Annotated in this window: 120 protein-coding genes, 1 tRNA gene, 3 pseudogenes and 1 riboswitch (2 of these 125 running past the window's edge); of the genes and pseudogenes, 84 read left to right on the top strand and 40 right to left on the bottom strand. The window is 44.9% G+C overall.

What is annotated here, in order from left to right; translation table 11 throughout:
• Positions 1 to 1,842, bottom strand: the 5' portion of a protein-coding gene (locus tag RBH91_RS06900; protein ID WP_307893923.1) for a UvrD-helicase domain-containing protein. Its footprint begins 438 nt before the window's first position; the window shows 1,842 of its 2,280 coding nt (coding positions 1-1,842); it begins with the start codon at positions 1,840 to 1,842; its stop codon lies beyond the left edge, outside the window.
• A 117-nt stretch (positions 1,843 to 1,959) separates the two neighbouring features.
• On the opposite strand from RBH91_RS06900, the gene RBH91_RS06905 reads away from it, so the two are divergent.
• Positions 1,960 to 2,217, top strand: coding sequence for a hypothetical protein (locus RBH91_RS06905; RefSeq protein WP_307893924.1), 258 nt, complete (start codon positions 1,960 to 1,962; stop codon positions 2,215 to 2,217).
• A 79-nt stretch (positions 2,218 to 2,296) separates the two neighbouring features.
• Here RBH91_RS06905 and RBH91_RS06910 read toward each other — a convergent pair whose 3' ends face one another.
• From RBH91_RS06910 to RBH91_RS06955, 10 genes are all read right to left on the bottom strand, one after another.
• Positions 2,297 to 2,884 carry an undecaprenyl phosphate transporter UptA gene (locus RBH91_RS06910; protein WP_076762644.1) on the bottom strand — a complete coding sequence of 196 codons (588 nt, stop codon included), beginning with the start codon at positions 2,882 to 2,884 and terminating at the stop codon, positions 2,297 to 2,299.
• Between the two features lie 95 nt (positions 2,885 to 2,979).
• Positions 2,980 to 3,966 carry a UDP-glucose 4-epimerase GalE gene (gene galE / locus RBH91_RS06915; RefSeq protein WP_307893925.1) on the bottom strand — a complete coding sequence of 329 codons (987 nt, stop codon included), beginning with the start codon at positions 3,964 to 3,966 and terminating at the stop codon, positions 2,980 to 2,982.
• Complete coding sequence (gene galU / locus RBH91_RS06920) at positions 3,963 to 4,859, bottom strand: UTP--glucose-1-phosphate uridylyltransferase GalU (RefSeq protein WP_307893926.1); 897 nt, start codon at positions 4,857 to 4,859, stop codon at positions 3,963 to 3,965. The genes galE and galU overlap by 4 nt, the downstream gene beginning before the upstream one ends.
• Before the next feature lie 18 nt (positions 4,860 to 4,877).
• Positions 4,878 to 5,273: a GtrA family protein gene (locus RBH91_RS06925; RefSeq protein ID WP_307894688.1), complete on the bottom strand. Its 396-nt coding sequence runs from the start codon at positions 5,271 to 5,273 to the stop codon at positions 4,878 to 4,880.
• Positions 5,274 to 5,651: 378 nt separating this feature from the next.
• Entirely contained in the window at positions 5,652 to 6,086 is a 435-nt protein-coding gene (locus tag RBH91_RS06930) for a GNAT family N-acetyltransferase (protein ID WP_307893927.1), read from the bottom strand.
• Positions 6,087 to 6,095: 9 nt separating this feature from the next.
• Entirely contained in the window at positions 6,096 to 6,605 is a 510-nt protein-coding gene (locus RBH91_RS06935; protein ID WP_307893928.1) for a YjcG family protein, read from the bottom strand.
• A 64-nt stretch (positions 6,606 to 6,669) separates the two neighbouring features.
• Entirely contained in the window at positions 6,670 to 7,392 is a 723-nt protein-coding gene (locus tag RBH91_RS06940) for an esterase family protein (RefSeq protein ID WP_307893929.1), read from the bottom strand.
• Between the two features lie 151 nt (positions 7,393 to 7,543).
• A complete protein-coding gene (locus tag RBH91_RS06945; protein ID WP_307893930.1) occupies positions 7,544 to 7,993 on the bottom strand; it encodes a helix-hairpin-helix domain-containing protein in 450 nt (149 codons plus the stop codon).
• A 14-nt stretch (positions 7,994 to 8,007) separates the two neighbouring features.
• The gene (locus tag RBH91_RS06950) at positions 8,008 to 8,496 is read right to left on the bottom strand and encodes a DinB family protein (protein ID WP_307893931.1); all 489 of its coding nucleotides are present in this window, start codon (positions 8,494 to 8,496) and stop codon (positions 8,008 to 8,010) included.
• A 78-nt stretch (positions 8,497 to 8,574) separates the two neighbouring features.
• A complete protein-coding gene (locus tag RBH91_RS06955) occupies positions 8,575 to 9,522 on the bottom strand; it encodes a helix-turn-helix transcriptional regulator (protein WP_307893932.1) in 948 nt (315 codons plus the stop codon).
• Between the two features lie 128 nt (positions 9,523 to 9,650).
• Positions 9,651 to 9,767: riboswitch (SAM riboswitch) on the top strand.
• Positions 9,768 to 9,830: 63 nt separating this feature from the next.
• On the opposite strand from RBH91_RS06955, the gene RBH91_RS06960 reads away from it, so the two are divergent.
• Positions 9,831 to 10,952 carry a methionine biosynthesis PLP-dependent protein gene (locus tag RBH91_RS06960; RefSeq protein ID WP_076762543.1) on the top strand — a complete coding sequence of 374 codons (1,122 nt, stop codon included), beginning with the start codon at positions 9,831 to 9,833 and terminating at the stop codon, positions 10,950 to 10,952.
• A complete protein-coding gene (gene metC / locus RBH91_RS06965; RefSeq protein ID WP_307893933.1) occupies positions 10,945 to 12,120 on the top strand; it encodes a cystathionine beta-lyase in 1,176 nt (391 codons plus the stop codon). Before RBH91_RS06960 ends, metC begins: the two co-directional genes overlap by 8 nt.
• Positions 12,121 to 12,174: 54 nt before the next feature.
• Here the strand turns inward: metC and RBH91_RS06970 are convergent, their stop codons facing one another.
• The 6 genes from RBH91_RS06970 to nikA form a co-directional block, all read right to left on the bottom strand.
• On the bottom strand, positions 12,175 to 13,374 hold the full coding sequence (locus tag RBH91_RS06970; RefSeq protein WP_307893934.1) for a DUF819 family protein: 1,200 nt from the start codon (positions 13,372 to 13,374) through the stop codon (positions 12,175 to 12,177).
• 342 nt (positions 13,375 to 13,716) lie between these two features.
• Complete coding sequence (gene nikE, locus RBH91_RS06975) at positions 13,717 to 14,538, bottom strand: nickel import ATP-binding protein NikE (protein WP_307893935.1); 822 nt, start codon at positions 14,536 to 14,538, stop codon at positions 13,717 to 13,719.
• A 13-nt stretch (positions 14,539 to 14,551) separates the two neighbouring features.
• Positions 14,552 to 15,379: a nickel import ATP-binding protein NikD gene (gene nikD / locus RBH91_RS06980; protein WP_307894689.1), complete on the bottom strand. Its 828-nt coding sequence runs from the start codon at positions 15,377 to 15,379 to the stop codon at positions 14,552 to 14,554.
• 15 nt (positions 15,380 to 15,394) lie between these two features.
• Complete coding sequence (gene nikC, locus RBH91_RS06985) at positions 15,395 to 16,228, bottom strand: nickel ABC transporter permease subunit NikC (protein ID WP_307893936.1); 834 nt, start codon at positions 16,226 to 16,228, stop codon at positions 15,395 to 15,397.
• A complete protein-coding gene (nikB, locus tag RBH91_RS06990) occupies positions 16,225 to 17,169 on the bottom strand; it encodes a nickel ABC transporter permease subunit NikB (RefSeq protein ID WP_307893937.1) in 945 nt (314 codons plus the stop codon). The genes nikC and nikB overlap by 4 nt, the downstream gene beginning before the upstream one ends.
• A 19-nt stretch (positions 17,170 to 17,188) precedes the next feature.
• Positions 17,189 to 18,808, bottom strand: coding sequence for a nickel ABC transporter substrate-binding protein (gene nikA / locus RBH91_RS06995; RefSeq protein WP_307893938.1), 1,620 nt, complete (start codon positions 18,806 to 18,808; stop codon positions 17,189 to 17,191).
• 341 nt (positions 18,809 to 19,149) lie between these two features.
• Here nikA and RBH91_RS07000 point away from each other — a divergent pair, with 341 nt between their 5' ends.
• Positions 19,150 to 19,362 (top strand): hypothetical protein, encoded by a 213-nt coding sequence (locus RBH91_RS07000; protein WP_307893939.1) that lies wholly within the window; start codon positions 19,150 to 19,152, stop codon positions 19,360 to 19,362.
• A 159-nt stretch (positions 19,363 to 19,521) separates the two neighbouring features.
• Here the strand turns inward: RBH91_RS07000 and RBH91_RS07005 are convergent, their stop codons facing one another.
• Positions 19,522 to 20,472: an arabinan endo-1,5-alpha-L-arabinosidase AbnA gene (locus tag RBH91_RS07005; RefSeq protein ID WP_404802482.1), complete on the bottom strand. Its 951-nt coding sequence runs from the start codon at positions 20,470 to 20,472 to the stop codon at positions 19,522 to 19,524.
• A 260-nt stretch (positions 20,473 to 20,732) separates the two neighbouring features.
• Here RBH91_RS07005 and RBH91_RS07010 point away from each other — a divergent pair, with 260 nt between their 5' ends.
• On the top strand, positions 20,733 to 21,074 hold the full coding sequence (locus RBH91_RS07010; RefSeq protein WP_307893940.1) for a hypothetical protein: 342 nt from the start codon (positions 20,733 to 20,735) through the stop codon (positions 21,072 to 21,074).
• Between the two features lie 20 nt (positions 21,075 to 21,094).
• Here RBH91_RS07010 and RBH91_RS07015 read toward each other — a convergent pair.
• The 3 genes from RBH91_RS07015 to RBH91_RS07025 form a co-directional block, all read right to left on the bottom strand.
• Positions 21,095 to 21,167, bottom strand: a tRNA-Val gene (locus tag RBH91_RS07015).
• A gap of 741 nt (positions 21,168 to 21,908) precedes the next feature.
• Complete coding sequence (locus RBH91_RS07020) at positions 21,909 to 22,034, bottom strand: PhrK family phosphatase-inhibitory pheromone (protein WP_095999807.1); 126 nt, start codon at positions 22,032 to 22,034, stop codon at positions 21,909 to 21,911.
• Positions 22,034 to 23,146 (bottom strand): Rap family tetratricopeptide repeat protein, encoded by a 1,113-nt coding sequence (locus RBH91_RS07025; RefSeq protein ID WP_307893941.1) that lies wholly within the window; start codon positions 23,144 to 23,146, stop codon positions 22,034 to 22,036. The genes RBH91_RS07020 and RBH91_RS07025 overlap by 1 nt, the downstream gene beginning before the upstream one ends.
• A 684-nt stretch (positions 23,147 to 23,830) precedes the next feature.
• Between RBH91_RS07025 and RBH91_RS07030 the strand changes: the two genes are divergently transcribed.
• The 9 genes and pseudogenes from RBH91_RS07030 (at position 23,831) to RBH91_RS07070 (ending at position 33,633) form a co-directional block, all read left to right on the top strand.
• A complete protein-coding gene (locus RBH91_RS07030; RefSeq protein WP_239693665.1) occupies positions 23,831 to 24,424 on the top strand; it encodes a hypothetical protein in 594 nt (197 codons plus the stop codon).
• A gap of 56 nt (positions 24,425 to 24,480) precedes the next feature.
• Positions 24,481 to 25,716 (top strand): MFS transporter, encoded by a 1,236-nt coding sequence (locus tag RBH91_RS07035; protein ID WP_307893942.1) that lies wholly within the window; start codon positions 24,481 to 24,483, stop codon positions 25,714 to 25,716.
• A gap of 432 nt (positions 25,717 to 26,148) precedes the next feature.
• Positions 26,149 to 26,431 (top strand): annotated as a pseudogene (locus RBH91_RS07040) (acetyltransferase); the annotation flags it as partial.
• An 8-nt stretch (positions 26,432 to 26,439) separates the two neighbouring features.
• The gene (locus tag RBH91_RS07045) at positions 26,440 to 26,604 is read left to right on the top strand and encodes a hypothetical protein (protein ID WP_307893943.1); all 165 of its coding nucleotides are present in this window, start codon (positions 26,440 to 26,442) and stop codon (positions 26,602 to 26,604) included.
• A 696-nt stretch (positions 26,605 to 27,300) separates the two neighbouring features.
• A complete protein-coding gene (locus tag RBH91_RS07050; RefSeq protein WP_307893944.1) occupies positions 27,301 to 28,344 on the top strand; it encodes a LacI family DNA-binding transcriptional regulator in 1,044 nt (347 codons plus the stop codon).
• Between the two features lie 165 nt (positions 28,345 to 28,509).
• Complete coding sequence (locus RBH91_RS07055; protein WP_307893945.1) at positions 28,510 to 29,814, top strand: ABC transporter substrate-binding protein; 1,305 nt, start codon at positions 28,510 to 28,512, stop codon at positions 29,812 to 29,814.
• Between the two features lie 157 nt (positions 29,815 to 29,971).
• Positions 29,972 to 30,805, top strand: a complete 834-nt coding sequence (locus RBH91_RS07060; protein ID WP_307894691.1) for a carbohydrate ABC transporter permease — start codon at positions 29,972 to 29,974, stop codon at positions 30,803 to 30,805.
• Positions 30,806 to 30,817: 12 nt separating this feature from the next.
• Positions 30,818 to 31,648 (top strand): carbohydrate ABC transporter permease, encoded by an 831-nt coding sequence (locus RBH91_RS07065; RefSeq protein WP_239693666.1) that lies wholly within the window; start codon positions 30,818 to 30,820, stop codon positions 31,646 to 31,648.
• A gap of 47 nt (positions 31,649 to 31,695) precedes the next feature.
• Entirely contained in the window at positions 31,696 to 33,633 is a 1,938-nt protein-coding gene (locus RBH91_RS07070) for a glycoside hydrolase family 127 protein (protein ID WP_307893946.1), read from the top strand.
• Between the two features lie 35 nt (positions 33,634 to 33,668).
• On the opposite strand, the gene cyoE is transcribed toward RBH91_RS07070, so the two are convergent.
• The 3 genes from cyoE to RBH91_RS07085 all read right to left on the bottom strand — a co-directional run bounded on the left by cyoE (position 33,669) and on the right by RBH91_RS07085 (position 36,211).
• A complete protein-coding gene (gene cyoE / locus RBH91_RS07075; RefSeq protein WP_307893947.1) occupies positions 33,669 to 34,577 on the bottom strand; it encodes a heme o synthase in 909 nt (302 codons plus the stop codon).
• A 239-nt stretch (positions 34,578 to 34,816) separates the two neighbouring features.
• Complete coding sequence (locus tag RBH91_RS07080; protein WP_307893948.1) at positions 34,817 to 35,176, bottom strand: hypothetical protein; 360 nt, start codon at positions 35,174 to 35,176, stop codon at positions 34,817 to 34,819.
• Between the two features lie 144 nt (positions 35,177 to 35,320).
• Complete coding sequence (locus RBH91_RS07085) at positions 35,321 to 36,211, bottom strand: LysR family transcriptional regulator (RefSeq protein ID WP_307893949.1); 891 nt, start codon at positions 36,209 to 36,211, stop codon at positions 35,321 to 35,323.
• A 327-nt stretch (positions 36,212 to 36,538) separates the two neighbouring features.
• On the opposite strand from RBH91_RS07085, the gene RBH91_RS07090 reads away from it, so the two are divergent.
• Together RBH91_RS07090 and cysI are read left to right on the top strand one after the other, a co-directional pair.
• Positions 36,539 to 38,365, top strand: a complete 1,827-nt coding sequence (locus tag RBH91_RS07090; protein ID WP_307893950.1) for an assimilatory sulfite reductase (NADPH) flavoprotein subunit — start codon at positions 36,539 to 36,541, stop codon at positions 38,363 to 38,365.
• A gap of 26 nt (positions 38,366 to 38,391) precedes the next feature.
• Complete coding sequence (gene cysI, locus RBH91_RS07095) at positions 38,392 to 40,110, top strand: assimilatory sulfite reductase (NADPH) hemoprotein subunit (RefSeq protein ID WP_307893951.1); 1,719 nt, start codon at positions 38,392 to 38,394, stop codon at positions 40,108 to 40,110.
• 45 nt (positions 40,111 to 40,155) lie between these two features.
• Here cysI and RBH91_RS07100 read toward each other — a convergent pair whose 3' ends face one another.
• Positions 40,156 to 41,058 (bottom strand): LysR family transcriptional regulator, encoded by a 903-nt coding sequence (locus RBH91_RS07100; protein WP_076762247.1) that lies wholly within the window; start codon positions 41,056 to 41,058, stop codon positions 40,156 to 40,158.
• A gap of 96 nt (positions 41,059 to 41,154) precedes the next feature.
• On the opposite strand from RBH91_RS07100, the gene RBH91_RS07105 reads away from it, so the two are divergent.
• Together RBH91_RS07105 and RBH91_RS07110 are read left to right on the top strand one after the other, a co-directional pair.
• Positions 41,155 to 42,027 carry a DMT family transporter gene (locus RBH91_RS07105; RefSeq protein WP_307893952.1) on the top strand — a complete coding sequence of 291 codons (873 nt, stop codon included), beginning with the start codon at positions 41,155 to 41,157 and terminating at the stop codon, positions 42,025 to 42,027.
• Positions 42,028 to 42,085: 58 nt separating this feature from the next.
• On the top strand, positions 42,086 to 42,463 hold the full coding sequence (locus RBH91_RS07110; RefSeq protein ID WP_307893953.1) for a VOC family protein: 378 nt from the start codon (positions 42,086 to 42,088) through the stop codon (positions 42,461 to 42,463).
• A gap of 45 nt (positions 42,464 to 42,508) precedes the next feature.
• Here RBH91_RS07110 and RBH91_RS07115 read toward each other — a convergent pair whose 3' ends face one another.
• The gene (locus tag RBH91_RS07115) at positions 42,509 to 43,057 is read right to left on the bottom strand and encodes a DL-endopeptidase inhibitor IseA (protein WP_307893954.1); all 549 of its coding nucleotides are present in this window, start codon (positions 43,055 to 43,057) and stop codon (positions 42,509 to 42,511) included.
• Between the two features lie 497 nt (positions 43,058 to 43,554).
• Here RBH91_RS07115 and RBH91_RS07120 point away from each other — a divergent pair, with 497 nt between their 5' ends.
• Positions 43,555 to 44,283, top strand: a complete 729-nt coding sequence (locus RBH91_RS07120) for a LysM peptidoglycan-binding and 3D domain-containing protein (RefSeq protein ID WP_148955943.1) — start codon at positions 43,555 to 43,557, stop codon at positions 44,281 to 44,283.
• Positions 44,284 to 44,443: 160 nt separating this feature from the next.
• The gene (locus tag RBH91_RS07125; RefSeq protein WP_307893955.1) at positions 44,444 to 46,765 is read left to right on the top strand and encodes a peptidase G2 autoproteolytic cleavage domain-containing protein; all 2,322 of its coding nucleotides are present in this window, start codon (positions 44,444 to 44,446) and stop codon (positions 46,763 to 46,765) included.
• A gap of 35 nt (positions 46,766 to 46,800) precedes the next feature.
• Here RBH91_RS07125 and RBH91_RS07130 read toward each other — a convergent pair whose 3' ends face one another.
• The 5 genes from RBH91_RS07130 to RBH91_RS07150 all read right to left on the bottom strand — a co-directional run bounded on the left by RBH91_RS07130 (position 46,801) and on the right by RBH91_RS07150 (position 49,770).
• Positions 46,801 to 48,225, bottom strand: a complete 1,425-nt coding sequence (locus tag RBH91_RS07130; protein WP_307893956.1) for an MDR family MFS transporter — start codon at positions 48,223 to 48,225, stop codon at positions 46,801 to 46,803.
• Between the two features lie 18 nt (positions 48,226 to 48,243).
• Positions 48,244 to 48,819, bottom strand: coding sequence for a TetR/AcrR family transcriptional regulator (locus tag RBH91_RS07135; RefSeq protein WP_307893957.1), 576 nt, complete (start codon positions 48,817 to 48,819; stop codon positions 48,244 to 48,246).
• 94 nt (positions 48,820 to 48,913) lie between these two features.
• Positions 48,914 to 49,066 (bottom strand): hypothetical protein, encoded by a 153-nt coding sequence (locus RBH91_RS07140; protein WP_307893958.1) that lies wholly within the window; start codon positions 49,064 to 49,066, stop codon positions 48,914 to 48,916.
• 29 nt (positions 49,067 to 49,095) lie between these two features.
• Positions 49,096 to 49,332: a hypothetical protein gene (locus RBH91_RS07145; protein WP_307893959.1), complete on the bottom strand. Its 237-nt coding sequence runs from the start codon at positions 49,330 to 49,332 to the stop codon at positions 49,096 to 49,098.
• Between the two features lie 27 nt (positions 49,333 to 49,359).
• Complete coding sequence (locus tag RBH91_RS07150; protein WP_076762255.1) at positions 49,360 to 49,770, bottom strand: regulatory YrvL family protein; 411 nt, start codon at positions 49,768 to 49,770, stop codon at positions 49,360 to 49,362.
• 130 nt (positions 49,771 to 49,900) lie between these two features.
• On the opposite strand from RBH91_RS07150, the gene RBH91_RS07155 reads away from it, so the two are divergent.
• Positions 49,901 to 50,530 carry a poly-gamma-glutamate hydrolase family protein gene (locus tag RBH91_RS07155; RefSeq protein ID WP_307893960.1) on the top strand — a complete coding sequence of 210 codons (630 nt, stop codon included), beginning with the start codon at positions 49,901 to 49,903 and terminating at the stop codon, positions 50,528 to 50,530.
• Between the two features lie 35 nt (positions 50,531 to 50,565).
• Here RBH91_RS07155 and RBH91_RS07160 read toward each other — a convergent pair whose 3' ends face one another.
• Positions 50,566 to 51,177: an ImmA/IrrE family metallo-endopeptidase gene (locus RBH91_RS07160; RefSeq protein ID WP_404802499.1), complete on the bottom strand. Its 612-nt coding sequence runs from the start codon at positions 51,175 to 51,177 to the stop codon at positions 50,566 to 50,568.
• A gap of 231 nt (positions 51,178 to 51,408) precedes the next feature.
• Complete coding sequence (xre, locus tag RBH91_RS07165) at positions 51,409 to 51,750, bottom strand: HTH-type transcriptional regulator Xre (RefSeq protein ID WP_076762257.1); 342 nt, start codon at positions 51,748 to 51,750, stop codon at positions 51,409 to 51,411.
• A 173-nt stretch (positions 51,751 to 51,923) separates the two neighbouring features.
• Here xre and RBH91_RS07170 point away from each other — a divergent pair, with 173 nt between their 5' ends.
• The 21 genes from RBH91_RS07170 (at position 51,924) to RBH91_RS07265 (ending at position 64,951) form a co-directional block, all read left to right on the top strand.
• Positions 51,924 to 52,145, top strand: coding sequence for a helix-turn-helix transcriptional regulator (locus RBH91_RS07170; protein WP_076762258.1), 222 nt, complete (start codon positions 51,924 to 51,926; stop codon positions 52,143 to 52,145).
• A 27-nt stretch (positions 52,146 to 52,172) separates the two neighbouring features.
• Positions 52,173 to 52,478 (top strand): hypothetical protein, encoded by a 306-nt coding sequence (locus RBH91_RS07175; protein WP_307893962.1) that lies wholly within the window; start codon positions 52,173 to 52,175, stop codon positions 52,476 to 52,478.
• Entirely contained in the window at positions 52,475 to 53,317 is an 843-nt protein-coding gene (locus RBH91_RS07180) for a winged helix-turn-helix domain-containing protein (protein WP_307893963.1), read from the top strand. The genes RBH91_RS07175 and RBH91_RS07180 overlap by 4 nt, the downstream gene beginning before the upstream one ends.
• Positions 53,217 to 54,017 carry an ATP-binding protein gene (locus RBH91_RS07185; RefSeq protein WP_307893964.1) on the top strand — a complete coding sequence of 267 codons (801 nt, stop codon included), beginning with the start codon at positions 53,217 to 53,219 and terminating at the stop codon, positions 54,015 to 54,017. The genes RBH91_RS07180 and RBH91_RS07185 overlap by 101 nt, the downstream gene beginning before the upstream one ends.
• Positions 54,014 to 54,187: a hypothetical protein gene (locus RBH91_RS07190; protein WP_307894840.1), complete on the top strand. Its 174-nt coding sequence runs from the start codon at positions 54,014 to 54,016 to the stop codon at positions 54,185 to 54,187. Before RBH91_RS07185 ends, RBH91_RS07190 begins: the two co-directional genes overlap by 4 nt.
• 99 nt (positions 54,188 to 54,286) lie before the next feature.
• Complete coding sequence (locus RBH91_RS07195) at positions 54,287 to 54,664, top strand: XkdD/Y8K6 family phage-associated protein (RefSeq protein ID WP_307893965.1); 378 nt, start codon at positions 54,287 to 54,289, stop codon at positions 54,662 to 54,664.
• The gene (locus RBH91_RS07200) at positions 54,643 to 54,849 is read left to right on the top strand and encodes an XtrA/YqaO family protein (RefSeq protein WP_076762261.1); all 207 of its coding nucleotides are present in this window, start codon (positions 54,643 to 54,645) and stop codon (positions 54,847 to 54,849) included. Before RBH91_RS07195 ends, RBH91_RS07200 begins: the two co-directional genes overlap by 22 nt.
• A gap of 122 nt (positions 54,850 to 54,971) precedes the next feature.
• On the top strand, positions 54,972 to 55,463 hold the full coding sequence (locus RBH91_RS07205) for a sigma-70 family RNA polymerase sigma factor (RefSeq protein ID WP_307893966.1): 492 nt from the start codon (positions 54,972 to 54,974) through the stop codon (positions 55,461 to 55,463).
• A gap of 205 nt (positions 55,464 to 55,668) precedes the next feature.
• Complete coding sequence (locus RBH91_RS07210) at positions 55,669 to 56,475, top strand: terminase small subunit (RefSeq protein ID WP_307893967.1); 807 nt, start codon at positions 55,669 to 55,671, stop codon at positions 56,473 to 56,475.
• On the top strand, positions 56,472 to 57,770 hold the full coding sequence (locus RBH91_RS07215; RefSeq protein ID WP_307893968.1) for a PBSX family phage terminase large subunit: 1,299 nt from the start codon (positions 56,472 to 56,474) through the stop codon (positions 57,768 to 57,770). The genes RBH91_RS07210 and RBH91_RS07215 overlap by 4 nt, the downstream gene beginning before the upstream one ends.
• A gap of 3 nt (positions 57,771 to 57,773) precedes the next feature.
• Positions 57,774 to 59,285, top strand: a complete 1,512-nt coding sequence (locus tag RBH91_RS07220; protein ID WP_307893969.1) for a phage portal protein — start codon at positions 57,774 to 57,776, stop codon at positions 59,283 to 59,285.
• A 7-nt stretch (positions 59,286 to 59,292) separates the two neighbouring features.
• The gene (locus RBH91_RS07225) at positions 59,293 to 60,132 is read left to right on the top strand and encodes an XkdF-like putative serine protease domain-containing protein (protein WP_307893970.1); all 840 of its coding nucleotides are present in this window, start codon (positions 59,293 to 59,295) and stop codon (positions 60,130 to 60,132) included.
• Between the two features lie 18 nt (positions 60,133 to 60,150).
• Positions 60,151 to 61,086, top strand: a complete 936-nt coding sequence (locus tag RBH91_RS07230; RefSeq protein WP_307893971.1) for a phage major capsid protein — start codon at positions 60,151 to 60,153, stop codon at positions 61,084 to 61,086.
• A gap of 5 nt (positions 61,087 to 61,091) precedes the next feature.
• A complete protein-coding gene (locus RBH91_RS22645; protein ID WP_404802483.1) occupies positions 61,092 to 61,286 on the top strand; it encodes a YqbF domain-containing protein in 195 nt (64 codons plus the stop codon).
• The gene (gene yqbG, locus RBH91_RS07235; protein ID WP_307894692.1) at positions 61,270 to 61,644 is read left to right on the top strand and encodes a protein YqbG; all 375 of its coding nucleotides are present in this window, start codon (positions 61,270 to 61,272) and stop codon (positions 61,642 to 61,644) included. Before RBH91_RS22645 ends, yqbG begins: the two co-directional genes overlap by 17 nt.
• Positions 61,641 to 61,997 carry a YqbH/XkdH family protein gene (locus RBH91_RS07240; RefSeq protein WP_076762270.1) on the top strand — a complete coding sequence of 119 codons (357 nt, stop codon included), beginning with the start codon at positions 61,641 to 61,643 and terminating at the stop codon, positions 61,995 to 61,997. The genes yqbG and RBH91_RS07240 overlap by 4 nt, the downstream gene beginning before the upstream one ends.
• On the top strand, positions 61,994 to 62,482 hold the full coding sequence (locus tag RBH91_RS07245; protein WP_076762271.1) for an HK97 gp10 family phage protein: 489 nt from the start codon (positions 61,994 to 61,996) through the stop codon (positions 62,480 to 62,482). Before RBH91_RS07240 ends, RBH91_RS07245 begins: the two co-directional genes overlap by 4 nt.
• A gap of 12 nt (positions 62,483 to 62,494) precedes the next feature.
• The gene (locus RBH91_RS07250; RefSeq protein ID WP_307893973.1) at positions 62,495 to 62,935 is read left to right on the top strand and encodes a phage portal protein; all 441 of its coding nucleotides are present in this window, start codon (positions 62,495 to 62,497) and stop codon (positions 62,933 to 62,935) included.
• Positions 62,936 to 63,160, top strand: coding sequence for a YqzN/YkzM domain-containing protein (locus RBH91_RS07255; protein ID WP_307893974.1), 225 nt, complete (start codon positions 62,936 to 62,938; stop codon positions 63,158 to 63,160).
• On the top strand, positions 63,160 to 64,506 hold the full coding sequence (locus tag RBH91_RS07260; protein WP_307893975.1) for a phage tail sheath family protein: 1,347 nt from the start codon (positions 63,160 to 63,162) through the stop codon (positions 64,504 to 64,506). Before RBH91_RS07255 ends, RBH91_RS07260 begins: the two co-directional genes overlap by 1 nt.
• Before the next feature lies 1 nt (position 64,507).
• On the top strand, positions 64,508 to 64,951 hold the full coding sequence (locus tag RBH91_RS07265) for a phage tail tube protein (protein WP_076762275.1): 444 nt from the start codon (positions 64,508 to 64,510) through the stop codon (positions 64,949 to 64,951).
• A gap of 181 nt (positions 64,952 to 65,132) precedes the next feature.
• Here RBH91_RS07265 and RBH91_RS22650 read toward each other — a convergent pair whose 3' ends face one another.
• Positions 65,133 to 65,216 (bottom strand): putative holin-like toxin, encoded by an 84-nt coding sequence (locus RBH91_RS22650; protein ID WP_404802500.1) that lies wholly within the window; start codon positions 65,214 to 65,216, stop codon positions 65,133 to 65,135.
• Positions 65,217 to 65,379: 163 nt separating this feature from the next.
• Here RBH91_RS22650 and RBH91_RS07270 point away from each other — a divergent pair, with 163 nt between their 5' ends.
• From RBH91_RS07270 to RBH91_RS07350, 17 genes and pseudogenes are all read left to right on the top strand, one after another.
• Positions 65,380 to 65,829: a phage tail assembly chaperone gene (locus tag RBH91_RS07270; protein ID WP_307893976.1), complete on the top strand. Its 450-nt coding sequence runs from the start codon at positions 65,380 to 65,382 to the stop codon at positions 65,827 to 65,829.
• Positions 65,830 to 65,870: 41 nt separating this feature from the next.
• Complete coding sequence (locus RBH91_RS07275) at positions 65,871 to 66,008, top strand: hypothetical protein (RefSeq protein WP_094777344.1); 138 nt, start codon at positions 65,871 to 65,873, stop codon at positions 66,006 to 66,008.
• Between the two features lie 2 nt (positions 66,009 to 66,010).
• On the top strand, positions 66,011 to 69,904 hold the full coding sequence (locus RBH91_RS07280; RefSeq protein WP_307893977.1) for a transglycosylase SLT domain-containing protein: 3,894 nt from the start codon (positions 66,011 to 66,013) through the stop codon (positions 69,902 to 69,904).
• Positions 69,897 to 70,553 carry a LysM peptidoglycan-binding domain-containing protein gene (locus tag RBH91_RS07285; RefSeq protein ID WP_307893978.1) on the top strand — a complete coding sequence of 219 codons (657 nt, stop codon included), beginning with the start codon at positions 69,897 to 69,899 and terminating at the stop codon, positions 70,551 to 70,553. The genes RBH91_RS07280 and RBH91_RS07285 overlap by 8 nt, the downstream gene beginning before the upstream one ends.
• Positions 70,554 to 70,608: 55 nt before the next feature.
• Entirely contained in the window at positions 70,609 to 71,589 is a 981-nt protein-coding gene (locus RBH91_RS07290) for an XkdQ/YqbQ family protein (RefSeq protein ID WP_307893979.1), read from the top strand.
• Positions 71,586 to 71,894: a DUF2577 domain-containing protein gene (locus RBH91_RS07295; RefSeq protein WP_076762280.1), complete on the top strand. Its 309-nt coding sequence runs from the start codon at positions 71,586 to 71,588 to the stop codon at positions 71,892 to 71,894. The genes RBH91_RS07290 and RBH91_RS07295 overlap by 4 nt, the downstream gene beginning before the upstream one ends.
• Positions 71,895 to 71,907: 13 nt before the next feature.
• Positions 71,908 to 72,333: a DUF2634 domain-containing protein gene (locus tag RBH91_RS07300; RefSeq protein WP_076762281.1), complete on the top strand. Its 426-nt coding sequence runs from the start codon at positions 71,908 to 71,910 to the stop codon at positions 72,331 to 72,333.
• Complete coding sequence (locus RBH91_RS07305; protein WP_307893980.1) at positions 72,326 to 73,369, top strand: baseplate J/gp47 family protein; 1,044 nt, start codon at positions 72,326 to 72,328, stop codon at positions 73,367 to 73,369. The genes RBH91_RS07300 and RBH91_RS07305 overlap by 8 nt, the downstream gene beginning before the upstream one ends.
• A pseudogene (locus tag RBH91_RS07310) lies at positions 73,356 to 73,829 on the top strand (putative phage tail protein); the annotation flags it as partial. The gene RBH91_RS07305 and the pseudogene RBH91_RS07310, both read left to right, overlap by 14 nt.
• Positions 73,830 to 74,290: 461 nt before the next feature.
• On the top strand, positions 74,291 to 74,677 hold the full coding sequence (locus RBH91_RS07315) for a phage tail-collar fiber domain-containing protein (protein ID WP_076762284.1): 387 nt from the start codon (positions 74,291 to 74,293) through the stop codon (positions 74,675 to 74,677).
• Between the two features lie 14 nt (positions 74,678 to 74,691).
• The gene (locus RBH91_RS07320) at positions 74,692 to 76,290 is read left to right on the top strand and encodes a terminase (protein ID WP_307893981.1); all 1,599 of its coding nucleotides are present in this window, start codon (positions 74,692 to 74,694) and stop codon (positions 76,288 to 76,290) included.
• Between the two features lie 2 nt (positions 76,291 to 76,292).
• On the top strand, positions 76,293 to 76,622 hold the full coding sequence (locus tag RBH91_RS07325) for an XkdW family protein (protein WP_307893982.1): 330 nt from the start codon (positions 76,293 to 76,295) through the stop codon (positions 76,620 to 76,622).
• Positions 76,619 to 76,807, top strand: coding sequence for an XkdX family protein (locus tag RBH91_RS07330; protein WP_307893983.1), 189 nt, complete (start codon positions 76,619 to 76,621; stop codon positions 76,805 to 76,807). The genes RBH91_RS07325 and RBH91_RS07330 overlap by 4 nt, the downstream gene beginning before the upstream one ends.
• 135 nt (positions 76,808 to 76,942) lie before the next feature.
• A complete protein-coding gene (locus tag RBH91_RS07335; RefSeq protein WP_307893984.1) occupies positions 76,943 to 77,212 on the top strand; it encodes a hemolysin XhlA family protein in 270 nt (89 codons plus the stop codon).
• Between the two features lie 14 nt (positions 77,213 to 77,226).
• The gene (locus tag RBH91_RS07340; protein ID WP_307893985.1) at positions 77,227 to 77,490 is read left to right on the top strand and encodes a phage holin; all 264 of its coding nucleotides are present in this window, start codon (positions 77,227 to 77,229) and stop codon (positions 77,488 to 77,490) included.
• Positions 77,491 to 77,536: 46 nt separating this feature from the next.
• A complete protein-coding gene (locus RBH91_RS07345) occupies positions 77,537 to 78,595 on the top strand; it encodes a peptidoglycan recognition protein family protein (RefSeq protein ID WP_307893986.1) in 1,059 nt (352 codons plus the stop codon).
• A 165-nt stretch (positions 78,596 to 78,760) separates the two neighbouring features.
• A complete protein-coding gene (locus tag RBH91_RS07350) occupies positions 78,761 to 79,348 on the top strand; it encodes a hypothetical protein (RefSeq protein WP_307893987.1) in 588 nt (195 codons plus the stop codon).
• Between the two features lie 31 nt (positions 79,349 to 79,379).
• Here the strand turns inward: RBH91_RS07350 and RBH91_RS07355 are convergent, their stop codons facing one another.
• Together RBH91_RS07355 and RBH91_RS07360 are read right to left on the bottom strand one after the other, a co-directional pair.
• Positions 79,380 to 79,610, bottom strand: a complete 231-nt coding sequence (locus tag RBH91_RS07355; protein ID WP_307893988.1) for a hypothetical protein — start codon at positions 79,608 to 79,610, stop codon at positions 79,380 to 79,382.
• 110 nt (positions 79,611 to 79,720) lie between these two features.
• A pseudogene (locus tag RBH91_RS07360) lies at positions 79,721 to 80,040 on the bottom strand (YolD-like family protein).
• Positions 80,041 to 80,484: 444 nt separating this feature from the next.
• Between RBH91_RS07360 and RBH91_RS07365 the strand changes: the two are divergent.
• Genes RBH91_RS07365 through RBH91_RS07390 form a run of 6 tightly spaced genes read left to right on the top strand, consistent with a single transcriptional unit; the run spans position 80,485 to position 86,509 of the window.
• Complete coding sequence (locus RBH91_RS07365) at positions 80,485 to 81,162, top strand: GntR family transcriptional regulator (protein WP_307893989.1); 678 nt, start codon at positions 80,485 to 80,487, stop codon at positions 81,160 to 81,162.
• Between the two features lie 24 nt (positions 81,163 to 81,186).
• Positions 81,187 to 82,203: a zinc-binding alcohol dehydrogenase family protein gene (locus RBH91_RS07370; protein ID WP_307893990.1), complete on the top strand. Its 1,017-nt coding sequence runs from the start codon at positions 81,187 to 81,189 to the stop codon at positions 82,201 to 82,203.
• Positions 82,204 to 82,224: 21 nt separating this feature from the next.
• Positions 82,225 to 83,322, top strand: a complete 1,098-nt coding sequence (uxuA, locus tag RBH91_RS07375; RefSeq protein WP_307893991.1) for a mannonate dehydratase — start codon at positions 82,225 to 82,227, stop codon at positions 83,320 to 83,322.
• Positions 83,298 to 84,146 carry an SDR family oxidoreductase gene (locus RBH91_RS07380; RefSeq protein ID WP_307893993.1) on the top strand — a complete coding sequence of 283 codons (849 nt, stop codon included), beginning with the start codon at positions 83,298 to 83,300 and terminating at the stop codon, positions 84,144 to 84,146. Before uxuA ends, RBH91_RS07380 begins: the two co-directional genes overlap by 25 nt.
• A gap of 21 nt (positions 84,147 to 84,167) precedes the next feature.
• A complete protein-coding gene (locus tag RBH91_RS07385) occupies positions 84,168 to 85,181 on the top strand; it encodes a zinc-binding alcohol dehydrogenase family protein (RefSeq protein ID WP_307893994.1) in 1,014 nt (337 codons plus the stop codon).
• 53 nt (positions 85,182 to 85,234) lie between these two features.
• Entirely contained in the window at positions 85,235 to 86,509 is a 1,275-nt protein-coding gene (locus RBH91_RS07390) for an MFS transporter (RefSeq protein WP_307893995.1), read from the top strand.
• A 560-nt stretch (positions 86,510 to 87,069) separates the two neighbouring features.
• Here RBH91_RS07390 and RBH91_RS07395 read toward each other — a convergent pair.
• The 4 genes from RBH91_RS07395 to RBH91_RS07410 form a co-directional block, all read right to left on the bottom strand.
• On the bottom strand, positions 87,070 to 87,243 hold the full coding sequence (locus RBH91_RS07395) for a type II toxin-antitoxin system SpoIISB family antitoxin (RefSeq protein ID WP_076762297.1): 174 nt from the start codon (positions 87,241 to 87,243) through the stop codon (positions 87,070 to 87,072).
• Positions 87,244 to 87,990, bottom strand: coding sequence for a type II toxin-antitoxin system SpoIISA family toxin (locus tag RBH91_RS07400; protein WP_076762298.1), 747 nt, complete (start codon positions 87,988 to 87,990; stop codon positions 87,244 to 87,246).
• 106 nt (positions 87,991 to 88,096) lie between these two features.
• Complete coding sequence (locus tag RBH91_RS07405) at positions 88,097 to 89,095, bottom strand: inorganic phosphate transporter (protein ID WP_076762299.1); 999 nt, start codon at positions 89,093 to 89,095, stop codon at positions 88,097 to 88,099.
• A 12-nt stretch (positions 89,096 to 89,107) separates the two neighbouring features.
• Positions 89,108 to 89,725, bottom strand: coding sequence for a DUF47 domain-containing protein (locus RBH91_RS07410; RefSeq protein WP_076762300.1), 618 nt, complete (start codon positions 89,723 to 89,725; stop codon positions 89,108 to 89,110).
• Positions 89,726 to 90,056: 331 nt separating this feature from the next.
• Between RBH91_RS07410 and ggt the strand changes: the two genes are divergently transcribed.
• From ggt to RBH91_RS07505, 19 genes are all read left to right on the top strand, one after another.
• Entirely contained in the window at positions 90,057 to 91,808 is a 1,752-nt protein-coding gene (ggt, locus tag RBH91_RS07415; RefSeq protein WP_307893996.1) for a gamma-glutamyltransferase, read from the top strand.
• A gap of 129 nt (positions 91,809 to 91,937) precedes the next feature.
• Positions 91,938 to 92,582 carry a YesL family protein gene (locus RBH91_RS07420; RefSeq protein ID WP_307893997.1) on the top strand — a complete coding sequence of 215 codons (645 nt, stop codon included), beginning with the start codon at positions 91,938 to 91,940 and terminating at the stop codon, positions 92,580 to 92,582.
• Positions 92,583 to 92,595: 13 nt separating this feature from the next.
• Positions 92,596 to 94,335, top strand: coding sequence for a cache domain-containing sensor histidine kinase (locus RBH91_RS07425; protein ID WP_307893998.1), 1,740 nt, complete (start codon positions 92,596 to 92,598; stop codon positions 94,333 to 94,335).
• A complete protein-coding gene (locus tag RBH91_RS07430) occupies positions 94,335 to 95,513 on the top strand; it encodes a response regulator transcription factor (protein WP_307893999.1) in 1,179 nt (392 codons plus the stop codon). The genes RBH91_RS07425 and RBH91_RS07430 overlap by 1 nt, the downstream gene beginning before the upstream one ends.
• A gap of 146 nt (positions 95,514 to 95,659) precedes the next feature.
• The gene (locus tag RBH91_RS07435; protein WP_404802484.1) at positions 95,660 to 96,961 is read left to right on the top strand and encodes an ABC transporter substrate-binding protein; all 1,302 of its coding nucleotides are present in this window, start codon (positions 95,660 to 95,662) and stop codon (positions 96,959 to 96,961) included.
• A 24-nt stretch (positions 96,962 to 96,985) separates the two neighbouring features.
• On the top strand, positions 96,986 to 97,909 hold the full coding sequence (locus RBH91_RS07440; RefSeq protein ID WP_192855958.1) for a carbohydrate ABC transporter permease: 924 nt from the start codon (positions 96,986 to 96,988) through the stop codon (positions 97,907 to 97,909).
• A 3-nt stretch (positions 97,910 to 97,912) separates the two neighbouring features.
• The gene (locus tag RBH91_RS07445) at positions 97,913 to 98,806 is read left to right on the top strand and encodes a carbohydrate ABC transporter permease (protein ID WP_307894001.1); all 894 of its coding nucleotides are present in this window, start codon (positions 97,913 to 97,915) and stop codon (positions 98,804 to 98,806) included.
• Between the two features lie 17 nt (positions 98,807 to 98,823).
• The gene (locus tag RBH91_RS07450; RefSeq protein WP_307894003.1) at positions 98,824 to 99,858 is read left to right on the top strand and encodes a glycoside hydrolase family 88/105 protein; all 1,035 of its coding nucleotides are present in this window, start codon (positions 98,824 to 98,826) and stop codon (positions 99,856 to 99,858) included.
• A 46-nt stretch (positions 99,859 to 99,904) separates the two neighbouring features.
• Positions 99,905 to 102,211, top strand: a complete 2,307-nt coding sequence (locus RBH91_RS07455) for a helix-turn-helix domain-containing protein (RefSeq protein ID WP_307894004.1) — start codon at positions 99,905 to 99,907, stop codon at positions 102,209 to 102,211.
• Positions 102,212 to 102,225: 14 nt separating this feature from the next.
• Positions 102,226 to 102,936 carry a rhamnogalacturonan acetylesterase gene (locus RBH91_RS07460; RefSeq protein ID WP_076762310.1) on the top strand — a complete coding sequence of 237 codons (711 nt, stop codon included), beginning with the start codon at positions 102,226 to 102,228 and terminating at the stop codon, positions 102,934 to 102,936.
• Complete coding sequence (locus tag RBH91_RS07465; RefSeq protein WP_307894005.1) at positions 102,929 to 103,621, top strand: DUF1961 family protein; 693 nt, start codon at positions 102,929 to 102,931, stop codon at positions 103,619 to 103,621. Before RBH91_RS07460 ends, RBH91_RS07465 begins: the two co-directional genes overlap by 8 nt.
• A gap of 20 nt (positions 103,622 to 103,641) precedes the next feature.
• Positions 103,642 to 104,253, top strand: a complete 612-nt coding sequence (locus tag RBH91_RS07470) for a YesL family protein (protein WP_307894006.1) — start codon at positions 103,642 to 103,644, stop codon at positions 104,251 to 104,253.
• Between the two features lie 191 nt (positions 104,254 to 104,444).
• Positions 104,445 to 106,340, top strand: a complete 1,896-nt coding sequence (locus tag RBH91_RS07475; protein WP_307894007.1) for a rhamnogalacturonan lyase — start codon at positions 104,445 to 104,447, stop codon at positions 106,338 to 106,340.
• Positions 106,337 to 107,968 (top strand): GDSL-type esterase/lipase family protein, encoded by a 1,632-nt coding sequence (locus tag RBH91_RS07480; protein WP_307894008.1) that lies wholly within the window; start codon positions 106,337 to 106,339, stop codon positions 107,966 to 107,968. Before RBH91_RS07475 ends, RBH91_RS07480 begins: the two co-directional genes overlap by 4 nt.
• 69 nt (positions 107,969 to 108,037) lie before the next feature.
• Positions 108,038 to 109,954: a rhamnogalacturonan lyase gene (locus RBH91_RS07485; RefSeq protein WP_449727721.1), complete on the top strand. Its 1,917-nt coding sequence runs from the start codon at positions 108,038 to 108,040 to the stop codon at positions 109,952 to 109,954.
• 115 nt (positions 109,955 to 110,069) lie between these two features.
• The gene (locus RBH91_RS07490; RefSeq protein WP_076762315.1) at positions 110,070 to 110,807 is read left to right on the top strand and encodes an MBL fold metallo-hydrolase; all 738 of its coding nucleotides are present in this window, start codon (positions 110,070 to 110,072) and stop codon (positions 110,805 to 110,807) included.
• Positions 110,808 to 111,183: 376 nt separating this feature from the next.
• Positions 111,184 to 111,828, top strand: a complete 645-nt coding sequence (locus RBH91_RS07495) for a rhamnogalacturonan acetylesterase (protein WP_076762316.1) — start codon at positions 111,184 to 111,186, stop codon at positions 111,826 to 111,828.
• Positions 111,829 to 111,830: 2 nt separating this feature from the next.
• Entirely contained in the window at positions 111,831 to 113,816 is a 1,986-nt protein-coding gene (locus RBH91_RS07500) for a beta-galactosidase (protein WP_307894009.1), read from the top strand.
• Between the two features lie 183 nt (positions 113,817 to 113,999).
• On the top strand, positions 114,000 to 115,343 hold the 5' portion of the coding sequence (locus RBH91_RS07505; protein ID WP_307894010.1) for an exo-rhamnogalacturonan lyase family protein. 1,263 nt of this gene lie beyond the right edge of the window; 1,344 of the gene's 2,607 nt are visible here — the first part of the coding sequence; its start codon is at positions 114,000 to 114,002; its stop codon lies off the right edge, out of view.

The following is a 115,343-nucleotide window of genomic DNA, read 5'->3' on the forward strand; positions in this document are numbered from 1 at the left end:
TTTCAAGTAATCGGAAAAACCCATCTTTTCCTCGGCAAACGTGATCGCTTCAACGGGTTTCATCGTCTTCAGGCCAGCGAAGAAAGGGACGATTTTTTTAATTTTTTCAAGCTGAAAGGGCTTGATATCGGTTAATTTTTCAAGCGCACCGACCATTGTGCAGTCTTCCGTAATCGAGAGCGCTTTTAGCGTATTCAAAGCCGACTGTTTTAAAAACAGAGCCGGCAATATCTGTTTGACGGCTTCCGCATCGTCTTGATTTTGGCTTAAATACAAAAAGCTCAGCATCTGCCGGACAATCCGCCTGCTGTAGAATGTTCGGACGCCCTGTTCCGCCGTGTAGGGAATGGCTGATTGGTGAAGCCGCTCAAAAATAGCGCGGCCGCTGCTGTTTGTCCGATAAAGGACGGCGAAGTCATCCGGTTTTGCGCCCATCTCAATTTTTTCCTGTATGTCAGAAACAACCATAATCGCTTCTTCTTCTTCATCATATGGATAAAATAAAAGCGGTTTTTTCAGGTCATCTTTGACAGCTTTCAACATTTTCGGCCAGCGCTTTTTATTTTTTTTCACAACCGCGTCTGCGCTTGCCACGATCGAGTGGCTTGACCGGTAATTGGTTGTGAGGTGGATCGTCTTCGCGTTTGGATAGTCTTTTTCAAAATCTAATATAAAAGACGGGCTGCTGCCTCTGAAAGCATAGATCGACTGATCATCATCTCCGACACAGGTCAGGTTGTCCTCCGGGCTGGCAAGAAGTTTGATGATCGCATTCTGAACGGGGTTGATGTCCTGAAACTCATCAATCAGAATCGCGTGAAACCGCTCCTGGTACCTTTTTAATACATCTGGCCGCTCTTGAAACAGCTCATAGCATGCAGACGCCATATCGTCAAAGTCGAATTGCCGGCGCTCTCTTTTTTGCTGTTCATAATGGCGGTACAGCCGATGAACCCGTTTCTCCCATTCATCTTCAAGCGGGATATGTTCCCCAGGCAGATAAGCGTTCTTCCAGTAGCCGATCTGCTGAATCGCCTGGTCAATCGGGAAATCCTTTTCATCAAGTCCTTCCTCGGCCAGCGCCATTTTGATGTACTGTTCTTTTTGCCACTCCCATTTCAACAAATGCTCTCCATTCCACTTAACAGGATCATGGTGGCAGAGAATTTTATAAAAAAGACTGTGAAATGTCCCTGTCACAAGGCGGCTGACGATACGCTCGGAAAGACCGTACTGCGAGGCCATCCGTTCTTTCATTTCCTTCACCGCTTTTGTCGTAAACGTCACAAGCAGAATAGCAGACGGCTGAATATCCAGCTGGGATATCATGTACGCCGCGCGTGCTGTTAATACCCGTGTTTTTCCGCTGCCCGCACCGGCCAGGACGAGAAGGGGAGCTTCAGGCGCTGAAACGGCTTCAAGCTGTTTTTCATTTAAAGGGACATTCGGAAAAATCGCTTCCGGCAGCGCTTCCGTTTCTGGAGCAAAATGGGTGTGAACGGATGCTTCCCTCGGCGCCTCCCAAAAGGCTGATGGCGCCTGCTTTTCTTCGGTTATCGCTTTTCCCTTTGGCAGGCGGAATACTCCGCTTTCCGTATAGCCCGCTTCTTTTGTTTGATCTGTTTCGTCTTTCAAGCATGCCGCTTCACATTCAGAAAAATCTCCGTTTTCTCTATGGAAAAAGTGCGGTGCTTCATGGATCGTCAATTTCAGCCTCAGCGGCGAGCCGCAAAATTTGCATGTTATGCGGTCTTTTCTTGCCTCATCAAAGAGGAATTGAAGATGTTCTCGCGAATATGTATGTATATGAATGTCTCGGTTATTCAATCGGGCGCATTTCAAAAAGAGTTCCTCCAATAATTGGTAGTCGTCTGATTATGAGACAACGTCTATCATATCAAATGAAAACCGTTTAAAACAGTAGATTTTTGGGAATGCGAGTGATGGGGAGGAGATACGATGGGATATTTGCCGCCGGTTCACAATGATCAGTATACACAATACGCCAACCGCAGCATCAGCCAGAAATCCAATTATGCATATATACAAAAAGCCTCCTATATTCCAAGCGAACGGTCATATCGCGAAGTGGAAAAAAGAGAGGAAAATCAGACTGTGATCGGCAAGAGGATTCAGGAAAAGAAGCGGAGAAAAGCGCTGAACCGCCGGATCGCAGGCAAAGGAAGCAGAGGCCGCTATGTCAATGAATCGATTTAAAGCAACCTTCGCTTAGGTGCGGGAAACGATAAATTCCAGGGCAAGCTTAAAACCCCCGGCGGGAAGACCGGGGGTTTTGTTATTTTTTGCGGAGCTTTTTAAGTCCGAAATAAATAATGACCAAGGCGGCAGCCGCAAACATAATCGGTGTTGTGTACGTTTTGGCGACATTTTCAATATGATCCCACCGGCTGCCCAGCTGTATCCCGAGGTAAATGAATAAAATCGACCATGGAATGATGGCGAGCACCGTCAGGCCGGTGAATTTCAAAAGCGGCATTTTGGCGATGCCGGCCGGAATGGAGATGGCGTGGCGGACCACCGGGATGAAGCGTGCAGAAAACACCACTCCGCCCCCGTATTTCTCAAACCATTTTTCCGCTGTTTCGATATGATGCTTTTGAATCAATAAGTATTTGCCGTATTTATATAAAAACGGCCGTCCGCCGTAGTAGCCGATCCAATAAAGAAACAATTGGGCGATCGTTCCCCCGATGACGCCGGCGATCACGGCTCCCGTTATGGCGATGGAACCGTTTGACACCATATATCCTCCGTAAGCCAATACGATTTCACTGGGGATGATTTCAATCATTAAACCGATTGCTATACCGAGATAGCCAAGGTCGGTCAGCCACATTAAAATATCATTCACTATGTTTCCCATTTTCGTTTTTTCACCCTGCCTTTTCACTTTCATCAGCCGAACGTCAGATCAGCTGCAGAAAATGCCTGCCGCTGACGACGGAAAACAAGCGAATCTCAAAACCCGTTCGGATGGGCTTTATGCCACTCCCAAGCGCTATGAATAATGGTCTGTAAATCGCTGTATTTCGGCTTCCAGCCGAGCTGCTCCTGCAATGACCGGCTGTCTGCCACAAGCACCGGCGGATCACCCGCTCTGCGCTCATCCGTTTTTTGGGCAATGCTTCGTTCCGTTATTTTTTCCGCTGTTTCAATGATTTCTTTTACGGAATGTCCGGCCCCTGTTCCTACATTATAAACATTTTGTTGGAGCCTGTCTTCAAATATCCCATTGAGAGCCGACAAATGGGCCGAGGCTAAATCCAAAACGTGAATATAGTCCCGGATGCATGTTCCGTCAGGTGTCTGATAATCATCGCCATAAATTGAGATTTTGCCCCGCAGGCCTAGAGCCGTTTGCAGGACGAGCGGAATGAGGTGGCTTTCCGGATCGTGGTCTTCGCCGATGGCCCCGTCCAAGGCGGCGCCTGCTGCATTGAAATAGCGGAGGGCGGCCCACTTGACATCATGTTTTTTGCCGACCCAATACAAATATTTTTCGATCATCAGCTTTGATTCCCCGTAGGGATTAACCGGTGCAAGCGGATCGGTTTCTTTAATCGGTTTGTTCCCGGTCATGCCGTACACGGCTGCGGTTGATGAAAACACGATGTTTTTGACGCCTTCGCTGATGATATTTTCAAAGAATGCACAAGACTTCAGCGTATTCTCCCTAAAGTATAGCTCAGGTTTTGCGATTGATTCAGATACAAGGCTTTTCGCGGCAAAATGGATGACCGCATCGACCTCATGCCGCCGGATAATGGATTTGACCAATTCGCGGTCGCTGATATCGCCTTCGTAAAAGTGAGGAGCGTGGACGGCTTCCCAGTGGCCTGTCGAAAGATTATCAAGAACGACGGCAGCTATGTTTTGTTTTTTTAATTCGAGAACGGTGTGGCTTCCGATATATCCGGCTCCGCCGGTCACCAGTACAGTTTTCATTGCAAAGCCCCTTTCTGCATTTCTCTTTTTAAGACGTTTTCCAAGTAGTCTAATAGTTTCGGCCGCATCTCGTCCCGCATCAGGCCGATCTCCGTGCTCGCTTTAAAGCAGCCTAATTTATCGCCGATATCAAAACGGCTTCCCTCCAATTGACGGGCATATATGCTCCGTACCCCGCAGATTTCCCTTAGGGCGTCAGTCAGCTGTATTTCATTTCCTGCGCCTCGTTTGGTTTGGTCGAGAATCGGAAATATCGAAGGCTCTAAAATGTAGCGGCCCATGACTGCGATATTTGAAGGCGCTTCTTTTACAGAAGGTTTTTCTACGAGATCCTGAATATCATAGACTTTATTTTTTTGCACAGACGTCTGAATGATCCCGTATTTGCTGACATCAGCCGGTTCAACAGTCTGAACGCCGATGACTTCTGTCTGGTATTGTTCATAAACATCGATTAACTGCTGCAGTGCCGGTTTTTCGGAAACCATGATGTCATCGCCGAGCAGGACGGCGAATGGTTCGTCGCCGATGAAATGACGCGCTGACAAAACGGCATGTCCGAGTCCGAGCGGCTCTTTCTGCCGGATATAATGGATGTTTGCCATATCGGCGATATCCCGTATTTCCTTTAATGTATCGTCCTTTCCTTTTTTTAAAAGGCTTTGTTCCAACTCAACCGAACGGTCAAAATGATCTTCAATCGAGCGTTTGTTTCTTCCTGTAATGATCAAAATGTCTTCTATTCCTGATTGGACGGCTTCTTCCACGATGTATTGTATAGCTGGTTTATCGACAATCGGCAGCATTTCTTTCGGCTGTGCTTTTGTTGCCGGCAAAAACCTCGTTCCCAGCCCCGCTGCCGGGATGACGGCTTTTTTTACTTTCATGATCATTCACTCCTGTTCTTTTTCTTATGAATCTGTTTCTGGATCTTGAAACACCCAGAGCCGGTTTCCGATAAAATTGATGACCATTCCTGCGGCTGTTGCTGTCATTTTGCTGAAAAAGAGTGACAGGCCCCCTTTTTGCAAAGCGTACAGAAGGAGAAAAGTGATTCCTGAAGCTGCAAGGTTGATCATAATAAATCGGAAAGCTTCTCGGCCATGGGCTTTTTCTTTGACTTGAAATGTCCATGTCCGGTTCCAGATATAGCTGTTTGCCACCCCTGCCGAATAGGAGAACACCTGTGCAAGAAGGTAGGGGACATGGAGGGCCGTCAGAAGGAAAAATACTCCGAAATCAATGAGTGTGTTTCCGACTCCGACGGTTCCGAAACGAAATAATATGACGAGTTTCTTATTGATCATAACGGCATACGATCTTTGACCTCCCATCAGAAGAAGCGCACGCCTTTTTAGCGCTTCCTTCAAGCTTAGAAACAACTTTAAGGGATAATGTTGAATAAACGATAAACAAAAGATGAACAAACTATGAAATGTTTGAGGGGGGAGGGGGAAAAAGAAAAACCGTTCCAATTAGATTTGGAACGGTCAGCGTGTCGACAAACCCTCGCATTCGTTGTCAGGCCTGCGCGTCGGTGCTCACGAATTCCAACATTCGCTCTGCTCCGATGCTCGGCCCTCCTAGACTGCAAGGGTTTTCAATCACGCTGAAGCTAAAAAGGATGACAAAATCCTAAAACTTTAAACCGTTTTAGGATTTTGTCAACCATCTAACCGTTCCAATTAGGCTTGGAACGGTTGCTTTTTGACCATTTTGACGTGAGGAATATTTGCATCTAAAAATTCTTCGGAAACGACCTTGTAGCCGTGTTTTTCATAAAAAGGCACAGCTTGTGTCTGTGCGTTCAGCATAAATTGTGCTGCACCTTGTTTTGCTGCTTCCTTTTCAAGCGCCTGAATGATCAGATTGCCTACCCCGAGTGAGCGGTGGCTTTTTAGCACACAGATCCGTTCAAGCTTGCCGAAGCCGTCGACAATGCGAAGCCGGCCAGCGCCGATCGGTTCTGTTCCGTCATAGATGACAAGGTGTGAAGAGTCCTGGTCGAAGTGATCCATTTCTTCTTTCGGTGATACGTTTTGTTCTTTGATGAATACTTCTTCTCTTACAAAATAAGCGTCTTCTAGCTGTTGTTTATTCTTCACGATGACGGCTTCCACTGGCTTTCATCACGCTCCTAAAATAAAAGTTTCATGTACTGTCCAAGAGCCGTTGTCCAATTGATAAAGCAGGTGAAAGCGGTCGATTGTTTCTTCATGTGACGCATCTTTCATTTTCAGCGGGCCAAGGACATCGGAATGCTCGTCATTGGATAGATTCTGAGCGATCGTGACATGGGGAACAAATGCGTATTCCGGCTTGCCTTCCAAAACGCCGCTGTACATTTTTTCATGAAGCACTGTCAACTCTTCAGTCGGTTCGGCTTTCATATAAATCACATTATTGACGGGTGCAAAAGAACTGAATTTTGTTATCTTCAGCGGAATCGGTTTTAGTTCTTTTGAAAGCTCTCTCAGCTGTCGAACGACTTTGCCGATTTCTTCTTCAGATGCATCAAAAGGTGTTCTTAATGTAAGATGGGGCGGGATTAAAGCGTAATTCGGGTCATAACGTTTTCGGTAGGAATTTGCAATATCCTGAAGTTTTTTTGATGGAAATAACACAATGCCGTATTTCATTTTGTTCCCTCCTCAAACAATGTATATGATTTAGTATATCAAAGATGGGCAGATATACAGAGAGCTAGAGCATTTTTTTTAAGGCTGGGGTGATTAAAGGCTGCCAATACGTCCATTTATGATCACCGTCAAATGCTTCATAGCCATAGTTTGTCTTCTTTTTTTCGAGCAGTTCTTTCAGTTTTTCATTAGGTACCGTAAAATCTAAAACCTGATCATCTGTTGTTTTGACCTCGGTTTCTTTCGTGCCGATTTGGTGGCAGATCGAAATCAGCTGCAGGGAATCAGCATGCTCCACCTTTTCAAGCACATGATTGTCGACATAAGGAGACTGCATGATGACATTACCGAACATGTTTGGATAATCAAGCGCTGTCATAAGCGAGACGGTTCCTCCGAGCGAATCTCCGATCAGCGTCCTGCCTGATCCGACTTGATATGTCGGATACTCGCGGTCGGTGAAAGGAACAAGTTCATTCGCCAAAAAGCGTTTATAAGCTTCAAATTTTGAACCTTCGGGATGGTATGTAAGTCTTCTTTCCTTGACGTTTTTGTAAGGAACGCCAATGATGATGGATCGTTCGATTTCGCCGTTTTTCAGCAGTTCCTCAAGCTGCCGGCTGATGCGGCCGAGCCGGAAGTAGTCATGTCCATCCTGGGCGATGATGACATGATATTTGTAGAGCGGGGAATAGGATGCAGGCAAATACACCAAAAGCTCCATCTCTTCGCCGAGCTCTTCTGAAAAAAGCCTTTTCTCCTGAATGACGCCTGTTTTAATAGCCAAGATGAATTCCTCCAGAAATGATGTTGTGAACGTTTCCATACATTGTAACACGAATTTCGCGAAAATTCTCTTCCGAAGGCGCAATTTTCGTTTCGGCATATCCGCGCGAAAAAGAGCTGCCGTTATGATCAGCAGCCCTGAGCTTGGTTGATTATTTTTTCTCGTACCAAGGGATTGACGGTCTGTCCGCGGGATATCCGTATTGTTGCCGATATCGTTTTCTTTCAGCAGTGAAATCCCACCAGCTTTTGCCGCTTCCGGGATGGTTGGCGTAATGGACGATGCAGCGCAGCGCATCTTCTGCACAAGGGTCTTCCCAATAGCCTTTTAGCTTTTCCAGGCGAATGATCAAATCTGCGCCTGTTTCATGCTTGATTTCTGCGAGAGAATAATAGCCTAAATCAATGACGGACTGAGCTATTTTCGGCCCGATGGAAGGGACCGTTTGAAATTGGGCGAGCGCTTTGATGTATTTTGCCCGCGCCAAAGGTGAATCGAGCGCCTGAGCGAGGCTTGACAGCTCCAGTTCTGCTGCATCTTTCATTTTTATCCGTGCGGCTCTTAGGTTTGACCGCTCTTGTTCTGTCAAAGGCAGTTTCATGTGATCACCTTCATTCAAATATACAGATCGAACATGTTGATATGATAGCCGAGCTGTTTCAAATAGTTAAACAATTGGGCCCGGTGATGGAAGATGTGGGTGAGCGTTTCCGTCAGCCAACGGCTTTGGGTCATTCCTGTTTCAAGATAAAACGGCGTTGTCTTCTTTGTCAAAAATTCTTCATCTGGCATGGATGTAAAAAAGGATTTGAATTGCTCATAGCCTTTTTCCATCGCTGCCGTCATTTCCTCCGCGGATTGCAATGCCCCATACCGTTTTTCGAGCTCGGTGATATCGCTTTGCTTTTTCTCTCGCATGATAGCCAGATCCGTTTCCGGAATGGCGATGAGATGGTAAGCCAGCTCTTTCAGGCTGCGCATGTTATCGGTGGGGCGGTAAGGCCAATCGGCTTTCTTCACCTTTTGTAAAAGAAGGCATGTCGATCGAATCCCCGTTTCCATTTCGTGCAAAAGAACATCTCGTAATGTATGAACCGCATTCATCAGCGTCACCCTTTCTATTTGAATTCATTCATATTTTATCAGTTAATCCTGACAGCTTTTGTCATGATTCAAAAAAATTCAGCTGTAGCGCTTCAAAAGCTCGGCAGCTTTTTGCTTGAGGCGCAGTTTGATTTCCCTCGGTTCTATAACAGCGGCTTCAGCGCCCAGATTCCACAAAAGATCTGCAAAATAATCGATTTCCGTTCTTGGGATTTGCGTATTGATCGAGCCGCTTCCATCTTCATGTATATCAACGATTTTAAGCAAATCAAGGTCTGACATGGCCTTGCTTGTTCCGGTCCGCGTCAGTTCGGCGTGTAGACGGACAGGGTTCTCGCACCCGCTTTCTGAAGTCTGAATCCAGCTGTGAACGGACTCATAAGGAAGATCGCGGGCTTGTTCAACATCTGTTTTTTCCGCCCTTGCAATGCGATCTGCGCGAAACAGCCGGAAATCCTGTCTTTTAAAACAGTATGCCGGACAGTACCAGAAGCCATTCCAGCTGTATAAGCCGATCGGCTGAATGGACCTTTTCGTGCCGCCCGCCGTTCCTTCATAATGGATCGTCATAACGGATTGCTCTATGGCGGCGTCCAGCAAAGCGTTTAAATGCTCAACTGCCTTTGGACGGTTCGGATTCCAGAAGACGATCCTATCTTTCATTGTGTCGATCCGTTTCTGCATGTTTGCAGGGAGGTGATGATAAAATTTTTTCAAAACCGTTCTCGTTTCGGCTTCAAAGGGGAGCGATCCAAAAAACTGCAAAGATTGATAGGCAAAAAACATGGCAGCTGCTTCAGATTCTGTGAAAAAAAGCGGCGGCAGCATCGGCTCATTCAGTAAATAATAGCCTCCATTGGCGCCTGTTTCAGAATAGACGGGGACGCCGAGAGCGCTCAGCTCATCCAGGTCGCGGAGAATGGTGCGGTACGAGACGCCGAATTCAGCGGCAAGCTCCCGGGCTGTGAATCTTCGCTTTGTATGAATGGTCATCATCAGTTCGATCAACCGCTGTGTTTTAGGCATTCGCTTCCTCCAAATGTGACGTATGATTAAATCATACCACGATAAAAGAGCCGGAAAGATGAAAAAAAGCCTCTTGAAAAATGTCCAGATTTAGTTTAAAGTAAAGAACAATCAGAAAATTAAAGAGATTCTTATCATGAGAGGTGGAGGGACTGGCCCTTTGAAACCTCAGCAACCGGTATGCACTGATTTTGTCAGTGTACCAAGGTGCTAAATCCAGCAAGCGGATGCTTGGAAGATAAGAAGAAGCGTATAATCCCCTTCTTCTTATGAAGAAGGGGTTTTTACTTTTTAAAGGATGGTGTCATATGACTGAACATGTACAAACAACACTGGCGCAAATCGGAAACCGAAGTGATGAAATAACAGGAACCGTCAATCCGCCCGTTTATTTCTCATCTGCCTACAGACATAAAGGAATCGGAGAATCAACCGGATTCGACTATATCCGTACAAAAAATCCAACAAGACAGCTTGTGGAAGATGCAATCGCGAAACTCGAAGGAGGGACGCGCGGTTTTGCGTTCAGTTCTGGTATGGCTGCCATTCAGACGATCATGGCTTTGTTTCAAAGCGGTGATGAACTGATTGTCTCCTCAGATTTATACGGAGGAACATACCGCCTTTTTGAAAACGAATGGAAAAAATACGGCCTCCGCTTTTTATATGACGATTTTTCAGATGAAGACTGTATCAAGTCGAAAATCACGGAAAACACAAAAGCGCTGTTTGTGGAAACACCGACAAATCCGTTAATGCAGGAAACCGATATTCAAAAAGTCGCAGAAATCGCCAAGGCGCACGATTTGCTTTTGATCGTCGACAATACGTTTTATACACCTGTTTTGCAAAAGCCGATTGAATGGGGCGCTGATCTCGTCATTCACAGCGCGACAAAGTATTTGGGCGGCCACAATGATCTCTTGGCAGGGCTTGTCGTCTCGAAAGGCGAAGCGCTGTCCGAAGAGATGTTTCAGCATCAAAACGCCATCGGGGCCGTCTTATCGCCGTTTGATTCCTGGCTTTTGATGAGGGGCATGAAGACGCTGGCTCTCAGAATGAAGCAGCATCAGGAAAACGCCCGCGAGCTCGCGGCCTTTTTGGAAGCGCAAGAAGAGGTTGCCGATGTTCTTTATCCAGGACAGGGCGGCATGCTGTCATTCCGTATCCAAAAGGAAGAATGGGTCAACCCGTTTTTGAAACATTTAAAAACGATCTGCTTTGCCGAAAGCCTCGGCGGGGTAGAAAGCTTTATCACCTATCCGGCGACCCAGACCCATATGGATATTCCTGAAGAAATACGCATCGCCGGCGGCGTCTGCAACAGGCTCCTGCGCTTTTCAGTCGGAATTGAGCATGTATCAGATTTGAAGGAAGACCTTCAACAGGCGCTGCAGAAAGTAAAAGAGGAGGCGGTTCCGCATGAGTAATGGAAATTGGACGTTCGAAACAAAACTCGTCCACAATCAAAATAAAACAGATGAAGCGACCGGAGCCGTCAGCGTGCCGATCCAGCATGCTTCAACCTTTCATCAAGGCTCATTTGACCAGTTTGGCGAATATGACTACAGCCGTTCCGGAACGCCGACGAGGAAGGCGCTTGAAGACACGATAGCAGAGCTTGAAGGCGGGACGCGGGGATTCGCGTTTTCATCCGGCATGGCCGCTATTTCCACCGCCTTTTTGCTTTTATCAAAAGGCGATCATGTCCTCGTCACAAAGGATGTCTACGGCGGAACGTACCGCATGATCACAGATGTGCTGAGCCGCTTCGGCATTGAACATACTTTCGTCGATATGACCGATTTAAATGAAATTGCTTTAAACATAAAAGAAAACACTAAAGTCATCTACCTTGAGACACCGTCAAATCCGACGCTCGGCATTACGGATATAAGAGGCGTCGTCAAGCTTGCCAAAGCGCACGACTGTCTGACGTTCCTTGATAACACATTCATGACCCCGGCGCTGCAGCGTCCGCTTGAGCTCGGCGTTGATGTCGTGCTTCACAGTGCGACGAAATTTTTAAGCGGCCACAGCGATGTTTTATCAGGACTTGCTGTTGTTAAAGACAAAAAGCTCGGGGAGGATCTTTATAAACTGCAAAATTCGTTTGGAGCGGTTCTTGGCGCCCAAGACTGCTGGCTTGTGTTGAGAGGATTGAAAACATTGCAGGTGCGGCTGGAAAAAGCGAGCAGAACGGCTCAGCAGCTAGCCGAATTTTTTGCGAAGCATCCCTCTGTCAAACAGGTTTATTATCCGGGGCTGTCTTCCCATCCAGGCGCTTCCGTTCATAAACATCAGTCAACTGGTGCAGGAGCGGTGCTTTCCTTTGAGCTTGAGGATGCAGAAGCTGTTAAAAAGGTTGTGGAACATGTCTCACTCCCAGTCTTTGCTGTGAGTCTTGGCGCGGTCGAATCGATTCTTTCGTATCCGGCGAAAATGTCGCACGCCGCCATGCCGAAGGAAGAGCGGGAAAAACGGGGCATTACAGACGGTCTCCTGCGGCTGAGCGTCGGTGTAGAGAATGCCGATGATTTACAGAAAGACTTTGCACAGGCCTTGCAAACCGTAGCGGGAACGCTTGCCCGTTCATAGTCGGAAAGCGTGAAAAGCCGGTGAATTCGTGAAGAATCTCCGGCTTTTTGCATCTTAGACAAATGATGAAAACCATGTTCCGAGCAAGGTTCCGACATAATTGCCGATCAGATAGCCGAACGTTCCGACCAGCATGATCGGGGCGACAAGCTCCCTCCAGCCTTTTGCAATCGCCATCGCAGCCGCAGTCGTCGGACCGCCGACTGAAGCGTTGCAGGCAAGCAAAATTTCTTCAAGCCGAAAACGAAAGATTCTCCCCGCTGCCAGCGAGACGAGCAGATTGGAGATCGCGACAATAAAAACAAATGCCAAGAGAAGCGGAGCATTTATCAGGATGATTCGCAAGTCCGCAGGAATGCCGATTACCACAAAAAATAAATAAATCATATAAGTGCCGATTTCTTGTGTTCCGCGCATCTTTTCAAAGTAACGCGGAAAGGCAAAAGTTGCGGCGAGCGTCAGCGTTGTCAGAAGCAGATACTGGTCGCCGAGAATCCCGGATAATAGCCGAACGATAAACGAGTCACTTTCAGAAGGGAACAGCCCTTGAAAAAAAGCGGCCGTTTTAACAGAAACAACGACAATCGCAAATGCCGTCCCCATATTCAAGGCAATGTCCCGAAGAGACATCTCGTTTCGCTCCCAGTAAGATTCAGCTTGATTTTTTTCGGGAGCAGCTATTTCAGATACGGAAAACCGTTTTTGAAACCATTTTAACGCAGGGATGCCCATTAAAATGAAAAAGAGCAAAGCCATCATAAAATTATCGGCAACAACTGTCGAAGATACGTACTCGCCCGGAGTTTGAAATTTTGCCGCCATTGCCGCAAAGTTCACGCCTCCCCCGATATAGGAAGCGCTGATCATCCCGCCGATTTTGTCAAGGTACGGGATTTGCTGTTTAAAAAGGAAAAATGCGATCAGGCTTCCGATCACAGTACCGACAGAGCTGATGCAAAAAACAAACAAAAGCCGTCTGCTTTCTCTAACAATTTTCCGCAAGTTGATTTGAAAAAGCAGCAAAGGAATCGCAAGCGGAACGACATATGTCCAAACCGCATCATAAACAGGTGACTCAGTCGGAAGAATCCCCGCATTCGTAAACGCCATCGCCCCGCCAAGCGCAAGCACGGCCCCAGACAACGCAGCAGCCCAGCGAAACCGCTGCTCCAAATAAATGCTCACAGCCGCCCACACCGCAATAAACCCCCAAAGCACCCATACATCATCAGGTGAAATGAATGAAGAATTCATGAAAATCTCCCCGTTTCAGTTTAGTATTTTGAATAGTGTGATAATTAAATAGTGTAATAGGGGGGTTGGGATTGAGCAATAGGGGGAGTATAAAAAACAGCAGAACAGAGGAGAAAATCTTTTATATCTAACTCTTTTGTGGTCATTTGTAAAATCAATACAAGAAAGAATTTGATCACCCCGCCCGTCTTGAAGATCACCTTGTGAATGACCCTTTTCCGCATGTTGTCATGTAAAACACAAAAAAACAACCCCTTGATTCGCAAGGGGTTGTTGGTATGATTTCGACTGGGGGGGCACCTCAAGATTCCTTCTTAAAGCAAAAAGGCACCGTCTCTCACTTCACCTCAAATGAGCTCGATCCCCATGCTTCCGGAAACGCGGGTGCTCGGGAAGTATGGAACTTCTCATTTCTTTTGCTACAGGGTGTTCTGAGGTGAAAAACTGATGTTTTGATTGGTAAAGCTCGACTAATTCTCCTTTTTCCAGTACACCCAATGTGTCGCTAATCTCATAGGCGGCTTTAATATCATGGGTTATAAAAAGATAAGATAAGCCGAAGTCTGCCTTTAATTCGTTTAATAATGTTAAGATGAGTGCTTGGTTCACCATATCTAGACTGCTGACAGCTTCGTCTAGAACAATCAGTTTTGGTTTGAGGGAGATCGCTCTTGCAATATTGATCCTTTGCAATTGACCGCCGCTAAATTGGTGCGGGTATTTTTTTAAGTCCTTTTCGCTTAGTCCAACCCTTTCCAATAATTCAACAATGGTTCTTTTTTGTTCAGCTGCTGTAAGCCTTTCGTAGTTTTCTAAAGGCTCTGCAATAATACGTTCTGCGGTCATGCGAGGGTTGACCGATGAGTATGAGTCCTGAAAGACAGCTTGAAGATTACGGCGGATTTTTTGACGAATAGGCTTATCCGCAGTATAAATATCATGCCCTTGAAACAGAATTTGTCCATTTTGCGGTCGTTCCAAACCAAGAATTACTTTTCCTAACGTACTTTTACCTGCTCCGCTTGAACCAAGCAGTCCCAAGCATGTTCCGTCTTCAATAGAGAAGGAAATATCGGAAAGTACTGTTTTAGAATGATCTTTCCAGTTGAAAAACGTTCGCGAACCGTAGCTATGAGTGACTTCCTTTACTTGTAATAAACTCATTTGTTCACCCCTCTCAAGTCAAATGGATGATCGGATCATCTGCGTGTAATAGTGAGCGGGCATTTAATAGTTTCTTCGTATAATCATGCTGCGGCTCATCAAATAGCTGAAACACATCCGCTTTTTCTACTACTCTTCCACTATGCATCACGACGACTTCATCTGCCATTTCCGAAATGACGCCGAGGTCATGAGATATTAATAAAATGGCTGAACCAAATTCAGAGCGGATTTTATCCAAGTGGCGAAGCACTTTCTTTTGATTATGAACGTCAAGTGCGGTTGTTGGTTCATCAGCAATAATAACGGCTGGGTGCAGGCAGGCTGCAATGGCAATCATCACCCGCTGAAGCATACCGCCGCTCAATTGAAAAGGATAGTATTTTAAAAGTTGTCTAGGATTCGGAAGGTTCACATGATGCATGGCCTCAATGGCAAGTTCTTTTGCTTGTTTTTTACGATAAGATGTATGTGAGCAAATGGTCTCGATAAAATGATGGCCAATTGTAAAAACGGGTGTAAAAGCATTCATCGGATTTTGCATAATAAAGGCTAGATCCTTGCCGCGAATCCTGCACATTTCTTTTTCACCTAAACCATTTAATTCGCGGCCTTGTAAAGCGATACTGCCTTTAATCGTTGTTGTTTTTTGATCAAGAAGCTGAAGAATGGACATACTCGTAACGGTTTTACCGCATCCGCTTTCCCCGACAAGGCCAAGTACGCTCGCACGCTTTAGATCGAAATTGATATCTTGAACAAGGGTCGCAGTACCGTTTTTTGTTTTTACCTGTACGTGTAAATCCCTGACTTGTAACACATTGGACTGTTCTGTTCCCAACATCCTCATTCCTTTTTAAAATCGTCGTTTGACACCGTACCGTTCTGATAAAGCTTCACCCAACAAATTGAATGTTACAATAACAAGCATAATCATTAAACCTGGATAAAGCATTAATTCTGGATTCGTCCGAATATACGATTTTCCTTCGTGAATCATCGCTCCCCATTCAGGTGTAGGGGATTGTACTCCTAATCCTAGAAACGACATGGCGGATATATCCATAATGGCCCATCCCATTTCTAATGTACCCATTACAGCAAGCGGGGGGAGTACATTAGGGACAATATGATTTTTCATAATCTTCCATTGGGAAGAACCGCTTATTTTCGCAGCTGCAATAAAGTTTTGTTCTTTTAGACTAAGCACCATTCCCCGGAACATTCTCGCGTAATAGACCCATTGCACAAGCATCAGTGCTAAGACGACTTGTGTAAGGCCAGGCCCAAATATTCCGACCAATCCAAGAATAAGAATCAGATTTGGGAAAGCCATCATTCCATCGCAAAACCGCATCAAAACATGATCAATCCAACCGCCTTTATAACCGGAAAAAATTCCAACGATTAAACCAATCACGATGGATGAAAGAAAGATAAGCATCGCAAAGCCTAACGAAATGCGTGCCCCATATAAAATGCGTGATAGGTTGCATCTTCCTAAATGATCGGTTCCGAGCGGGAAAGCCCATGAAGGCGGCTGTAGCTTATAAGCTAAATTGACAGCAATAGGGTCATTTGGTGCGATCCAGGGAGCAAATATGGCAATGATAAAAAGAATACCTAATATGATCGAACATATTGGAATCACTTTTTGACTTCTGAATATCTGACGTATACTTGTTATCATTGCTGGTATCCTTCTTTCCTAGAAATGCGCGGGTCAATATATATTTGAATCAGATCAACGATTAAATTGCTGACGATAAATAAGACAGCTGCAATTAGCACATAGCATTGAATGACAGGTATATCACGATTAAAAATCGCTTCAATAAAATAACGGCCAAACCCGGGCCAGGAAAACACGGCTTCAACGATAATCGTTCCAGTCAGCAGTTTTCCAAGATTCACCCCAAGTCCAGTAATCATCGGGGAAATGGCAATCTTTAAAACATGCTTTGCCATAATGGTTTTTTCAGCAATTCCCCTCGCCCTGGCAAATCGCACATAGGGCTCTTGCAAATGTTCAAGAACGCTGGCACGCAACAATCTTGTATAGATTGCAATTAAGGGAAGAGCCAGTGTCACGGAAGGTAAAACAAGGTGCTGCCATGTTCCAATTCCTTCAACTGGAAAAAGGTCAAGTTTAATAGAAAAGAAAAAAATCAATATATAACCTAGCCAAAAAGATGGAATCGACGCCCCTAAAAAAGAGAGAATACGGCTAAAGTGGTCGATTACGCTATTTTTCTTTACCCCAGCAAGAAAGCCTAGAGGGACACTGACGAGCAATGCTAGGATGATACTCCCTATAGCTAGCTGTATCGTAGCTGGCATTCGGTATATAACCTCATCCCAAACCGGCTTATTCGAAACATAAGATATGCCAAAATCAAGTTGGCATATCTTTATAATAGAGTTTACATATTGAATGAAGAAAGGTTGATCTAAACCGAACTCTTGTCTTTTCTGAGCCAAAATCTCATCGGTCGGCTGAATATGGGCGGCTGCTAAATAAGCCTCAGCCGGATCCACTGGTGAAAGGTGGATCATTCCAGTCGTTAGAAGTGTTGCCAAAAGAAAAACCGGGATAATCGATACGATTCTTTTCAATATATAGGTGCCCATGAAAGCCTCCCGCTACTTACTACTCGATGCTAATTCCTGTGAATGGATGTTCGTCACGATTAGCAGGGAATGTAAAATTCGTCACATCTTTTTGATAAATCGCTGTTTTCTTAATATAAGAAACAGGAATAATCGCTCCTTGGTCTTGGATTGATTTTAAAATAGAAGAGTAAAGCTTTTGACGTTGTTTCTCATCTATTGTTTGAGGGACCTTTGCGATTTGTTTAAGTAATTCTTCTTTGTTCGGGTATGCTGAAATCGCCTCATTAAATCCAAATCCTTCAGACGCAACAATGTTTAAGAAAGTATGAGGATCATAAGGAGCTCCATAGTTACTAAAGAAATTAATGTCAAATTCATTTCCTTTGAATCGTTGAATTTGCTTTGTTATTTCAACACCGACAATGTTTAATTTAATACCAATGGCTGCCCACTCGGATTGAAGGGTTTCCGCCATCGTTTTTTGAATCGATTCTGCAGAATTATACATGAGCTCGATTTCAAGTGGCTGTCCGTCTTTTTCACGAACTGTTTTCCCTTTAGGAAGCGTCCACCCAGCTTCGTCTAATAGCTTTTTCGCTTTTTCTGCATCATAATCGATTACATCAACATCAATGTCTTTTGTGTAAGGCAGATTTGTCGGTAAAATATAATCTGCTTTCTCTTCGTAGCCAGATGTATTCCCTTCAACCATTGCTTCTTTATTAAAACCGTAATGTAACGCCTGGCGTACCCGTTCATCCGAAAGCTGTTCTTTCTTCGAATTGATGACAAGTTGTCTCGTTGCGACCGGCTCGGAAATGCTAGTTTCATATTTTCCAGTTGATTCTAATTGTTTAAAAGCGTCTAAACTAATGATACCTTCTCCATAAATAATGTCTAGATCACCTTTTTCAAAAGCAAGTACCCTTGTTTCCGCATCAGGAATGATTTTTACTTTGATTTTTTCTTCTTTAGGAAGCTCACCCCAATACTTTTCATTACGCTTGAAAACAGCATATTCATCAGCTTTATACTCTTCCAACACCCATGGACCTGTACCGACCGGTTTAACGATACCTTTTGAAGTATCACCATCTTCAGGAAATCCGGCTTCACCTAAGAAACGAACCGGTCGAACTACAGCCAACTCCTGAATGGTTGGATAATATGGTTCCTTTAATGTCAATTGAAACGTATTTTCGTCGATCACATCTGTTCGGTCTATTTTCGTAATGAAACCTAACCAGCTGTGTAATTCAACATTCTTTAAAAGCGTATCAAAATTCTTTTTCACAATTTGTGCATTAAAGCTTGTTCCGTCTGAAAACTTCACACCTTTACGAAGATGAAACGTATATACTTTACCGTCCTTGGAAATGTCCCATGACTCAGCAAGATGCGGTTTTAGATCGCCCCCATCTTGATAGCTTACTAACGGTTCATACACCATTGACTGAGCAAATAATTGCGAAGGATTATAAACATGAGGATTCATTTCCCCTACATCCTGCGGCCAAGCGATCGTAAGCATATTGTCGTTTTCTCTTTTGGCCGTAGATTCTTCGCCAGCGTTTGTACAACCAATTAATACAGTTGATAATAATAAAATAAAAGCAGCTAAAAACAGTATATTTCGTCTATTTGCTCCACTAAACATTGTGCTTTCCTCCTGCTTGATGTTGATAATCATTTTCAATTGTATGCACAATGCAGGATACTGTCAATAAAGACTTGGAGGGGAGGGGTGTTCTTCTGCTTTTTTGGAAATATTCAGGTGTTGGAGCCGCAACATTTTGGACACATAAGAAGGAATGAGCAGTCCGGTTTGAATTTGCTCGCTCCGCAAGCCGTGAGATCAATCTGGATGGTGAATGGTTAATTCATAGCTGAAGACATAGCAAAATATAAAGGAGATGATCGAACTAAAATGAAATGGGGAAAAAGATCATCTAGCTAAGCAGTTTTGGAAAGGCAGCGATTATAAAGGAGAGTGATGGAATGAAGTTCCAAGATTGGTACTTAGAGATACAAGAAAATATTGATATCACAATAGACCAGCAGCAAAACAAAATCGTATTGCTGAATGATCAAGCAGATGAGATACATGCGATTATAAGTGTTTCAAATACTGGAGAATTGATGATTAGTCCTAGGTGGAATATAAATTTGGCAGTCAAAGACAAAACAATAAGGATATTCACAAACAGTTAGAAAAAAGAGGGAGATCTTTAATGTCTTCCTCTTTTTTTCATACAACGCAAACCCGGTGAAAAGCGGAGTGGTGAAATGTAATGGAGGGACAGTCCGAGACGGGATGAAGCTCTTTTTAGATGTTAAAAACCAAGCAGAAAATATCTGCCCGGTTTAGAACTAATACTTCGGCCAACCTTTGGAATCCCAGTTTAAATCATTGATCAGCAGTTTAGGCGCCCCATTGTCAAGCGCATCATAACCATGTCTGACGATGATGTTGCCGTTCACGATATCTGCGCCGCCTGGGCCCTTCCATTGGTCGTTTCCGGAGTCGAGGATTGTGCCTCCGCCTTCCGTCATTTTCTTGCCGCTTTTGTCATAGTAAGGTCCCGTAATTTTTGTTGAGCGGCCGTAAGCGATCTTGTACGTGCTGTTCACACCTTGACAGCATTTATCGAATGAAACGAATAAATAATAGTAGCCGTTTTTGTAAGTAATAGACGGTGCTTCAAGCGCTCCGCCATTGCTCGGCCTTGAAGCGATGGAATAAAGCTTCCCTGTAGGTTTCATTGTGTTTTTATCAAGCCTTGTAAGCTTGATGCCGCTCCAAAATGAGCCGAAGGAAAGCCATGGATTTCCTTCTTTATCAACGACCATATCCGGGTCAAGCGCATTATAATTGCTGGAAGTCGTCGTCCTGATGACTAGCCCGTCATCGCGCCACTTCCCGGAAGAGATTCGGTCTGTTGAAGCCAACCCGATCACCGAAGTATTCGAGCCGAACGACGATACCGCGTAATAAAGCCAGTACCGTCCATTATAATAGCTGACATCAGGCGCCCATTGATTTTTTTCATGTTTCGGTACATATTTTTCCCACCATGATAATGGAGTTGAAAAAATGCTTGGCGACGCACTCCAAGTTTTTCCGTCTGTAGATTTGATGACACGGATGCCGTTGCCAACGCCCGTTCCAAATGTATACCATGTATTTCCTTCTTTGATCATGGAAGGATCATGAATGGTATTGTCCCCTTTGGTATTCCAAAAAGCCGCTGATGTTGGTTCAGCTGCCGAAAAAATAAGCAGAAATAATAAAATAAAAGCGGATAAGATAGACTTAGACACAGTCGTTCTCCTTTCAATTTTCGCGTTTGTTATAAAAACTCGGCCCTCCTCTTTGAGTAAATAGAATTTCCTTACATTCCGCACCTTATTTTAGCAGGCGTTTATGATCCCTAAATCGGACATTGGACTTGTTTTCTAGTCCCAAAATAAAACTGACAACCAAGAAAATGGCTGTCAGAAGATTGCAATCGGTCAAAGGTAATTTTGTTGTTCAACCGTTTAATGATTATGATGGTTATTTCGACCTGTTGTTATAATCAATGATAGAAAAAATAATTTGCTCACCTTTTTTTGTTCCGACGCATCTCACGCTTACCGACATTATGAAATACTTTGAACATGAAATGAAGAGCCGTCTTAAAGGGCATCATTCTCTATTAATGACCAGAACCGGCGAAATAGCTTTTACTTACCCTATGATGAGCAAGCCTGCAAATGAATTTACCCGAAATCGCCTTACCTGTCCTATTCGGAATATTGTACGCTTTTTAAGACAAAAAGACAGCCGTCTTAAAGTCCGTCTGTCTTTGAAAAAGGAGTTTGCCAATAATTCGATTCATCCAGTTGTTGTCAAAGCTAAGCATAAAAAAACAAACCCTTGATATACAAGGGTTTGTCGGTATGATTCCGACTGGGCTCGAACCAGCGACCTCTACCCTGTCAAGGTAGCGCTCTCCCAGCTGAGCTACGGAATCATGATATGTAACACTGGGTATTTGTCTTACTGACAAGTTCTATTATATGCGGATTACATCATTTCGTCAACTGTTTTTTTGAACTCTTTTGTAGCTTTTTCTATGGAACTTGTTTAACGAGAGAATGCCGCTGTAGAGAAGAGAGAATTAGTGAAACATTTTACGATTACAGAGAAACTCAGTTAATTTCACAAGATGAGATTAAGCACTAAATCACTCATATGTAATAAAGCGGCAGAGGGGAAGTTGGGAAGGTGCAAAAAATAAGTCCTGCAGATTATTATAATAAATCAATCCTGTAGGGTATAAAATATACAAATATACATCCGGAATTTTGGTTGAATCTTTCTTTGAAAGAAGAAGTCAGGTAATAATATAAAAATAATCTGAATTGCAAAAGAAGGCTCATGAGCAATCGTAAATGATGTGAATGTATAGCCTAATATCCAAATCCAATTTTAAAGTCTCTTATAGAGTATTTAACACTATAGATGAAAAGAAACTACGTCCGGTTCTTAAAATCGGCTGCTTGATAAAGTAGGCTGCAAAATAACCAATGACTAACACCCATCCTCTTTTCTTTATTTTCAATTAATCCGTCATATGTATCTAGTCTCATGCATCAATTATCCACCTATAAAGATACTATACAAAAGATAAATAAGGAACAATATTCTGTACAAAAGCCAACAAAAACCCCCTCTCACCTGAGAGGGGCCTGTACCTTTTATGATTGCTTTTTTACGTACCAACAGGCAATTCTGCTGTCTCGTGAATATGAGACTGATTGGCCTGACTGCTGCCGGATACCGATAAGCCGCCTAGTACGAACGCCATGATTGTCATGCAAAGAACTAATTTTTTCATTAAATTCCCTCCAAACGTTTCATTTTGTTCTCAGCCTGAATCGCTTTTTTTGCAAATTCTAAGGCCTCCTGGTAATCTTCATTTTCTTCATAATGTTTGGATATAATGAGAGAAAGTTCAATTGCTCCATCCAAATCATTCCTCTCAATTAAATAATGAAGATATGATCGGCAGTTGTCAATGCTTTCCGATGTGTTTTTGGAATAAAGTTCATATACGATATTCAGCTTTGCCTCATATATTTTATTTTCTCTTCGCTTTAATTCTTTTAGGCCCTTTTGGTAATAGATATGAGCCTCGTCGTTTTTTCCGATCTTGAAAAGCTCTCTCGTTATCATATAGATCGAGTTGATCAAGTAGCCTGAAGAGCACCAGCTTTCATTTGACAAAGGCTTTTTCAGGGCATTTATACAATCATGGGGTCTGTCGGCAACAGAATAGACAATGCTTACATTATGATACAGCATCACTTCAAGAAAATGGTCGTTCAGCTCTTTTGATATGCTGATCGCGCGGTCATAATAAGCTTCCGCATCATTATAGCGCCCCATATGCATATAGTTTGTTGCCATGACAACCATTGAAATGGCCAGTTTTTTCTCATAGCCTTTATGCCCTTTATAAATGTTAATGGCTTGGTTTATGTAGTTGAGAGAAACAACGCTTTGCCGCAATGACATATATAAAGAGGCCACTTTTGAGTAAAATTCAGCTGCTTCAATTTCATCCGGTATTTTGGACAGCTTCTTCTCTGCTACTTTATATAGACTGATGGCACGCTCAAAATTTTTGTTATACGACTCATACATGGCTTCAAAAAAGTAGAAATAAAAATCGATCATATGATCAGTTTGCCTGGCGTATTCCAGGCTGTCATCGTTAAAGCGCGAACGGTACGGCAATCTTTCTCCTTTAATATCGTACAGCATCATTTTGTATCTTTCTTCAAGCAGAGAAAAATACAATAGTACATTCTGATTTTCCTCCATCCCATCAAACATTGACTTCGCTTGATGAAAGAGCTTAGTCGCCTGATCTGCCTCCTGTTTTTTGATGGCGAGATGAAGTTCATTTAATATGCCGGCAACGATTTCTGAAGCAACCTTGCTCATGAGGACTCCCCTCTTTCTTAAAAAATTCAGAATAATATTTACATCATTTTAACATAACAGAAATCAATTTGATTGAAAAAATAATCTTTGCGTCATCCCGCAAAATGGTTAATGACCATTGAAACACTGTCTGCAGCTTTTCTCTTGATCTCTAGGACACAGTTGTAAACAAATTCTCCAAGATCTCTAAAACATGACAACAAAATATATACTGATGAAAAAGAGAATCAAAATGAGAAATGGCCGCTTTTTATTTTCGATATCGAGAAGACATTTCAGAACAAAAAAATGATCAACGAGATCATTAAAATACAATCAATGCTTTTTAGAATAGTAGTCATGTGTGACTCTGTCTGATCATTGAATGGATCATATTCTTTATTCACTTCCAGTTACTACAAAATATTTGTTGGAAGTGGGTATAGAGGCTGTCATTTCAAATGTCCTTTATTCAGACGGGGAATCCAATTTGCAATGCGCTTCTTATTCAATGTATCGGCAGGTTCTAAATTGATATGAACTTAGATATCAGTTTTCTGATTATTTAATTTCATACAGTAAACATTTCGAATCCTAATTTTCACCACGTGATAATGTGATTAATGTTAATTGTTTTGAATTTTTAAAAAATAATTGAAAAAATAACCTTTTATATGTAAAATTATCTCAAGGGAGGAAAAATATATGGGTGTAGTGGCGAATTATTGTAGAAATTCTAAGGTTCCTGGATTGAAGTCAAAAGCTGAAGCTTTAGCGGTTAGAACACAGGAATCACTCGTAGAGGTCTATCTTGGGACCATCGAGTTTGATAGAGTTGGAGAATATTATTTTGCTGGAGACAAGGTGAAGGCGATTGCTGCGATTAAAGAAGGATTTAAAAAATTAAAACATGCAAGAGACCTTCTGGTCGAAGTTCAACACAGAGAACTCGAAATGCATCCTCACAACACGAAAAAATTAGAAACAAAGTATGAAGAAATGATGTATGATGAGAAAGAAATAGAAGAAGTCTTTAGAATCAGAGTCCGTGGGATTCAAAATGTAATTCAGTGCATTGATCATTTAACATATGTTAATGCGGAAGAAAAGGCCGTTGAAGCTCTGGAAAACAATGATTTTAACTCACTGTATAACTCTGTTTCTAATTCGGCAAGAGAGTTAATCATTGCTGCTCTTCAGCATAATATGACAGTAATTCAACAATCTAAATATACACATGAGACCTCTGATGTAATTAAAATGCTTTTCCCTGAAGAAGCAAAAACTATAGCCAATTAAAATTACTTAAGAGACTATCGATAGATAGTCTCTATTCTTGAAGTGGGGGAAAACATTTGAAGAATTCATGGATATTTAAAGGCGATTTTTTTAAGTTATGGTCAGGAACTTTTTTATCTTTATTAAGTTCTACACTTTTTTATTATTCTTTGATTTGGTGGTCCTTAAATGAAACAGACAGCGCTTTAAGTGGCAGCCTAATTATTGGGCTTGGCATGGGCATATCAATAGCGCTTTCCCCAATAACGGGGTGGTTAGCAGACAGGTTCCATCGGGGAAGGATAATTGCTTTCTCCGATATGATGATTTCTGTTTTGTTCTTTATAATAGGACTTTTAGCGATCTTTAATTTTACATCTGTACTTCTATTGTTTTTTGCCCGAGCATTAATTTCAATCGGTTTGGCTGCCATTCAACCAGCTTCCAGATCGCTTATCTCTGATACTGTTGAAAAAGACTTAATTGAGAAAGGTGTAGCATTTCAAGAAGTATTGAATCAAGTTACACAAGTAATAGTTCCAATTCTAACTGGTATTTTGTTCACTTTTCTTCCATTTGGTTATGTATGGTTTTTATGTGGCTGCTTAACCTTCATCTCGATCTTTTTGGAATTCTTTATTAAAGATAGGCGAGGCAGCCAAAAGGAGGTAACATTTAGCAGAAAAGAATTATTCACTGGTTTCATAAACCTTTTTAATAATAAACCTTTAAGAAATCTATTGTACGGTACAAGTATACAGCAGCTTTTATTTAGCGGTTTTCCGATTTATATAGCCATTTGGACTTCTTTATTGATTAAAGACAAAGAATGGGTTGGCGGGGTATTTCAATCAATATGGGGAATGGGAACACTTTTAGCAGCAATAACTCTGTCTTTTTTAGCAAAGCAAGAACATTTAAAAATTGTAGCCCCAGCATTAATGATAATTTTTGGTTTATTACTTGCCCCTTTAGGATGGATTAAAAATGTTTTTATTGGTTTAACTCTATTTGTAATCACAGGGGCTATAAGCGGAATCGTAAATATTTACCTTGAAGGTTTCTTACAAAGAGTTACCGAAGGAAGTGATCGAGGAAGATCTCTGGGGGCGTTTTTTGCTGTGAACAGCTCTTTAATGCCTTTAGGATATGCTTTAGCAGGAATGATATCAGAGATTATAGATGAAAATTTTCTGTTTTTGATAGTAGCTCTCCCAACCCCCTTAGTTTCATTTTTTATTTTTAGGTCTGTCCAAATTTGGGAAGGAAAAGTTAAAAAAAGCTATGGAACAGAAAAAGCCCCTCCATTATAAATACAATATAATGCTTAAGGTGGCAATCTCATACAATAGTGGTCATTAATAGAAATCTACGCAGATTTTGGGATTCAAAAAATACACTAGTTGCAAAACCTTTAATTTGAAAGTGGTTTTAATTTATTTAAATACATAAAAGTGCAGTGATGAAAATTTTTGCTCACCACTGTTTTTTTTATTATTGCAAACGGATTAGTGGGTGGAATTCGATTTTTAATTCTTCCGCATGGAGCAAAAATTGAAGCAAAAAAATAGGTAGATGATTTAAGAATATTTTTTCTTAAGTGACCTTCTATGATAACTATATGAGAGAAGAATAGTTTCAATGTTTTTTTAGTTTGATGTTTTAATATGCAGCAATTTACTTGGTACAAGTTATTAGGATAGAGTCAATAGTCTAGTACATCACACTTGCATTTCCTAAAGTAGTTTGACTGTGTGTTTCTGGATGCCTGTGAGATCAGAATAGGCGACAACTGGTTGATTGGGCCTGGCGTCCATATTTATACGGCAGTACATCCGCTGGATCCTGCTGAAAGAATAAGCGGAGTAGGTAGCCACCGGCCTGTATGGATTGGCGGAAGGGCCATTATTAATCCGGGTGTAACGAGCGGCGACAAAGCGGTGATTGCTTTCGGAGCGGTTGTGACAAAAGACGTGCTTTGTCGGCGGGAATCCTGCAAGAATCATAAAGCAGATTGATATAAAATAAGATTCGCTATGAAAAACACCGATTTGTTTTCAAAGCAATCGGGCAGCAAAAAGAGCCTTTTATATACACTTCTATTGGTTCATTGCCATGCCGGAAACCAATGGCCGTACCTTGAAGAATTAGAAGAACTGTCCGTTCGCAAAGTGATAAAAGCAGCACGAAGAAATCAATAATTGAAGCCTGATAAAAGATAATCGCCGGTATTGAACCCGATTCGCTCGATTTCACTGACAAAGGAGTGAATCGGGTTCAAGCACGTTTCAAGATCACGGCTTTCATCCGCTATTCGATCGTCTTGCGCCTGGATTCATTCCAGCGAAGAGCCAGGCCCATGAAAAAAGCGCTCACTCCTGCAATACCGCCCATAAACATTTCGTTGGAGTGAAGGTATAGAACAGCCCCATTGGCTACTCCGACGAGGAGTGCAGTTAAAAAAGAGACATTTAACTTTTTTAACATCCAAAGAAACGCAAAATATTCAATTAAAGCTAAAACCGGAATAAAAGAAAATAGGATGAAGGCGTATGGAATGGTGTCGAGCCCTTCGTGAAAAGCGCCGCGACGGTAAAGATTTAAATACAAGAGAATCAAGAAAAGGAAATGGCAAATCGCAAATCGCAAATCGCAAATCGCAAATCGCAAATCGCAAATCCAACGACAATATCTTTGAAAATTTTCATAGAAAACCTCTTCATTCATTTTTGGCCATTTTACATTGACCTTCAACGTTTATAAAGACCAAAATCGGAATGTTTACCCTCTGAAAAATAACCACTCCTTCTATTTTTTGTCGAAAAAATTTTCTGGAAATCGCGATGAACAGCGCGGTATTATGAATCTAACTTAAACGATTAAATGCGGTGATACTGATGGTAACGATGAAGGAGATAGCGGAAAAAGCAAATGTTTCAGTTGCAACCGTTTCTTACGTTTTAAATGAAAACGGCAATATCAGCGAAGAAACGAAAAAAAGAGTATGGGAAGTCGTAAAAGAATTAAATTACCGCCCTAATCATATCGCAAAAAGCTTAAAAATGCAGAAAACAAATACGGTTGGTGTCATTGTTGAAGATGTCACCGTATTCAATGCCCCAAAGATTATTGATGGAATAAACGAAAACGCGGAAAAGTTCGGCTTATCGATTATTTTAACAAATATGCGATTAGAAAAACTGGTTGGAAATCATCCGACAGATCCCGAAAAATGCAGGCCTTTAGTGAAGAAGATTATGGACGAATTGATCAGCAAACAGGTGGACGGCATCATTTATATCGGCTTGCATCCGAGAGACGTGACCGCGATTATTCCGGATGTTGACATCCCGATTGTTTTTGTTTATTGCTACACAACGACTCCTCATCAACACTCGATTATATATGATGATCAGCTGGCGGCATATGAAGCGACCAATTATTTGATTTCAAAGGGGCACGAAAGAATAGCGCTCATCAGCGGTCATATTGACTCAAAGTCAGCGCATTCAAGATATTCGGGCTACTACCAATCCATCAAGGAGCACCAGCTCGCCTTTTATCCGGGATATATCAAATCAGGAGACTGGTACTTTGATTCCGGCTATACGCTGGCGAAAGACCTGCTGCAGCATGACAATATTCCAACCGCCATACTGGCGATGAATGATCAAATGGCATTAGGGGCCATCAAAGCATGCAATGATTTAGGATTCAATGTTCCGGCTGATATTTCAATTATTGGATTTGATAACCGTGAATTCAGCGAATATTCTTCACCTAAACTGACGACGATGAGCCTGCCTTTGCAGGAAATGGGCTTTTTATCGATTCAAGCGATTCAAGATTTGATCAGCGGCTCTTCAAAAACTGGCGGCAAGCTGACTTGTGAATTGATTGAAAGAGAATCTGTCTGCACACCTAAATCGATGAAGATTTAGGCGGCAGCATATGTTGAAGTTAAACGTTTAAACCGGAATCTTTTAAATTCGATCAGCGGCTCGAATTTATTGGATAAACAGCGGGAAAGGAGGGGGAAGGGCATAATGTAAGCGTTGTCAACGGGGAGAAAAGGCAATAACCAACAAAAAAAGGAGTGTGAATTGATGAGAAAGCTTCATGTCTTAACGGCATTCTTCTTCATTGTTTCACTCATGTTAACTGCCTGCAGTCAATCGTCCCATACACCTGAAGCAGATGGCAAGGCTGTCACGCTGAAGCTGATGGGATGGGAAGCAAGCCCCTTGGAAACGGAATCTGTAAGAAAAGGTTTAAAAGCATTCATGGAGAAAAATCAGACTATCAAAGTCGAATACACACCGATTTCAAACGCCCAGTACAGTTCAAAGCTATTAACGATGCTGGCTGGGGATGCAGCCCCTGACGTCTTCTTCTTAGGTTCGGAAGATTATCGTGCATTTCAAAAGAAAAACGTGCTGTTGGATTTAACCGGCTATTTTCACAAGGAATATTCGCTGCAAGATTTTATCCCCTCATCGGCACAGATTATGGATATCGATGGAACGATTGCTGGCGTAAGCAGCTGTACAGTTTCTCCGGTTTTATTCTACAACAAGGACTTGTTTAAAAAAGCTGGCGTCCCCCTGCCGCCGAACAATCCAGATGATGCATGGACATGGGCAGAGTTTGTCGATGCAGCTCAAAAGCTTACCGTCAAAAATGGCGGTAAAACCGAGCAATACGGCGCTTTTGGATTTGAAAACAACTACATGACAATGGCGGAGTATTTCTCAAATGGGGGCAGCCCGTTTGCTGATGATTTTAAAACCGCGGCTTATCAAACTCGGGAGATTCAAGAAGTATTGCAATCCGTTCTCGACTTGCGGGAAAAGGACGGAGCCGCTCCTGAAGCAAGCGTTTTAGAGAAGATTGGGATGAGGCCGTCGCAAATGCTGCAGACAGGGAAGGTTGCGATGCTTGCAGAGGGATCTTGGGCGCTTCAAGAACTGTCGAGTATGGGATTTCCTGTCGGTGTCGCTCCGCTGCCGAAGTTTAAAGAGCCGTTCACTCACGGGCAGGCACATTTGCATGCCGCTTCAGGGAAAACAAAGCATCCCGAAGAAGCGTGGAAGCTTATCTCTTTCTTATCTTCGGAAGAATATCAGCTCGATTTAGTAAGAGAAGGATTATGGATGCCGAACAGACAGTCGCTTTATACACCGGAAGGGATGAAAAAATGGTATAACCCTGATGTACACCCGGAAGGTTTTAAGGAAATGGCGGCCTTTTTTAGAGATGCCAAACCATACCCGAATGCCATGGTTTCAAATAATAAAGTCGGTTCCATTATCACCGAAGAATTAGACCAGTTTTATTATGACGGAAAGCCAGTGGATGAGGTGACAGAAAATATCGACCGGCGCACAGCAGAAGAACTGGCAAAATCGTGAGAACGGGGGTGATAAAACGATGAGCAGACTTGAGGGAAAAGCTGGCTTTGAAAATCAGCGTGCCGCCGGCTTAAAGCACGGGCCGCCGCCGCATCTGAAGCCTCGGGAAAGCCGTTTGACAAGGCTGTTTTCCAAGGACAGTACTTGGGCGTTCATCATGCTGCTTCCAAACCTTGCCGGATTCGCTGTATTTACATGTTGGCCGGTCGTCGCTTCCTTTTTTCTCAGCTTCACAAAATGGGATCTTCTGCAGCCGATTCAATTCGTCGGACTGCAAAATTATATGGACTTGTTCAGTGATGAAACGTTCATCAAAGTGTTTTGGAATACGCTGTATTTTACGGCCGTATCAGTCCCGATCGGCATCGCATTGTCACTTTCGCTGGCGATTGCTTTAAACCAGGGATTGAGGGGGATGAAGTTTTACCGAGCCGCTTACTTTCTGCCTGTCGTTTCCTCGATGGTCGCTGTCGCAGTGATTTGGCAGTGGATCTACAATCCGGAATACGGCCTGCTGAACTTTTTATTAAGCTTGATAGGGATTTCAGGGCCAAACTGGCTGACGAGTACGACTTGGGCCATGCCGGCTGTGATTTTGACGAGCATCTGGAAAGGATTGGGCTTCAACATGCTCATCTTTCTGGCAGGACTGCAAGGTATTCCCGAACACTATTATGAAGCGGCCGAAATGGATGGAGCCAATTGGCTTCAAAAGTTTTGGCGCATTACCGTTCCGCTTCTTTCACCGACGACCTTCTTCGTCACCGTAATGGCGGTTATCAATTCATTTCAAGTATTCGATTCGGTTTACCTTATGACACAAGGCGGACCTGCCAGATCCACATCAGTCATGGTGCATTATATTTATGAAAATGCTTTCCAATTTTTCCGTATGGGCTATGCCAGCGCCATGTCTTACGTCCTGTTCTTTGTCATTGCGCTGATCACTTTGGTCCAATTTTGGCGGCAAAAAAATCATTCATTCTATTAAAAGGAGAGGTCAATGGCTATGAAAAAGCCGCATGCCCGCCGTCTCTTTGCCCATCTGCTGCTTTCCCTCGGAGCGCTGACCATGATTTTTCCGTTTATATGGATGATCAGCACTTCCTTTAAAGACGTGGGAGAAGTGTTTGTTTTCCCGCCCACACTGTTTGGCGAGAAGCTTCAATGGGAGAATTACTTGAGGATTTCCGACCGCTTTCCGTTTGGACAGTTTTTCTTCAATAGTTTAAAAGTGACGCTGATCGTTGTCGCCGCACAATTGATCACAAGCTCATTAGCCGGGTATGTGTTTGCGCGGCTGACATTTAAATATAGAGATCTGCTATTTGGGCTGTATTTAGCAACCATGATGGTGCCCGGACAAGTGACTATGATTCCCAACTTTATTTTAATGAAGTTTTATGGATTGGTAGATACACATGCGGCATTAATTTTGCCCGGGATTGTGTCCGCATTCGGCACATTCCTGCTGCGTCAATTCTTTTTGGCCATTCCAAAGGCGCTTGAAGATGCAGCAAGAATTGACGGCTGCACCCCTTTCGGCATCTATTGGCGGATCTTTCTGCCGTTGTCAAAGCCGGCGCTGGCGACATTGGGCGTATTTATTTTCATGGGGGTGTGGAATGACTTCCTCGGACCGCTGGTGTTTATCAATTCCTTGGAAAAGATGACCCTTCCTTTAGGATTGGCGGCGATGCAGGGGATGTACTCGACCGATTGGCCTGTGTTAATGGCCGGGACGGTCTTAAGCTTGCTGCCGGTGATCGTCATATTTTTGTTGGCGCAGGATTTCTTCATCCGCGGCGTCACACTGTCAGGGTTAAAAGAATAGAGGGGATCGTGTGAACATCCTTGATCGTAGAAAAGGGAGGAATCGAGATGACAATTCAGCAAAAAGGCTATCAAAAGGTAAAGATCACGGACAGGTTTTGGAGCAAGCGGTTAGAGGTGATCCATGATCACGTGATTCCCTACCAATGGGCCGCATTGAACGATCGTCTTGAGGATGCAGAACCGAGTCATGCGATTGAAAATTTCAGAATCGCGGCAGGTGAAGCAGAGGGAGAATATCACGGCATGGTGTTTCAGGACAGTGATGTCGCCAAATGGCTGGAAGCGGCCGCTTACAGCTTGGAGCATCATCCAAATCCCGAATTGGAAAAAACAGCTGATGAAGTCATTGCACTGCTGCAAAAAGCGCAAGGCGAAGATGGCTATTTAAATACGTATTATATGCTGAAAGAACCGAATCAGCGCTGGACGAACCTTCGCGACAACCATGAACTCTATTGTGCAGGCCACTTGATTGAAGCGGCAGTTGCTTATTATCAAGCAACCGGAAAAAGAGCGTTTTTAGATTTGATGTCTAAATATGCCGATTACATTGACACTGTTTTCGGTCCTGAAGAAGGGAAGCTGAAGGGCTATGATGGCCATCAGGAGATCGAGCTTGCGCTTCTTAAATTATACGATGTGACAGGAAATGATAAATATTTAAACTTGAGTCGATATTTTATCGATGAGCGCGGAAAACAGCCGCATTTTTTTGACATCGAGAAGAAGAAGAGGCAGGAATCTTCACCGTTCTTTTTTCATGATGGCTATGCCTATCATCAAGCCCATCTGCCGGTACGAGATCAAAAAGAGGCCGTCGGCCATGCCGTGCGTGCTGTGTATATGTATACAGCCATGGCTGATCTCGCAGCAAAGACAAATGATGAAACCTTAAAAAAGGCATGTGAAGCATTATGGGAAAATGTCACACAAAAACAAATGTATATAACGGGCGGAATCGGTTCCATGGCATTCGGAGAGGCGTTTTCATTTCAATATGACCTGCCAAACGATGTTTCTTACACAGAAACATGTGCATCGATCGGCTTGGTGTTCTGGGCAAAACAAATGCTGGAACTGACAGCTGATCATAAATATGCAGATGTCATGGAAAAAGCTTTATACAACGGAACGATCAGCGGGATGGATTTGGACGGGAAAAAATTCTTTTATGTCAATCCGCTGGAGGTGCAGCCTGAGGCATGTGAAAAACGGAATGACCAAAAGCATGTCAAAGCGGTGAGACAAACGTGGTTCGGCTGTGCATGCTGTCCGCCAAACCTCGCCAGACTTATTTCGTCCATCGGTCATTACATTTATTCTCAAAAAGAAAGAGAGCTGTTTGTCCACTTATATATGGGGCATGAAACAAATGTGCAGCTTGCCGGGTGCAGGGTGCATCTTGCCCAAGAGACGAACTATCCGTGGGATGGCGACGTCACAATGACGGTATCTCCTGAAAAAGCGCATGAATTCACGGTAGCTCTCCGCATTCCGGGATGGTCGAGACATGCTGTTTTAAAGGTGAATGGCGAAGTTGTTGACCATTTTCCCATTATGAAAAATGGGTATGTGTATATCACACGTACATGGGAAGATCAGGACAAAATTGAATTATCGATTCAAATGACGATCGAACAAATCAAAGCAAATCCGCTGGTCCGCCATAATGTCGGAAAGGCGGCGCTTCAGCGCGGACCGCTTGTGTATTGCTTAGAAGAAGCCGATAACGGCGGGCAATTGCAAAATATTTTATTGCCTAGGAAGGCAGAGCTGAAAGCGGAGTATGACGAGGGTTTGCTTGAGAGGGTCGTCGTTATTTCAGGAAAAGCGGAACGAATCGACGAGAAAGATTGGGGAGGAAGCCTGTATCGGATGGCTGAGATCCAAACAAGTCCTGCAGACATCAAAGCCGTTCCTTATTATGCATGGTGCAACCGTGAGCCAGGTGAAATGCGAGTATGGATCAACCAGTCGCGATAATGCGGCAAGAAAGGCTCCCGCTGCAGGGAGCATTATTATCCTTTGATGATAAACGCCATTATAAAAGTGTCTACAATCATGACGGAAAACAGCAGACAAAAATAAAGAAGTGAATACGCAAACATGCCTTTAGACCATTTGATGTCATGATCTGTTTTAAAGCCTTGGCAGCTTTTATAAATCCAGATAAAACCGAGGATTAATGCGGAAATAAAATAGAGCGGGCTCAGATGGTCAAGGCCGACATAAAAGTATAATAAAAGTGTGACAGGCACAAGGAGAATGATGTATCTGATCATGCTCAATTTCGTCAAATGATTCCCTTTAACAACCGGCAAAAGGGGCACTCCTGCGGCACGGTATTCTTCCTTGCGGGTAATACCGATCGCCCAAAAGTGCGGCGGCTGCCATAAAAACATAATGGCATATAAAACGAGAGCAGTCATATCAACATGTCCCGCAGCGGCGCAGTACCCCATGATCGGCGGCGCTGCTCCAGGAAAACTTCCGACAAAAGTGCTCCATACCGAAGACCTTTTAAACCAAACCGTATAGATCACCGCATACAAAATAAAAGCGGCAAATCCGAGAAGGGCTGTCAAAATGTTCACCGTCAATAATATCGCGAGTCCTGCGGCTCCCAACAAGGTGCCCCATGTCAAGATCGAGCGGGGGGACATTCTTCCCGCGGCAGATGCACGGCTCTTCGTGCGCTCCATTTTTGCATCTATATGCCTGTCAAAGTAATTGTTGTACACGGTCCCTGCAGCCATGACAAGCGCCGTTCCGGCCAGCGCCGAGACCATGGTAACAAAAAATGCGGCCCCTGTTAATATTCTTTCTGAACTAATATAGGCGATCCAAAACCCGCCGAATGCAGCGATCGAGTTGGATATGATAATGCCGGGTTTCACCAAATTGATATAATCTTTCATTGAAGCCATGCCGTCCTCCTGTTTTTTCAATAGATCTTATACCGTTAACATGAAAGCGTCACCAAATCTGTTCATACGAAACACTGCCTATAGGCATAAATTCGACATCAGTTGCCGTTTCCCTGCTCGATTTATGTGTGGAAGACTACATTGTCTGCCTGAGGATATATTGCGGCTGCGGTGTTTATCAAGAGGAAGCAGAAGTTTAAAATATCCGCGGAAGATATCGCCTTCCGCGGACTTCTATGCTACCGGTTAACCGTAATATTATTAATAATCATCTCGCCTAGGGTATTCCGGTAAGAAAAGATTGCCTTTCCAGGTCTGACGGCTTTTACATATACGCGGTCTGAGGTGATTCTGACCGTAATGGCGCTGCCGCTGTAAGACACGTTCGTAATGCCAACATATTGATCTTCCTGTCCCACCCTCATCGGCCTGTTGATGACGACGGCCTGCGGGGCGAAAATCCCTTGAACAGATGCTTGAACAGAATGATTTGCCGCTTTAGGAAATTCCTGGGCTTGTGCCTGCAGCGGGTTACCTGAAATTGCGAAAATGCCGGTGAATAAAAATGAAGCAACTAAACCTTTCGTTAACAACTTCATAAGATCATCCCTTTTCTGTTTGATAATTCCAGGATATGGGGTGTTGTGGCGCCAGTCAATTGATGATGTCCATCATTCACATAATGTACAAACCAAAAAAGATATTAATGTGAAGAGGCAGGAATTGTCAGTTCCGTACAATAATCATTTCGGGTTTGTTCGTTTATTCAGTGCATTGATAAATGTCTTAACATTTTTCTTATCCTGCATGATGGGAGAGTAAATATATGAAAGCGTCCTGTTAAAGGTTTGATTTTTCAGCCGGATGACTGAAAGGTTGCCGTGCTGTACATCTCTTTCGATGACGCTTTGCGACAAGAGAGAAAGCCCGATGCCTGTCATCAGCGTTTCTTTGATTCCTTGATTGCTGCTTATCGTAAGAAACGACTTTACTTTTAAACCGTTTGAACGGATCACATGGTTCAGGTATTCGCGCGTCCCTGATCCGACTTCCCTCGTCACCCATGTTTGGTTTTGGAGGTCGGCCATTTCGACTTCTTTTCTCCCGGCAAGCGGATGGTCGCTTGAAGCAGCGATGAATAATTCGTCCTGTATAAAGGGGTGAACCGAAAGCTCCTTTTCATTGGTCTGCCCCTCAATTAAGCCGATATCCACTTTGTACAGGCGGACAGACTGTACGATTTCTTCCGTATTTCCGATGACGGCCTGAAGCTCAAGCTCCGGATATTCTTTTTGCAGATCAAAAAGCAGCGCCGGCAGTATATACTCTCCGATCGTAAAACTTGCACCGATTTTCAGTTCGCCTTTGATGGAATTGTGGTGATCAAGAATGTCCTGTCTTGTTTGTTCATAAATCGTAATCATTTGTTTGGCACGGTCATATAAAATTTCACCTGTCGGGGTGATTTTTAAATATTTCGGAGAGCGCTCAAATAATTTCGTCTGGAATTCTTTTTCCAGATTTTTGATGTGCATGCTAACGCTTGGCTGTGACATCAGGAGAAGCTCTGCCGTTTTTGTAAAGTTTTTAACTTCCGCAAGAGTGACAAATGTTTTTAGCGCATCATAATACAAAACAATCCCGCCTTATTATTAAAGATCTTAATAGCAGTAATAATTAATATATATTTTACTAATGTTGAGTATTCCAGTAAACTTTAAATTAGAATCTTTTTTAGGAAATATATAGGTTTGAAGCAAGATGACGCTACATTTGGGCAAAAGGGAAGTGAGGATTGAGCGCTTTCAGTACTTCTAAAAAGTAAAAACCTCTATCAAACGCAAATATTTTGCGTGATTAAAACCGATTTGATTTATCGGAATAGTGGATATATGATAGATGTAATCCTTTTCCGTTTCAAAAAAGTCATCATTTTTTATTCCTTAGTGAGGTGGATATCGTTGCAACTTCAGGTAATGAACAGTCCTTTTAATCAGGAGCAGGCAGAGCTCCTCAACCGCCTTCTGCCAACCTTGACAGCATCACAAAAAGCCTGGCTGAGCGGTTATTTGGCGGCTTCACAGTCAACCGATGCAGCGGCGGCGCTAGAAACGCTTCCGGCTGAAGCCCCGGCCGCAAATACAGCGCAGCCTGTTTCAAAAGAAGTGACCATTCTGTACGGATCACAGACAGGCAATGCCCAGGGGATTGCGGAAAATGCGGGCAAATCTCTTGAAGGACGCGGTTTTCAAGTCACCGTCTCTTCAATGAGCGACTTTAAGCCAAATCAATTGAAAAAACTGAAAAATCTGTTGATTGTCGTTAGCACACACGGGGAAGGCGAGCCGCCTGACAACGCGCTGTCATTCCACGAATTTCTTCATGGCAGACGGGCTCCGAAGCTTGATGATCTCCGCTTTTCCGTATTGGCGCTTGGAGACAGTTCATACGAGTTTTTCTGCCAGACCGGCAAAGAATTCGATCAGCGGCTGGCCGAACTCGGAGGCACAAGGCTTTATCAGCGTGTTGATTGTGATCTTGACTATGATGAGCCGGCGGCAGAATGGCTTGAAGGCGTCTTTGGCGGCTTAAGCGAAGCCAAGGGCCAAGCTGAAAGCACAGCACCTGCTCAGACAGCGGCACCTCAAGCAGGGGAAGCGGTTTACTCTAGAAAAAATCCGTTTCGAGCCGAAGTGCTGGAAAATTTGAATTTAAACGGACGCGGATCCAATAAAGAAACACGCCATCTTGAATTATTGCTTGAAGGGTCAGGCCTCACATATGAGCCCGGCGACGCGCTCGGCATTTATCCGGAAAATGACCCGGCACTTGTCGACATGCTTTTTGAGGAACTGAAATGGGCCCCAAATGAAACCGTCACCGTTGACAAACAGGGGGAAAGCCTCCCGCTCAAAGAAGCGTTGACTTCTTACTTTGAGATTACGATATTAACGAAGAAATTTATTCAGCAGGCGGCTGAACTTTTAGAAAATGAAAAGCTGCGCGAGCTTGCCGCATCAGAACATGCAGACAAATTAAAAGCGTATATCGATGGCCGTGATCTGCTTGATTTCGTCCGCGATTTCGGACCGATCAGCACAACTCCGCAGGCATTTGTTTCGATTTTGCGGAAAATGCCGCCGCGTTTATATTCGATCGCAAGCAGCTTAACGGCGAATCCTGATGAAGTCCATCTGACGATCGGCGCGGTCCGCTACAATACGCACGGCAGAGACCGAAAAGGGGTCTGCTCGATTTTATGTGCAGAACGCCTACAGCCTGGCGATACACTGCCGGTTTTCATTCAGCCGAACAAAAACTTTAAGCTGCCTGAGCATCCGGATACGCCGATCATCATGGTTGGCCCTGGCACAGGAGTCGCACCATTCCGTTCCTTTATGCAGGAGCGCGAAGAATCCGGAGCGGCGGGAAAATCGTGGATGTTCTTCGGCGATCAGCATTTCGTCACCGATTTCTTATATCAGACAGAATGGCAAAAGTGGCTGAATGATGGAGTGCTGACGAAAATGGATGTCGCATTTTCGCGCGATACGGAAGAAAAAGTATATGTGCAGCACCGCATGCTTGAACACAGCAAAGAACTGTTTGAATGGCTTCAAGAAGGGGCGGTATTCTACATTTGCGGCGATAAGAACAACATGGCTAAAGACGTTCACAGCGCATTGCTCGACATTATCGAAAAAGAAGGCGGCGTGAGCCGCGAAGAAGCGGAAGCGTATCTCGCCGAGATGAAAAAGCAAAAACGTTATCAGCGCGATGTATACTGATTTTGATTGAAAGGGGTTTTTTCAACATGGGGAACGAAATATTAAAAGCACCGGAAGGCCCTCCAAGCGATGTAGAGCGCATTAAGGAAGAAAGCAACTATTTGCGCGGCACATTGAAGGAATCGATGCTTGAGTCAATCAGCGCCGGAATTTCCGATGATGACAACCGGCTGATGAAACACCATGGCAGCTATTTGCAGGATGACCGGGACCTCCGCAATGAACGCCAAAAACAAAAGCTTGAGCCCGCCTATCAGTTCATGCTGCGCGTCCGGATGCCGGGCGGTGTGGCGACGCCTGAGCAATGGCTTGTCATGGATGAGCTTGCCCGCGAGTACGGCAACGGGACATTGAAGCTGACGACAAGGGAAACCTTTCAAATGCACGGCATTTTAAAATGGAACATGAAAAAAACGATCCAGAAAATCCATTCGGCTCTTTTGGATACGATTGCGGCATGCGGTGACGTCAACCGTAATGTGATGTGCGCCTCAAATCCATATCAATCCGAGATCCATGCCGAGGTGTATGAATGGTCAAAAAAATTGAGTGATGATTTGCTGCCGCGTACACGTGCGTATCACGAAATTTGGCTTGATGAAGAAAAAGTCGCCGGCACACCCGAGACGGAAGAAGTCGAACCAATGTATGGACCGCTTTATCTGCCGCGGAAATTCAAAATCGGAATTGCCGTTCCTCCGTCAAATGATATTGACGTTTTTTCACAGGATCTTGGCTTTATCGCGATCGTTGAAGACGGCAAGCTCATCGGTTTTAACGTGGCCATCGGCGGCGGTATGGGCATGACCCACGGAGACAAAGCGACATATCCGCAGCTTGCCAAAGTGATCGGCTTTTGCAAGCCTGAACAAATGTATGATATCGCCGAAAAAACGATTACGATTCAGCGTGATTACGGAAACCGTTCCGTCCGCAAAAATGCCCGCTTCAAGTACACCGTTGACCGCCTCGGTTTGGAAACGGTCAAAAACGAGCTGGAAAACCGCCTCGGCTGGAGCCTTGCTGAAGCAAAGCCGTATCATTTCGATCATAACGGCGATCACTACGGCTGGGTGAAAGGCGTTAACGGAAAATGGCACTTTACTATGTTTATCGAAGGCGGCCGTGTCACCGATTATGATGACTACAAGCTGATGACCGGCTTGCGTGAAATCGCTAAAGTCCACACTGGCGATATCCGTCTGACTGCAAATCAAAACTTGATCATCGCCAATGTATCAAGTCAAAAGAAGAAAAAGATCAGTGAGCTGATCGAACAGTACGGTCTGACTGACGGCAAGCATTATACGGCTCTCCGCCGCAGCTCAATCGCGTGTGTCGCACTGCCGACGTGCGGACTGGCGATGGCTGAAGCGGAACGGTATTTGCCGACTCTGATAGACAAGATCGATGAAATCATTGAGGAAAACGGGCTGCAGAATGAAGAGATTACCATCCGCATGACAGGATGCCCAAACGGCTGCGCCCGCCATGCCCTCGGTGAAATCGGCTTTATCGGCAAAGCGCCGGGAAAATACAACATGTACCTCGGCGCCGCTTTCGACGGCAGCCGCCTAAGCAAAATGTACCGCGAAAACATCGGGGAAGAAGACATTTTAAGAGAACTTCGCACGATCCTTCCGCGCTATGCAAAAGAACGCGAGGAAGGCGAACATTTCGGCGACTTCGTCATCCGCGCCGGGATTATTAAAGAAACGACAGACGGTACGAATTTTCATAATTGATCAAACTTCATAAATGGTTCGGATATTATAAATCGCCTTAGCTTTCTAAGGCGATTTTGTTTTGTGAAAACCCCCAGCATGATATTGGCTCAAGACTTGAATGAACTCATGTGCCGCCGGTGTCACATCATCAAATGCATATGTAATGATACCGATATCGCGAGTGATTCGGGGGAAGATGTCCTTTTTGGCAAGACGATGGGATACAGATGAAAGGGTAAAGTTTGAAATAATGCCGATGCCCAGATTGTTTTTGACCATATTAATTAACGTTTCGGCATTTTGAACTGTTAAATTCTCTTTTAATTCAATATTGTATTGCTGAAATGTTTTTGACATGGCGATTTCATGCCCGCCTTTACAAAAAATAATGTCATTTTGATATTTTTTCAGTTCAACATATTTTTCTTTTTTTAATTCATCATCATATGCTTCAGGAATGACGGCTACCATATAGTCGCTGCACAATAATTGATGTTCAAACGGTTCAAAAGGAGATGCCGCGATTCCAAAGTCCACCGTTCGATTCCCTACCCATTCTTTTACTTGGGCGGACGTTCCCTCGATTAAATCGATTTGAATCAATGGATATTTAGATCTGAATAAAGCGATTGCCTGGGGCAGAATATTCGTTGATACAGCCGGAAACGAACCGATCGTCACTTTCCCGCTTAGAAGCTTGTTTTTCTGATAGGCCGCTTGAAATATTCTATTTTCGATACTTATCATTTGTCTGGCCAAGACCAAAATGTCCTTTCCCGCTTCGGTTAGCCATAATCCATTTTGTTTATGTCTCATAAATAATTGAATATTTAACGACTTTTCCAGGTTTTTAACCGCTTTGCTTACTGCAGGCTGAGATATAAACAATTCTTTGGATGCTTCAGTAAAATTCAACTTCTCTGCGACCTTTACAAATATGTGAAGGTTATTCATATTCATAACCATTAAGTTATACCTCCGATAATTAAGATGTATTTCAGTTATATATAAAGATAGCATATGATAAAAATCAGAAATAGTTAAAAGAAAGGCGGCATAAAGATGTTTAAAGTTATTTTGGGGATCATTTCAGTCACCCTTATTTGGGGTTATACATGGGTGACGATGAAAATAGCAATCCATGACATACCCCCTATTTTATTTTCAGCACTGCGCTTGTTCATCGGTGCGGCTCCTTTGTTTTTGATTCTCTTTATAAAAGGAAAAAAGCGTTCTATAGGAAAAGAGAATCTGAAAAATTATATGATCATGAGCCTATTGATGAGTCTAGGTTATATGGGAGTGTTAACATATGGCATGCAATTTGTCGATTCAGGAAAAACCTCTGTTTTGGTGTACACCATGCCGATTTTTGTTACTGTTATCAGTCATTTTAGATTAAACGAGAAAATCAATGTTTACAAAATGATAGGTTTACTATCCGGCCTTATCGGCCTTTTGTTTATTTTAGGAACAGAGATTCTTAATGTCGATAAAAACGTCATATTTGGAGAGCTGTGTGTTCTTATGGCGGCGCTTAGCTGGGGTATAGCCAATGTTTTCAGCAAACTGAAATTTAAAAACATAGATATCATTCATATGAATGCTTGGCAGCTTATCATAGGGACGATCATGTTATTGATCTTTTCTCTCATTCTGGAACCATCCCATTCGATTCAGTGGTCAAATGAAGCGGTCTTATCTCTATTATTTAATGGTTTATTCTCCACGGCCTTTACGTTTGTCATTTGGTTTTGGATACTCAATCAAATAGAAGCGTCAAAAGCATCTATGGCTTTAATGTTTGTTCCTGTCTTAGGCCTCTTATTTGGCTGGCTGCAATTGCATGAGCGGATAACATTTAACATCATGCTTGGCGCATTAATGGTCTGCATTGGTATCTTTATGAATACTTACAGATTTAAAAAGATGTAAGAAAATCATGGGGAAGTTCAAGGTTATATATGGTAATATCAGATGGGGGTGAAGAAAAATGAAAATCGAACACATCGCAATTTGGACGAAACAATTAGAGGAAATGAAAGACTTCTACACTCACTATTTTCATGGGACGGCAAGTGAAAAATATATCAATCCGAAAAAGCAATTCGAATCATATTTCATTCAGTTTCAGTCAGGGACGCGGCTGGAGCTGATGAGACGACCGGACTTGGCGCCGGGAGAAGAGCCGGCAGAGGGCTATGCCCACATGGCGTTCTCTTTAGGTTCCCGCCAGCAGGTCGATGACATGACCCGCCGTTTTGAAGAGGAAGGCTTTCAGGTTGTTGGGAAGCCGCGCGTCACAGGGGACGGGTACTATGAAAGCGTCATCCAGGATCCGGACGGAAATCTTGTCGAACTGACCGTTTAACAGCCTGCAAGAAAAAAAGCCAATGTTTTTAGACATTGGCTTTTTTTAGAATGCAGCATCAAGCTGATTAATTTTCCATTTGTTATTTTCTTTAACAAACGTGATTTTTCTTTTTGCAGTGACTGATCCGTCTAATGCAGGTACAGCAAATTCGTATGTTCTTACATTGTCCTTTTTGGAGATCAGTTTCATTTTTGCCTGTTCCCATCCTAAGAGATTATCCCCATCACCGACAGGGACGGCCATTTTGCCTTTATAGGCGATGATATTGTATTTGTCGAATCCTTTTTTAATTGCATCTGTTGTGAAAATCGGCGTCAAGTAATCCGTTAATTTTGCCTTTGTACTGAATTCACTGCACATGTACGTATATGGAATGCCGCGGTGTTCAAATGTTTTTGTCTGGCATGATGAGTTTTTAGCCTTAGGATTATGGCCGCTCATTGTATTCCAAAAATGTTCACGGGCCTGCAGTGTCATCGTCATCACCTGTTGATTCGTTAAATCCCCTGATGTTTGTTTTTTTGCAGCAATCGTCGTACCGATCGGTAAAATCAATAAAGCAGTCAACAAACAAACGATAAACTTTTTCAATGTTCTTCTCTCCTTCAATATATCTCTTATGTTACAAATGTTACAATAATTACGGTGATATTACAAGAAGTTTGCGAGAAAATTTTTCCTCCGCCTGTTTTGTTATATATGACGAAGAAAAAGCAAGCCGAGTTTTCGTTTCTTGAGAAAAATGACGGCCGTCAGCTTCTCATCAAAAATGAGAACCATCAGAAGTGTTCAAAAAGATTCAATGGATATCCTATAGATTCGTTTCCCTCTTTTTTTAATAAAAAAACATCAGTTGGAGCTGCCGGCTATCAATCAAAAGTAAACACAGTCACATGACGAAGATCAAGTCGATCACCCTATTTCTACATATTTAAAATAATGAAAACACCGAATTTTATATAAAATTAAACTTTTTCAGTAAAGAAACTGTAACGAAACTCATATCAATTTGTCATTGAGGTGACATTTTGCTGTGTTACGATTTTCCCTGTTAGTTTCAAAAGAGCTAACAAGGGAGGATTTAACTTATGAAGAAGACAATCATGTCCTTGGCTGCAGCCGCAGCTCTGTCAGCGACTGCATTCGGAGCGAATGCCTCAGCAAAAGAAATCGAAGTGGAAAAAGGGGATACGCTCTGGGGGATTTCCAAAGATCATGGGATGAACCTAAAGGACTTAAAAAAATGGAATCAGCTTTCTTCAGACCTTATTATTCCAGGTCAAAAGCTGAACATTTCTTCTCAAGAAGAAAAATCTGATGAGAAGCAGTACACCATCGAATCCGGAGACACGCTCTCAAAAATTGGCCAAACCTTTGGTGTAGCTGTCGATGATCTTAAAAAACGGAACAACATCAAATCAGATCTGATTTTTGCCGGAGAAACCATCGCAATAGACGGACAAGCTGCAGGTGTGACACCACCCGCAAAGCAAGAAGCCGTCCAAACTGAACAAACAGAAAAGCCGAAAAAAGAATTGACTGTGACGGCGACAGCATATACGGCAAATGACGGCGGCATCTCGGGCATCACGAAAACGGGAGTCGACCTTAATGCCAATCAAGATGCGAAAGTGATTGCGGTTGATCCAAGCGTCATTCCGCTCGGTTCAAAAGTATATGTAGAAGGCTATGGCGAAGCGACGGCAGAAGATACCGGAAGCGCCATTAACGGAAATAAAATAGACGTATTCATCCCAAATAAAAAAGACGCGCTGAATTGGGGCGTGAAAACCGTAAATGTGAAAGTATTAGATTAAGAGATGAGGACGCAGAAATTAGTTCTGCGTCTTCTTTTTTATATTTATTGTAAAAACGGAAACAGACTTGCTTTAGGTTGAATGTCATACGTTTGCCAACTATTGATGAAAACGCTTTTCCTTCTGAAAGGTGTTAAACAAATAAATGGAGGCGGGACAGTTGGCAAACAACACATCTTTTTTAGGACTTCACAAACCTAAAAACCTTGAAATCGACAAAGCGATTTATGAAAATTTTGAGTTGATCGATCGTAAAATCGGCTCTGCACTTGATGATGGAAGCTCAACATATGAAAGCTTAAATGAGCGGCTTAAAATCTATGAAACCAAATTTGACAGCCTGACTGAACGAAATGTAATGGATTTTGGGGCAAAAGGAGACGGAGTGACTGATGATACCCAGGCTTTTCATGACGCCATGGCAGACGGTGGCTACAAAGTAGTGGTACCGAGAGGAGTATTTCGAACCTCCGGCTTGCATGTCCCATCGGATACGATGTTGGTCGGCTCAGGGAAGAAAAAGACGATCATAAAACTGCTGGACAGCATACCGGTCGAAAATTCGGTGTTGACCAATAGTGATTGGACAAATGGCAACGAAAATATTTATGTCGGCCATTTAACGCTTGATTGGAACAAGGATACCAGACCGGCGGGATGGAAAATTCCAAAAGGTCCGACCTCAAGCTGTTTGCTTTTTGCCAACGTGCATTACTCTTTTGTAGAGCATGTTTTTGCTAAGAATGGCGGACTTCACGGCTTTGATTCAACAAGCCCGAATTACAACAGACATGGTGAGCATGATGATCCGACATATTACCAGCCGAACGGATGCAGTTTTGTGACATTTTCACATTGTGAAGCAACAGGTGCCGGAGATGATAATTTCACATGCCACTTTGGCCGGCATACAACTTTCAGTCACTGTCTTTCTTATCATCCGATGGGTTTGAATGACGGATCCTCAAATACAAACTGTTTTGAGATTGATGATGGTTCTCAAGATGTAATGATCGATCACTGCATTGCTGTCGGCGGAGTCCGCGGTTTCGAAATAAAAGCACATGAATATGCACCAGCAGCCAAACGTATTCAACTGGTTAACTGCCGCGCCTCTGAAAATGCCATCGGATATGCTATTCGGCATATCGGACATCATAAAGCAAGTGAACCTCAGTCTGTTTCGGCTCATGATGTTCAGCTTGTGAACTGTATTGCATATAATCCAAAGCCTAATGATCTTTATAAAGGGGCGGGTCCAAATGCATTGCAGATTTCAGGTTATGATGGAGTCAGTGTTGTAAACTTCCATGCTATTTGTGATGACAGCACTATTAATTATAGAGATAACCCGGTTATCAGCGTTTTTTATAAAGGTCGTTTAATCAGTTTGAAAAATATCACGATCAGAGGGTTTAAAACAGCAATAAATGACTTGTACATTGTCGGAGGGGATAATTCCGTCGGCAAAGTCATGATTGATGGCGTCACCCTGATTGATTCCGGCCAATATGGCGTAGCTTTTGGAAAGGGTATGTATGAATCGGTTGTTTCTAATGTTTGGGGCCAGCGTTCTCCTAAAAATAATGCAGGTACAATAGGGATTTATTCATCAGATCCGGATTTAAACGTTTCGAATTGCGATTTTTCCGGTTATGAGACCGATTTTAAAATTGGAGGTGTAGTGACCCCATACTTTTTATTCAAACATAAAGGCAGCGGGGTTATCGGTTCAAGAGAATCGCATGCAACAGGCAATAATAATGTTGTGGCAAGTTCAGTACGAGGAAGAGCTGAAGGGGCCGCACAATCGACAGTCCTTTCCTCGTACAATACGATAAATCCAAACTCTGATTCTGTAGCAATGGGCTGGGCTTCCGGTAATTCCCCTTCTACAGCGAACAGAAAGATTGAATTGCATGCTAGAAACGGCACAATTAAAGCATCAGGAAGCATAACAGGTTCACAAACCTTTACCGATTACGGAGAATATTTCGAAAGTATCACTGGTGAAAAGATTCCGACTGGAACGCTTGTCGCACTTGAGGGAGATAAGATCAGACCTGCTGAAAAAGGCGATCATCTGCTCGGCGTCATATCAGAAACCGCTGGCGTCATCCTTGGGGAAGCAAGCTTTCATTGGTCAGGCCGCTACGTCAAAAATGAGTTTGGCGGATATGTTTATGAATTGCAAAAAGGTTCTGATGGTGAAATTGCTATGGTTCCTAAAGAACATCCGGATTACCGTCCTGAACAAGAATATAAATCAAGAAAAGACCGTGAAGAATGGAACGTGGTCGGGCTCGTCGGACAGGTGTATGTAAAATGTGATGAAAAAGTGAAGGCTGGTGATTTTATTGAAGCTGACGGCGGTATTGCTACTAAAACTGATCAGCCGGGTCAGTGCTGGCAAGTCATGAAAATAACCTCCGAGTATGACGTTCACAGAGGTTTTGGAATTGCCCTCGTGTTTATTCGATAAAAAAACAACCTAGCTTCAAGCTAGGTTGTTAATTTTTAGCTATTCTGAATGGCTTCATTCTTTACTTTTAAAAGGAATGAAAGAATCAGCGCGACAGCCGCAAACCCGATGGCGACGAAATAAACCGTATGAACGCCCGCCGTCATTCCTTGCATTTGCAGTTCCTGTTTGTTTGTTAAAGAGGAAAGCTCAATGAAACGGTTTGAAACGGTTGTCAGGATCGTTGTATATAAAGCGGGGCCGATTGCGCCCGATACTTGGTTGACCGTATTCATAATCGCCGATCCGTGCGGATATAAAGGCTTAGGCACTTGGTTTAAGCCGAGTGTCATGATCGGAGCCATCGTCAGCCCGACGCCGAGTGTGAACCCGGCATAAAGCATCATCCCTGCTGCCATTGAGGTATCGCTTGAAATGTTCGTAAACAGCCACAGCACGGCTATCACAATGATTAAACCGGTCATCAACAGCGGTTTAAAACCTAACTTATCAAAAAGGCGCCCTGCTACAAGAGACGTCATGGCCAATACTAAACCGCCCGGAAGCATTAGAAAGCCTGTATCTAAAGGTGATAGCTGGAGCGCCATTTGAAAGTACAGCGGCAAAATCAGCATCATCGAAAATTGCAGCATCATCACGATCCACATTAAGACGACTGCTGCAGAAAACACTTTTGATCGGAAAGGCCTCATATCAAGCATCGGCTCTTTCATTTTCAGCTGGCGGCGGACAAACAACATTAATCCAATGATGCCGGCCGCCAGTCCGATCATGACTTTCGGGCTGCTCCAGCCTGCTTCTTCTCCGGCGTTGCTGAAGCCAAAAACAATTCCTCCAAATCCAATGGTAGATAATATGATGGACAAGATATCAATTTTCGGATTGGTCAGTTCGGTGACATTTTTTAATCTGAAAGTTGCATAAAAGATGATGAAGAGCGCAACTGGCAGCATCATAAAAAAGACGACGCGCCATGAATAGTGCTCGACAATAAACCCTGAAATCACCGGCCCGATCGCAGGGGCAAATAAAATGACAAGGGTCAGCATCCCTGTTATCGTTCCGCGCTTTTGAGGGGGAACCAATGTCAAAATGACATTCATCACCAAAGGCAAAATAAGGCCTGTACCGGAACCCTGGATGATCCGGCCGGCGAGAACGAGAGGGAAAACAGGGGCTGTTCCTGCCAAAAGTGTTCCTGCTGTAAATAAAGACATTGCACAAAGAAACAGCTGTCTTGTCGTAAAACGCTGCATTAAAAATGCGGTAATCGGCACAGCGATGCCAATCATGAGCATATATCCGGTCGACAGCCACTGGGCTGTATTAGCGGATATACTGAAATCGTCGATGATCTTCGGCAATGCCACATTCATGACCGTTTCATTAATCAAAGCAAGGAAATTGCCGACGATTAAGATTGCGATAATCATAATGGAGCCTTTTTTTGTGTGTTCCATTTTATTTCCCACCCTTGATTATGGTTTTAGCAAATATGGAATTTGTTCGGCAGCCGCGCTTAGCGGCCGTCCGTTTTTTTTCGTAACCGAGAGTACATATGCGCCTTCAATCATAGCCTGGATCGCGATGCTCAAACTGTCCGCTTTTTCTTTTGGAAAACCAGATTGAATCAGCTTTTCCTGATACACACGCTGCCAATCTCTATACACCTGATCACAAGTTTTTCGCAGCACTTCACTCAAAGACCATGTTTCTGCAGCGACAGATACAATCGGAATATCATCGTTTTCTTCCATCATGTATTCTTCAATCCCATCAGCCATCATCTGAATGTACGTTTGAAAGGCCTTTACAGGATCTGAATCCCGGCTGAGGGCTGAGGAGATGTATGTTTTGATCCGTTCGCCGGTTAATTTGATGGCTTCGGCAGCCAGCTCTTCTTTCCCGCTGGGAAAGTAATAATAGATAGATCCTCTTGGCGCGCCGCTTTCGTCCGTGATTTGCTTCAGCCCTGTAGCATGATAGCCTTGTTTTCGGAAGAGCCGGGAAGCTGTGTGCAGGATTTTATCGCGGCTCCTTGTTTTATCTGTCATCATATCATCCCTTTTATTTTTATACTGATCGGTCAACATAAAGTATTGTAACGAAAAAAAAGGCCCTTTTTAAAGGCCTTTTTTAGAAATAGTGTCAAAGGACTATTTTCATGATCAGGCTGCCGTCCCATTTCAGACACACCAAGGCAGACTCGGAAATCGTGCACATTCCAAAAAAAGAATGGGATCGTTCCTCCAGTTTTCTATGTTTTCGATATTCATTTATGTCTTTTTCTTGTTCAGTCATTTTGCCCATCTCCTTTTGTATTGAACTCTTTAATAAAATTCATTTGAAGATTTCAGGCAGCTGATGAACAGCGGCATTACGGCAATCACTGCCAAGATGAAAAGCAGGTTGTTTGATATCAAATGTACAAATGCAGTATTGATAATATAAAGGGCCAAAACCATTAAATAAAAAGACAGCCATATATAGCAGTATATCTTTTTATTGAATGGTTCTTTTAAGTAAATCAACAGAAATAATCCTGCCATTAAAACCAAGTAAGTCATTTCCTAACATTTCCCTCCGCTCTTGGCTTATTCTTCCGTTCTTCCCCTTTCTTTATTGTCCTCAAAAGCCAGCTGGATCACGAATAAAAACAAGCAGGCGATGATTTCGACATCCAGAGGGATGGTAATGCTGTCCATCATTTCATCTGCAAGGTGAATCGAAAGCCAAGTAAAGAAGCATTCGATTGTAAAAGTGACGGCTTTTTGTCTGATCAGCAAACTGAGAAATTTTTCGGGAATCTCAAAGGCCACACCGAGTACAAAGCTTAAGAGGATATACCAAAGCAGTGAAGCCGGTGATTCATATGTCACGCCGAAAATCGCGAAAAAGCCGGCAGCGCCGAAATAATAAGAGCCAAATAAGAGTGCGAAGACAAAGAGGATTAAAAGAAAGATTAAGGTAACTGCGATCATGTTTCCAAGTGTTTTTTTCATCATTCAGCATTCATTCCTAATCGTGCAGTATACATTTGATCATATCAAAAAAAGATCCAATTGTAATTTACAATTGTTAAGACTCCCGGTAAACTACTAAAAAAACAGGAAGTCAGGAGAGAGAAAATAAGCCATGAAGCGCGTTTTAACTGATCGATATGCAAGTTTTACAGAGCTGGTTGATCATGAAACCGAAGGAATCGATTATACGGTGTTTTCACGGGAATTAGAGAGCGGTCTCCTTGTAATGGCTCCGCATGGAGGAGGAATTGAGCCTGGCATCAGCGAAATTGTACGGGCTTTAACTGAGGATTGTTCCGTTTATCTGCTCGAGGGGCTGAAAAGCTCAGGCAATAAATGGCTTCACGTGACAAGTGCTCATTTTGATGATCCGCTTGCCATGCAAATGGCCGGGAGACATCAATACATATTGGCTTTTCACGGTTATGAGGAGCGCTCTCTTTGCCAGACGCTGATCGGCGGCACTGACCGAAAGCGCGCCCAGGTTTTTGCCGAGGCGCTTAGAAAGCAGGGTTTTTCTGCGGTGCTGCTGTCGGCCGGCGCTTGTCTTTCAGGAACGAATCCGGCAAGCATCAACAATCGGTGCAAAACGGGTTTAAGCGTACAATTTGAAATCAGCACAGCACAAAGAAAGGCGATGTTTGGCCGTTTCGGTTTAAAGGGAAGAGAAAACTCCAAAAATGAGGTGTTTTACCGTTATCTGAAAGCAGTCAGGGAAGGGGCGAAAAAAGCGTATGGATGAGCGCAGCCGGCATTTTAAGCCGGCTGTTTTTTCTGTCACTTTTTCAGCAAATATGTTGCTTGTCTTTCAGCGGCAAAAAGCTGTTGAGCGCTTTTGGCAATGGAGTAAGGGCGTCGTGACTTTCTTTTATAGCCTCTGAGTTCATCTTCATCATGGCAGTCAAAAGCCCTGTCTTCGGCTGCAATTTGGAGGCTGTCCGTCCATGCTTTATGGAACTCCATTCCGATCTGTCGCTTTTCAAACAATTCGATTCGTTTGGAGGCAAACTCGTCTGTCACATGAAAAAGATCAGCAATCATTTTTACGGCATGACAGCGCAGCTGGGGAAAATCCAATTTTAAAAGCATGAAAGTCGGTACGCAAAAATGATACATAAATTGATTGGCTTGAAATTCCTGAAGCTCCCTAAACATTTGATTCATGTTCAGTTGATTTCCCGCGTGCTTTAATACATGGCAGAGTTCGTGTGCGAAGTCTTCCCATTGCTTTTTTCTTGACAGGCTGCTGTTGAGAATGATGCTGTACATGCCGTCATGCTTGATCATCATGCTGTTCACATGTTCATAATGAATCCAAATATTTAAACTCGCCGCTATACGAGTCATATCGATTTGATGCGGCTCAGTGAAACCGAACTTTAGATACATATTTTTTACGTATTCTTCTAGGTGAGATAAATAAAATTCCAATAGAGACACCCTTTCGAACAAATGTTCCGTTTTTAGCGGAAAGAAAAGCCCGGCAAAGGGGCTACTGATATATAATATATACGATGAGCAGCACCTTTAGCAAATCTTTCCCTTTTTTACATCATCTTAATTATTAAATCGGCGCTCATCAGGGAATGTTTAATGAAAAATTCCTTTTTTATCCGTTTTTTAATCTCCGGGTTTCCGCTTCTTCTCTTTTTCTTTTAAGTATTGAATAAATTCAATCGCCTGCTGTCTGCTTTCAGGGGAGAATTCCCGCATGTCCCGATAGGCAATTTGAAGATCAGGATCATCAAGCATGTCTTGAAGAGATTTTTCCTTTTCAGCACCTGTCAGTAAATAGTCTATTGTCACTTTATAATAATCAGCCAGTTTTTTTAAGGTTTCATAGTCCGGCTCGCTTCTTCCGTTTTCATAGTGGGAATAGCGCGCTCTTGATACGCCGATCTGTTTTGCTACATCTTCCTGTGTTCGTTTTCCTCTCAGGCTTTTTAGTCTGCCTCCCAACATAGAATGACCTCTCTTCCTCATTCGGCATTATAATATCTATTATAGATACAAAATGTATCGAAATAAACAAATGATAAAAAAAGTATCAAAAAAGTGTTGATGATAAGAAATGTATCATTTATAATCATAGTCATACAGATACCAATTGTATCATAAGCGGAGGAGTGGGGCATTTGCGAAAACGTTTAATTGAAGAGCGGTCAAGGAAGGGATGGACCCAAAAGCAGGTTTCCGAACGATTGGGGATTTCTGAGGTGTATGTTCGCAAAATCGAAAAGGGAGCGCGAAATCCGGGCAGAGAAACGATGCTGAAGTTTGAAACGCTCTATTCCGTTCCAGACCGCGAGCTTTTTCCCGATCTTTTTCAGGTCATTTTTGATACAAAATGTATCTAATTAAATCCATACGAAAGAAGGCAGATCATGAACCTCGAACATCCGATCATTACACAAATCCGGGCATACGGCTATCCAAAGGAGGCAGTAGAGCGAAAAACGATGCGAAAAGCATCAGGATCACCAGGACAGGAAGGGGAACACAGCATGGAGACGGTTGATATTTCATACAGCAATGACCGGTTCGATCAATGGAGGCTTGGCAAAGCGGGCGGTTCCATCTCTTTTACAAAAGACGGATTGCCTGTATTTCGATTTGAAAACAAAGATCAATATGAACGATACGTGAAGCTGAACGCTTGCCGCAAAAAGGGAGGAGGGGGAGTTGAATGATGAACACATCCAGTCCCACCCAGTCTGAAAACAGCTATCCGTTCTCGATTTATTCAGGTTTGTTAACTTCCGGCCATTTTGAAAAAATCGGCAGTGCTCTCTGGCTGTTTTTATGGTGTATTAGCTCAACGACGAAAGAAGTAGAACGGGATGGCCTGACATGGGGGATCGTCCTCGGACATAAGCCTCTGAAAGCATCAGAACTCGCGGACGTGTTTGGCGTGAATGAAAAAACAGTCAGGAGATGGCTCTCCCAGCTTGAGCGGAATGGCTACATTGCTGTGGCGAGAGCCCCTTACGGCTTCGTTCTGTCTGTCAGACATTCGAAAAAATTCGTCAATCAATCAAAGCCCGGATATGTCCGTTCACAGGTCAAAGAACGGACAAATGCATCTGATTGTAAGGACAAACTTGTCCAGGCTAATAAAGATATTACACAGATCAAAACAAAAAATAATCAAATTGAGGCGATAGCAGAACGTTTTGCAGCACTCAGGTCTCTGCAGGAAGACAGGCTTGTCCATCCTTCGCCAAGGGACTATCAAGCCATCGCCCGGATTGTCGCCCGCGGAGTGTCACTTTCGCAAACAATCAAATGGCTTGAACAATGCTTCCTAGAGTATGAAGGCCGGCGAAGAAGCAAACAAGAAACGATCAAGGTCTTCAGCTACTGTGAAAAATACATGCTGGACCGTCTGGCAGAGCTGGAAACCAGGAAAGAGTCAAGGAGGGGAAACAATGGCCAAACGAACAATCGACGAGGTTATGAAAGAACTGAGAAACAGAAGGCGTTTATCACAGGCGGACAAAGCGGACGAATCCGCCGAAAAACGGTATGAATGTCCTAAGTGTAAAGACGAGCTCGGGTATATCGAACAGCGCGGAAATATAGAAGTATGGGTGGCATGCGCCTGCAGGGAGCGGCGCAGAGCGCAAAAGCTTTTAAAGTCGAGCGAAATCACCGAGGCATTTAAAAACTTGAGCTTTGAAAATTTTAAGACCGCTGGCAAGCATCAGTCTGTAAAAGACGCCTATGAATGCGCACTTGAATATGGACAAGTTTATCCGGACATTCAGAAATGCCGCAGAAACAGCATTGCGCTCTTAGGGCGGCCTGGGTCGGGCAAAACCCATTTGCTTACGGCGGCAGCCAATGATCTGATGAGGAGGCTATTTGTGCCGGTACTGTATTTTCCTTTTGTCGAGGGATTCAATGATTTAAAACAGGATTTTGCTTTGCTTGAGGAAAAACTGAACAGGATGAAGCAAATTGAGGTTCTATTTCTCGATGATCTGTTTAAGCCGGTTGGCGGAAAGCCGCGGGCAACGGAATGGCAGATTGAACAAACATATGCCGTCATCAATTACAGGTATTTGAATCACAAGCCGATTCTGCTTTCAAGCGAGCTGGATGTAGAAGAAATCGTCGCGATTGATGAAGCGCTCGGAACGAGGATTGTAGAAATGTGCCAGGATTTTCTCGTTATCCTGAAAGGGAACTCTTTCGACATCAATCATAGACTGGAGGGAATGCTTTGATGTGCCGTCTATGCAAAGGCCGGCAATCGGTTCAACAGGATGTCGGCTTCGGAGTTGTTTTCAGCGCCTGTCCAAACTGCCGCGGTAAAAGCGGTGATTTGACAGAGACGATCAAAGATCTTGAAGCATTGACTTTAAAAATGAAAGCAAGGGTGAAGCAGGGTGCTTAAATGTCTATACGCGCTGATTCTCATTTTACTGACAGCGGCAAAAAGAGAAGCGCAAATTAAAAAATGGCATCAAGATGACGGAAAGTGAGGAAGAAAAGAATGGAAAAAGAAGGCGGGACGTACAGCCCATTACCATGGCGCGTCGTCAGAACAAATTCGGACTTATACATTTATTCAGCATACAGCAAACTCGAGAAAAAGCGGTTCCCGTATTCAAACGGGAGGGTCATTGCAAAAGTCGCTGATTACACCGCGTTTTCACAGGAAAAAAATGCTCAGCTCATCGCAGCAGCACCGGAGCTGCTGATCGCAGCAAAACTTGCGCTCGCCTACTTGAATCGAAAGGGGCCGGATGATGCCGCTTCGGTTGAATATAAATTGAAGCATATATTAAGTAAAGTCATCGCCAAGGCGGAAGAACATGAAGCAGATACAGCCGAAAAGGGGGAACACAGATGCAACACCCGACACAAATAAAAGCCATTCACGATACAACCGTCGGAAGCCGAATCACAGAGGGAAAGGTGACGGTGATCGTACTTGACGGAATCAACGGAACGGCATGGCAGACCGAAGCCCCTGAGCATGGGAAAACCGTTGTTGAAACGAGAAAAGGAGATCTGGCAAGACTCGATTTTGAAATCGGATATAAGCTCAGCTGATCCCCCTTAAAAATCAATATGTCCAAGACGGAAAGCCTGCGGACACTGATCAGAATGCACAAATCATTGTGCAGCTGATTGGTGTCCTTTTTTGATTTCGAAAATACGGAGGTCAACAAAAAATGGAAGACTTACTTTTTGAATACAAAAGATCATTGAAAGAGACGAAAAATCTTTATCAGCCTTATCAAGATGAAAGCGGACTGACAGCGGAACAGCTGAAAGATAAAAAACTGATCAGAAGCATGATCACCGATTTGGAATATGTCATCGAATGGCTTGAGAACGGCAGAGAACCTGGAATCAGACGAGCCATTGACAGGCGGGATTCTTATAAACGGATGCTGATTAAAGACCCGCGGATTATCGATACTTTTTCAGAAGGTATTGCATTTGAACCGGCGCAGGAAGTATCGGCGTTTGATAAAGCGCGGATTGAAGCGGCCCTTTCCGTTCTTACGGCAAGGGAAAAGGAAATTTTCATTTTAAATAAGGTGGAGCAGTTTTCTTATGAGCGTATTGCCGCCATGCTGGGCATCAAAAAATCAACCGTGCAGACCAATGTCAAACGGGCGCAAATGAAAATAGCGAAGCAAATGACAACAGCCTCTTAATTGTTTGATTTAAAAAAATCAAACTTTTGTCATACGTTTGCCACCTATAAGTGAAAAGAGAAAAACATAAATATTCATCTGCTGTTTGCAGCCGTGAACAGGGAGCATATACAAGATCTAAAAAGCAGTCGTTTCGGCAGAGTTTTAGATCATACGAATGGACTATAAAATATAACAGGCTGAAAGAAAGGCGGTGAGACCTGCGATGCCAAGGCCTAGAGATCCAAAAAGAGATGAAGCATACAAGCTCTACCAAAAATATGAAGGGAATATCACAAATCGCGCCATCGCCAGTGAGCTTGGGGTTTCGAATCAAAAAATCAGCGCCTGGAAAATCCGCGACCGCTGGGAGGAAGCCGTAAACGGAAGTCAAAATGGTAAGGGAAAACCTGTCGGCCTCATTCATAATGAAGGGCTGAATGAACGACAGAGATTGTTTTGCATTTACTATGTCAAAAGCTTTAATGCCACCCAAGCCGCCGTAAAAGCGGGATATTCTCCCGCAAGCGCCCATGTGACAGGCTGCCGGCTCCTTAAAAACGATAAGGTGGCGGACGAAATCAGGCGCATCAAAAAAGATATGGTAGGTGAGATTTTCGTAGAGGCGATGGACGTCCTTCACGTCTATGTGAGAATTGCGTTTGCAGATATGACCGATTATGTGACATTCGGCAAGAAAGAAGTGCAAGCGGTCGGAAAGTCAGGACCGCTCTTTGACGAAGAAAATAAACCCATTATGAAAGAGGTCAGCTTTGTCGATGTCAAACATTCCGATTTTGTCGACGGCACAGTGATCACAGAAGCAAAGCTGGGCAAAGAAGGTATTGCGATCAAGCTGGCCGACAAGATGAAGGCGCTGGACAAGCTGTCACAATACTTTGACCTGTTCCCGGATTCATTTAAACGGAAAATCGAAAAAGAAAAGCTGAAGCTCGCCAGACAAAAAACGGAAAAAGACGCACAAGACGGTGCTGTTGAAGTGTTGATCACCCGAAAAGGTGATTCGGCTTGATCATGAAGGAGGTCAATCCCCATTTTGAAGATTTTGTATTTAATTGGGATCAAACCTTTCAATTTCTCGTCGGCGGATACGGCTCATCGAAAAGCTATCATACGGCATTAAAAATCGTCTTAAAGCTCCTTCAGGAAAAGCGGACCGCCTTAGTGGTGCGGGAAGTGTTTGAAACACACAGGGACTCAACCTTTTCATTATTTTCATCCATTATTGAGGAGCTCGGGGCTCAAAAAGCAGTCCAGGCGGTTTCCTCGCCGATGCACATCCGGTTCTCCAATGGGAGCCGGATCATTTTTAAAGGAATGGACAATCCGGCTAAATTGAAATCAGTCAATAATATTTCGCTGATTTGGATCGAGGAATGCTCAGAAGTGAAGTATGAAGGCTTCAAGGAATTGATCGGCCGGCTGAGACATCCTGATTTTAAACTCTATATGATCTTAACGACAAACCCCGTCAGTCAAGCCAATTGGACATATAGACATTTCTTTAAGGATGAGCGGAACAAACGGTTTATTTTGGATGACGAGACCCTGTATGAGAAGCGGATAATCGTCATTAAAGATACGTATTACCACCATTCTACGGCCGAAGACAATTTGTTTCTGCCGAAAAGCTACATCAAACAGCTTGAGGATATGAAAGAATACGATCCAGATCTTTACCGGATTGCCCGGAAAGGCCGTTTCGGGGTAAATGGGACAAGGGTTTTGCCGCAATTTGAAGTGATGGAGCATGATGAGGTGATGAAGCAGATTTCTTTCATTAATAATCCCTTGAAGAGAACCGGGATGGATTTCGGATTTGAAGAATCCTACAATGCCGTCATCCGATCGGTCATCGATCCCGATAAAAAAGTTCTTTATATATATTGGGAGTATTACAAGAACAAGATGACAGATGACAAGACGGCAGAAGAGCTCAAGGAACTCCGCGACACACAGGAGCTGATTAAAGCCGACCCGGCTGAACCGAAAAGCATTCATTACTTCAGACAAAACGGTTTTAACATGGCCGGCGCCCGCAAATATCAGGGGTCGCGCCTGCAATATACGAAAAAAATCAAACGGTTCAAAAAAATCTATTGTTCTGACCGCTGCATCAATACGATCTATGAATTGCAGCCGCTGACCTATGCAGCGGACAAAGACGGAAATATGAAAGAGGACCAGTTCACGATTGACCCGCATACTCTTTCTGCTTTATGGTACGCGCTTGATGACTATGAAGTCACTGATTTGAAAGCCGAACCGGAATTGAAAAAACGTCCAAACAGAAAAAGGAGGAGGTAACGCATGACCTCTCAGCAAACAGTAAGAGCAAGGGTCATGAAATCCCAGCTTCAGGGGCCTGTGACCAAGCAAATATATGAAGATCAATTTACGGAAATCTACGGTGAGGACATTATCGCGCCTCCATACAATATCAAAGAGCTCAAAATGATTGCCGAATATTCTTCCATTCTTCAGCAATGTATTGATGCATATAAAACGAATATTTCCGGCTTCGGGCTTGATATCGAATATGCATTTGATTTTAACGGAGCCGATGTGACGCCCGACAAGAAAAAAGCGGCTGAAACCGATTGGTCCAGGCTTGAAGAATTTTGCCGCCACCTTCATTTTGATGAATCAGCGGAAACGGTATTAGGCTATATGATAGAAGACCGGGAAAAGACAGGAAACGGCTTTTTGGAAGTATTGAGGAACGGCGCGGGACAGCCGGCCGGAATTGAATACCTTGATGTGAAAAATATGCGCGTCTGCGGTTTGACGGAACCGGTCGAGATCGAATTCGTCTTCATGGAAAATGGAACCGTGAAAAAAGTGAAAAGACAGAAAAAATTCCGCAAATACGTCCAGATGATTGACGGAAGGAAAGTGTACTTCAAAGAGTACGGCGATCCGCGCATCATGGATATGACCACCGGCGAGTTTGACGGACAGACTCCCCCTGAACGAAGTGCGAATGAAGCGATCCATTTTAGAATTGGCAGCGGTGTCTACGGCGTTCCCCGCTGGATCGGGAATATCGTCAATCTTTACGGAGCGAGGAAGGCGGAAGAGCTGAATTACATGTATTTCAGACAGGGGCGGCATGTGCCGGCCGTGATTACGGTAGAAAACGGCATGCTCTCAGAGACGTCGTACAGAGAGCTGCAGGAATATATGAATGATTTGGAAGGCGTTGAAAATGCCCATAAGTTTTTGCTGATCGAAGCCGAAGGAATCGCTCAGGAAAAAGATCTTCACGGCACACAAGACATTACCCCAGTCAAAGTGGAAATTAAATCGCTTGCTGAAATTTTGCAGGAAGATGCGCTGTTTCTTGAATATGACGAAAAAAGCCGCAACAAAATCCGCTCGTCCTTCAGGCTTCCTCCGCTCTATACAGGAGATGCCCATGAATACAACAGGGCGACGGCTGATACCGCCCGCAAAATAACGGAAGAACAGGTTTTTGAACCGGAGCGGAAAATCCTGATCGGCAAGCTGAATACGCTGTTTCTGCGCGACTTGAAGATTTATCATGCCCGGCTGCAGTTAAAAGGACCAGACTTTCGCGACCCGCTTGAGATCGCAAAAGTGCTTGGTCCTTTTATTCAGGCGGGAGCCGTTTCCGCGAATGATCTGCGCGATCTGGCTGGAAGGGTGCTTGGCAAAACGCTTGATGAATGGCCTGAAGAGATTTACAGCCGGCCGCCCGCCGCTCAGTCTCAGCCTCAAGATGCGGCTGAAATCGCAAGCCTTATACCGGAATTAAAGACCGTCATCGAGTCATTGAAAAACAGCCCTGAAAGGAGGTGAACACTTCGTGCCGAGAGAGCTTAAGAATGCAAAAATCAATTTTGTCAGCTATGTCGATAAAGCGGCTAACAAAAAGAAATTCTTTTTGACCAAATCAAGCGGGCCGCCGACATTTCAAAAGGAAGTCAAACTGATCACAAAAGCAGCGGATGAAAAAAAACTCGTCTACGGTGTGGTCTATGAACCGAATGTCATGGATGCCCACAGCGATTTTATGACGGCTGAGGAAATCCAAAAGGCGGCTCACGGTTTTCTGAAAGAGGCCCGCAAGATTGACAAGGACCACAATTTTCAGGGCGGCGTCGGTGAAGTTGTCGAATCATATGTCGCTCCGGCTGATTTTGAAGTAAACGGCGAAACGATTGTAAAAGGCTCTTGGGTCTTGGTCACAAAAGCCTGTGATGAAGTCTGGGAGCAGATTAAAAAAGGAGAAATAACAGGCTACAGCATGGCGGGGACCGCTGAAACGCTCCACCATCAATCAGCAGCCGACAGGGAAAATGACAGTTTTTTTCAGCTGATGAAACAATTTTTCGCACGAGACAAACAAAAAAAGGGAGAGGAAGAAAAAGAGATGAAACGAACAGAAGTCCAGGGAACCATCGAAGCCGTCTTGGCTCCGCTTCTTAAGCGTCTTGACGCTCTGGAAGAAAATACAGATGCAAACGATAAACACGATCAAACACAGCAGGACGCTCATCTTAAAGAAGTGATCCAGGAAATGCTCGAACCCCTTATTTCACGAATTGAAGCGCTCGAAAAGATGAGAGGCGCTTCAAAGCAGACCGAAGATGAAAAAGGCGGAGCTGAGGAAGTTAAAAAATCGATTTGGAGCGGATTGCTTTAATTCAAGAGGAGGAAAACAATGAGAAATCAAGATATCATTCGAAAAGCAGAAATGTCGCTTGCGACGCTTAAAAGCGGAGGATTAATGAATCCGGCGCAGGCTTCCGCATTTATTCGCATGGTGCAAAATACGCCGACGATCTTCAATGAATCCCGCGTCATCCAAATGGAAAACGATTCGCAGAAGTTTGAAAAGATCGGCTTTGGCCAGCGGATTTTAAGGGCGGCTGATGAAGGAAAAGCATTGGCTGATGATCAATTAACCGTCCCGGTGACAAGCACTGTTCAACTGAATACGAAAGAAGTCATCGCCGAAGTCAACATTACGTACGACACGCTTGAAAATAACATTGAAAAAGACGGCCTGCAAAATACGCTGATGCAGATGCTGGCAGAACGGGCCGCTGTCGATATTGAAGAGCTGATTGTCAATGGTGATGTGTCATCATCTGACTCATATCTTGCCCAGCTTGACGGCATCAGGAAGCAGTCCGTCTCCCACATTGTCGATGCCGGAGGAGAAGAAATCAGCAGACAGCTTTTTAAAAGGGGGCTTAAAGCCGTTCCGGCAAAATATATGCGCGTTCCTCAGGAATTCAGATTCTATACTTCGCTTGGACAGGAAGTGGAATGGAAGGACCATGTCGCAGACCGTCAAACAAATCTTGGGGATGCAGCCGTTCAAGGCGGATTGTCTACCGCTTTCGGAGTACCTGTTAAAGGGGTATCAAACATTCAGCCGTATACCTATGGAGAAGGAGAAACGGCAGGTGAGGCTTCAGACATCATCTTGACGCATCCGAAAAACATTATTCTCGGTTTCTCGCGGAATATCAGAATCGAAGTTGATAAAGACATCCGCGCCCGCAAATTTATCATCGTGCTGACTGTTAAGCTCGACAGCAAATTTGAAGAAGAAGATGCAGTCGCAAAAATGATTAATGTAAAAGAGTAGCAGGCATGTACAGTGCAAGATTGGTAAAAGGGAGAACCTATGATGTGAAAGGGTGCAGGTTCATATATCAAGAGGAACAGCCCATTTCCAGGGAAATATACCGGTATATAAAAGAAAACCCTTGTTTTGAAGTCAAGGAAACGCGCCGGAAAACGGCAAAAGCCCGAGGAAGGATGGATGAAGATGCTGATCACACCTGATGAAATCATTCAGTATTCCGTTTTCGAGGCTGTGAAAAACCGTCCTCCGGAATTGCTGCGCCGGGATATTCTTGAAGCCGAAGCAGACGTCCAGCAGATGACGGGTCATCGTTTCACAGATGAAAAGCATCATCCGCTTCCGGAAAAGGCAAGGCTCGCTTTGCTGCAGCTGGCACAATACTATGCCTTGAAAAACGGTGATGAGTCACTGCTGAAAGGCTACAAATCCGAAAAGCTAGGAGACTACTCCTATACGCTGTCTGACGGCGGAGGAATAGTGAAGCCGGATGTCTACAAGCTTCTTGAAGAATATATTCTCGATTACGAATCTGCCCGCTTAAAGGTGCGTGCGATATGAGCTACCGGAAGTTGTTAAGCGACCGCTGTGATATCTACCATGTAAAAGAAGAGCAGGCGCAAGAAGCGAGATACGGCGTTCCTGCCGGAGACCTTCAGCCGCTCCGCACATATGGGGAAACGCCTGATGCTGCAAATGTCCCCTGCTATTTTACAGAAAGAAGCCAGTCGATGATTCAAAAAGATCCGGAGCAGGTCATTTACCATTCCTATTTGGTGCATTTTCCGCTAAATGCAGATGTCCGTCTCCATGATCTAGTCGTGTGGAACGGTGTCAGCTATACCCTGCAAAAACCAAAAAGCATCAAAGATCATCATTGGGAAGTCTTGGCCGTAAGGGATGAAAAACTATGAAAATAAAAGGTTTGAAGCAGCTGTCCGGAGCACTTGAAAAAGCCGGACGCGGAAGCTTCCGGAAAAAAGCCGCCGAGTGGCTTGAACAGGAGGGGCTTGATTTTTTAGATCTTGTCAGGCAAGAAATCATGCAGGCGGGCTCCGTTGATACGGGACTGCTTCTGCGTTCGTTCCGGCGGGGAGCGGACAGGAATATATGGACAATGGAAAGCGGCGGCCTGTCGCTCGAAATAGGCACTGAATTGGATTATGCCTCATTTGTGAATGACGGTCATTGGATGGGAGGAAAAGAAGGAGTCAGGTGGATTCCCGGAAGGTGGCAGGGCGGACGTTTTCAATATGATCCCGGATCATCAAAGGGCATGGCATTAAAACGGCAATGGATAAAAGGAACAGGCTATTGGGAGCATGCGCTTTACATATTTGAGCGTTTATTTGAAAAACGTCTTGATGAAAGGCTGCAAACATGGCTGGATTCCTTGTAAGGAGGTGATGATTTGAACGATGAAACGGGATCTGTCATGAATTTCTTTTATCAAATCTTTCCCGCAGTATGCTATGAAAAAGAAATTCCAGATCATTTTCAAATACCGTCGCTTTATTTTCCTCCTCCTTCTGTCTTTGATGAAAATGACACAGTCTCAACCTTCAAGAAGGTCTTCAGCTTGAATGTAAAACTGTTTCATCATGACTCACAAAAAGCCCATGATCATGCGGAACGGATCGCAGACGCCGTAAGACAAGCGCGCCATGCCATTCCGCTTGTTGATCAGTCAGGCGCCGATACCGGGGAAAGCTTGAGAATCAGCAGAATCGAGACGAGGATAGGAGATGCCGGGACGGCGTCCATTATTGTTCAATGGAACAGCCGCTATTGGTATAAAAGAGAAGCTCAGCCTTCTCTTGAAACAATTGATTTTACAAACGGGGTGAAATAATTGGCAGTCGGTAAAAAGACAAAATCCGAAGCAAAAAAGGCGCCACAGGCAGAGCATGAAGCGCTTTTTTTTATTGCAGATCTGCGAGAGCACGCAAAAGAGCTTTTCGGCATTAAAGCGGAAGTTCTCGACGGTGCTCTTTTTCATGTGAAAGAACAACAAATTTCAAAAACTGAGGCAAGTCAGCTTATTCAAACATTTTTAGCCAAGGAGGTCATAAATTAATGAACGGCGGAACATTTACACCAGGTAAAGAAAAAGAGCGTGCCGGTATTTATTTTAATTTCAAAACGACAGCAGAGGAACGGGTTTCTCTCGGAAACCGCGGCACGGTAGCGCTTCCTGTCATAACCAGCTGGGGAGAACCGAAAACATTTGCAGCCATTTCAACCATCGAGGATTTAAACAAAAAAGTGGGACTGAACATTGATGATCCGTCTCTTCTATTGTTGCGCGAAGCGAAGAAAAATGCGGAGACGGTTCTATTATACCGTTTGAATACAGGTGTTACAGCCAAAGCTCAAATTGGCGAAACAATGACGGTAACAGCAAAATACGGAGGTGAAAAAGGGAACGACATCTCCATTCGCATTTCCGAGAATGTTCTCGATTCAAAAAAATATGATGTGGCAACTTTTGTCGGCACAGATGAAGCTGACCGCCAGACCGTTAAAACGGCTGAAGAGCTTATGCCAAATGCTTATGTCGAATTTCAGGGAGAAGGCCCCCTTGAACTGACAGCCGGCACAAAACTGTCCGGAGGTGAAAACGGCACGGCGAGTGTCGCCGATTACACGGCATTTTTAGATGCAGCTGAAACAGAATACTTTCAGACGATCGCTTTGCCCGTAGCCGAAAATGAACAGCTGAAAGCTACTTTTTCGGCTTTCATCAAGCGGCTTCGCGACAAACAAGGGCTGAAAATCCAAGGCGTCGTCGCCAATTATGCCGGTGATTATGAAGGCATCATTAATGTAACAGGGGGCGTTGTGCTGGAGGACGGCACAGAAATCACCCCTGAACAAGCGACGGCATGGGTCGCCGGAGCAAGCGCGGGTGCGACTTTTAATCAATCATTAACTTTTGTCGAATATGAAGGTGCTGTTGACGTCCTTAACCGTTTGGATGAAGACCAGGTGATTGACCGCTTGAAAAAAGGCGAGTTCTTATTTACGTTTGATGCCCGAGATCAAACGGTCAGCGTTGAAAAAGACATCAACTCTTTAACGAGCTTCACAACGGAAAAGAATAAAAAATTCTCCAAAAACAAAATCATCCGCGTCCTTGACGGGGTAAACAATGACCTGACCCGTGAATTGAAGGCTTTAATCAAAGCCCGAAAAGCAAGCGGCAGCGACATTCCTGCTTCTGACGACGGCTTGCAGTATGTGAAAACCTTGATTATCCAATACATGACGGCACTTCAGGAAGCAGGCGGCATTTCCGGGTTTGATTCAGAAAATGACATTGCCATTGCGCTGAACGAAGACCGCGACGGATTTTTAATCGATGCAGCAATTCAGCCGGTTGATGCGGCAGAAAAATTCTACTTTAATGTGGAGGTAAAATAATATGGCTTTAAAAGCGCAAAATACGATTTCAGGAAAAGAAGGCCGCCTGTTTCTTGATGGACAGGAGATGGCTCATATCAAAACATTTGAAGCGAATGTAGAAAAAAATAAGGCTGAAGTCAATATTATGGGACGGCGCATGACCGGCCACAAAACAACAGGTGCAAACGGTACTGGAACGGCAACATTTTATAAAGTCACCTCTCAATTTGTCACGCTGATGATGAATTATGTGAAAAAAGGCGAAGATCCGTACTTCACTCTCCAGGCCGTTCTTGAAGATCAATCATCAGGCCGCGGAACAGAGCGCGTCACCCTGTATGACGTCAACTTCGACTCCGCCAAAATCGCCGGACTTGACGTTGATTCAGAGGCGCTTGAAGAAGAAGTGCCATTCACATTTGAAGATTTTGATGTACCTGAAAAGCTGAAGGATACGTTTTAATGGCTGCGGGTTGTCAATATTCTCTATCTATGTTATAAAAAAGGTATATTCTTCGTAAAATAAAAATGGGCTTCAGGTGCTGGTAACACCTGAAGCCGTGTACAACGAAGCCCATAGCGGGCTGGCTCAGATTGTTCATAGAAATAGACCAATCCCTGGTTTGTGAGGCTCAAGGGTTGGTCTATTTCTTTTTGTCGAATGACAGCATGGCAACGATTAAGCTGGCAAATGTAAATGTCAGCATCAGCGCTTCAAATGTCGTCAAAAGGCCTCACCCCCTTTTTAAAGGAGTGAGCCAGACCGCCCCTTGAGTGAGCTAATTCAGTTGTACAAGGAATATTATACCATGCACTCTCGCTAAGCCGGGGGTGTTTTTTATTTTTGAAAAATACGAATCCGAAAAACGAATTTTGGGAGGACAAACAATTATGAGCGAAAAACAAGAACAAAAAGTATATGATCTATCCTTTTTTATGCCTGGCCAAACCGTTGAAGCCGAAGAAATCAAAGTCCCGATTTCAAAGCGCTTCGTCGATAAAAAAGGCAATGTCATTCCATTTGTGTTTAAACCGATTACAACAGAGCGCATCGATGAGCTGGAAAAAGAAAATACGACGTATAAAAACATTAAAGGCAGAGGCCGCGTCAAAGACCTCGACACCCAGCGCTTCTATGCCAGAATCGCGATCGAATCCACCATCTATCCCGATTTCCGTACAAAAGAATTAAGAGAAGCTTATAAAACAGCTGATCCTGTCGAAGTGGCCAAACGCGTCCTTTCCGTCGGCGGAGAATATGCCAACTGGCTCAACAAGGCGATTGAAATCAACGGCTTTGAAGACGACCTTGAAGATCTGGAAGAAGAAGCAAAAAACTAATCAAGGATGGGAATAAAGAAGCGGTGTATCTATATTTTGCGATGCATGAACTTCATTATTCTCCATCCCAGCTTCAGGAGCTCTATGAAGCGCCAAAGCCTTTTAAAGCTCTATTGTACGGCTTAATCAGCTATAAGCTAGACATTTTGGAAAAAGAAGCAAGGAAAGGAGGTACATAATCATGGCAAAACTGACTGCGCGGTTTGAGCTGGAAGACCGGGTGTCGAAGAAGCTGCGGAGGATTCAAAAAGGATTTAAGGACTTGGAAAAAAGACGGAAAATGCTTAGCCGCCCGCTTACAGTCAAAGTGAGGGCTGATAAGGCAGCGAAAACATTGAAAAAACTTCATGTTTCATTAAGAACAAATCTGGACTCGTGGCAGATGAAGATCTCAGCTGTTGACTTGGCAAGCCGGACCATTCAAAACATATCAGATCAGCTCAAAAAGAAACTGCCTGAAAGCTTTGAATTCTCGATAGCTGTTCATGACCAGGCGACAGCCGGGATTCATAAAATCAGAAACATGCTTTCCGCTCTGTCATCTGGTGATTACTCAATAACAGCAGCCGTCAATGACAAAGTGACCGATACCGTTCGAAAAATCGCCGGCTACATGAAAGGCACGTTGCAAAAAGGATATACAGCAACACTTTACGTAATTGATAAAGTGACAAATACTGTAAGCCGAATTTCATCATTCATCAAAAGCAATTTTGCGAGAGAATATCAGGCGACCCTTACGATTAATGACCAGACGATTAATAAGAAGATCTTAGCTCTTCAGAAAAAACTAAAAAACATTGAGGCTAAACGAACCCTTGAAATTGACACCATTGTAAAAGAGGAAAAGACGGACAACAATGAATCTTCTGAGGGTAAAGAGGAAGCAATATGGACAGGAATCCTAAATGCGGGTAAAAAAAGGTTTGTCAAATGGCTGGACAGTCTTCCAGAAAAGATCATGGATAAATCGTTTGATGCTGTCCTCGGCAATTTACTCAAGGGAGAGGAAAGTGGTGGGGGTTGTTGCTGTGAGGGAGGCGGTTCGTTGATCAATGAACCGACAACAAGCAGCGGGCCTGGAGGTGAAGGAAGCTCTTCTGGTGGAGAATCAAGAACAGGAAGAAATAGATCCGGCGGCAGGTTTATGAGAGGTCTTCGGAAAGTGGGAAAAGTAGGGGGTAAAGTCCTGCCTTATGCTGGGGCGCTTTTATCAGCTACTGAATTAATGGATATGAACAGTGAAAATGCAGGCCAAAAAATTGGTTCAGCAGGTGGAGGAATTGGCGGCGGTTTAGCAGGCGCAGCAGCGGGTGCGGCAATCGGAACGGCAATTCTTCCCGTAGGCGGAACAGCAATTGGAGGCGCTATCGGTGGCATGGTCGGAAGCATGGGAGGTTCAAGCATCGGGGAATCACTCGGAAAGATGTTTGATGACAACGGCGGTGTTGTGAAAACCTGGAATACAATAAAGGAAAAATCCGGAGAGGCCCTGGCAGCCATTCAACAAACTTGGTCAGCGGTTTCTGGCTGGTTTGCTGACAATGTATGGAACCCAGTTGCCGGAAAGGTCATGGAGGTAGCGACGGGCATCTGGAATCAGCTTGTAACAGCCTGGACGATGATTCAGGAAACGTTTATGACGGTTGCGGGCTGGTTTACGGAAAACGTCTGGAACCCGCTTTTCACAACAGTGATCGGTGTAGCGACAGGTATCTGGAACCAGCTTGTAACAGCCTGGACGATGATTCAGGAGACTTTTATGACAGTGGCTGGCTGGTTTACAGAAAATGTCTGGAATCCGATCATCACAAATGTGATAGCGGTAGCGACAGGAATCTGGAACCAGCTTGTGACAGCCTGGACGATGATTCAGGAAACCTTTATGACAGTGGCCGGCTGGTTTGCGGAAAACGTATGGAATCCGGTGGTCACAAAAGTGATTGAAGTAGCGACAGGAATCTGGAACCAGCTTGTGACAGCCTGGACGATGATCCAGGAAACCTTTATGACAGTGGCCGGCTGGTTTGCGGAAAACGTATGGAATCCGGTGGTCTCAAAAGTGATTGAAGTAGCGACAGGTATCTGGAATCGTTTTCAAACGACTTGGAACATGATCAAAGGAGTATGGGGCGCGGTATCTTCATGGTTTATGAATACGGTCTGGAACCCGATACAAAGTACGTTCTCAGGAGTAAAGGAAGCCATCGGAGATAAATTCGAAGCTGCCAAAAAAACGGTGACGGACATTTGGGAAGGTGTAGCCGGCTGGTTTGAGAAAAACATTCAAAAGCCGATTGTAAAGATTGCAAGTCTGATCAGTGATGGTTTTGAAGCAGCGTTCGGTTGGGTAGGAAAGATTTGGGGAAAGGTCGGCGGCGGTATCGATGCCGTCATCAACTTCATGACAGGGAACAACGAAGAAGCCGATAAAAACGCCACAGGCGGCTACATCACAAAACCAACCATCTCCTGGATCGGTGAAGCCGGGAACGAATTTGTCATCCCGACGGAAAACAATCGCGGAAGGGGAAAAATGCTGCTTGCCCAGGCGGCGACAAAGCTTGGCATGCACGTTGTTGACGACATGGGTGCCGCAGCGGCAGATGGCGGAACTGCTCCAACTGTTTCAAGCGTGTCTTCCTATTCAGCTTCTGTTTCGCCTGCCGTGAGCACCGTGAATATGGCGAATCAGGCAGCGTCTCTCGGCCGGGAATTTACCGACGGATTTGACACAGGCATCGGCTCAAATACTGTTTCACTTGATGAATGGAAGCAAAAAAATATTGGCAAACCGTTTAGCAGTCTTGCGGCAGAATCGTCTAATTACGGCAAACAAACAGTCGCCGGGTTTGCTTCAGGGCAAAATGCGTCTGTGACGGGTACGAACGGCTTTCTCCAGTCAAAAGTAAATGCGCCTTACCAAACAACAGTGAAAACCTCATCCTCATGGGGAGTGAATACTGTCAAAAACTTTGCTTCAGGGCAAAATACGACACCGACGGGGACGACGCAATACGTAGAAAAAAACATCAATAAACCGTTCCTGGATTCTAGACAGTCTGCTTCGGGATGGGGTTCCGGAATGATCGGGCATTTTATTTCCGGCATGAATGAGAAAAGCAGTGAAGTGTCCCAGGCTGCGAAAGACCTGGCCAAAAAAGTAGAAAAAGCGTTCCGTGAAGAACTTGATATCCATTCTCCATCCCGGGTTATGATGAGCCTCGGACGTTTTGCCTCGGTCGGTATCGTCAAAGGCTTAAGCTCTGTCGATGTCAAAAGTTTTGCTGAAAAACAAGCCGGATCACTGGCAGCCGCTTTCTCAGGCATCGGTGCAGTCGGCGGAAATGTGAAGTCCTGGATAAAGCAGGCGTTAATGGCGACAGGATCACCGCTGTCTTGGCTAGATCCGCTTTCTGTCATTGCCCAAAAAGAATCAGGGGGGAACCCGCGTGCCTACAACGGCTGGGACATCAATGCCAAGCGGGGGGACCCGAGCAGAGGTTTGATGCAGACGATCGGCCAAACGTTCAACGCATACAAAGAAAAAGGAATGAACGATATTTTCAATCCGATTCATAATGCGGTAGCTGCCATCAACTACATCAAATCGAGATACGGGTCGCCTTTCAATACTCCAGGTATCAAAAGCATGGCAAGAGGCGGGGCTTATAAAGGCTATGCCAACGGCGGCTTAATTACAAGCGAGCAAATCGCCAGGGTCGGTGAAGGCGGCAAGCGCGAGTGGATCATTCCAGAAGAGCGCGGCATTCGCGGCAAATACTTGCTGCATCGGGCTGCAGGAGCGTTGGGAATGGAAGTTCATGATCCGGCTTCCGAGCCGTCCGGCTCTATACCAAGCGGTCAAGCGGCGGCAGCCACTGCAGGTGCAACCCGCACGCAGCAAACGGCTGCAAAAGGAGCCAAAGAAGTCAATATTTATATAACAGGAGACAATCACTACCACAATGATCAGGATCATGAGACATTGATTGCCAAAATGAAGCGGGCTCTTGTCGAAGAGCTTGAGCGAGACATCCATATCGGAACGAAAGGAAGCGTAGCTTATGACTAAATCCGTGTACGAATTTTGGCTGACACAAGGCAAGGAAAAGCTGCGCCTCCCCGTTCTTCCGGAGCAGCTTGTGGTCAGCGATAATCTTGGTAACGAGTCGGTAAAAGTGGCGAAATTCGGCGAGGTCACCTTTATTAATGAACCGGGCGCCAAGACGATTTCGTTTTCGTCCCATTTTCCAAAAAAATATTCTTCACTCGCCGAATACAAAGGGTTTCCTTCGCCGGAAAACGCGATTCTTAAAATTGAAAAATGGATGAAAGCAAAAAAGCCGGTTCGATTTCTCGTGACCGGGACGAAGGTTAATTTCACATGCAGCATCGAAAGCTTTTCCCATCACGAGGGAGAAAAGGATATCGGCGACCGCGATTTTGATATCTCATTAAAAGAATATATAACAGCTTCGCCGCGAAAGATCAAACAGAAAAAGAAGACAAAAAAGAAACGGCCGTCCAAGTCTGCTCCTAAAGTATACACCGTCAAAAAAGGAGATACGCTCTGGCACATTGCAGGGCGCTTTTACGGAAACAGCCAGGAGTGGCGAAAAATTTGGAATGCCAATAAACAAGCGATGATAAAACGCAGCAAGCGCAACATTAAGCAGCCGGGACATTGGATTTTTCCGGGGCAGAAGCTGAAAATACCGTAGAATGTGGCACCGGCATGTCCGGTGCTTCTTCGTTAAATCAAAGCAGGGGATAATGATGATCGAACTATTTGTCATAAAAGAAACCGAATGGTATGAGCTTGTCGCAGAAAGCGTCTCATTGGAAGGCCAAAGATTTCAGGCTCCGCGCTCGATCGAGGCTCAGATTGTGATCAAGCAAGGGAACCATAAGTACTACACCGTACAGGAAGGCGATACCGTTCTGTTCAAATGGAAAGGAAAAGAGCTGTTTCGCGGCATCGTGTTCAGCAGGGTGCCGAAAGAATTTACACTGTCGTTTAAAGCGTATGACATGCTTCAGTACTTGGTGAAAAACCAGGATGTTTATGTCTTTTCGAACAAAACGGCCGATGAGATTGTCAAGCGGATTGCAAGCGACTTTCAGATTCCAAAAGGCGCGATCGCCAAAACGGGTCACACGATCAAATCGCTTGTGTTCAAGGACAATACGAGCCTATATGACATCATCTTAAAGGCACTAAAGGAAACACAAAAACAAACGGGGAAAAATTATCAGCTGTATTCAGAAAAAGGCAGGCTCTGTTTAAGAGCATGGCCATCCCCGGCGGAGATTTGGGTTTTGGAAACCGGCGTCAACATTACGGATTACGGCTACAGCACATCAATCGAAGAAACGGCAACCCGGGTTAAATTGAGAAAACAGAAGGATAACAAAACCTATACTGCATCTGAGAGCGACAGCTCGGGCATAAAAAAATTCGGCGTTCTTCAATATACAGAAACGGTTTCAGACGATATTAACCAGGCTCAATTGCGCGACCGGGCAAAGCGGCTGCAAGCCGAAAAGAAAGGTGTCAAAAAAGAGCTGAAAAGCATACAGGCCATCGGCATTCCTGAAATCCAAAGCGGTCTGCCGGTTTATATTTCGATTCCGGAGGCCGGTGTCAAAGAGACTTACTGGGTTGATAAAGATAAACATGACTTTATCGGAACGAAGCATATGATGACGATTGATGTTGTAGCGAAAAACACTTTACCTAAAGGAGCATCATCATGAGATTTAGCGATGCGATAAAAGAACTGGCTCTGGGAGCTGTAAATGCCGAAGCACCTGTTGATGTCATGCCTGCGGAAGTTGTTTCTGCCGCCCCGCTCAAGCTTAAACTGCGCGATCATGAAAAATTGGTGATCCCGTCCGACTTATTGGTGGTGGCCCGGCATTTAACTGAACATACAGAACTGATCCGGATTGACGGGGAAGAGAAAACGATACGCTTTTACAATCAATTACATGCAGGCGACCACGTGATGATTGCCGCTATGCCGGGCGGACAATCTTTTTTTGTGATCGACAGAATATAGGAGGTGGCTTGGTTTGGCTCTTTCACCAGAAATACCTTTCGAAGATATCGAGGATGACAGTGAAGTAATCGAAACCTCAAAAACGTACAAAATTGATTTTGAAACCGGCCGGCTTACAGGTGAAATTATTTCAGGACTTGAGGCAATTGAACAAATGGTTTACATGGCGCTGAGAACTGAGCGTTATGCCTATGCCGTCTACAGCCATAATATAGGGAATGAGCTTCAGGAAGTGCTTTCAGACAATGAGACAACAGATGCTTATAAAGAAATGGAGATTCCGAGGTTGATTGAAGAAGCTCTCATCTATGATGAGCGGATCGCTGCAGTAAGCGATTTTGAGATTGAACGTCATGGGGATGCTTTCCATGTGTCATTTACAGTGGAAACAGATGAAGGGACATTGGAAATAGAGGAGGTGATAGGGGAAGATGTTTGAAAATCAGACATTTGAAGAGATTATGGAACGGATGCTTGACCGGGTTTCAGCTGATATTGACAAGCGTGAAAACAGTGTGATCTGGAATGCCCTTGCCCCGGCGGCGGCTGAGCTGGCTGTTTCTTATATTTGGCTTGACCAAGTGCTGAATTTGGTTTACGCGGATACAGCTGAAGGAGAATATTTGGACAGAAGGGCTGTTGAAGCCGGCTTAGAGCGCTACCAGGCATCAAAAGCGATCTGGTCCGGCGAGTTTACAGAAGGTGTGTTCATTCCCGCCGGAACCCGTTTTTTTCTAGAAGACTTGTACTTTACGATGCAGGAGAACGGAAAACTGGAATGTGAAACTGCGGGGACAAGCGGGAACGCAAACCTCACAGGTCAAACTTTGCTCCCGCTCGACACCATCCCCGGACTTGAAAAAGCGGTCATGGGGAATCTCGAGATCCCAGGTCGGGATGAAGAATCGGACGAGTCTCTGTATGAAAGGTATCTGGTGCGGGTCCGCCGGGAAGCAGTCAGCGCGAATCAGCTCCATTACAAACAGTGGGCGGAAGAAGTGGAAGGTGTCGGCAAAGCAAAAATTTTTCCGCTCTGGAATGGCGAAGGAACAGTGAAAATCGTCATTACAAATGCCAAAATGGAGCCTGCATCACAAGTTTTAATCGAAAGAGTCAAGCAATATATCGACCCTGAACCTGGAAAAGGAGAAGGGATGGCGCCGATCGGCGCATATGCGACGGTTGAAAGCGCAGTATGGAAAGACATTCAAATCTCGGCGAAAATCATTCCTGCAACAGGCCGGACGATCGCTGACGCCAAACAGGAAATTGAAGAAAAGATCACTCTTTTGTTTAAAGAAATTGCCTTTAAAGAAAGCGTCATCCGGCTGTCGCAAATCAACAACATGATATATGAATCATCCTCTGTCAGCGACTATGCTGAAGTGGCCATTAACGGCGAAGCGAAAAATCTGCAGTTGACAGAGACGGAAATTCCAAAGCTGGGGCAGGTGACCATCATTGAGCAAGATTGACGAAATGACTTTCGACCTGCCTCCCTATTTAGCGAAAATCCGGGAGATCGATGAGATTTTAAATACTGAAGCCCCTGAGTTTGAAAAGCAGAATGAACAGATTTTTGACATGACAGACCAGCTCTTTGTCACAACGGCCACTTGGGGACTGGAGCGGTGGGAAACGATTTTGGATGTCAGGCGCGAAGCTTCGGATGGCGTTGATATTCGACGAGCGCGATTATTGACTAAAATGTCCAACATTCCGCCGATCACCTACCGCTCGATCGAACGCGCAGTCAATGCTTTTTTAAAACAGCCGTCCGCAGAAGTCAGACTGACCGCAGGGCGGTATCATTTTTTGCTGAATGTAAACGGAGAAGATCTGCAGTATATTCCTTCCATCATCCAGACCGTCAACCATATGAAGCCCGCCCATTTAGCTTACACGTTTCGGGGCGGGTTTCATTATAGGTTTCAGGCTCCGAAAAGCTATCAAAACAGGCTTGTATTAAGAAGCAAAAACGGTTTTTTCGGGACGATTCCGGTCTATTTAGACGGCCAGTATCCGCTTGATGATTCATTTTATTTGAACGGCTTCCGCGAGATTGACGGTTTGCCGCGCAGATTCAGGCATCAGCTGACACTGCGCCATAAAAAGCAGCAAAACATTTGGTCTGCTTCACACCTTATGATGAGGGCAAGCACAGAAAATCGAACGAGACAAAAAGCAAAATCCAGTCTTAGATCCGGCATCAGCAATCAAAACGAGAAGGTCCAGTCGCTCAACATCAGCTTCAAATGCCAGCACGATATCAAACAAACGGGTTCACTTGAAATGAAAGAAAAATGGTGGACGCTTAACGGCGCATATTTCCTTGACGGGACAAAACAGCTGGCAGCGTCAGCGCAAAAAATCGCATTATAAAAGGAGACATGAACATGGCAGAACAATTAACGGTGACAACGCTTTATGCAAGACAGCAAATGGCAAAAGCACGGGCGGAAGGAGGCACACTCACTAAAATCGTCAAAATGGCTTTCGGAAACGGAGGAACAAACGATACAGGCGAACCGATTTCATTACAGGGCACAGAGCAGGCGCTGAAAAACGAACTTCTTCAAAAAGACATCGACGGATTCGTCTTCATGGAACCGGCGAAAGTCCGCTATACATGCACATTGGAAGAAAGCGAGCTGGCCGGGGAGATCATCAACGAACTCGCCCTTGTCGATGAAAACGGAAAATTCACCGCGGTCAGGACCATGACAGACAAACATAAAGACGGCGACATCGAATTCGTCTTTGAAATCGACGACATTTATTAAGGGGGATTTAACAAGTGGACATTCAAAAACCGAGACGCTTTGAAACGACAGACCGCGCCCATGCCGATTTGTTTAATGAAGTGATTGATCAGCTGAATGAAAATGATAACCTGATTGGACAGCGTGCTGAAGAGGCTGAAAAGAATGCGAAGGATTTTACGGATCAGCATGTTAAGAATAAAAACAATCCGCATAATGTAACATCTGAACAGGTGAACATCATAAATGAACTTGCAGAAGATACTCCGCTTTCTTCCTATCCAAATGGCTATTCTATGATGGCCGGCACAGAAAAAAACGGATACCATTCCTATACAACGGTACTGACCTATAAGATTGACCAAATGCGTGGCACACAAATGATGATGGCTCAAGACAATATGAAGCCAAAAATCCGTTATTGGAACGGCGGTTCTTCCTGGACGGCGTGGGTGGAATTAGAATCAGCCGATGATGCGCAAGGCAAGGTAGATGCACATGCAAATGACAATAAACTGCACATTACTGGGGCGGAGCGCACGAAGTGGAATAATGGGCAACTATATAAATTAACCTCTGACACAGGTATACACAAACTGAACTTGTCTGATAAAGACATTCTTGAAGAATTGAAAAATGCGAGGACGGTAACATTTTATTCTAATAGCACAACAGTGAATAATCCTGCTCAACATATTTCATTAAGAGGGCTGCAAATAGGTCAAGACAATGTCAGCGAAGTGATCGCGCTGGGAAATGACGGATCTACATGGAGAACTACACAGGGGAATGGGACGTTTAAAGAGTGGACAAAACTCGAAACAGAAGCAGGGGCACAGCAAAAAGCAACCAAGGCGCTTAATGATGCAAAAAGCTATGCCGACACGAATTTCACAAATCAAAAATTAACTGTATTGACCGATTCTGATGCGATTCAAGATGCAACAGTAAGCGGGGATACCTATCCCAACGGAATAACACTTATGAACATAAATAACAATCAAACAGGGTATCCTTTAGGCTACGGTTTAATAAAAAATGAGAAATGGTCAAATTTTCGTTTTACACAGTACTTTTATGGTCTTGGCAACCAATTAAATACTAATACAGGAATTGGAACGTGGGTTCGTCATTGGTATACTAGCTCGGGGTGGACGACGTGGGAGAAAATATCCGGTTTTGCTCATGCAAATGTCAGTACTAATGGCAGACAGGCTCTGACAAAGGGGGCCATTAACAAAATTGAGTTTAATCGAATCATTAAAGACAGCCACAATCTTTTTGACACCTCTAAAAACCGTTTTACAGCTTCACATTCAGGAGTGTATCTGATAGGCACCGGAGTATATATGGATAATTCTATGAACTACTGTAATTTTGAATTAATCGTATATTTGAATGGAAGCAGGTATAAAAATATTGGGCATTATCGGATTCCAACACCGGCAAATACCGCTTCATCAGAACTGAATGTTGGGGTGTACGGAAGCTGTACAGTGCCGATGAATCCTGGAGATTATGTAGAGATTCATATGTATGTCAATTATAACGGAGATGAGCAGCGTTATATTGCCGACAGAACTGGTCAATATAACTATTTTGATATATTGGAGCTTGGAGGTATCAATTATTAAAAATGATAATATACGATGCAATCATGTACAAATATCCCAATGCAATTCCGAATCAGGATTTTGAAATTAGAGCAGAAAACGGGAATGTTTACATCAGTAAGTGGAACTTAAGTGAATCGGCTCCATCTCAGGAAGAACTTGAATTGTGGTGGGAGGAATCTCAGCAATATCCTGCATATATAGATGAGGATCCGCTGAAAACATTGGGAGAGCAGCTATCTCAAGAAAGAATCGCCCGTAAAAAAATTGAGAGAGCAAATCAAACAATGGAAAATGAGTTGGCTGCCCTTAAATTAGAACTCTTCCATTTAAAAGGAGGTCAAGAAAAATGAATTTTTGGATTTTAGCTTTGTATTATAAATGGGCAACAGTTGATGTGGTAAAAGAAGCCATTCATTTAGAGGATTGTACCTTAGACGATATAAAAGAAGGCGTCGAGAAAAAATTAATCTCAGAGGAGCAGTATCAAGAGTTGGCTGGAGAGGAATTCAAATTGGCTGTAGCACAAGGATTGTAAAAAATCGGGGCGGTTTGAAGCGACAGATGCAAAGTATGAAAACAAATGTTGATATGCATACGAGAAATGAGAATAATCCAAGATGAAATAATTCCGCGCTAAATACGCGAGATATTGAAAGGAGGGAGGATGTAGATGCCGCAAACAAATGAAATGGACGTTTTTCAAAAAGAAATAACAGAAATTAAATCAGGTCAAAAAACGCTTGAAAAGCGTGTCAGCACACTCGAAAGAACGTCAGAACGCCACGATCAGCAAATCATGTCGATCAATGACAAGCTGAATAAGATTGAAGAAAACACTACTTGGATCAAGCGCAGCATCACAGGCGCCATCATCACAGCGGTCAGCACCGGCCTCATCGGCGGAGCGATCGCTGTTTTTTATAGCCTGCTGCAGAAATAAGGGAGGAAAATCAGATGAAGAATGTGGACAAAGGCACAGTCGTACGGACGGTGCTTCTTTTTATTGCATTGGTAAACCAGACGTTGATGATGTGCGGGAAACCGGTTTTGCCGATCAGCGAAGATCAGATCAATACATTGGCGGACGCTCTGTATGTGGCCGGATCTGCGGCTTTTACGATCGTCACATCGCTTATCGCCTGGTTTAAAAACAACTATGTCACGGAGAAAGGCAAGCAACAAAAAGGCGTTTTACAGCAAAAAGGCTTAACGAAATGATGCTGCCTAAGGGTGGCTTTTTATTAAAAAGAAAGGGATGATGAGGTTGGTTAAGGTAGTAAAGAACTTTGTAAAAATCAATCAATACACCCGGCCCGGTCTTAAGTTGTCAGGCGTAAAAGGGATTGTGATGCATTGGACGGCAACACCGGGTGCACCGGCGCTGAATGAACGGAATTATTTTAACGGCACTTGTATTGCTGATAAACGATATGCGTCTGCTCATTACTTTGTGGACTGGAAAGAGGCACAGCAGATTATTCCTGAAAATGAAGTTGCATACCATGCACATGACAGAAATCGCTGCTATGTCAGCTTTCTAAAGCCGAATGCCAACACGAAGGCTATCGGCGTTGAATTGTGTGTTGAAAAAAACGGCAAGATTCACAGCGAAACCCTTCAAAATGCTGCTGAATTGGTCGCCGATTTGTGCAAGCGCTACGGGCTGTCAACTGACAAAATCGTCCGTCATTACGATGTAACAAACAAAAACTGTCCTGCACCGTGGGTGAGCGATTCAAGCCAGCTGACGGCCTTCAGGAAAAAAGTTGACAGCCTGCTTGGTAATAAAACGATCTCTAAAACAACGGCATCCACGAGCCAGCCGAGCAAATCGACCGGAACTATCCTGAAAAAAGGTTTGTCAGGCTCAAAAGTAAAGGCGCTACAAAAACGCCTGATTGCCGCAGGCTTTTCGCTGCCGAAGTACGGGGCTGACGGCTCTTACGGAAATGAAACCGTACAAGCTGTCAAATCTCTTCAAAAGAAAGCCGGAATTGCGGTTGACGGAATTTACGGACCGGCAACAGAAAAAGCATTGCAGGCTATTGAGGCGAAAAAGAAAAAATCATCTTACAAGCTGCCGTCCGACATCTATAAAGTGAAAAGTCCGATGATGAAAGGAACAGCCGTCCGGCAGATTCAGGATGCGCTGGCTGCTCTTTATTTCTACCCGAACAAAAAAGCCAAGAATCACGGGATTGATGGCTATTACGGCCCAGACACAGCGGATGCCGTAAGACGATTCCAGTTGATGCACGGGCTGTCTGCTGATGGCATTTATGGGCCGAAAACGAAAGCGAAAATAGAGTCATTATTGAAGTGAAAATAGGCTCTCGTGACAGAGAGCCTATTAAAATAAAATACTAATCTTATAGCAGATAAAAAATTAAAAGTTTATAAAATTTTAAAAAAAATGGAATTCCCTTTCTGTTGGTTTATATGTTAATATTTTACTTGTGGATATAAACTATAGGAGGTTTAATTTGGTATGAAGAGTTTGAAAGCTAGAGTGTTCATGGTACTTTCTGCACTAGCACTTCTAACCACAGTTGTATTGACTACGCCGGCTTCTACAGTACAAGCCAAAAATGTAACAGAGAGCTTGATGAGTAACCAGAAAGTTAACGATGTCGTACAAAATATTGACGAAGAAGACATGGAGAAAGCAAAAAGGTTTGTGAAAGAAGCATTGATCACAAATGATGATTTTACATATTCAGTCGACCGTCAAAAAGCAATTCAGATTGGATTTACAGTAGATCAAGTAACTAACATGGCTCTATTTTATGAAAACTTACCAACAGAACAAGTGAAATTTTTAGAGGAAGGGAAACAGGTTGCGAATAAAGGCGATAATCAAATCAAGCCTATGTTTGTACCTGCGTTACCTTGGGTTGTATATATTTCACTTCAAGAATTAATCGCACTTTTGACAGCACTTGGATTAGCAGGAGTGGCACAAGCGTTCTTAAAAGATCTTTATACACATGGGATCAAACAAGCATGCAAAAAGTTTTCCAAAAAACATAAGAAAATTAAACAGTTCTGTAAAAATAATGGATATCCAACGAAATAAAAAAAGCTCCTGGATTATTTCCAGGAGCTTTTTATATATAAATCGCACATAAACCCGCAAAAACACCTATAACAAAATAGTCGTTACTGTCCATTTTCTTACCGTTTTTAACAAAAACATTCAAAGCCCAATTCAGTTTTGTACCATCTGCCGTCTTTGTAACAAATTTTTTGCTGATATTGTAGTACATTACTTTGAAAAGGGCGAATGCAACTGAACCGAACAAATAGAACAAGATAAAGTTACCAAAAAACAAAAGCATTTGCTGGTCACTCCCAGATCTTTGAATTCTTTAACCAACACCTCAATTTTACCAAATATGTTTATATTAGAAAAGAAGACGTTTGTAGCATCTTTGATCATGGAAAGGGTTTATTTCATTTCCACGCCGACAACATCCTCAAATTTAATGAGGCTGGTGTCCCCTTTTGAATCCACGACATGAAAAACCTTGCGGATCTGGTTTATGTAATGAATTTTTCCTTCTATACAAATGATTTCTCCGGTTTCAGCCCATTTAAAAACGGCAGCGGCTTAAATACAGCGAACTGCACCAGGGAATTAAACTCCATCGCCTCACATATAACCTGTTCCATATCTTCTATTTGAGCCATGTCAAGCACCGGCCTTTTCACTCTGTTGCGGTTGCTTTCTAACTCTCGAAGCAAGCTGACATGCTCCGGCAGCATCATAGCTGTCCATTTAACTGTTCCCCGATCTTATCTTCTTATATGGAAGCGAATGTCCTATTTTCAAGCAGATGAATAAATGGGCAAATTGGGAGCGAGCGGGGAGCGGATTCACTCCCAATTAGGTATATTTAGTTCCTACAGACAGCAAAAAAGGGCAAAGAACCTTGATACGACGGGTTTTTGATTAAGTGATGGCCCATAGTGTCTCTAAGGGTCAACGGCCTTCTAAGCCGTCGGTCAGCCGTGCGGCGGATTTAAGAAGCTTTTTCCCAAATGCGGGCGCTGTCGAACGATTCCCACTTTTGAATGGGATCAACGGCCGAATGCAAAATGGACAGGAAGCTGTGAAAGGGTTCGTGTCTCTCTTTTTGTTTCAAATTTTCAAAAAACAACTACCATACTACCACTCTTGTATGGTAGTATGTCAGATAAGGGGGCCTAAACATGAATGTTAAACAATCAAACTTACGATCTGTCAGAGACCAGATTTACTATTTCCTTATGGAAGACATCATGAAGTTTCGGCTCGTTCCGGGGACGCACATATCGGAAAAGGAGATTTCAGAACGGTATGAAGTCAGCCGAACGCCGGTCAGAGAGGCTTTTTTGCAGCTTTCAAAAGAGGGGCTGCTCGAAATCTATCCGCAAAAAGGGACCCGTGTATCTTTAATCGACCTTAACTTGGTGGAGGAAGCGAGGTTTATGAGGGAAAATCTCGAAAAGGCCGTTGCCGAACTGGCATGTGAAGAATTCTCAGATGAGGCGATGTTTGAACTGGAGCGAAATTTGAAGATGCAGGAAATGTCGATTGAACAAAAAAATTACGAAAGCTTATTTGATTTGGATGAAGCATTTCACACAACGATTTTCGAGGGCTGCCGAAAATCTAATATTTGGTCGGTGATTCAGCAAATGAATGTTCCATTTCGGAGAATCCGTTTTCTAAGGCTTGCTGCCGACTTCAACTGGAATACGATTTATCAGCAGCATGCCGCCATAGCGGAAGCCATCAAGTCAAAACAGCCGACAGAAGCCCGCAGGATCGCCGAGGAGCATTTAAAACTCGTGATCGTTGATAAGGAAATGCTGATTGAGGAATTTCCCGGCTACTTTAAAAAGTAAGCGCTTTTAAAAAGGAGTGGTGATGTGAAAGCTGCGGTGATGACAAAACCTTTTTCAATCAATTTTCAAGATATCCCCTGTCCTGAGCCCGATGCTCATGAAGTCCTCGTCAGAGTAAAGGCCGCCGGCATTTGCGGGAGTGATGTCCATTTTTATGACGGTTCAAATCCTTATGGACATTATCCGCAGATCTTTGGACACGAGCTGTCAGGCATTATCGAAAAAACGGGTGCAGGGGTAAAGAAAAGATCGCTGGGAGAACGCGTCGTCATTGAACCAGCCATTTCGTGCGGGAGCTGTTATCCTTGCAGGAAAGGGAAGACGAATGCCTGTGTAAACATTGATATGATCGGATCGGTGCGGAGAGGAGGGTTCGCGGACTTTTTAGCCGTTCCGGAAACGCATGTCCATCCCATTCCCGACCATATGGACTTTGTGACAGGCGCATTATGCGAGCCATTTGCAATCGGCGCTCAAGCGATAAAGCGCGCAAGCATACAACATGGCGAAACGATTGTCATATTGGGAATGGGGCCGATCGGATTAACGATTTTGGCTCAGGTTAAAAAGCGGTTTCAAGCTGACGTTATCGCCGTTGATCCCGTACGGGAAAGGCTGGAGCTTGCGAGAATGTTCGGCGCAGATTCCGTCATCCATCCTGTTGAGGAACATGCAGAAAAAACCATTTCCAAACTGACAAACGGGGACGGTGCCGGAATTGTTTTCGAAGCGGCGGGCATCCCCGCGACGATTGAACAATCGGTCCGTATCGCAGCACCAGGGGGGCGGATTGTCATCGTAGGCTTGACAGGGGAGGATGTGACGATCCCCGGGCTTCTTTTGACAAAAAAAGATATTGAGATTCATGGAACAAAGCACAGCGTCAATCAGTTTCCCCGCGTCATTGAATTTTTAAATGAAAATCCACAGCTGGCACAATCTTTCGTCACTGAAATTATGCCGTTTATGGAAATAGAAGAGGCGCTGAAAAAAGCGAAAAACTGTCCAGAACAGGTAACTAAAATCATTTTATCCTATTAAATTGGACTGGAGGATGCCATGATGAAAATGGTTTTCAGATGGTACGGAGAAGGAAATGACACCGTCACCCTTGAGCAGATTAAGCAAATACCGGGCGTTGAAGGCATTGTTTGGGCGCTTCATCATCTTCCTGCCGGTGAAGAATGGCCGCTGGAAGATATCATGGAAGTCAAACAGGTTTGCGAGCGAAACGGGTTTCACATTGAGGTGGTTGAAAGCGTTAACATTCACGAGGATATTAAACTGGGGCTGCCGACGAGAGATCTTTATATTGAAAGATACAAACGAACGATTGAAAACTTGGGCGAAGCCGGTGTGAAAGTGATCTGCTATAATTTTATGCCGGTATTTGACTGGCTTCGCACGGATTTATATAAAGAAGCTGCAGATGGTTCGACCGCTTTGTTTTATGAGCATGCAAAAGTGCATCATATCAATCCTTTTGAGCTTGTCGATCAAATCGCCAACAACCTTGAGTTTACAATGCCCGGCTGGGAATCTGAAAGGCTGGAGCATCTGACAAGGCTTTTTGAAGCGTATCAAAACGTGACAGAAGAAGACTTGTGGAGCAATCTTCAATATTTTCTGGAGCAGATCATTCCAACCGCCGCACGCTGCGGGATCAAAATGGCGATCCATCCGGATGATCCGCCATGGCCGGTTTTCGGACTCCCGCGCATCATCACCTCTGGCGAAAACATTGGGCGCCTGCTTCGTCTCGTAGATCATCCTTCCAATGGCATCACTCTTTGCAGCGGCTCATTGGGCGCCAATCCTAAAAATGATATCACCGGCATGATCAAAGCCTATGCAGAACGGATTCCGTTCGCCCACATACGAAATGTCAAAGTCTATGAAAATCGGGATTTTATCGAAACGTCACACAGAATGGCAGATGGCTCCGTTGATATTTGCGGAATTGTCAAAGCGTATCATGAAACAGGTTTTTCAGGTTATGTACGCCCAGATCATGGGCGCCACATATGGGATGAAAAATGCAGACCGGGATACGGCCTATATGACAGGGCGCTGGGAATCATGTATTTATGGGGCATTTGGGATTCACTTGAAAGAGAAAAACGGGGGGCTTCACCATGCTTGAAATCCATGAACATTTAGCTGGAAAAACGGCGGTCATCACAGGCGGCAGCGGCGTGCTCTGCGGGGCAATGGCGAGGGAACTCGGACGTCAGGGCATGAAAGTGGCCGTCTTAAACCGGAACGTTAAAAATGGAGAACTTGTAGCTGAGGATATACGAAAGGCCGGAGGAGCGGCGATTGCAGTCGAGTGTGATGTACTGGATCAAACAAGTGTTGAACGGGCGAATGACGTGGTCACGCGTCTTCTTGGCGGCTGCGATCTTTTGATCAACGGAGCCGGCGGCAACCATCCAAATGGCACGACATCGAATGAAACCCTGCATCCTGACCACTTCGCAAATGAAAGCGAAACCACATTTTTTCATCTTAACAGCGATGATGTCGGATCTGTGCTGAATATAAATTTTCTCGGATCTTTCATACCAACCCAAATATTTACGAAACAGATGCTGAACAAAAAGGGGGCTTCAGTGATCAACATCTCTTCAATGAGCGCACAAACCCCAATGACAAAAGTGCCTGCATACAGCGCCGCGAAAGCGGGCATCGAAAATTTCACAAAATGGCTCGCCGTCTACATGGCTGAAACGGGGATCCGCGTCAATGCGATTGCACCCGGCTTTTTCTTGACGAATCAAAACCAACGGCTTCTTCTTGATCAAAACGGAGGATGGACACAAAGAGCGGAGAAAATCATCTCTCACACTCCGATGAAACGGTTTGGAAGACCGGAAGATTTATTGGGAACTCTGCTTTGGCTGGCGGATGAGAACATGTCCGGGTTTGTCACAGGCATTACTGTGCCTGTAGATGGAGGATTTATGGCATACTCAGGAGTCTGAATCATGTAAGGGGGCATACGGATGAAGCAAATTGTGTGTGAAAAGCCTTACCGATTTAAAATGACGGAAGTAGAAGCACCTGAACCGAAACGGGGAGAAGCGTTCCTTAAGGTGAAGCGCATCGGGATTTGCGGCACGGACTTTCACGCTTATTGCGGAAGACAGCCATTTTTTTCATATCCAAGGGTGCTCGGACATGAACTGGCGGGAGAGATTGTCAGTATTGATGATCCCCGCGAACTTTTGAAGACGGGCGATCCGGCTGCAGTCATTCCTTATTTGGAATGCGGAGAGTGTGCCGCCTGCCGGATCGGCCGGCCCAATTGCTGTGTGAACCTGAAAGTGCTGGGCGTTCATACAGACGGAGGCATGCAGGAGTATATCACAATCCCGGCAGACCACTTGATCAAGACAGAGGATTTGACATACAGTGAAGCGGCTGTCGTTGAGTGTTTAAGCATCGGCGCCCATGCTGTCAGCAGGGCGGATATTAAAAAAGGGGAGCCGGTGCTCGTGATTGGAGCGGGGCCCATCGGACTCAGCGTGATGAAATTCGCGAAATTGAAGGGGGCAAAGGTGATTGCAATGGATGTCCGAGAGGAGCGTCTTGCATTCAGCCGGATGTGGGCGGCTGTCGATGAAACGGTCATCGCTGGGGAAAAAGCAGCTGATGAGATCAAACAAATAACGGAAGGGGACTTTCCTGGAGCGGTTTTCGACGCGACCGGACATTCCGCTTCCATGAATCAGGCTTACCGGTATACTGCTCACGGAGGGCGGATCATATATGTCGGACTTGTTAAAGATCGCCTTACGTTACCGGACCCTGAATGCCATAAGAGAGAACTGGCTGTTCTATTCAGCCGCAATGCATTAAAAAGTGATTTTGAGACGGTCATTGAAGCCATTAAGGAAGGCGATGTCGATGCAAAACAATTGATTACCGGACATATTCCGTTCAGTGCGGTAGTTGATGGGTTTGAATCAGCGCTTGATTCAGAAGAAAAGCCGTTGAAGGTGTTAATCAGTTTGTAAGACTTCACCAAAAAAAGTAAACGCTTACAAAAATATAGAAAGAGGGGTTGCCCATGTTTTCAAACGGCCGGGGATTTGTGATCGTGATGCTCTTTTTGGCAGGGGTGATTAATTATTTGGATCGTTCAGCTCTTTCTGTTGCTGCTCCGTTCATTCAGGAAGATCTGAACATCCGGCCCGCTCAAATGGGGATGCTGTTCAGCAGCTTTTTCATCGGGTATGCGATATTTAATTTCATTGGCGGCTGGGCATCAGACAAATACGGCGCAAAAAATACGCTGTCGGCGGCAATGGTCGTCTGGTCGGTGTTCAGCGGAGCGATCGCACTTACGTACAATTTTGTTTCACTGTTTATCATCCGTGTCATCTTTGGTATGGGAGAGGGGCCTCTTTCAGCATCAACAAGCAAGGCGGTCAACAACTGGTTCCCGAAAAAAGAAAGGGCAAGGGCGCTGGGAATGACGATGTGCGGCACTCCGCTCGGCGGGGCGATTTCGGGTCCGATCGTCGGACTGATCGCCATCCATTGGGGCTGGAAGGCTTCTTTTGTTCTCATTATGCTGATCGGGCTGATTTGGGTTTGGTTTTGGATCAAGTATTCGAAAGAAAGGCCCGACGAATCCCACGGTGCCGCTCATGAGAAAGAAGAGCATTCGAAAAAAACCGCTGATATACCGCTGTCTTTTTATTTAAAACAGCCGACGGTCCTTTTTACCGCTTTCGCTTTTTTCTCATACAATTATATTCTGTTTTTTTTCTTAACGTGGTTTCCAAGCTATTTAACGACGGCCCGCGGATTGAGTATACACGATATGAGTATTGCCACGATCATTCCGTGGGTTGTTGGATTTATCGGTCTTGCACTGGGGGGATTTATTTCTGATTACATCTTCAGGATTACAGGCAAGGAGATGTTTTCAAGAAAAGCGGTCCTTGTCGTTTGTCTTTTGGCTGCGGCTGTATGTATAGGATTTGCCGGAATGGTCGCCACCGCTTTCGGAGCGGTCGCATTAGTCGCTTTATCGGTTTTCTTTTTGTATTTGACAGGCATCACCTACTGGGCGATTATTCAGGATATCGTTCACCCAGACCGGGTCGGAGGCGTCAGCGGATTCATGCATTTTCTGGCAAACACGTCAGGGATTATCGGTCCGACTGCCACGGGATTCATGGTAGAATACAGCGGCTCCTTTACAAGCGCATTTTTGCTTGCAGGAGGGCTGGCGGTGGCAGGCTCCCTTTGTGTGGCATGTTTTGTAAAACCGATTCAGTCCGATAAGCTGCCGCAATCCGTCACAGGTGATGAACAGGGCCGCTTTTTATCATGACGACACGCTGGGGGGACGGCAAGTATATCAATATAAAAACGCTTCTCATCTTGAGAAGGCTTCAGCGTGTCGACAAACCCTCGCATTTGTTGTCAGGCCTGCTGAGTCGGTCTCACGTAAGGAACGGCGGCAAATCGCTCAGGCGTCCTGCCTGAACATCGCCCTCATCACATCTAAAAGTAAGGAGTTGTGCGGACGTCCTGTGAAAGTCCGATGCTCGTCTTTTCGGGACACGCTGAAAAGGATGGCAAAAACCTAAAACTTTAAACCGTTTTAGGTTTTTGTCAACAATCTGAGCCCTTCTCATCTTGAGAAGGGTTTGCGACCGGGCCGGCAGCTCACTGCTTCTTTTTCCTCTTGTTTAACACCTTAATCATTTTCTCGCTTCTTTTTCTGAGGAGGGCCGTATAGTTCGACAGGCCGAATTTTGCGAAATCAACATATTTCACATGTTTTTTGAGCTTTTTCACAGTATCACCTTATCAGCATTGATTGGTTTATTGTATGTATCAGCTGGGAAAACGGAATAAGGACGGGAGAGTTTTTTCCCGTCCTCAAAGTCACGCTTTTTTTCTTTTATACTCGCCAATCAGCCGTTCGTTTTGTTTGAAAATCCGTTCGGTATGGGGGCTGACTTCATATTTTGCAATGCTTGTGTTAGATTGCTTTTTAAACACTTTAAATGAGAGGCGTTTCTTTGAGCTTTCTTGGTCTTGCAGAAAAGCAGGTTCCATTTAATCGTCACCTTCCTCTTCGTTTGGTAGCAGGAGATCATAGATGCTGGTTAAAGAAGTAAACAGGAGATAATCGAATTCTGTGACTAGATCGTCTGAAGTTAATTTTATGACATAGTCAAAATCATGGATCGAAAATGGGATCAGGACCATTTTTCCATTTTCTTCGTAATATACGTCTTTTCGATCCAACTTTTCCTGAACAGCGAAACGGTTTTCCATGTGTTCAAGCAAATGATCTTTGCTCTGCTTTGCATTATATTCACATAATGCAGCAGATATATTCATTTTTTCGCCAAACCGGCTGATCAGCTCTTCAATACCTTCGGCATAAGCTTCTATATTTCCATAATATATATGGATCGGCTCGTTTTTCAATAGGTATTGAAACGTTTTCAGCCTATTTTGATATGTGTGGAGAAGATCATTGTTTTCTTCGAGAAGCATCCTTGTGTCTGTTGCGAGTTCATGGCTGCCAAGTTTTTTGAAATAGGCGTTTAAGAAAATAAAGGCATCAGTCAGCGTGAAAAAAACGGCGACGATCAGATAATGAAGCGGGTCTGTGAAAATGGACTGAGGATGCTGCGTCCAATATGTGACGGCTCCGATGACATAAAGCAGGTACCACGTTTTCCGAATGGCAATCGTTTTTTCTGTCAGCTTTTTTTCAAAGCGCCAGACGGCAAAAACGTACAAAGCCAGGGTCAGAACGATGATCCAAACGAAGAATTGATAAAATAGCAGCATAACTTGCTCCCTCTTCCCGAAAATAAGTGCTGTCCTGCTTTATTTTTATGCCGGAAATGACGGAAACATGAAAACTCCCGTCCTGGAATCGAACGGGAGCTGCTGATTAAAAAAATAATTCCAATATAAAATAGGCAAATGCGCCGAGGGTTGCTGAAATGGGCAGGGTAATGACCCATGTGATGATCATTCGTTTTGCTGTACCCCAGTTCACGCCTTTCACCCTGTGGGAAGCGCCAACACCTAAAATCGATGAAGAAATAACGTGTGTCGTGCTGACTGGCAGGTGAACAACCGTTGCGCCGAAGATGATGGCAGCACCTGTCAAGTCGGCGGAAACACCGTTGACAGGACGGATTTTCATGATTTTTCCGCCGACCGTTTTAATGATCTTCCAGCCGCCGACAGATGTTCCGATCCCCATGGCCGTGGCGCATGCGAATTGCACCCAGAACGGGATGTCGGTTGTACTGTGCAAGTTACCTGCGATTAAAGCCATCGTAATGATTCCCATCGCTTTTTGGGCGTCGTTCGTCCCGTGGGTATACGACTGAATGGCTGCTGTTGCGATTTGAACCCGGCGGAAACGCTTATTCGTTTTGGCGAGATTGCTGTTTTTAAAAATGACTTTGATGATGCTGTAGATGATATAACCTAAAACAAACGCTAAAATCGGCGATAATATAAGTGCTTCGATAATTTTGATAAATCCGCTGTATTTAATCGCTCCGAAACCTTCTGATGCGATAACGGTTCCCGCGATGGCTCCGATAATCGCATGGGAGGAGCTGCTCGGAATCCCGAAATACCAGGTCAAAAGGTTCCACGTAATTCCCGCAATGAGGGCGGCTAAAATCACAACAGAACCGTTTTCTAATTTAAAAGGGTCGGCGATGTCGCTCGTAATTGTTTTCGCTACGCCAGTGAAGGTCATGGCGCCGGCGAAGTTCATGGCAGCGGCCATGATGATGGCATGCCTTGGTTTTAAAGCTTTTGTCGATACCGAGGTGGCGATCGCATTTGCTGTATCGTGGAATCCGTTGATAAAGTCAAATGCCAAAGCAAAGATGACAATCAATATGGTTAATACAAATAAAAGGTCCATTATAATCCCTCGTTACGCATTTTTCATTATGATGGTTTCTAAATTGTTGGCTACACTTTGGCAGGAGTCCGCGATTTCTTCAAGCGTTTCATAAATTTCCCGGTATTGGATCACTTTGATTGGGTCAGTTTGCGTGCCGAAAAGATTTTTCAGTGATTTGCGGTGCAGATTATCGCAATTGTGTTCGTATTCCTTAATTTTGATCGCATGCGGCTGAATTTCTGTCAGACGGTTTTCAGCTAGGAGTTCAATCGTAATCAAAATTTCTTTTGCGCATTCTCTGACATAGCCGCTGAATTTATCAATGTGCTCATCTGAAGAGGTAATCGAGAAGATTTCCATCATGGCAGAGAAATGTTCGATGCCGTCGAGAACATCGTCAAGACTGTTTGTCAGCTGAAGGATATCTTCGCGTTCGATCGGTGTGATAAAAGCTTTGTTCAGCTCCTTAATCATCGTATGTACATAAGTATCTCCTTTTGTCTCATACTCTTTTAAGGTATCTGCGAATTCCTTAAGGGTTGTTTGATTCGTCACTTTATAGTTAACAAAATACTCAGCTGTTTCATCTAAATTTTTTGCGATTTCCGTCAAGAGCACGGAAAACTTGTCTTTTTTTCTTTTTAACATTTGTAACCCTCCATTGTTTAAATGAGACAATGCACACATCAAAATATTATATAACTTTTTGTCGAAAAAAAACAGGTGCAGTCGAAAAACAATTTAATTTTCAGGTAGCTGTCACTTTTTGGTGAGGTAGTAAGCACACTGTGACAAATGTGCTGTTTTATAGAGAATAGTCGGTTTTGCTTATCTGTATTTGCGTCTAAAGAATGAGTTATCGAATTTTTTTTCTTGAAATAGGTGTTTTGATTTAAAAATACCGAAAATTGTGATTTTTCCTTATTTTCAGTTCATTTTCCTGTTATAGTAGTAATAAACTGGAAAGGAGAGTGAGCTGATGAAACGGTTAACTTCCTTGTTTTTTGTTTTTTGTTTGACGGTTGGTTGCTTTTTTAGTCCAGTGTCAAAAGCGGAAGGTGTAGAGAGCAGCGGGGAAAAAGTCGCTGTCGGAAAAGACGGGATGGTGGCAACGGCTCATCCGCTGGCATCAAAAATCGGCGCCGAGGTTTTGAGAAAGGGCGGGAATGCGATTGATGCATCAATTGCCATTCAATTTGCCCTCAATGTAACAGAGCCGATGATGTCGGGAATCGGCGGCGGCGGTTTTATGATGGTCTATGACGGCGAAACGAAGGAAACCTCGATTATCAACAGCCGGGAGCGGGCTCCTCAAGGGGCTACACCTGATATGTTTTTGGATGGGGACGGAGATGTCATTCCTTTTTCCAAAAGGTCGACACACGGTAATGCAGTAGGTGTTCCGGGTACGCTAAAGGGACTGGAAGCAGCGCATAAAAAGTGGGGAACGAAGAGAATGCAAGACTTGATCACTCCTTCCATCAAGCTTGCGGAAGATGGATTTCCGATCGATTCAGTTTTAGCGGATGCGATTGAGGATCATCAGGACAAACTGAGCAAAACGGCTGCGAAAGATATTTTTCTGCCGGACGGTGAACCTTTGAAAGAAGGGGATGAGCTCGTTCAAAAAGATTTGGCCAAAACGTTTAAATTGATTCGGAAAGAGGGTTCAAAAGCCTTTTATGATGGAGAAATCGGCAGTGCGATCGCGGACACGGTGCAGGATTTCGGCGGTTCAATGACAGCTGATGATCTGTCGCGCTATGGTGTTACAACAGACAAGCCGATCTGGGGAGAATACCACGGCTATGACATTGCAAGCATGCCTCCTCCAAGCTCAGGCGGGGTTTTCATGCTGCAAATGCTGAAGTTGATCGATGATTTTCATCTATCACAATATGATCCGAAGTCATTTGAAAAATATCATTTATTAGCGGAAACGATGCACCTGTCTTATGCGGATCGAGCGGCATATGCCGGTGATCCTGAGTTTGTCGATGTTCCGTTAAAAGGGCTGCTTGATCCGAAGTATATTGAAGAGCGGCAAAAATTAATCAGCCTTGACGAGGTCAACCGCGATGTCAAAGAGGGCGACCCGTGGAAATATGAAGAAGGGGAGCCGAACTATCAAATCGTGCCGCAGGCCGATGATAATGAAACCGGGGAAACAACCCATTTTACTGTTGCAGATCAATGGGGGAATGTAGTCTCCTATACAACGACGATTGAGCAGCTCTTCGGAACGGGGATTTTAGTTCCAGAGTACGGCTTGTTTTTAAATAATGAACTGACTGATTTTGATGCGGTCCCTGGCGGCGCCAATGAAGTGCAGCCGAATAAAAGGCCGCTGTCAAGCATGACGCCGACGATCGTCTTTAAAGATGACAAGCCTGTGCTGACTGTCGGTTCGCCGGGCGGAAAAACGATTATTGCATCCGTTTTCCAAACGATTTTGAATTACTTTGAATACGACATGAGCTTGCAGGATGCAATTGAAGAGCCGCGGATTTATACGAACAGCCTGTCTTCATACCGCTATGAATCCGGAATGCCGAAAGATGTGAGACTCAAGCTTAATGAATTCGGCCATAAATTCGGGTCGAACCCCGTTGATATCGGAAATGTGCAGAGTATTTTCATTGATCGGGAGAACAAATCCTTTATGGGTGTTGCCGATTCAAGCAGGAGCGGGACTGCGGTCGGCGTGAATATTAAACATTCGGCGAAATAACGGAGGATGGGCTTGGTCTAAAAGGTTTAGATCAAGCCCTCTTCTCTGTCCTCTTTAAAAGAGGATTTTTTTGAAAAGAGGAGAAATATATCTTTTGTAAGCGTTTACTGAATGTGGAGGGGATTTATCATGATTCACGCGTTGTCAAACGGATTTCACCGCTTTTGTGAGTGGGTGATGAGGCTTGCATACCTTAATTTGCTTTGGATCGGCTTTTCTTTGGCTGGAGCGGTCGTCTTTGGATTAGCGCCGGCGACTGCCGCCATGTTTGCCTTGACGAGACAATGGGTCATGGGCAATACAGATATCCCTGTTTTTCAGACGTTTTTTCAGACGTTTAAAAAGGAATGGGCAAAGTCAAGTGTTCTCGGTCTTATTTTATCGTCTATCGCCCTTCTTTTATATGTTGATTTTAACATTGCAGCCGTTTATTTTCACGATCAGCCCGCCGTATTCAGCATATTTATCAGTTTATTTATCATTTATGCCATTATCCTCTTATACACTTTTCCAATTGATGTCCACTTTGAGATGAAAAGAATCGAAGTTCTGAAATACAGCTTCATGATCGGCTTCTCCCGTCCGCTCATCACCTTTTTGATGATATTCAGCGCACTTGGAATGGCGCTGCTTACTTTATTTCACGTCACATTTCTTTTATTTTTCAGCGGCAGCGCATTAAGCTTGATTTTAACAAAATTGGCGTTTCGCGCTTTTCGATCAATTGACGGCCGTCATAAAGACAAACAGGCCGCCTTCACGCGTATGAAATGAAGGTGTTTTTTCAGTGAACAGATATCAGCATTTAAAAATTAAAGATCAACTGTTTATTTTGATTTCGCTCATTATGGCTGTTTCACTGATTTTGATTTTCAGCGGGGTTCAATACGCATTTCGCGTGTATGATCAGCAGATATACAGAAAATCGTCGCAAGTGCTGATGATGTCGTCAAAAAGCATTGAAGACGAACTGAAAAAAATTGAAGATGTCTCATATCAAATTACGACTGATCAAAACATTCAAGCCAACCTCTTAAAAGCTGGCCGCGATCAAAACAAATACGGCCGGTATCGGATGAAAAGAGAAATTTGGGATCAGCTTGCCGAATTCACCGGGTCGAAGCGATATATTAAATCGATTCATTTATTCGATGCTTTCGGGACGGAATATTCAGCAGGAGCAAGCTCTGCCGAGGCATTAAAAGAGCGGCGAAACATGCTGGCTGAAAAAGCGTCGCGCCAAAAAGGCGGAAACGTGTGGGTGACAATGCCGGGAGCAAACGGCGAGATTTTATCCGTCAGGGAAATCCGTTCCTATCAGAACTTAAACCTCGATCATCTTGGAATCGTTCTGATTGTGACCGATTTGCAAAGCATTGTCGCCGACCTTCCGAAGGACTTGGGGGAAGGGGCGGGGAAGATCGTAATGTCTGACGGCCGGAATGCCTTTTTTTCAGAAAGCCCTTTGAGCCGGATGGAAGAGCTCCGCTTATCATCTCCTGATCAAAACGGATACGACATTGTCGAAGAAAACGGCCAGCGCTTTTTCATCTCATATGTCAAGTCCTCGTATGAAAATTGGACGTATTGGAGTCTGATTCCTTTTGACACCATGTTTTCGAAAATATCAGCGATGAAATCCATACTCATCTCCCTTTTTATTCTCTTCTTTTTGACTGCCGTCCTCTTTGGAAGAAAAATGGCCAGGGGCATTACGAGTCCGATTGAGAAACTGGTAGCGGCCATGAAAAATGTGCAAAACGGCGATTTCAAAACAAAGTCGCTTTTTGTGGCTTCACCTGAGCATCAAGACGAGGTCAGTGTGCTGAACCGCAATTTTATCACGATGATTGAGCGAATCAATGAATTAATAGCGGAAAACTATGAGAAGCAGCTGATGCTCAAAGAAACAGAATTTAAAGCGCTCCAGGCGCAAATCAACCCCCATTTTTTATACAACACATTAGAGTCGATCAATTGGCTGGCCAAGACAAACCGGCAGCCGCAAATTTCAAAGATGACCGAATCTCTCGGATTTTTGCTGCGGAATGCCATCAATATGAAAACCGATGTCTTGACGATTGAGGAAGAAGCCGAGATCTTGCTTCATTACTTTACGATTCAGCGGTTTCGTTTTGAAGAAAGGCTTATGTTTGACGTTGAGATCGATCCTCTCGTCAAAACGTGTCCCGTACCGAAGCTGGTCCTACAGCCGCTGGCTGAAAATGCGATTTCCTATTGTCTTGAGCCGGTCATTGAACCTTGCCAAATCAAGATCAAAGCGTGCAAAGAGGGAGAATTCGTTTATTTAACGGTTGCTGACAACGGCCCGGGAATGGATGAAGGTTTTTTAGAAAAAGCGCGAAAGGGGCTCGTTCAGACAAGAGGCAGAGGCATCGGCCTGCAAAATATTGATGAGCGGATCAAGCTGATGTTTGGCCAAAGGTATGGCTTAAACATTTCAAGCGAAAAAAACAAGGGAACAACAGTGAGCATAAAAATACCATTTCAAAGCGGGGTGTTATGATGTATAAAGTGCTTTTGGCCGACGATGAGCGGATTATTCTAGAGGGCATCTCAAACATGATTGAGTGGCATGCATTCGGCGCGTCATTAGTTGGCGCAGTGCAAAACGGAACAGATGCCTATCAGCTGATATTGCGCGAGCGGCCGCATATTGTGATCAGCGACATTAAAATGCCGGGAATGGGGGGACTGGAGCTGATTGAGAAAGTGTCACGCGAATATCCGTCGACCCGGTTTATTCTGCTAACTGGTTTCGGCCAGTTTGAATACGCGAAAAAAGCGATGACATTCGGTGTCAGGCACTATTTGCTCAAACCTTGCAATGAAAGCCATATAACAGATTCGCTCAAGAGCGTGATCAGCGAGTTGAAAAAAGAAGAGTCGGCCAAACAGGTAAAAACAGATTTGGAGAGAATCAGGCCGCACCTTAAAAAACAAGTGTTAAAAGAGCTGATCACAGGCGAGAACATCGAAGCTGATGCGTGCTCGCGTTTTTTTGCGGAGCCAAAGAATATAAAGCTTATCTTGTTTTCAGTTCGAAGCGAAGTGGAGAGACGTCATGTTTCAGACTTGGAAAAGCTGGCCGATGATATCCTCAAGTGCTCTGTGATCACTTCCGTCCGGCTCAAAGATGCACTTGTATTCGCTGTTAGAGCAGAAGGGGATGATAAGAGGCTCGAGAAAAAAATCGACGGCATTATAAGGCGCTCATACGAGCAATTTCAGTTTGAACCGGCGGCCGCTTTGAGCGGAAGCGGCGAAATCGCCAAAGCGCCCGTTCTATATGAACATGTGCGAGCCAAACTGCATAAACAGACCAGTGAAGCAGAAGGGCAATCATCGGCATTAATCCGGAAAATGCTTGACCTGATTCAACAGGAAGCCGCCAACCCGAAGCTTTCACTAAAATGGGCGGCTCGAAACATGCTGTATATGAACCCGGATTATCTCGGCAAGCTGTTTAAACAGGTAACAGGTGAAAAGTTTTCAAGCTATGTGACGAAAGTCAGGATTGAAAAAGCAATGGCAAAAATGGAGCAGACAAGCGATATCACGATCGGAACATTGGCAGAGGAATTGGGATTTGGCAACAACCCGAAATACTTCAGTCTCGTCTTTAAAAAGTATACGGGCTATACACCGTCTGAGTACCGAAAAAGAGAAGAAAATCTGATCTAAAGCTGCCGGCACAGTCCGATGGCTTTTTTATATGGAAACAGAACTGACGGGATCTCTGTTTTTTTAACATTCTTCTCTGTTTTTTGAGTTTTTGGGACAGGATGGTGTCATTAAAATAAAATGTAAGCACTTACAAAAAGAGGAGGATGTTGATGAAAAGATTCGTGCTTTTCTCTTTATGCGCTTTCTTGATGCTTGGGCTTTACGGGTGCAGCTCCAACAGTGAAGAAACAGCAGGCGCAGACGGCAAAAAAACGATCACCTTGAGGGTCGCCTGGTGGGGCGGACAGCCGCGGCATGATTATACAACGAAAGTCATTGACATGTATGAAAAGGAAAATCCGCATGTCAAAATCGAAGCGGAGTTTGCAAATTGGGACGACTATTGGAAAAAGCTCGCTCCGATGTCAGCGGCCAACCAGCTGCCGGATGTCATCCAAATGGATACCGCCTATTTATCGCAATACGGGGAAAAAGGGCAGCTTGAAGATCTCTCAGCTTATGTGGAAGATGGTACGATCAACACCGATGCAGTCGATGATAAGACAATCAAGGGAGGTAACATCGGCGGCAAGCTGTATGGTTTTCCGCTCGGGGTCAATGTGCTGTCAGTCATTACAAATGATGACCTTCTAAAAGACGCCGGCGCGACGATTGATGATGAAAGCTGGACATGGAACGATTTTGAAAACCTTGCGCTCAAAGTGAGGGAAAAGACCGGCCAATACGGGTCAAACGGAATGCATCCGCCTGACGTATTTTTTCCATATTATCTCAGAACGAAAGGGGAGCGTTTATATAAAGAGGACGGAACGGGCCTCGCCTATACAGATGACAAGCTGTTTGTCGATTACTTTAAAAGGCAGGTGAAGCTTGTTGATGGGAAGGCTTCTCCGACGCCTGATGAAAGTGCGCAAATTAGAGGAATGGAAGACGATTTTATTGTAAAAGGAAGAACGGCTGCGACCTGGAATTACTCCAATCAATATTCGGCGTTTGCCCAGCTGACGGATGCGCCTCTTTCATTGCATCTGCCGCCTGAGCAGACGAAAGAAAAAGCGCTGTTTTTAAAGCCGAGCATGCTGTTTTCGATTCCAAAGAGTTCAAAACATAAAAAAGAGGCGGCTAAATTTATCGATTTCTTCATCAATAATGAAAAAGCCAATACGCTGATTAAAGGCGAACGGGGGGTTCCGGTCTCTTCCAAAGCGGCTGAAGCGGTGAAGTCAGAACTGAATGAAGAGGAAAAAAAGATTTTTGAATATGTCGAACGGGCTTCTAAACATGCAGGTGAATCAGATCCGCCCGAACCGATAGGCAGCGCTGAGATTATCAAATTGTTGAAGGATACTTCAGACCAAATTTTATTTAAAAAAATCACACCTGAACAGGGAGCCGTCAACTTCAGAAAAGAAGCGGACGCCATACTGAAACGAAATGAAAGGTAAGCCGGGCAAAGAAAGCAGCTCGGCCTGCAAGTCCAGGAGGATGTGAAAGTGAAGCGAAAATTACGAAATGACAACCTGGCGGGTTATGCGTTTATTTCTCCGTTTATTATCGGCTTTCTCTGCTTTACCGTGATTCCAATGGGGGCATCGCTGCTGCTGTCTTTTACCAATTATGATCTGTTTACAACGCCCCAGTGGATCGGCTTGGACAACTACAAAACGATGCTGACAGATGATGAGAAGTACTGGGGTTCATTGAAAGTGACGTTTTATTACGTGCTTGCCGGCGTGCCGCTCAGGCTGGCCTTCGCGCTTTTCATCGCGGTGATTTTGAACAGGGCAGAAAAAGGAGTTGGAATTTATCGGACGCTCTTTTATCTTCCGTCTATCATCGGCGGAAGTGTGGCCGTCGCGATTATGTGGCGCAATGTGTTTGGAAACGACGGTGTCATCAATGCGCTCCTGTTTTTTATCGGCATCGATCAAAAGATTCTTTGGTACCAGGACCCGACAAGTGCATTGTGGACCTTGATCCTTCTGTCGGTATGGCAATTCGGCTCTTCAATGCTGATCTTTCTGGCCGGATTGAAAAATATTCCGCCGATGTATCAGGAAGCGGCAAGCGTCGATGGCGCAAACAGGGTGCAGCGGTTTTTTATGATTACACTTCCGCTGCTTAGTCCGATGATCTTTTTTAACTTGGTGATGCAGACGATTTCCGCGTTTATGACCTTTACGCCCGCTTATATTATTTCTAAAGGAGAGGGCGGTCCGCTTGATGGGACGCTTTTGTATTCGCTTTATTTATTCCAGCGTGCCTTCAACTTTTTCCAAATGGGCTATGCCTCTGCTATGGCGTGGGTGATGCTCATTTTGATCGGCCTTGTGACATTCATTTTATTTAAAACATCATCCTTGTGGGTGCATTACGAATCAAAGGAGGAATAACAGATGGAGCCGGTAAAGGAAACTCCCGGGAGGACGGGGTCTGTACCGCTTGCCGCAAGGAGCGGAAAAAGCAAAACGGGACAGATCGTCTTCCATGCTGCAACGACTGGTCTTGCGATCATTCTTCTGTATCCCGTCATATGGCTGATGGTCAGCTCATTTAAAGAAAGCGCGAGCATTTTCACGACGTCCCATTCGTTAATTCCCGATCCTTTTGTCATATCCAATTATGCTGAAGGCTGGAAGGGAATCGCAGGACAGCCGTTTATCACATTCATCAAAAATTCGCTGATCATTGTCGGTTTTTCGACTGTCGGAGCCGTCCTGTCTTCCGCATTCATCGCTTATGGGTTCGCGCGGATTCCGTTCAAAGGAAAGGCGTTTTGGTTTGCCTGTATGATGGTGACGATGATGCTGCCTCACGAAGTGCTGATGATTCCGCAATACATCATTTTCGCCAAGCTGGATTGGCTGAATTCCTTCAAGCCGATTGTCGTTCCTCAGTTTTTTGGGCACGCGTTTTTTATTTTTTTGATGATCCAGTTTATCCGGACGATTCCGGTTGAACTCGATGAAGCGGCAAAGATTGACGGCTGCAGCCGGCTCGGCATCTTCTTCAGGGTGATCCTGCCGCTGATTGCCCCGGCGCTTGCCACATCTGCAATCTTTTCATTTTACTGGAAATGGGAAGAGCTGATCAATCCGCTCCTTTATTTGAACAAACCTGAGCTTTATCCGGTTTCTCTTGCGCTGAAGCTGTTTTTAGATACGGAAACCGCCTCAAATTGGGGCGCGATGTTTGCGATGTCTGTCATTTCGCTGCTGCCGGTGATGATCGTGTTTTTTGCCTTTCAAAAATCGATCGTTCAAGGAATCAGCATGAGCGGATTAAAATAAAAAGGGGAGAAGCGTGTATGACAAAGCTTGTTTTTGATGAAGAAAAACTAAAAGAAGTGATTGACAGAATCGTCAAACGGACCTTTGAAATGGATTTTGAATGGGATTGGCCGGGAGGTGTGGCGTTTTACGGCGTGGCAGAAGCTTATGAAGCCACGGAAAATGAAGAATACCTCCAGCTTTTGAAAAACTGGACAGATGAAAAGCTTGAAGACGGTTTGCCTAAGCTTTCGATCAACGGTGTATCCATCGGCCATACCCTTTTGTCGCTCTATCAGGCAACAGGTGATGACCGCTATCTTGATACAGCAAGTCAAATGGCAGACTATGTGCTGCATGATGCGCCGCGGTTTGCAGACGGTATCCTTCAGCACACCGTCAATTCAGAGAAGAACGTGTTTCCGGAACAGGCATGGGTCGATACGATGATGATGGCCGGCTTGTTTCTCCTCCGCATTGGGAAACTTGTTGGCAGTGAAGAATATTTTGAAGATGGACTGCGGCAGTATCACGGCCATGAGGAGTTTTTGCAGGATATGGATACCAATCTGTATTACCACGCCTGGGACAATGTGGCGAAAAACCATATGTCAGGCATATTTTGGGCGAGGGGAAATGGCTGGGCCGCTTTGACAATGGCTAAAGCGCTGCCATTGATTGATGTGACACATCCGTCTTTTATGATTATTGACGGCTCATTGAGAGATCTGCTGAGCGCGCTGGTCAGGCTCCAGCACTCTTCAGGGTTATGGCATACGATCCTGACAGATCCTGATTCATATCTAGAGGTCTCCGGTTCTGCCGGAATTGCGGCCGGCCTTTTGTCGAGAGGCTCTTTATACCACAAATCCATTCAGAAAACACTGACTGCCATCACAGATGCAGTTGTACCGGATGGCAGGGTTGAGCGCGTTTCCGCGGGAACGGCTGTCATGAGGGATGTTCAGGGCTATAAGGATGTGCCATATAAACGGATTCAAGGCTGGGGACAAGGGCTTGCGCTGACTTTTTTGGCAGATGTCGTCCGCTCTAAATCCCGCGCATTTCAATAAAAATTGAAAAAGAAACATTCTTTTCATTTGCAGTGGGGGGAGAGGAATGAAAAAGCTGCATCAAAGACATGTTTCACGGCGGAAGGGGACCTATTTTAAGAAAAGTTTTGTGTTGATATTGCTGATCGCGTGTATACCCGGTTTATTAACAGGCGCAGGCATCTATTTTTTCTCAGCCGCAAAAATTGAAAATGAGCTTCAGCATCTGCATGAAAGCCAAGTCGGACGCCAAATCAGCCAGATCGATGACAAGCTGGAAGGGCTTGAGATCATGCTCTCCCAGCTGGCATATGATACGCGGCTGATGAACGGCCTTGCTCATACAGACTTAAAGACAGACTTTCACACGACATACCGATTGTCAAAATCACTGTTTATGCTTCAGGACCAAAATCCGCTCATTCAGCGGGTTGAATTATTCATTCATGATGAACAGCCGCAGCTGCTAAATCCCGAATACAGCGGAATGACCGATAGAAATGCCCTGGAAGCGTATGATTCACTGCTTTCCGGCAAAAAAAACGTCTATTGGAAAAAATGGCGCGGCAGCTCTGGAGACATGGCTCTTATTCATAAAATCCCGGGCGGCATTTCCGAGCCGTTCGGCGCCCTGATTTTAACCGTTAATAAAAGAGAAATGAAGCATTTGCTGGAAAGCCTGTCACCTTATTCAAAAGGAACGGCTCTGCTTCTCAGCCGGGATCAGCGGGCCGTTTCTTCTGAAAAGGGAGGCGGCAGTGGCAATTTTGAAAGCGCTTTAAAAAATCGAGTCGGAAAAAAGCTGAATAAAGAAGGTTCCTTCTTCATGAAGTGGAAAGGGGAGAATTATTCGGTTTCCTATGGTCAGATGGACAGGCTCGGCCAGGAATGGACCTATGCTTCTGCTTCGCCGATGTCGTCCATTACAGCCCCGGTGCTGTTTTTATCTAAACTCGTCGCAGCAGTCAGCATGGCCGGGATCATGTTGGCTGTCATTCTCACATGGTATGCCTCACATAAAATCTACTTGCCTGTCGCAAAGCTTATCCAGCTTTGCTCAGGAGAAGAAAAGAAAACCGTCTCCGCTCTAGGACGTGATGAATTTCGTTGGCTTGAACAGCGCTGGGAAGACATGTCAAAAGAGAGCGGGAAGCTGAAAAAGCAGATGATGACCCAAATGTCCCAAGTGACAAGCGGATTTTTTCAGCGGCTCCTCCAAGGATCTTTTGCCGATGAATCAGAGCAAAACTTGAGGAACCGTCTGATGGGATGGGGCTGGGAAGCAAAAGACAAGATATTCATCATCATTGATATCCAGGTGACAGGCCTCCATGAGAGAGCCGGTTCTTTTGCCAATGAAGATGAAGGCTTGGTCAATTTCATGCTGGACAATATCACCCGTGAGCTGGCCGGCAAAACATTTAAACAGATGTATATCACCGATGTTCGCTCTTTATCGCTTGCGATATTGCTGATGAGCAGCCGGAAAACGGCATTGAAGGAAGAAATCGCACAATTTGTCCGCGAGCTGACGGAAATGATCCACACATTTTGCAGGCTTCATATCACGGCTACGCTCTCTAAACCGGTCAGTTTGGTAAAGGACATTCCTGTCATTTATGAAGAGGTGAAGGCAGGAAAGCTTTACAGGCAATTTGAAAATTCGAGCCAGCTGATCGATTTAAATCAGCGGGAAGAGAAGGCGCCATCGGAATCTTATTATCCGTTTGCCCTTGAAAAAAAGGTGATTCAAGCGATTCGTCTTGAAGAAAAAGATCAAGCCGAAAGTTTGATCAAGCTTTTTATTCAAGAGCTTACGGAAAAAGGGAAAACGGAGATTCGCATCCAGCCGGGGATGATTCAGCTGTTTGCAAGAATTCAGGAGGAGATTTTTCATTCCGGACTTCATCCGTATGAATTATTTGATCAAAAAGATCTGATGCGGGAACTGGCGGAGCTCAGAGAGCCATCGCATGCCGTCGTGTGGATGATGGAACGCGTCGTCGGCCCATATCTCAAAGAACTTGAAGGCAGAAACAACAGACGGCAAAAGCTGCTTGTCGAACAGGTGCTTGGGATGATTCATGAAAATTATATGAATGATCTTTCACTTGAAAGCTGCGCTGATGAAGCGGGAACGAATTCATATACGCTAAGCAAGGCGTTTAAGCAGGTAACTGGTATTAATTTTATCGACTATGTGACGCGCATGCGGATTGAAAAAGCAAAAGAGCTGCTCCTTGAAACGAATAAGAAAATACATGACGTTTCAGAGGAAGTCGGCTACAGACACAGCTATTTCAACCGGATTTTTAAAAAACAGGTCGGGATACCGCCGAGCCGCTACAGACAAATTCATCAGGAACCATCATGAAAAGGAGAGGAATCATGAAGAAAACGAATGAAAAACCAAAAGTAGCCGTGTATTTGGCGGGGGATTCGACCGCAGCCGACTGTCCTCCTCATGAAGCTCCGATGGCCGGCTGGGGCCAGCTGCTCCCGCTGTATTTTACAAGCGAGGCCAAAATCGTCAATCTGGCGAAAGGCGGGGCAAGCTCCAACCGCTTCATCACAGAGGGGCGTCTTGATGACATCGCCGGCCGGCTGGCGGAAGGGGATTATGTACTGATTCAATTCGGTCACAATGATCAAAAGGCGTACGGCACAGATCCGTTTACATCGTATCAGGCGCATCTTGCCCGCTATGTGAAAGCCGTTCGGGCAAAACAGGCGTTTCCGGTTTTTGTTACACCTGTCCACAGGCGTTATTTTGATGAGAATGGAAGCGTCGTCAACACGCTCGGCGACTTTCCGAAAGCGATGATTGAGCTTGCAGAAAACCTCGATGTTCCGCTCATCGATTTATGGTCAAAAACGAAGGCCCTCTATGAATCTTTCGGAATCGAAGGCTCAAAGCGGCTGTTCGTTCACTTTCTGCCGAATGAGCATCCCCATTATCCTGACGGAATCGAAGACAACACCCATTTTTCTGAAAACGGAGCCCGTCAGATTGCAAAGCTTGTCACAGAAGGCATCAGGGAGCTTTGTCTTCCTCTTTCGGCTTATCTTCAGACGGAAAGGAGAAACTGCAATGTCTAACAATAACAGGCGGGAAGGAAGCGTCATCTATCAAAATCGTTTGGCATCTGCCGAAGATCTTCGCGGCTGGGTCATGGAAGGGGAAGGCAAGATCAGTTTTCCGTTTGGCAGACTGCATCTGGAAAACAAACTTGATCCGGAAGATTATGGAGATGATGCACACTTTGTCTACTGGTGCCCGGAGACATTTCCGGATGAAATGATTGTGAAATGGGACTTCTATCCCGTGAGAGAGCCCGGATTGTGCATGATATTTTTCGCGGCTTCCGGACGGAATGGAGAAGATCTGTTTGACCGGAAGCTGGCAGAGAGAACCGGAAAGTACCCGGAATACCATTCAGGTGATATCAATGCCCTGCATCTGTCCTATTTCAGGCATAAGCATGATAATGAGAGAGCGTTCAGAACATGCAATCTCCGGAAAAGCCACGGTTTTCATCTTGTGCAGGAGGGAGCCGACCCGCTTCCGCCCGCTGCTGATGCTCTTCCGCCTTATCGGATGAGACTCGTGAAAGACGGGGCATACGTTCATTTTTCGATCAACGGGCTGTCCATTCTGGAATGGACGGATGACGGCAGCCGCTTTGGCCCGGTTTATGGCGGAGGAAAAATCGGTTTCAGACAAATGGCGCCGCTGAAAGCGGCATACGGTCATTTTGAGGTGCGCCAGCTGCTGCGCGTCTAGAGGAAGAAGGGAGGAGCATCATGCGGGAAAATGGCGTGATGGCGATGATTTACGGCGGCTGTGAAGCGGTCATGAAGATCGCCTTGCTGAACGGGCTGTGGCTTTTGTTTACGGTGGGCGGAGGCATCGTTTTCGGCTGGGCTCCGAGCACGGCCGCAATGTTCGCGATTGTCCGCAAGTGGCTGCTCGGTTATACAGATCTGCCGATTTTGACAACCTTTTATCAAACGTACAAAAAGGAGTTTATCAAAACAAACGGACTGGGCCTCATACTTGCAGCTGCCGGATATATTTTAATCGTCAACTATCAATTTTTTCATGCTCGCGCAGACTTGTTTTCGATCATGATCAGTTATGTGACATTGCTGGCCGGACTGGCATACTTGGTGATTGTCGTTTATATTTTTCCGCTTTATGTTCATTTTCAGCTGCCCTTTGTCCGCTATTTTTCCCAGGCTGTACTGATCGGTCTGCTTCGCCCTTTGACTACGGCCGGGATGGCCGCAGCGGGCGCGGTGGTCGTCTATGTTTTGTTGACTTTACCGGGACTGATTCCGTTTTATGGTGTCAGCTTATTTGCTCTTGTATTTATGTTTATCGCACATCGCTGTTTTTTGCGCTTGGAAGTGTGACCGATTTCGGGCAAAAAAGAGAAAGAAAGGCAAAAAAGTGTCAATTTCATAGTTTATGCCGTGATATCACGGTCTGTCTTTGCCATTTCATATTCATTGTCCATGCAAAAAAGTGCGATTGAATAAAAATGGAAGTCATAATAGAATCCCATTTAAGTAAGCGCTTACAAAAATCTTGAAGGGAGACGATTATGAACAAAGGCAGGAAAAGGTGGAGGAAACTGTTGGCGGCTTCATCTCTATTATTGCTCACCCTTGTTCCGGCGGTTTCGGAACAAGCGGAAGCAGGCGGAACGCAAGCGGTGCAAGCCAGACAAATGGAGTCGCTGGCACGGGGGCTTGTCGCTGTCAAAACTGGAAACGGCGTTTTTGTGAGCTGGCGGCTGCTCGGGACCGAGCCGTCTTCTGTTTCATTTAATGTGTATCGAAACGGACGGAAACTGAACAATTCCCCGATTACGTCCAGTACAAATTATCAGGATGCGGGGGGAGATACAAATGCTTCCTATTACGTACGCGCCGTATTAAACGGCAGGGAGCAGGCACCTTCTGAAACAGTCGGTGTCTGGGGGAAGAATTATAAATCGATCCCGCTGCAGAAGCCGGCCGGCGGGAAAACCCCTGATGGCGTGTCATACACTTACAGCGCCAATGATGCAAGCGTCGGTGACCTTGATGGTGACGGCGAATACGAGATGATTCTTAAATGGGATCCATCCAACTCAAAGGACAATTCGCAGGACGGTTATACAGGAGAAGTGTTTATCGACGCTTATAAGCTTGACGGCACGAGAATGTGGAGAATCGGCCTTGGCAAAAACATCCGCGCCGGCGCCCATTATACGCAGTTCCTCGTTTATGATTTCGACGGCGACGGAAAAGCGGAAATCGCGATGAAGACGGCTGACGGAACAAAAGATGGAAAAGGAAAGGTGATCGGCAGCAACAATGCCGACTATCGGAATGCCCAAGGCCGGGTTTTGTCAGGACCTGAATATTTGACGATTTTTAAAGGTGATACGGGCGGCGAGCTTGCAACGGTAGACTACGAACCTGCGCGCGGAAATGTAGCCGATTGGGGAGACAGCTACGGCAACAGGGTTGACCGTTTTCTCGCCGGTGTCGCATATCTTGACGGAGAACGGCCAAGCATTGTGATGGCGCGCGGCTATTACACGAGGACGGTGCTTGTCGCTTATAACTGGAGAGATGGAAAGCTGACAAAACGGTGGACGTTTGATTCAAACACACCTGGAAATGAGGCATATGCAGGACAGGGCAACCACAGTTTGAGTGTGGCAGATGTTGACGGCGATGGGAAAGATGAAATTTTATACGGTGCAATGGCGGTCGATCACGACGGTAAAGGGATGTATTCAACGGGATGGGGGCATGGAGATGCCATGCATGCCGGAAACCTTGATCCGTCAAGAGCGGGATTGGAAGTATTTCAAGTTCATGAAAACAGCCATTCTCCTTACGGGTTGTCATTCCGCGATGCGGCAACCGGAAAACTGATTTGGGGCGTCCACGCCGGAAAGGATGTCGGACGCGGGATGGCGGCTGACATTGATCCGCGCCATGAGGGAGCAGAAGTATGGGCAAATGGCGGTCTGTACACGGCAAAAGGCGCAAAGATCGGCAGCGCTCTGCCTTCTTCAACGAACTTTGGCATCTGGTGGGACGGAGATCTTCAGCGGGAGCTTCTTGACAGCAACAGAATTGATAAATGGGACTATCAAAATGCGAGAACGATCAATTTGCTGACAGCTGCGGGAGCTTCTTCAAACAACGGTACAAAAGCAACGCCCGCTTTGCAGGCTGACATTCTCGGCGACTGGCGCGAAGAAGTGATATGGCGCACCGCTGACAGCAGTTCATTGCGCATCTACACGACAACTGCCGTGACAAACCACCGTATTTATACGCTGATGCATGACGCTGTCTATCGTCTCGGAATAGCCTGGCAAAACGTCGGCTACAATCAGCCGCCGCACACTAGTTTCTATTTGGGAGAAGGCATGCCGGCTCAAGAGAAGCCGAATATTTATACACGTGCTGATCAAAAAGGAGAGCTGGAAAAATGAAGACACATCTTCGTTTTATCAGAATGATTTCCTTGCTCTTCCTCCTCTTGGCGGGGTTCGGAGGCCTGGCAGATCCGCAAAAAGCTGCTGCTGAAACCGGTCGGAAACTCTTCCTTTTTGACTTTGGAGCGGGCCCGGCAGAAAAAGATTATATGAAAGTGGAGGAGACATCCGCTTACAAAAAGGATAAGGGGTATGGGTTTTCCCATTTGGACGGAATCAAATGCAAACGGACAGAAAAAAAGGAAGCATTGCGCAAAGACTACTGCTTTGTAAATCAGTCTGCATTTTTAACAGATCTTGAAAATGGAACATACCAAGTTACGGTATTTGCCTCATCAGCTGAAGAAGTGGCGCTTTTTGCAGAAGGCGAAGCAGTGGGATCGATTCCGGCAGGAGCAAAGGGAAGTGAGGCGGAAAAAGCCTTCACGGTTTCAATTGAAGATGGAAGGCTTGATCTTGAGTGGCGCGGAGCATCACCAAAGGTGTATGCCGTTGAAATTTCGAAAATCCATCAATTTGATTTCGGGGATGGGCCGGCAGCACCCGGATTTACGCCGGTTTCTGCCAGAGCTGGCTATGATCCTGACATAGGCTACGGATTTGACGACGCATCCAAGGTGTCCTGTACAGACCGCGGCACGGATGATCCGCTTCGCTCAGATTTTTGCATCTCCGACGGCACCTCGTTTTCCCTCGATCTGCCGAACGGTACGTATGAAGTAAAGATCATCACCGGGGATGCGCTGCAAAAAACGAATATGGATGTACGGGCAAACGGGATGCTTCAGCTTTATTCGTTTGGAGCAGGAGCGGGCGGATACAATGAAAAAACCTTTCCGATTACGATTTCTGACGGCCACCTCTCCATTCAATGCATGACGGCAAGAACGCTGCCCCGTGTCAATGCAGTGGTCATCACGAAAACGGCTTATCATAGAACCGATGACAAAACGACGGTTTTTCTGGCTGGTGACTCCACGGTATCCGACTATGAACCCGGATATGCGCCGATGGCCGGCTGGGGGCAGTTTTTAGGCGGTTATTTTACCAATGAGATTGTCATTGACAACCAGGCGAAACGGGCAAGGAGCGCGAAAAGCTTTGTTGATGAACGATCCCTTGATACGATCTTGAATCGCATGAAACAGGGGGACTATCTGTTTATTCAGTTCGGCATAAATGATGCAGGACCGGACCCGGCCCGCCATACAGATCCTTATACGACATTTCAGGACTATTTGAGAATGTACATTGCAAGTGCCCAGGAAAAAGGAGGACATCCCGTGCTCGTCACTTCCCAAAGCAAGCGGACGTTCGATGAAAACGGCGTTTTTTACAACAGCATCGGAGAGTATCCGAATGCGATGAAGCAGATCGGCCGGGAGATGAATGTGCCTGTCATCGATCTGAACAGAAAAAGCCTCGCTTTTTACAATACGATCGGTATTGAAGCGACTAAAAAAGTGTTTATGTTTTTAGAGCCAGGTGAGAGCCCGAATTATCCGGACGGTGCGCAGGACAGAGTGCATTTTCAGGAGTACGGAGCCAATCAATTGGCAAGGCTCGTCACAGAAGAGATTTCGGATTTGAACCTTTATCCGCTTAAACGCGCGTTAAGGAAATAAGCAGACAGCCGCCGGGGGAATCATACAAATGATTCTCCCGATCAGCTAAAACCGAAAGGAGAGCTGGCGATGAAGAATGCAGAAGACAGCCTGGCTGCCGAAGGCTTTCACCAAGACAAAACAGCGGCTAAGCCGAGGCAAATGGAGTGCTTAAACCGAGGTCTTATTGCAGTGAAAACAGAAAGAGGCGTTTTCATCAGCTGGAGATTGCTGGGGACAGATCCTCATGAAACAGCCTTTAACATTTATCGCGATGGAACGCGAATCAATGCCAGCCCCATTTCATCATCAACCAATTATCTCGACGAACACGGCGATGAAAAATCCGTCTATTTCGTCAAATCGATTCTTCGTGGGAAAGAGTGCGCGAAATCAAAAGAAACGACCGTCTGGAAGAAGCCGTATATGGATGTTCCGCTCAATAAGCCGGAAGGCGGGACGGCCCCTGACGGCAAAGCTTACACATACAGCGCTAATGACGCCAGCATCGGCGATCTTGACGGTGACGGCGAATATGAAATCGTGCTCAAATGGGACCCGTCCAATTCAAAAGACAATGCCCATAACGGCTATACCGGTGAAGTGTTCATAGACGCCTATAAGCTTGACGGCACATTTTTATGGAGAATCAACCTCGGGAAAAACATCCGCGCTGGCGCCCATTATACCCAGTTTATGGTCTGTGATCTTGACGGTGACGGAAAAGCGGAAATCGCCATGAAAACGGCTGACGGGACGATGGACGGGACAGGCAGGGTAATTGGTGATCATAATGCTGATTACAGAAATGAGCAAGGGAGGATTTTATCAGGCCCTGAATACTTGTCCATTTTTGCTGGTGAAACGGGCGAGGAATTGGTGACCGTCGATTATGATCCGCCGCGCGGCAGGCTTGAAGACTGGGGAGACGGCTACGGCAACCGAATGGACCGGTTTCTTGCCGGTATTGCCTATTTGGATGGAGAAAGGCCGAGTTTGGTGATGGCACGCGGCTATTACACAAGAACAGTGCTTGCTGCTTATAACTTCCGCGGCGGCCGGCTAACCAAGCTATGGACCTTTGACAGTGAAAAGCCTGAATATGCCGCATATGCCGGACAGGGGAATCACAGCCTCAGCGTTGCCGATGTGGATGGCGATGGGAAGGATGAAATCATCTACGGTGCAATGGCCGTCGATCATGACGGAACAGGACTTTATACGACCGGGCTTGGACACGGGGATGCGATGCACCTGAGCGACCTTGACCCTGATAGGCCGGGGTTTGAAGTTTTTCAAGTTCATGAAGATCCGCGCCTTCCTTACGGCCTGTCTTTCCGCGATGCGGAAACAGGTGAGGTTCTTTGGGGCATCCCTGCCGATACTGATGTCGGACGGGGAATGGCGGCGCATATCGATCCCCGCTATCAAGGCGCACTTGTTTGGGCGATCGATCCTCCTGGAAGTGAAGGACATTCATACGGCCTATATACGTGTAAGGGAGAAAAAATCAGCGATGCGCCCCCGGTCTCAGCCAATTTTGCGATTTGGTGGGACGGGGATCTGCTCCGTGAACTGCTTGACCACGATTGGAAAGAGCCCGAAGGCGTGCCGAAAATTGATAAGTGGGACTATCACTGCGGCAGGCTGATCAATCTTCTCACAGCTGAAGGAACGCTTTCCAACAACTGGACGAAAGGGACGCCTGTTCTTCAGGCGAATATATTTGGCGATTGGCGGGAAGACGTGATGTTCAGAACGGCAGAAAGCGATGCGTTGCGAATTTATACAACAACTGAATTGACTGAACACCGTTTTTATACGTTCATGCATGATCCTGTCTATCGTTTGGCGGTCGCCTGGCAAAATGTTGCTTACAATCAGCCGCCGCACCCGGGCTTTTATTTGGGGACAGGGATGAAAAAACCGCCCCAGCCGAATATTTATACAGTTTCTGCTAATGGAAAATCCACATTTAATGATGGTGAACAAAAATATATTGACTAAAATTATGAAATGTGGTATAATAAAATATTTATTTGACAAAATATAAATCCGCTATTAATCTATTTGATTTACAGCAAAGCTGTATGCCATTTTAGCGTAAGGAGCGGATGAACCGATGAGACTATCAGATGGACTTGAGATGCTTGAATTGGGCAGCGAAGCTTTTGGCCATAAAATTGTACTGAATCCGGTGCTTGTATGGGATGAGGAAGACGCCGTTTTAATTGACACCGGCATGCCGGGACAACTTGACCAAATCCTTAAGGGGCTGAGCGGCACGGGAATCTCCTTAGGGATGCTGAAGGCGGTTGTTTTGACGCATCAAGATATTGACCACATCGGCAATCTTCCTGATCTTTTACAGGAAGCGGACGGACGGGCGAAAAGCTATGCCCATAAGCTTGAAAAGCCGTATATTGAAGGCGAGCGTCCACTGCTGAAAACAGATCCGGGGAAGATAGACGATGAGACAAAACAAGCATTGCCGAAAGATCTTCTCACTATATATGAAAATCCGCCGAAGGCAAAAATTGACCGCCTTTTGGAAGACGGAATGGAGCTGCCGTTTTGCGGCGGCATTCAGGTCATCGCTACACCTGGGCATACAGACGGTCATATCAGCCTTTATTTGAAAAAAAGCAAAACATTAATTACGGGCGATGCATTGGTTTGTTCCGAAGGCATTTTACAGCCGCCCATTCCTAAGGTGACACCCGATATGAAGCAGGCGGTCCAATCGCTTGAGAAGCTTTTGCCATTCGATATCAACAGGGTGATCTGTTATCACGGCGGAGCTGTTGAAGGAGACCCTAAAGAACGGATCAGGGAGATCATGAATCAGGCAAACTCGTAACCTACTGTAAAAATAAAAAGATGGATGGAGCGGCTGTTAGCCGCTATCTTTCTATGTAAAGCAAAAAAGTATGATTGTGAACTGAAACCTGCTCCCATAAAATGAATGGTAAGCGATTTCATTCCAGGGGAAAAGGGGACGAATATGGAGTATCAGGTAAATGGCAACCGTTATAAAAATTTGGTATATAACCGCTGCGGACGTTCGGGGCTGAAGCATAGCCTGGCTTTTAAAAGATCCCCGAGTCACTTCAGTTTGAATCGGGGCAAGCAAAGCCGAGCAGATCGAAGAAAATGTTGTTGTGATAGGGTCACCTGGTTTTTCAAATGAAACTCGGCAGGATAGAAAAGATTTTTTATGAAAAGGAGTGGTCATATTGACAATCAGCATTTATTTGGCCGGTGATTCGACAGTGCAAAATTATCAGGCAGACTCGCCGCAGGGAGGCTGGGGTGAATTTCTCCAATCCTATTTGACGGGAGATGTACAGGTGATCAATCGGGCGATCGGAGGCCGGAGTTCAAAAACCTTTGTTGAAGAAGGAAGGCTCGCCTCGATTTTAGATGTGATCAAAAAAGGCGACTGGCTGTTCGTACAAATGGGGCACAATGATGCATCGAAAGATAAACCTGAGCGTTATACTGAGCCGTATACGACTTATAAACAATACTTAAAAATGTATGTCGAAGGGGCGCGCCAAAAAGGTGCCGAACCGCTTCTCATAACCCCTGTGGCAAGGCTTCATTACAAGGACGGCGTCTTTTTGAACGATTTTCCCGACTATTGCATTGCCATGAAACAGGTGGCGGATGAAGAAAATGTCCGCTTAATCGATTTGATGGATAAAAGCCTCCAGCATTTTGCGGAAAAAGGCTACAGTGAGATTTTTAAATATTTCATGATTTCAGAAAATGTAAACGATTACACCCATTTCACCAAAAAAGGCGCCCGGAAAATGGCGAAGCTCGTGTCAGCCGGCATTCAGGAGCTCAGTCTGCCATTTGTAAAAAAGACGGTGTGAAAATGAACAGAAAACTGTATCACGGCGCCTGCTTTTATCCCGAATTATGGGATGAATCGGTTCTTGAAGAAGATATCAGAATGATGAAAGAAACGGGGATCAATGTCGTCAGAATCGGAGAGTTTGCCTGGTCGAAAATGGAGCCTGAGGAAGGGGAAATCGATGTCGGCTTTTTTGTGAACGTGATCAAAAAGCTTTATGATAATCAAATTGAAACCGTGATGTGCACACCGACCCCGACTCCGCCGATTTGGCTTACCCACGGACACCCGGAAAGACTGCATGTGAATGAAAAAGGGGAGACGATGGGGCATGGTTCTAGACAGCATGTCTGTACAAACCATCCATATTTCAGAGAGCGGGCTCGACTGATCACCGAGCACATTGCCAAAGAAATCGGCGGTCTGCCTGGACTTGCCGGCTGGCAGCTTGACAATGAATTCAAATGCCATGTCACAGAATGCATGTGTGAAACGTGCAAAACATTGTGGCACAAATGGCTAAAGGAGCGTTATCAGTCGATTGACCGCCTCAACGAAGCGTGGGGAACTGATATTTGGAGTGAAACATACCAGCGCTTTGATCAAGTCCCGCAGCCCGGTCTGACACCGTTTTTACACAACTCTTCTTTAAGGACGATGTATCAGCTGTTTTCAATGGAAAAAATCGCCGAGTTTGCATGTGAACAAGCAGCAGTCATCAGGTCTTACTCTGATGCGCCGATCACCCATAACAGCAGTGTTATGTTCGGCGTGAATAATGAAGAACTGTTCAGAGGCCTTGACTTTGCATCTTTTGATACGTATGCCACCCAAGAGAACAGCGCTGCCTTTTTGTTTAACTGTGATTTATGGAGAAACATAAAAAAAGGGCGGGCTTTTTGGATTATGGAAACAAGCCCTTCTTACAGCGCTTCACTTGAAAGCTATGCTCTGCCGCATGAAAACGGCTATTTGAAAGCCGAAGCAGTGTCATCCTATGCCCTGGGAGGAGCCGCCTTCTGCTATTGGCTGTGGCGGCAGCAGAGAGCGGGTTCTGAACAGCCGCACGGTGCCGTCCTCAGCGCATGGGGGGAGCCGGATGTGGGGTATCGGAACGTACTTGAAGTCGAGCGCGCCAGAAAAGAGATCGAGAACATTATGCTGGCGACTGTTCCCGTCCAGGCAGAAACGGCTGTCGTCTATTCAGACCGTGCGAAGGTGTTTTTAAAGACGGAGCCCCACCGCCGCCTCCATTACAGGGCGCTTATGACCGAATTTTATGAACGGTTTTTATCATTGGGCATCCACAGGGACGTCATTTTGGAAGGGAGCCCGCTTGACGGATATAAACTGCTGTTTACGCCATTTATTCATTATTTGCCGCCTGAATTTATCGAAAAGGCATCAGCATTTACAGAAAACGGCGGAATCTGGATAGCGGGCCCTTTGACAGGAGGGAGAACGGAACATCATACGATTCACACAGATTGCGGGTTGGGGGATTTAGAAAAATGCGCCGGTGTAAAAACACTCTTTACTTATCCGGTGGATGAACGGAACACAATCGGAAAAGCTTTTGGTGTCAAGGCGCCGCTGAGCCTATGGAGCGCTGTTTTTGAATCCGGTCATGCTGAGGCGGTCGGTATCATCGAAAAAGGGGCGGCGCCCGGCAAGGCATTCATAACAGAGCATAAACGCGGAAAAGGAAAAATCGTCATGCTCGGCTCCATGCCTGCAGGGGAAGCCGGAGATATCATGCTGAAAAAGCTGATCAGCCATTATGCCGAAGAAGCCGGTGTCACACAGGGAACGGATGTTACGCCCGGTACGATCGTCGCTCCGCGGAGAGGGCCGGACGGCATGGTCTGGGTGGTCGTCAATATGGACGGCAAAGGAGGAGAAGTGACGCTTCCTGAGGATGGCACCGACCTGATATCAGGCGAGCGATCGGCAAACCGCTTGAAGCTCACACCGTACGAATACCGTGTGATTCAGTTTCCTAAATAGAGCGCAAAGCCGCTGACATTGTCGGCGGCTTTTCTTTTGCTTCCTTTAAAGAAACAAAAGAAGGGCCATTTCGCAAAAAAGGAGAAAATACACTGCCTGTCTCGGGCAAAAAAAGACCATTGACGGTCAAAATGCCGGAAAGGGAAAATACAGACTGACAAAAGCTTTAAAGGGAAAGGAGGAATGCTTGTGAAGGCACAGGCTGAAGTAAAATGGCTGAAATCACCGCCTGCCTCAGGCGGCGTAACATGGGGAGTTCCTTGGGGAAAAGGCGTGCTGCAAAAAGAAGATGAGATCACCATCACCGATTCGAACAACAGCGCTCTGCTTTTACAGACATGGCCGCTGGGATATTGGCCGGACGGCTCTGTGAAATGGACGGGGCATGCCGCTGTTTTCACAGAAGAAAGCGGGAGCCGTTTTTCTCTGCATAAAGGAAAGCTTCAAACAACTGAACACACCCTTCACATGACAGAGGAGGAAGACAGCATAACAGTCAACACCGGGGAGATGGTCTGCAAACTGGAGAAAACAGGCTCCTCATTGTTCAGCTCGATTTCCATTTCCGGGGAAATGATGGCGAAAACCGGACGGCTCATCGCTCTGAAAGAGAAAAGGACCGGTACAGATTCACACAGGACACATCAAATTGAACGGTTTGAGAGCATGATCAATAAGGTGACAGTTGAACAAAACGGTCCGGTTAAAGCGGTCATCAAGGCTGAGGGGGTTCACCGGGGCGGTGGCCGGGAGAAGACATGGCTGCCGTTTGCCGTCAGGCTTTCATTTTATGCCGGTGTATCGGCTATCAGGATCATGCACACGGTTTTCATCGACAGTGATGCCGAACATGAATGGGTGAGAGGGCTCGGCCTTGAATGTTCCGCCGTTTTCAAGGGAGAGCCGCGGAATCGGCACATACGGCATGCAGCGGACAGCGGGATTTACAGTGAGCCGGCCCAGCTGCTTGTTACAAGAAGGTTTAACGAAGCAAACGGGTTTTATGAAAAACAAATTGCCGGACAGCCGGTAAGGGAAGATGCCGATACCTCTGCATTGATTCTCGATGCCAGTCGCAATGCCGTTTGGAATGATTTTAAGCTTGTTCAAGATTCTCCTCTTCACTACAGTGTAAAGAAACGGACTGATCGGGATTGCGCTTGGGTCGATGCGATTCATGGCGGGAGAGCGAACGGGCTGATGTATGCGGGAGGAGAAAACGGCGGAATCGCCTTGGGGCTAAGGGGTTTTTTTGAAAAATATCCGTCTTCACTTGAAACGTCAGGACTTGCTGCTGATGAAACGAAATTGACGGTATGGTTTTGGCCTCCTGAAGCTGAAGCGATGGATTTCCGCCGCTATTCAAAGGAGAGCCATGTTGAAAGCGCCTATGAAGGCTTTTCGGAAATGCGCTCAACAGCCTTCGGTATCGCCAATACAAGCGAAGTCAATCTCAAATGTTTTACAAAGCCGCCAAGCCATGAAGAACTGGATGTATTGGCGGATGAATGGCAAAATCCCCCGCTT

It is taken from the genome of Bacillus swezeyi (assembly GCF_030908325.1).
GTDB classification, from domain to species: Bacteria; Bacillota; Bacilli; order Bacillales; family Bacillaceae; genus Bacillus; species Bacillus swezeyi.

Coding starts and splice junctions, on each gene's coding strand:
- RBH91_RS06905 (WP_307893924.1), top strand. CDS start 1,960: ATGGGATATTTGCCGCCGGTTCACAATGATCAGTATACACAATACGCC.
- RBH91_RS06910 (WP_076762644.1), bottom strand. CDS start 2,884: ATGGGAAACATAGTGAATGATATTTTAATGTGGCTGACCGACCTTGGC.
- galE (WP_307893925.1), bottom strand. CDS start 3,966: ATGAAAACTGTACTGGTGACCGGCGGAGCCGGATATATCGGAAGCCAC.
- galU (WP_307893926.1), bottom strand. CDS start 4,859: ATGATCATGAAAGTAAAAAAAGCCGTCATCCCGGCAGCGGGGCTGGGA.
- RBH91_RS06925 (WP_307894688.1), bottom strand. CDS start 5,273: ATGATCAATAAGAAACTCGTCATATTATTTCGTTTCGGAACCGTCGGA.
- RBH91_RS06935 (WP_307893928.1), bottom strand. CDS start 6,605: ATGAAATACGGCATTGTGTTATTTCCATCAAAAAAACTTCAGGATATT.
- RBH91_RS06945 (WP_307893930.1), bottom strand. CDS start 7,993: ATGAAACTGCCTTTGACAGAACAAGAGCGGTCAAACCTAAGAGCCGCA.
- RBH91_RS06950 (WP_307893931.1), bottom strand. CDS start 8,496: ATGAATGCGGTTCATACATTACGAGATGTTCTTTTGCACGAAATGGAA.
- RBH91_RS06955 (WP_307893932.1), bottom strand. CDS start 9,522: ATGCCTAAAACACAGCGGTTGATCGAACTGATGATGACCATTCATACA.
- RBH91_RS06960 (WP_076762543.1), top strand. CDS start 9,831: ATGACTGAACATGTACAAACAACACTGGCGCAAATCGGAAACCGAAGT.
- metC (WP_307893933.1), top strand. CDS start 10,945: ATGAGTAATGGAAATTGGACGTTCGAAACAAAACTCGTCCACAATCAA.
- RBH91_RS06970 (WP_307893934.1), bottom strand. CDS start 13,374: ATGAATTCTTCATTCATTTCACCTGATGATGTATGGGTGCTTTGGGGG.
- nikE (WP_307893935.1), bottom strand. CDS start 14,538: ATGAGTTTATTACAAGTAAAGGAAGTCACTCATAGCTACGGTTCGCGA.
- nikC (WP_307893936.1), bottom strand. CDS start 16,228: ATGATAACAAGTATACGTCAGATATTCAGAAGTCAAAAAGTGATTCCA.
- nikB (WP_307893937.1), bottom strand. CDS start 17,169: ATGGGCACCTATATATTGAAAAGAATCGTATCGATTATCCCGGTTTTT.
- nikA (WP_307893938.1), bottom strand. CDS start 18,808: ATGTTTAGTGGAGCAAATAGACGAAATATACTGTTTTTAGCTGCTTTT.
- RBH91_RS07000 (WP_307893939.1), top strand. CDS start 19,150: ATGAAGTTCCAAGATTGGTACTTAGAGATACAAGAAAATATTGATATC.
- RBH91_RS07010 (WP_307893940.1), top strand. CDS start 20,733: ATGATAGAAAAAATAATTTGCTCACCTTTTTTTGTTCCGACGCATCTC.
- RBH91_RS07020 (WP_095999807.1), bottom strand. CDS start 22,034: ATGAAAAAATTAGTTCTTTGCATGACAATCATGGCGTTCGTACTAGGC.
- RBH91_RS07025 (WP_307893941.1), bottom strand. CDS start 23,146: ATGAGCAAGGTTGCTTCAGAAATCGTTGCCGGCATATTAAATGAACTT.
- RBH91_RS07030 (WP_239693665.1), top strand. CDS start 23,831: ATGGGTGTAGTGGCGAATTATTGTAGAAATTCTAAGGTTCCTGGATTG.
- RBH91_RS07045 (WP_307893943.1), top strand. CDS start 26,440: ATGAAAAACACCGATTTGTTTTCAAAGCAATCGGGCAGCAAAAAGAGC.
- RBH91_RS07050 (WP_307893944.1), top strand. CDS start 27,301: ATGGTAACGATGAAGGAGATAGCGGAAAAAGCAAATGTTTCAGTTGCA.
- RBH91_RS07055 (WP_307893945.1), top strand. CDS start 28,510: ATGAGAAAGCTTCATGTCTTAACGGCATTCTTCTTCATTGTTTCACTC.
- RBH91_RS07060 (WP_307894691.1), top strand. CDS start 29,972: ATGCTGCTTCCAAACCTTGCCGGATTCGCTGTATTTACATGTTGGCCG.
- RBH91_RS07065 (WP_239693666.1), top strand. CDS start 30,818: ATGGCTATGAAAAAGCCGCATGCCCGCCGTCTCTTTGCCCATCTGCTG.
- RBH91_RS07070 (WP_307893946.1), top strand. CDS start 31,696: ATGACAATTCAGCAAAAAGGCTATCAAAAGGTAAAGATCACGGACAGG.
- cyoE (WP_307893947.1), bottom strand. CDS start 34,577: ATGGCTTCAATGAAAGATTATATCAATTTGGTGAAACCCGGCATTATC.
- RBH91_RS07080 (WP_307893948.1), bottom strand. CDS start 35,176: ATGAAGTTGTTAACGAAAGGTTTAGTTGCTTCATTTTTATTCACCGGC.
- cysI (WP_307893951.1), top strand. CDS start 38,392: ATGGGGAACGAAATATTAAAAGCACCGGAAGGCCCTCCAAGCGATGTA.
- RBH91_RS07100 (WP_076762247.1), bottom strand. CDS start 41,058: ATGGTTATGAATATGAATAACCTTCACATATTTGTAAAGGTCGCAGAG.
- RBH91_RS07105 (WP_307893952.1), top strand. CDS start 41,155: ATGTTTAAAGTTATTTTGGGGATCATTTCAGTCACCCTTATTTGGGGT.
- RBH91_RS07110 (WP_307893953.1), top strand. CDS start 42,086: ATGAAAATCGAACACATCGCAATTTGGACGAAACAATTAGAGGAAATG.
- RBH91_RS07120 (WP_148955943.1), top strand. CDS start 43,555: ATGAAGAAGACAATCATGTCCTTGGCTGCAGCCGCAGCTCTGTCAGCG.
- RBH91_RS07130 (WP_307893956.1), bottom strand. CDS start 48,225: ATGGAACACACAAAAAAAGGCTCCATTATGATTATCGCAATCTTAATC.
- RBH91_RS07135 (WP_307893957.1), bottom strand. CDS start 48,819: ATGACAGATAAAACAAGGAGCCGCGATAAAATCCTGCACACAGCTTCC.
- RBH91_RS07140 (WP_307893958.1), bottom strand. CDS start 49,066: ATGACTGAACAAGAAAAAGACATAAATGAATATCGAAAACATAGAAAA.
- RBH91_RS07145 (WP_307893959.1), bottom strand. CDS start 49,332: ATGACTTACTTGGTTTTAATGGCAGGATTATTTCTGTTGATTTACTTA.
- RBH91_RS07150 (WP_076762255.1), bottom strand. CDS start 49,770: ATGATGAAAAAAACACTTGGAAACATGATCGCAGTTACCTTAATCTTT.
- RBH91_RS07155 (WP_307893960.1), top strand. CDS start 49,901: ATGAAGCGCGTTTTAACTGATCGATATGCAAGTTTTACAGAGCTGGTT.
- RBH91_RS07160 (WP_404802499.1), bottom strand. CDS start 51,177: ATGTATCTAAAGTTCGGTTTCACTGAGCCGCATCAAATCGATATGACT.
- xre (WP_076762257.1), bottom strand. CDS start 51,750: ATGTTGGGAGGCAGACTAAAAAGCCTGAGAGGAAAACGAACACAGGAA.
- RBH91_RS07175 (WP_307893962.1), top strand. CDS start 52,173: ATGAACCTCGAACATCCGATCATTACACAAATCCGGGCATACGGCTAT.
- RBH91_RS07180 (WP_307893963.1), top strand. CDS start 52,475: ATGATGAACACATCCAGTCCCACCCAGTCTGAAAACAGCTATCCGTTC.
- RBH91_RS07185 (WP_307893964.1), top strand. CDS start 53,217: ATGGCCAAACGAACAATCGACGAGGTTATGAAAGAACTGAGAAACAGA.
- RBH91_RS07195 (WP_307893965.1), top strand. CDS start 54,287: ATGGAAAAAGAAGGCGGGACGTACAGCCCATTACCATGGCGCGTCGTC.
- RBH91_RS07200 (WP_076762261.1), top strand. CDS start 54,643: ATGCAACACCCGACACAAATAAAAGCCATTCACGATACAACCGTCGGA.
- RBH91_RS07205 (WP_307893966.1), top strand. CDS start 54,972: ATGGAAGACTTACTTTTTGAATACAAAAGATCATTGAAAGAGACGAAA.
- RBH91_RS07210 (WP_307893967.1), top strand. CDS start 55,669: ATGCCAAGGCCTAGAGATCCAAAAAGAGATGAAGCATACAAGCTCTAC.
- RBH91_RS07220 (WP_307893969.1), top strand. CDS start 57,774: ATGACCTCTCAGCAAACAGTAAGAGCAAGGGTCATGAAATCCCAGCTT.
- RBH91_RS07230 (WP_307893971.1), top strand. CDS start 60,151: ATGAGAAATCAAGATATCATTCGAAAAGCAGAAATGTCGCTTGCGACG.
- RBH91_RS22645 (WP_404802483.1), top strand. CDS start 61,092: ATGTACAGTGCAAGATTGGTAAAAGGGAGAACCTATGATGTGAAAGGG.
- yqbG (WP_307894692.1), top strand. CDS start 61,270: ATGCTGATCACACCTGATGAAATCATTCAGTATTCCGTTTTCGAGGCT.
- RBH91_RS07240 (WP_076762270.1), top strand. CDS start 61,641: ATGAGCTACCGGAAGTTGTTAAGCGACCGCTGTGATATCTACCATGTA.
- RBH91_RS07245 (WP_076762271.1), top strand. CDS start 61,994: ATGAAAATAAAAGGTTTGAAGCAGCTGTCCGGAGCACTTGAAAAAGCC.
- RBH91_RS07260 (WP_307893975.1), top strand. CDS start 63,160: ATGAACGGCGGAACATTTACACCAGGTAAAGAAAAAGAGCGTGCCGGT.
- RBH91_RS07265 (WP_076762275.1), top strand. CDS start 64,508: ATGGCTTTAAAAGCGCAAAATACGATTTCAGGAAAAGAAGGCCGCCTG.
- RBH91_RS07270 (WP_307893976.1), top strand. CDS start 65,380: ATGAGCGAAAAACAAGAACAAAAAGTATATGATCTATCCTTTTTTATG.
- RBH91_RS07275 (WP_094777344.1), top strand. CDS start 65,871: ATGCATGAACTTCATTATTCTCCATCCCAGCTTCAGGAGCTCTATGAA.
- RBH91_RS07280 (WP_307893977.1), top strand. CDS start 66,011: ATGGCAAAACTGACTGCGCGGTTTGAGCTGGAAGACCGGGTGTCGAAG.
- RBH91_RS07285 (WP_307893978.1), top strand. CDS start 69,897: ATGACTAAATCCGTGTACGAATTTTGGCTGACACAAGGCAAGGAAAAG.
- RBH91_RS07290 (WP_307893979.1), top strand. CDS start 70,609: ATGATCGAACTATTTGTCATAAAAGAAACCGAATGGTATGAGCTTGTC.
- RBH91_RS07295 (WP_076762280.1), top strand. CDS start 71,586: ATGAGATTTAGCGATGCGATAAAAGAACTGGCTCTGGGAGCTGTAAAT.
- RBH91_RS07305 (WP_307893980.1), top strand. CDS start 72,326: ATGTTTGAAAATCAGACATTTGAAGAGATTATGGAACGGATGCTTGAC.
- RBH91_RS07315 (WP_076762284.1), top strand. CDS start 74,291: ATGGCAGAACAATTAACGGTGACAACGCTTTATGCAAGACAGCAAATG.
- RBH91_RS07325 (WP_307893982.1), top strand. CDS start 76,293: ATGATAATATACGATGCAATCATGTACAAATATCCCAATGCAATTCCG.
- RBH91_RS07330 (WP_307893983.1), top strand. CDS start 76,619: ATGAATTTTTGGATTTTAGCTTTGTATTATAAATGGGCAACAGTTGAT.
- RBH91_RS07335 (WP_307893984.1), top strand. CDS start 76,943: ATGCCGCAAACAAATGAAATGGACGTTTTTCAAAAAGAAATAACAGAA.
- RBH91_RS07340 (WP_307893985.1), top strand. CDS start 77,227: ATGAAGAATGTGGACAAAGGCACAGTCGTACGGACGGTGCTTCTTTTT.
- RBH91_RS07350 (WP_307893987.1), top strand. CDS start 78,761: ATGAAGAGTTTGAAAGCTAGAGTGTTCATGGTACTTTCTGCACTAGCA.
- RBH91_RS07355 (WP_307893988.1), bottom strand. CDS start 79,610: ATGCTTTTGTTTTTTGGTAACTTTATCTTGTTCTATTTGTTCGGTTCA.
- RBH91_RS07365 (WP_307893989.1), top strand. CDS start 80,485: ATGAATGTTAAACAATCAAACTTACGATCTGTCAGAGACCAGATTTAC.
- uxuA (WP_307893991.1), top strand. CDS start 82,225: ATGAAAATGGTTTTCAGATGGTACGGAGAAGGAAATGACACCGTCACC.
- RBH91_RS07380 (WP_307893993.1), top strand. CDS start 83,298: ATGCTTGAAATCCATGAACATTTAGCTGGAAAAACGGCGGTCATCACA.
- RBH91_RS07385 (WP_307893994.1), top strand. CDS start 84,168: ATGAAGCAAATTGTGTGTGAAAAGCCTTACCGATTTAAAATGACGGAA.
- RBH91_RS07390 (WP_307893995.1), top strand. CDS start 85,235: ATGTTTTCAAACGGCCGGGGATTTGTGATCGTGATGCTCTTTTTGGCA.
- RBH91_RS07395 (WP_076762297.1), bottom strand. CDS start 87,243: ATGGAACCTGCTTTTCTGCAAGACCAAGAAAGCTCAAAGAAACGCCTC.
- RBH91_RS07400 (WP_076762298.1), bottom strand. CDS start 87,990: ATGCTGCTATTTTATCAATTCTTCGTTTGGATCATCGTTCTGACCCTG.
- RBH91_RS07405 (WP_076762299.1), bottom strand. CDS start 89,095: ATGGACCTTTTATTTGTATTAACCATATTGATTGTCATCTTTGCTTTG.
- RBH91_RS07410 (WP_076762300.1), bottom strand. CDS start 89,725: ATGTTAAAAAGAAAAAAAGACAAGTTTTCCGTGCTCTTGACGGAAATC.
- ggt (WP_307893996.1), top strand. CDS start 90,057: ATGAAACGGTTAACTTCCTTGTTTTTTGTTTTTTGTTTGACGGTTGGT.
- RBH91_RS07420 (WP_307893997.1), top strand. CDS start 91,938: ATGATTCACGCGTTGTCAAACGGATTTCACCGCTTTTGTGAGTGGGTG.
- RBH91_RS07430 (WP_307893999.1), top strand. CDS start 94,335: ATGTATAAAGTGCTTTTGGCCGACGATGAGCGGATTATTCTAGAGGGC.
- RBH91_RS07435 (WP_404802484.1), top strand. CDS start 95,660: ATGTTGATGAAAAGATTCGTGCTTTTCTCTTTATGCGCTTTCTTGATG.
- RBH91_RS07445 (WP_307894001.1), top strand. CDS start 97,913: ATGGAGCCGGTAAAGGAAACTCCCGGGAGGACGGGGTCTGTACCGCTT.
- RBH91_RS07450 (WP_307894003.1), top strand. CDS start 98,824: ATGACAAAGCTTGTTTTTGATGAAGAAAAACTAAAAGAAGTGATTGAC.
- RBH91_RS07455 (WP_307894004.1), top strand. CDS start 99,905: ATGAAAAAGCTGCATCAAAGACATGTTTCACGGCGGAAGGGGACCTAT.
- RBH91_RS07460 (WP_076762310.1), top strand. CDS start 102,226: ATGAAGAAAACGAATGAAAAACCAAAAGTAGCCGTGTATTTGGCGGGG.
- RBH91_RS07465 (WP_307894005.1), top strand. CDS start 102,929: ATGTCTAACAATAACAGGCGGGAAGGAAGCGTCATCTATCAAAATCGT.
- RBH91_RS07470 (WP_307894006.1), top strand. CDS start 103,642: ATGCGGGAAAATGGCGTGATGGCGATGATTTACGGCGGCTGTGAAGCG.
- RBH91_RS07475 (WP_307894007.1), top strand. CDS start 104,445: ATGAACAAAGGCAGGAAAAGGTGGAGGAAACTGTTGGCGGCTTCATCT.
- RBH91_RS07480 (WP_307894008.1), top strand. CDS start 106,337: ATGAAGACACATCTTCGTTTTATCAGAATGATTTCCTTGCTCTTCCTC.
- RBH91_RS07485 (WP_449727721.1), top strand. CDS start 108,038: ATGAAGAATGCAGAAGACAGCCTGGCTGCCGAAGGCTTTCACCAAGAC.
- RBH91_RS07490 (WP_076762315.1), top strand. CDS start 110,070: ATGAGACTATCAGATGGACTTGAGATGCTTGAATTGGGCAGCGAAGCT.
- RBH91_RS07500 (WP_307894009.1), top strand. CDS start 111,831: ATGAACAGAAAACTGTATCACGGCGCCTGCTTTTATCCCGAATTATGG.